This is a genomic window from Thalassobacillus cyri (genome assembly GCF_900107755.1).
GTDB lineage: Bacteria > Bacillota > Bacilli > Bacillales > Halobacillaceae > Thalassobacillus > Thalassobacillus cyri.
Map to the genome: position 1 here is coordinate 1 of NZ_FNQR01000008.1, position 115,343 is coordinate 115,343.

The following is a 115,343-nucleotide window of genomic DNA, read 5'->3' on the forward strand; positions in this document are numbered from 1 at the left end:
GAAAACTAAACCGCCTGACTCCTGTCGAATACAGAAATCAGGCGGTTGCATAACCCCGGTGTTTTTTCAATGTCTACAGTTTTGGGGCTTGACCACTACGGTGATACCGTGTCAGCAAGGTTTTTTCTGTTAACACTTTAATTGATGCAAGTCTGAATAACACGTCTGTAATTGATGATAGAGGGTTTTATAAATATCGAATAACTGCTGATAAGTCTCATGTGACTCCTGATTAGGGTGGTAGCTTTTTTTCATTGGGATGGAATGCTTGATTCCTTCCAGACTGTCTACCTCCTGTAAACTGTATAGAGCTACCCACGCAGCGCCCCAGGCAGAGCTTTGATGGCAGTCTGGAATATGTACCGGCTTACCGAAGACATCCGCTAATATCTGTACCCACAAAGGGGATCTTACGAATCCACCGCTTGCCAGGAGTGTGGTATGGTGATTTCCCAGCCTCTCGAGCGCGAATGCGATATGGTAAATGGAGAAAATTACTCCTTCCATCCCCGCCCGGATCATATGTTTCTTGTGATGGGTGGGCGTCAGGCCGATGAAGGAGCCGCGAGCCTTTGCATCCCAAAAAGGCGCCCGTTCGCCATTTAAATAGGGAAGGAAGAGCAGTTTTTCTGCCCCGGCTTCCACCTCTCCAGCTAATCCTACCATCTCTTCGAATGTCAGCTGGCCGTCATCCCACAACTGCTTGAGCCAGTTCAGAACAGTACCCCCGTTATTGGATGGCCCTCCTGTAATCCAAAAATCATCGGTAAAACTATAAGAGAAAACCTCTTGCTTATCATCAAGGAGGGGTTTTCGTGAGAATTGCCGAATCGCCCCACTTGTGCCGATCGTGACCGCCGTTTCACCAGGATTGATTGCTCCGATCCCCAGATTGGCAAGAGGGCCGTCACTGCCTCCGATAACAAAAGGTGTCCCCGCTGCAAGACCTGTATGGGCAGCTATATCAGCTTTCAACCCAGTCATCGTGTAGGTAGGAGGAACAGGGGTAAACAACTGTGCTTCTTTAATGCCGGCAAGAGATAAAGCATCATTGTCCCATCGGTGTTTGTGGATATCAAACATTCCCGTGGCAGCAGCAATCGAATAATCGACGACATGCTCATTGAACCAACGTTTGATCAAATACTCCTTAATAGATACGAAATAACGGGCTTTTTGCCATTCTGTCTTTCCATGTTTGTGGCCCCACATGAGTTTGGAGAGGGGAGTCATGGGATGTAGAGGCGTCCCTGTTCTCAAGTAGATTTCATGATGTTCACGCTTCAAGTAAGCTGCTTCTTCATGACTCCGGGTATCTGCCCAAATGATCGAGGGAGAGAGTGCTTCCCCGTTTTCATCGATACAGATGAGCGAGTGCATCGCTGCGGATAGACCGACACCAGTCAATTGCCGGACAGAAATTTTCGCTTGTTCCATTGCTGTCCGGATGACCTCCTTGGCAGCATGTTCAATCTCAGCGGGGTCCTGCTCGGCATACCCTGGAGAAGGGTGGACAATGCGGTAGCCACTTTCCGCCTCGGATACAGCATTACCATCATAATCGAATACGACCGCTTTCGCACTAGTGGTTCCTATATCAAGTCCGATTACATATTTTTTCATACGATACCTCCGTTCTTAGTTGCCATCACACTCTTTTTCGGGAAATAGCATCCCTCATTTTTTGCAGTGCTTCCTGAGATTGGTCTTGTTTCTTCATACTGTAAGTGACATATAGAGCATCGATGATACATAATTCAGCAATCCTTGAAGAGAGTGCTTCCGATCGGTACTCCGTTTCTTGTGAAACGGTGTAAAGGCAGACGTCTGCAGCTTTTGTCAGTGGTGACTTGGCAAAGTTAGTAATAGCAATGGTTTTTACATGGTTTTCTTTGGCAACTTCCACGACATCTAAAATGTCTTTATTCGAGCCAGTATGAGAGATGAAAAAAGCAATATCCTCTTCTTTCATTTGTGAGGCAGCCATTAATTGTAGATGCGTATCGGTGTAAGCGTTGACTGGCAAGCCGGCCCGCATGAATTTATGCTGCGCATCCAATGCTACGATTCCGGAGCCGCCATTTCCGAAGAAATAGACATTCTTAGCATCCAATAGAAGTTCAAGTGCTTTAGAAATTCCTTCCCGACTTTGAATCGCACGGGTATTCTCTATCGCATTCAAATTGGACTGAAAAACTTTTTCCGTGATTTCTAATTCGCTATCGTCTTCATTGATCGTTTCATGGATATCGGTAATCGGATTGACGATTTCGGACGCGAGGGCAATTTTCATCGCCTGGTAGCCTTTAAAACCTAAGCGCTTACAAAAACGGAATACGGTAGCATCAGCAATCATCAGATCATCTGATACCTGGTTGATTGTGGCATGAATGATGTTTTCTGGATCTTCCAATATATAATCAGCAATTAATTTTTCTTTTTCACTAAACTGTGTGTAAGAAGAACGTATACGGTTCAATACATGCTTTGCAGGTGCTTCTATCATAATTAAGTCCTCCTGGATGTTCTATTATCTCTATTGTATACGAAATAAATTTCAAAAAAAAGCAATTGTGAAAGAAATTTTTTTCATGAAAACGGTTGTAATGAAAAAATATTATTGTATAATCGGAATTACAGAAAAAAATTTTCATCGATGAAGTTACACACGAAAGGGGTCATGTTATGCAAGTAGGTCTGATAGGACTGGGGAAAATGGGTTACAACCTGGGGTTGAACCTCATTGACCATGGTCATCAAGTGATAGCGAACGATGTCAATCATGAACAAGTGGCTGACATTGCAAGAGAAGGAGCAACTCCAGCCAACAGCTTGAAAGAACTGGTAACAGCTCTTGAAAAACCGAGAACGGTGTGGGTGATGGTTCCAGCTGGCGAAATTACCCAATCTGTATTGGGAGAGCTTTACGAACTCCTTGAAGAAGGCGACCGTATCATTGATGGCGGAAACTCAAATTATAAGCAAAGTTTACAGCGCTCCGAATGGTTCAAAGAGAAAAATATTTTCTTCTTTGATTGTGGTACCAGCGGAGGAACAGACGGTGCCCGCCACGGTGCATGTTACATGATTGGCGGAGAAGAAACAGAATTTCGTGCCATCGAATCAATTTTTCGTGACACTTCCGTTGAAAACGGTTACCTGTACGCTGGAAAAGAAGGAAGCGGTCATTTCTTGAAAATGGTACATAACGGCATCGAATATGGCATGATGCAAGCCATTGCCGAAGGGTATGAAATCTTGGAAAAAAGCCCATTCGACTACGATTATGCTGCTGTATCGAAAGTTTGGAATAACGGTTCTGTCATCCGCTCCTGGCTGGTCGAACTCATGGAACAAGCATTTTCCAAGGATGCCAAGCTGGAAGATATCCGTGGAGTAATGAATTCCTCCGGAGAAGGAAAATGGACGATGGAAACCGCTTTGGAATACGAGATGGCGACACCAGTGATCGCCATGTCACTGATGATGCGCTACCGTTCTCAGGAAAATGATACGTTCTCTGGCAAAGTAGTAGCAGCCTTACGTAATGAATTTGGCGGCCATGCCGTCGTAAAAAAATAAAAAAAGATCAAAGGGGAGAAAAGTAACATGAAAAAACTGTTGACTTTATTAGCAGCATCTTTAATGATTTTTGTTTTGGCAGCCTGCGGCGGAGATAGTAATAGCTCTGGCGCTGAAGGTAATGAAAGCGCTTCAGGTGATGGAGAAACGAAAACAATCCGTGCAGGTATCGGTCTGAATGACCAGCATCCACAGTATAAAGGTCTATTGAAGTTCAAGGAGATTGTTGAAGAAAAGACAGACGGCGCAATTAAAGTAGAAACTTACCACAGCGGCCAGCTTGGTGATGACCGTACGATGACTGAAGCACTACAGCTTGGTACGCAGGAAGTGACGATTCCTTCCACTGCTCCTCTTGCTAACTTTGTCCCTGAATTCAGTGTTTTTGACATTCCATTCCTATTCCCTAACGAGGAAGTAGCTGATGAAGTACTTGCAAGTGATGTCGGTCAAGGGTTATTGGAGAAATTAGAATCTCAGAATCTAGTAGGTCTGGCATATTGGGAAAATGGTTTCCGTGATTTGACGAACTCTAAGCGCGCGGTAGCGACTGCAGAAGATTTCAAAGGCTTGAAAATTCGTACCATGGAAAACGACCTTCATTTGGAAGCGTTTAAGGCCTTAGGTGCAAACCCTACTCCAATGGCATTTACTGAGTTGTTCACTGCTATGCAGCAAGGAACAGTAGATGGTCAGGAAAATCCATACGCTACAATCTATTTGCAAAAATTCTATGAAGTACAGGACCATGTATCCAATACGCATCATATCTACAGCCCGTTTGTATTCCTGATGAGTAAAGAATTCTTTGATGGTTTGAATGAAGACCAACAAAAGATCGTAACTGATGCAGCAAAAGAAGCTGGAAAACACCAAATCAAATTGAACCGTGAAGCTAACGAAAAATATTTGAAGTCCCTTCAAGAAGAAGGAATGACTTACACAGAAATCACTCCAGAAGCACGTGAAGAAATGGTGAAGAAAGTACAGCCAGTCATCGAAGATTTCAAAGATGATATCGGTGCAGAAACTGTAGACAAGGTTTACAAAGCTGTCGAAGAAGCCACGAAATAATAGATGAAATGAAAGAAATGGATAGAGCATCCCCTGGTGAGACTAACCATGGGATGTTCTATTTATAAAGGTTAGAAGAGGCGGCGAGGTGAAACGATGAATGTCTTAAAAATGATCGATCGCAGATTGGAAGAAGTATTATTATTCCTGTTTTCATTTGTCATGGTTACGGTCATTTTCATCCAGGTGGTGATGCGGGTTTCAGGGAATTCCCTCTCCTGGTCGGAAGAGCTTGGGCGATATTGCTTTATATGGCTGGTTTACATAGGAATAAGCTACGGTGTGAAAAAACAGCGCCACATCAAGGTGGATGTCATGCTGTTATTGTTGAAAGGGAAAGGCAAGCTTATCCTGGCAATCATTTCGAATCTACTATTCTTAGGATTCAGTCTGGTAGTCGTTTTCTATGGCTGGAATATCGCACAACAGCTATTAGGGTTCGGACAGCAGTCACCGGCTTTACATATTCCGATGGGGCTTGTATACATGGCTACTCCAATTGGCATGGGGCTGGCTGCCATCAGGCTGATCCAAAACCTTTACTTCCAATTCAAGATGCTGTTAGGTAAAGAAGAAATTGAGGTCAGTGACGAACGGGATCGTTTGAAGAAGCAAGAGGAGGAGGATGAATTATGACAACACTTGTATTATTCGGCAGCTTTGCAATCTTCCTGCTCTTAAGTGTCCCGATCGGTATCGCGCTTGGCTTATCTACGTTTACAACGATTCTTTATTCAGGGGCAATCCCGCTCCAATTTTTAATGAAGGAACTTGTAACGTCCGTCGACTCGTTCCCGATCATGGCAGTGCCTTTTTTCATACTTGCTGGTGAGATCATGGGTAAAGGCGGGATTTCTGAGCGTCTGTTCAAATTTGCAAATGCATTAGTAGGGAACAAGACTGGCGGATTTGCCATGGCCACGATCATTACCTGTATGTTCTTTGCTGCCATTTCGGGATCTGGACCAGCGACCGTTGCTGCGATTGGCGGTATCATGATTCCTGCCATGGTCAAGCAAGGATATGATAAAAAATTTGCTACGGCAACCGTTGCGGCAGCGGGATCGATTGGTGTCATCATCCCGCCAAGTATTCCAATGGTCATCTACGGCGTAGTAGGGGGAGCCTCCATTGGTGATATGTTTATCGCCGGGATTATTCCTGGACTTATCGTAGGATTTGCCATGATGCTCTGGGCCTATATTTATTCAAGGAAAAACAATTATAAGGGAAGCGATGAAAAAACTTCTTTCCGGTACATTTGGGAGACATTCTGGGACGCCAAATGGGCACTCGTCATTCCGGTCATCATCCTTGGTGGTATTTACGGTGGTATTTTCACACCGACCGAGGCAGCAGTTATTGCTGTGGTATACGGAATCATTGCGGGACTGCTTTTATATCGGGAGTTGGCACTTAAAGATCTGCCGAAGCTATTCATTGATTCCTCGCTGACAACAGCGACGATTCTGATTATCGTCGGCACGGCAACGGCATTCGGTCGTCTTCTCACGATCGAACAGATTCCGACACAGGTCGCTAACATGATGCTGGCTATATCGGAAAGTGAAATAGTCATCATCCTGCTGATTACTGTCCTGCTTTTACTGGTAGGCTGTTTCATGGATACGTTAGCTGCCATCATCATCCTGACACCAATATTGCTGCCAATCGGTATCAACCTTGGCTATGATCCGATCCATTTTGGTATCATCATGGTCGTCAACCTGGCAATCGGGTTCATCACACCTCCACTTGGGGTCAACTTGTTTGTGGGATCCGGTATTTCAGGATTATCGATTGAAGCCTTATCTAAAGCGATCATTCCATACTTTTTAGCGATGCTGTTCTCATTATTGATGATCACATTCATACCTGAACTATCGCTCTGGCTGATCAGTTTTGGTGACTAAATAAATATATGCAAAAATTCCCTTGTCAGAAAACAAGGGATTTTTGCCATCTTTACAGGAAAGAAGGGACATACCATGAATAATTTGGATGTGGTGACCTTAGGCGAAACAATGGTTTTGTTCAGCACACGTGAAAATTTGCCCCTCGATTACGTCCATCAGTTTCAAAAGCAGATTGGTGGAGCAGAATCCAATGTCGCTATTGGTTTAGCGAGACTTGGCCATCGTGTCGGCTGGATCAGTAAACTGGGGAGCGATCCATTTGGTCAATATGTTAATAAGTTCATCCGCGGAGAAGGGGTGGACACGTCCGAGGTTTTGTTTACCGAGAAAGCTCCGACGGCAGTCTTTTTCAAAGAAAGCCTGTCGGAAGGAAACGTCAACGTGTATTACTACCGGAAGGGCTCTGCTGCAAGCATGCTTAGCCCTCATGATTTGAATGAAGCTTATATCAGGCAGGCAAAATTTTTACATATTACCGGGATCACTCCTGCATTAAGTGAGACGTGCAATCAAGCGATCTATGAGGCAATCGAGATAGCCAAACGAAATCATCTGACCATCGTGTTTGATCCGAATATCCGCTACAAGCTGTTCCCGGACGAGGACGAAGCTCGAAAAACGCTGCTCGCTATTGCAAGTGAGGCAGATGTTTTACTGCCCGGATTGGATGAAGGAGAGTTTTTGACCGGGGAATCGACTCCGGAAAAAATCAGTTCCAGGCTTAGACAGCATAAGGAACAGAAGGTGATCATTAAATTGGGTGAAGATGGCGCCTATTACCAAACAGCAGATGGCGCTGGATATGTGGATGGATTTCCTGTCGATCAAGTGGTCGACCCTGTCGGCGCTGGAGATGCTTTTGCCTCCGGGGTGATCAGTGGGCTGATTGAAGAAAAACCGATCGAAGCAGCGGTCAGGCAGGGAAATGCCATGGGAGCTTTTGTCGTACAAATGAATGGGGATATCGAAGGTACCCCAACCAAAAAACAGCTTGCTGATCTTCTCGATCCGAAACAGAATAAACGGGATGTCCATCGATAGGAGGAAACGATAATGAGAAAAACGGAACGGATGAATAAAATCTATCAATCTGGGATAATAGCAGTCATACGACGACCGGACCCGGAAAAAATCATGCCGATAGCGGAAGCTTTGCTAGCAGGTGGCATTGATACACTGGAAATTACAGCCGACAGTGAACGCGCCTATGAAATGATCGAAAAAGTCAAAAAAGAGTTTGGCGATAAGGCGCTCGTCGGTGCTGGAACCGTGCTGGATGAAGTCACAGCAAGACATGCCCTGGAAGCAGGGTCTGATTTTATCTTTGCACCTAACTATGACCGTGTCACAGTGGAAATAGGAAACCGTTATGGTGCAGTGACCATCCCGGGTGTCATGACGCCGACGGAAATTGTTTCTGCCTATACCGCTGGAGCCGATTTGGTCAAAATTTTCCCTGCAGCATCGCTTGGATCCTCGTATTTAAAAGATTTACAGGGACCGCTTGGCCACATTCCTATGATACCAACCGGCGGAATCAACCTGGATAACGTGGAAGCCTACATAAATAACGGAGCTTATGCTGTCGGAGCAGGTGGCTCGCTGATGAATAAGCAGTTGTTAGAAGCGGAGGACTTTGAAGGTCTGGCCGAGCTTGCACGGAACTTCGCACAAAAGGTAAAAGACGCACGAAAGGAGTAGTCATATGAAAATTACAAACTTGAAAACTTATGTGGTCCCACCTAGGTGGTTGTTTTTGAAAATAGAAACCGATGAAGGAATTGAAGGCTGGGGAGAACCAGTGATCGAAGGACGAGCCCATACGGTGGAAGCGGCTGTCGAAGAACTGAGCGATTACTTGATCGGTAAGGATCCGCTGAAAATCGAAGATCATTGGAATGTCATGTATCGTTCCGGCTTTTATAGGGGCGGACCGATTTTGATGAGCGCGATTGCAGGCATTGACCAGGCGTTATGGGACATCAAAGGCAAATATTATCAAGCCCCGATCTCCGATTTGATGGGCGGTGCCTGCCGTGATTCAATCAAGGTCTATTCCTGGATCGGCGGGGACCGTCCATCGGATGTCGGTGCCGCAGCAAAAGATGCTGTCGACCGGGGATTCCATGCTATTAAAATGAACGGTACCGAAGAGCTGCAATATATCGACAGCTATCAAAAAATCGATGAAGCCGTAGCACGGGTGGCGGCAGTCCGGGAAGCGGTCGGTGATTACGTAGGAATCGGCATCGATTTTCATGGACGCGTTCACAAACCGATGGCGAAAGTGCTGGCAAAGGAACTCGAGCCATACCGTCCGATGTTTCTTGAAGAACCGGTATTAGCGGAGAATAATGAAGCATTGAAAGAAATAGCGATGCACACCTCCATTCCGATTGCGACCGGAGAGCGGATGTTTTCACGATGGGATTTCAAACAATTATTATCAGATGGCCATGTCGATATCATCCAGCCGGACTTATCCCATGCCGGCGGGATAACTGAATGCAAGAAAATCGCTTCGATGGCAGAAGCCTATGATGTAGCAATGGCACCGCACTGTCCGTTGGGACCAATTGCGCTTGCTGCCTGTCTTCAGGTCGATGCAACGAGCCACAATGCATTCATTCAGGAGCAAAGCCTCGGTATCCATTATAACCAGGGCAGTGATTTACTGGATTATATCACCGACCCATCCGTGTTCGAATATAAGGATGGCTACGTGTCGATGTTGAAGGGACCTGGTCTCGGAATCTCGATTGATGAAGAAAAAGTTAAAGAGAAGGCAGGTGAAAGCCACCGCTGGAGAAACCCTGTCTGGCGTCATCGTGACGGCAGTGTAGCGGAGTGGTAACAGAACGATGAGCGTATTCATTCAAGTAGTATTACCGGTCCTGCTTATTTTTGGGGCCGGTTATCTCATACAAATTGTTGCGAGGCTGGATATCAAGTCACTCGCAACGGTCACGTTATACATCATGCTTCCGAATTTAGTTTTCAACACATTCTATGAAGCAGAACTCGATCAAAAATATGTCATTATGGTCGTTTTTGCCGCCATATTACTGGCTGCTATTGTAGCCATCAATAAACTAACAGCTTATTTTCGAAACTATAATCAATCGATGGAAAGCGGCATGATCCTGTCGACCGCTTTCATGAATTCCGGTAATTATGGGACACCGATCATCCTGTTCGCTTTTGGCGAAAAGGCATTCATGTATGCCATATCCTTTATGGTGCTCCAGGCGATCATCATGAACTTTTTCGGGGTTTACTACGCGGCGCGGGGAAGTGCAGGAATTAAACTTGCCCTTCAATCTGTATTGAAAATGCCGCCTACCTATGCGGTAATCGTCGCTTTGATCATGAACCTTGGCTCCATACCGGTACCTGAAAATCTCATGTCTGCCATCAACTTAGTAGGAGATGCAACCATCCCGACGATGATGATCACGCTTGGGATGCAGCTTGCAGAGATTACCGTGAAGAATATGGATTGGAAAAAAGTGACCTATGCGACATCTGTTCGGTTGCTGGCGTCACCATTGATTGCTTATTTGATTACGTTAGTGTTACCGATGGATCCACTGATGGCAAAAGTATTGATTGTAGCAGCAGCCTGTCCATCAGCGGCCACCACGACGATGTACGCCCTGCAATTTGATGCCAAACCGGATCTGGTTTCCAGTATCACACTGGTAACCACGTTAGGAAGTCTGATTACAATACCGATTTTACTGACTCTTTTAAGTTAGGCCCAGTTAAATCTCAGAGTTGATTTTACAATTAAAGCTCCCTTTTGCTGAAGACTCAGTATCGAGATAGTTGGGTCCGTTACCATAAGAGTAATGGGATGGTCCGGGAAAGCGAATCCTTCCCCAACGACCCTGAACTCTACCAAACATCTCGAAATCAAGTCTTCGACTTTTCGGCTCTAGAGTTGAATAGGCCTCTTATGTAAAATCAACAACAACGTTTAACAGAGCTTTATGTTAAGAAGGAGGGAATACGATGAAAATAGTAATCACTGATTATGAATATGATACCCTGCAGCAGGAACAGGAAGTTTTGACAGAAGCTGGCCTGGAGTATGTGGCTTTGCAATGCAAGACAGAAGAAGAAGTGATCGAAGCATGTCGTGACGCCGATGGAATCATTACCCAATATGCACCATTCACAGAGAAGGTCATCAATAACCTTGAAAAGTGTAAAGTAATTGCACGTTACGGGATAGGTGTTGATTCGATTGATGTCAATGCCGCTTCTGAAAAGGGAATCACCGTTTGCAATGTGACAGATTATTGCCTGGATGAAGTATCAGACCATGCGATGGCTCTTTTACTGTCAGCAGCTAGAAAAGTGACTCTATTGAACAACCATGTAAAAAACAACGATTGGAACTTCAACCTTGGAAAGCCGATTCACCGTCTGCGTGGACAAGTACTGGGGTTGGTCGGATTCGGAAATATACCACAGCGTCTGGCTGAAAAAGCAAAAGCATTCGGACTGCAGATAATTACTTATGATCCCTATATAGATGAGACTGCAGCCGGGGAAAAAGGAGCCCGATTGGTAGATTTCGATTCATTACTGGCAGAGGCTGATTTTGTCTCTGTCCATGCCCCTTTAACAAAAGCTACTCAGCATATGATGAACGAGGAAGCTTTTCAGAAAATGAAACCGACTGCTTATTTGATCAACACGGCCAGGGGAGGGCTGGTGGATGAAGCAGCTTTAGAAGGAGCTGTCAAAAATAAAGAAATTGCAGGTGCAGCGATTGATGTTATGGAACAAGAGCCTCCTGTAACTGACCACTCGTTGTTGGCTTACGAGGAAATGATCATCACTCCGCACGTCGCCTGGTATTCGGAAGCCTCAGAAGCAGAATTGAAGCGCAAGACTGCTCAGAATGTAGCGGATGTGTTAACAGGAAAGAAGCCAGCCTATTCCGTTAATAGATAAGGAGGAACAAGATTGCAGGAACTTTCAAAGAAAGTAATTGTGCATATCGATGAAACACAGACGATTATGGAATTGAATCAAATTATTCAAAAGTATGAGGCAGAAATCCTTATCAAAAAGAATGTCAACGGCAGCATCATCGAAGTCAACTTGAAAAGCTTCCTTGGCCTCATCAACTTAAGGCTTCATAACGGCGATGAGCTGTATGTTTACTGCTCAGGTCCGGAAGCTTCAGAAGCAATGAAAGCAATAGAACAGTTCCTGAACTGAATATTAAAACGAGTACCCCTGAGACCTTTAATTCTAAGAAGGTCCAGGGGTATTGTATTACCTTGAAAATCATGTAATATTTTGTCAGATGGTGTGCTATAATAGTGTGATATGATAGACCTAGATTGAGAGATGAAAAGAGGGAGGGGCATACGGTGAATATTGGGAAGAGGGTCCAATATATTATGTATTACCAAAATTCACAACTGACAGGCTTGAAAAATGGACCAATTCTCCCTGAAAAATGGCCAGTTATACTAGAAGGACGATTACTCCTCTGAAAGGAACAGACGGACTATCTAGCTGAATACTTGGATATACCCTTAGCATATTTAACTGACTTTAATCAGACTGACATACACCGACTGCTCCAAGACCTTCAACACGAACTCCTGACTAAACATAATCTAGACAAAACAATAATCGTCAGGTTAGCTGAATCAATGTCGATCCCATCGATCACCCAGGAAATCATCAACTTATTAAATCAGTGTATCATATAAATATAAACAATTTGAGCAAGTCAATCAGATTGAAAATATATACTTAGCATTCATATTGCCAGACCATAACATTTTGAAGGAGTCTGCGGTATTCCAACGGGCTCTTTTTTGTTTTTATGGCTTTAAGTATGTTTATGAAGGGAAACGGGAAGAATCACATGCATACTTTGACCGTTTGTTAGAGAGACGACAGATCCTGTGACGAGATCGTTTCTGTTATTCAGAATCTTTCCTTGACTTGAAAAGAAAACGGCGAGTAAGACCAAGTTATTCATTATATGAAGAGTCTGAAGCGCTACAGCCAGGAACAGCAAGATGGACAAGCATTGGCGATTGCACTCAATTACATCGGCACTATGTATATTGAGAAAAAAGCATATCGCCAGGCGATACACTACTTTGAACAAATGAAAAAGCTGGGTTTATCACCACGCCTCACATCCCGGTTGTATCATAAACTAGGGGTGTTATCTTTTAAATTGGACAATTTCAAACAAGCGATTACGATGTACGAAACCGGTAAAGAACTGAAAGAAGAGCACGGCATCAACGATGGATTATTCCTTTCCTATCACGCACTCTTCAAAGCTTACCATTTTAACGATGACCAACTCAATGCAGCAAGATATTTTGAAAAAGCATATGCCTACGCCCAAGATGAAAGTGAAGAAGCATTACTTATATTAGCGAAGGCGCAGACATCGGAAACAAATTCCCCTGAATAAGCACTGCAATGGTACGACAAAGCACTTGATCATTACGAACGCTATCATATCAAAGGCAAGCTTGAGACCATTTATCCAGCAGCTGCAAAATTGGCTGAACAACTGGGACAATATCAAAAAGCTAATAAATTTCAAGTTAAGTTGGAACAGCTGCACAATAAAAAGGCAATGCGAAGCAAGCATAGAGGACGGGTACTGATGAACATTGGAAATCGACTGAATTACTTACAGCAAACAAAAAATTGTATAGCACCTGATTTTCAGCATGGCCCGATTCTTGAGAAAGAGTGGGAGGCCATTTTACAAGGCCAGCTGCCATTAAGCGGTGAACAGGCAGCATACCTTGCTGAACAATGGAATCTTCCAGTAGACTACTTGGTGGATTACGATGCAACGGACATAGCCATTCACCGAGAACTGCAGCGCATACAGCATGAACTGCTGACAAATGATGATAAAGCGAAACAAAGACTCGTACAGCTTGGCGGGACATATGCTATTCCATCTATTATGCAGGAAACCATCTTCAAACTACTGCAGGCTGTTAATTATTATAAAATAAACCAACCAAAAGATGCCGAAGAAATCGAGGAAGGTTATTTATCTTTTATGCTGCCGGGTTTTAATGTATTGAAAGAAATCGGAGTATTCCAAAAAGCACTCTTTTATTATTATGGGTTCAAGTATTATTATGAAGGTGAAAAGGAAGAGTCATTCTCTTATTTTGAAAGGATTTTGGAAAAGACGCAGGATACGGAAGAAGTCATATCGCTTATGCAAAATCTCTCCTTGATAGCGAAAGATAGCAAAGAATACGACTGCGCTATCAATTATATGAATCGGTTGGAAACTTTTAGTTCAGAACATGGATCTAACCGGGGTCTAGCCATAGCCTGGAACTATCTCGGTGTACTTTATTTGCTGAAGAAAAACTATCCGACTGCGATTCAATATTTTGAAAAAATGAAAACGCTTGAATTAAACCCATTAATGCAATCGAGAATGTATCATAATCTTGGGGTGCTGTATGGTGAAAAGCAGTACTATCATGAAGCCATTAAGATGTTTAGCAAATCAAAAAAAGTCAAAGAAAGCAACCAGATGACAGAGGACCTGTTCTTATCTTACCACGCGCTTGCAAGGAATTATTTCTTAACTGGGCAGCCTGCTGAGGCTAAGCATTACTTGACTTTTGCGCAGCAAACCGCTGCCAATGAAGATGAACGATCGTTGGCAAAGATGGCTGAAGCGGAAATGATTAAAGCGAGCTACCCGAAAGCAGCCATCGATTTATATGTACAGGCTGTCAACTACTATGAAAAAGTACAGTTCATTGGCGAGTTAGACGATCTATATCCAACTTTAATCCGTTTATTTGAACAAGTTGGCGATCCTGCCATGGCTTTAGAGTTTCGTCAGCGCTATCAATCGTTGCACGTAGATAAGGATGAATCGAAACATGCCTAAGAGGATGATTATATGAACATTGGAAATCGCCTGCATTATTTGATGAAGGCGCATAAACGTCCAGCACCTGATTTTTCAGATGGGCCGATCCTGGAAGTCGAATGGGAGCAGCTACTCTTCGGGCGCTTACCACTTATAGAAAGTCAGGCAGAATATTTAGCAGACTTATGGAATATACCTGTAGCCTATTTAGAGGATTATAACGAGAAGGACCTTACTGTTTTTCGTAAACTGCAGTCATTGCAACATGAGCTTTTAACCAACAAGGAGCAAGCATCAGAAACCATTCAAACCCTCGATAAACCATGGGCACTGGCATCGCTGACGCAGGAAGTGATCTTTCATTTATTGAAATCCATTTATCTCTATAAAAATAATTTTAAAACGGAAGCCGAGAAAATTGAAGCGGATTATTTGTCATACATGCTTCCCGACCATAATGTCCTGACAGAGTCGTCAGCCTTTCAAAAAGCGTTATTTTATTACTATGGAGTCAAATATTTTTACGAAGGAAAGCAGGAAGAGTCATTTGCTTACTTTGAACGACTTTTGGAAAAAACGAACGATGAGGATGAAGTAGTGTCAATCATGCAGAACCTGGCTTTGATTACGATGAACAACCAAGATTATGACCAGGCGATTGCTTATATGAAGCGATTGAATGAATTCAGCTTAGCTCAAAAAAACAACCGAGGACTCTCAATCGCTCTGAATTACCTGGGAGTCTTACACATGCTAAAGGAATCTTATCCAACTGCCATCCAATACTTCGAAAAGATGCAGAAGCTTGATTTAGATCCAGTTACGGAATCACGGATGCAGCATAATCTGGGTGTTCTTTACTACAAGTTGAATAAATATCAGCAGGCATTACAGAAATATCGGGTTGCGCTACAGTTGATTGAAGATCATGATCTGGATGAAGGGCTATTCGATGAATTGCACGCGATAGCTAAAATCAACTTTTTCCTGAAGAATAAAGAAGCAGCTGATTGCTACTTGGAAAAAGCAAGACAAGCAGCCGGAAATGAAGATGAAATAACACTAGCAAAGCTGCTCCAGGCTGAAATGCTGGCAGGTGAAAATATCAGCAGGGCCATCCTTCTCTATGAAGAAGTGATCGCTTATTACGAAGCCCTGCAGAATAAACGCAAACTAGAAGAAATTTATCCCGTTGTTGCTGAGTTATATAGTGAAAAAGCGAAGCAGCTAAAGCAGAAACATGAGCAGCTGCACATTGATGAAGCAGCTTCTGATTCCAAAGAAGCGTAAACCTGTAAGCATATGCTTGCAGGTTTTCCGCGTAAAAGGAGCGCTTTCCAACATGAAATATTGGATTTTGCCGGTCCTCTGGATGGCGGTTATTTTTTATTCTTCCTCCCAGCCATATCAAGAGCAGAATATAAAACCTTTTTTATCGGATACAATCGACCTTTCCTTCCTGAACCCTTTGCTCGAGTCCGTACAATTTACGTACCACAACTCGGAAGTGAGTCTCGCTGCTCTGGGAACTGAGGGATTGGTCGAATTCTTCATTCGAAAAGGCGCCCATATCACTGTTTTTCTTATACTCACCTTATTGTTTTATTACGCACTTACAAAAACGAGCCAGTTAAGTCTAAACGTTCGGCTGGCAGTCGCCTGGCTTATGACAGTCATGTATGCTATCACAGATGAATGGCACCAGGGTTTGACGCCTAACCGTACTCCATATATCGGGGATGTCATTCTTGATGCGACAGGTGCGATAATTGCTGTAGCTATTCTGTTTTTATTGTCGAGAAAGAAGAATCCGGGAAAATGATATTGTCTTATTTAAACTATTTCCCGGGAAATTACCCGCATTTGTCGAAATCTTTTTAGAATAATCAGTCACCAGTTACAAGAAGTGACAAACTTCTTAAGACCCCTGTGCTAGCATTGATGTTAATCAGCAACTGACATCCAATGCGGGAGGGCGTATGATGAATTTAAAATCGAGGATTGATTATTTATGTCATATCAATGCTGTCACGGTTGACCAGTTGGACATCCCTATGGAAGAATTGGAAATGCTCGAGAAGGGGCTCATCCAATTGCCACCCTCAAGCACCAGATATCTCAGTGGATATTTTGACAGGCCTGTTTCATACTTTGAAAATCATAATATAACGGATCAAGGACTTCATAACTTATTACAAAGCCTTCAGTTAGCATTATTTACAGGGGAAAATAAGAAAGCTGAAGAGACCATCTCTAAAATTGAAATGTACCAGCCTATCTCATCTCTTCACCAGGAGATGATCTATCATTTGTTATTAGCAGTATACCATTACCAGCAATACATGTATGAGCATGTTAAATGGCTTGATGATAACTACCTAAGTTATTTTTTGGACAAGCCAAGCGACTTTATTAAGCATAATAAAACCTTCGATAAAGCTCTTTTCCATTACTTAGCTATGAGATACCATTATCAGGGACAGTGGTTAGAAAGTGAAATGTATTTGGCGGAGTTATTCGAGCTTACTAATGAGCAAGAGAAATCTACATTTATATCCAATTTCCATTTTTATTTACCAAAGGGTAAGGAAACAGTTTATAATTAGCAAAAAAACAATCCTTATATAAAGCAGGTGATCTGTCGGAAAATGGCAGGTGATCTGTTTTTTTATGGTTACTAAATATTACATATTAATTAATACAGTCAAAAAAACAAGTTTGGTGTCGTATAAAAATGTGAATATAGAGTATAGAAACAAAGCAAGCTTTTTATGCATATGTATAACTAAAAGGACAGAGGAGTTTTACAGATGAAAGAGGATATTAATTTACAAGAGGTTCTACAAAATATCATTAAGCTTAGTGAGGCTGCAGAAATAGAAACTACCCAGGAAGCAATTGAAGAACTGATTCAACAGTTAGGTTGATTATTAGTGAAATAACAGTTGGGGACAAGGCTGATTTGTATAAACATCTTTATCAATGGAATAATTTAAGGTAAAATGATATCGATTGACTATTACCTACCGTGAAGTGAGGTCCCCTATGTTTGAAATAATTAATTTGTTAATAGCACTCTTCCTTTCATTTTTGACAAGCTACCTACTCACTTTTCCAGTAAGAAAGCTGGCAGTCAAATGGAAGGTGATGGATTATCCAGAGCTTAGAAAAATTCATACTCAAATAACCCCCCGCATGGGTGGAGTTTCAATTTTTGCAGGCACAGTTGTCGGCGTTCTTTATCTACAGCCGGAAATCCCGCATTTTTGGGCGGTTTATCTCGGTGCTACCATTATCATGATTACTGGTTTATTAGATGATCGCTACCAGCTAAGGCCTTTAGCTAAGCTTTCCGGCCAGATTGTGGCAGCTGCATTATTGCTTTTTTCTGGCTTGTTGATTGAAAATATCACCATTCCTCTCTTTGGAATGATTCATCTAAATCTATTTTTTAGTGCATTGATCACCTTCTTTTGGATAATCGGAATAACTAATGCAATTAATCTTATTGATGGTTTGGATGGATTGGCCACGGGTGTGTCTACCATAGCTCTGATCAGTATTACAATTATGGCTTTTATAGATAGTCAAATTGCTGTCGTACTACTATGTTTCGCGCTTATCGGAAGTAATTTAGGTTTTCTGATTCACAATTTCTTTCCGGCAAAAATTTATATGGGTGACACAGGCTCTTTGTTTCTAGGTTACTCAGTTGCTGTATTGTCCATGTTAGGGCTGTTCAAGAGCTTAACTTTTTTCAGTTTTGTCATTCCTATTTTGGTACTAGCTGTTCCTATTTTTGATACTTTGTTTTCTATAATCAGAAGGTTGATCAATAAACGGCCGGTAATGGAAGCGGATAACCAACATATTCATTATCAATTGATAGCGACAGGGTTCAGCCATCGGACCACTGTTTTGATTATTTATTTATTTAGTGCGGTATTTGGAGCATTAGCTATTTTATTTTCCTATACACCATTTTTACTTACTCTAGGGATAACGGTTTTTGTAGTATTTATTCTACATTTGTTTGCAGAAATGACAGGGGTAGTCAAAGGTGGAAAAAAGCCTGTAATTGATACCGTAAAAAGTACAGCCAAAGCGGTTAAAAAAGAAAAAAAACAGTAAGAGGGTACATTAAAAAATAGAGCCGCGATTCTTCGCGCCTCTATTTTTCTTTAGCCCTATTCCTCAATTATCCATGAGAAGCAGTTGTATTCATACCTAAGTGTTCCTGAAGAGTAAGTTTCACATCATTTATGGAACTATCATAGACGTTATAATAATAAACTCCGTTCAAACGTATACCTTCCCCCGTTAACTCCAATTTTTCGATTTTATTAGTGTTGAAATTTTTGTACTCCTTATAAAATGCAAATAGTTCACCGATCTGTAAGTTGGTAGTTACATTGTTTCCGAATTCATTGGTCAATTCATCTATTTTAAAAAAAGAGCCTGGTTTAGTCAGTTGCTGAACAAGGCTTTCGAGTACTTGTTTTTGACGATCAGCACGACCGAGATCACCGCGAGGGTCCTGTTTCCTCATCCTTGCATAACCAAGTGCCTCTTCTCCGTTCATTAACATCTCGCCTTCATGATATTCAAGGGTTTTTGTTTTATCAGCATTTTTCTCAGTGAAATCAAATGGCACTTCCACTGGAACTCCTCCTGCAATATTTATCACATTTTCAAAACCCTCAAAGTTGATGGTCGCATAGTAATCAATTGGAATATCTAAGAATTCTTCAACAGTCTCGATAGTCATCTTAGGTCCTCCAAATGCAAAGGAATGATTGATTTTATCTTCGGTTCCCTTTCCGGCAATGGATACTAATGTATCCCGTGGAATGCTTACTAATTTCATAGATTTTTTTTCTTGGTTAAAAGTAACTACCATTATAGAGTCAGCGCGTCCAGTAGCCCCGCTTGAAGCGTAGTCTTCTACCCCTAAAAGAAGGATAGATATAGGGTCTTCCATTATTTCTACACTTTCTTGACGTAAATCAGATTTGTCTCGTTTCAAATCATCATAGGAATTTTTTGATGCCTTAAAAGTTTGATAATAAATATATCCAAAGCCCCCTCCTATAGTAACTAAGAGAATAAGCAGGAAGGATACCAGCTTGTTGATTCGCTTTCTTTTCTTCTTTCTTTTGTCAGCTCTATTCATATGTGTTACTCCTTTTGTTTATAATTTCAAAATGATAAGGTTTTTTTATACATACTATGGGCAAAAGATGTGGCTTTTTAAAAAAGATGATATCTTGAAACATTCTATTACTAGAATTCTAAAAAAACAAGCGACTAAAGTACGTAGGCTTTATTCCCTTCTTGGTTATTAATATTTCATTTATATTACTAATTTGTAATGAGTTGATTATCGATTTTGAATGCAGCATTACTTTGACCAGGAGTAGTTGCATATATCCAATTTATGTTAAATTTATATAGGTTCTTTATTCATGGGGGAGGAGCAAGCTTGGAGTATAACCTGGAAAAGAGTTTTTTTCCATTATTACATCAAACATCAATGGTTTCTCACTTGCTTTAATTTTTTCATTTCCTTTAAATTAACTCTCAAAGCGTGTCATTCTTTAAAGAATATTGTAGAATAAGAAGGGGTTAAAGATGATGTAATTAACTGGGAAGGCTGTTCTTGAGGCAGTGTTGTTTTTTACAAAAATATATAAATGTCTTTATATTTTTTGAATATCAAAGTAACTAAGCAGAGGAGAGAATTTCAGGATGAATATTTGTGTAGTTGGATTAGGGTATATTGGCTTGCCATCAGCCGGTTTTTTTGCTGAAAAAGGCTTCCAGGTCCATGGAATGGATGTTAATAAAAAAGTGGTGGAAACTTTAAAAGAAGGAAGCGTGCATATTGAAGAGCCAGGCTTGCCTGATTTAATCAACAAAGTAGTAAAAAGCGGACAATTGACTGTATCTGATAGTGTTGTACCTTCAGATGTATTTATTATTTCTGTTCCTACACCTATATATGAAAATCAAACAGCTGACCTGGATTATGTGAAAAGTGCCACAGAAAGTGTACTGCCTTATTTGACTAAAGGGAATATTGTTGTCATTGAATCAACTATTCCTCCTAGAACTATTGATGATATAGTTGTCCCTATCATAAAGGAGTATGGCTTCGATCCTGATGCAAACGAAATATATGTAGCCCATTGTCCGGAACGAGTCATCCCTGGCAATATTTTGAATGAGCTGGAAGAAAACAATCGTATTGTAGGTGGGTATACAGAAGAAGCTTCGAGGAAAGCGGCCGAAATATATCGGCAGGCTGTCTCCGGGGATGTTTTTGAGACAAAAGCGATTACAGCGGAAATGGCTAAACTAATGGAAAATACCTTTCGTGATGTCAATATCGCTCTAGCCAATGAACTGGCTAAGGTAAGTAGTAAGCTTGAGGTTAATGCGCATGATGTTATCAGCCTGGCTAATATGCATCCCAGGGTAAATATCCATCAGCCAGGACCTGGAGTGGGTGGTCATTGTTTGGCTGTAGATCCATATTTCATCATCGAAAAAGCTCAAGCAGAAACACCATTAATCCAAACGTCGAGAGAAATCAACGAATCCATGCCATCCTTTGTTGTTGAGCAAGTGAAGAAAATTTTACAATACAAGGATAACCCGAAAATTGCAGCACTAGGCTTAGCTTATAAAGGTAATGTAGATGATCTTAGAGAAAGTCCTGCAATAACCATCGTGGAAAAGCTTGCTGAACAATTTGAAGTGAAGTGCCATGACCCATTTGTAAAAGAAGATATGACACATTTAAAACTGCATTCATTGGAAGAAGCCCTGGATGGTTCGGATATCGCGCTTATTTTAACGGACCACAATGTATTCAAAGATCTGGGTGCTGGCGTTTTCACGACCCATTTATCCCAACCGTATATTTTAGATACCAAAAACTGTCTGCCTGCTCAAGAAGGATTGACGATTTACCGCATCGGTGATTTATCAAAAGTAAACCCTATAGAGTAGGCACCAGATAAAGATGATGATCTATATCATCGTCTTTATTTTTATGATTAGTTAGAAATCAGTTGGAGGTTTGACAATGAAAGAAACCATTTTAGGCGTTGATGTAACAGATAAAAACTATAAAGAGATCTCTGAATCTATTATTTATGATATAAACGCAGGTAAACAATCATTTATTGTAGCTGTGAATCCAGAAAAGGTATTGAAAGCACAAAAAGATGAAAAGCTCAGACAGCTGCTTAATCAAGCAACCTATCAAATACCTGATGGCATCGGAATCATTCTTGCCTCAAAAATAAAAAAAGGAAATATAAGGGAACGCGTAACAGGAATTGATCTATTATTCAAGATTAGTCAGATGGCTGAACAACATCAAAAATCTATATTTTTATATGGTGCCAAACCTGAGGTTAACGAGCTGGCAAAACAAAATCTGTTAAAATACTACCCAAATTTAAATATTGTCGGAACCATGCATGGGTATGAAAAAGATGAACAATTAATTATAGATAAAATAAATGAATCCAAGGCGGATATTTTGTTTGTAGGTCTGGGAAGTCCACGTCAGGAAAACTGGATTATAGAAAATATGAAAAAGTTGGATGTGAGTATTTTCCAAGGTGTTGGAGGGTCTTATGACGTTTTGTCAGGTAAGATCAATCGTGCTCCTGCTATATTCCGTAAGTTTGGGTTAGAATGGCTGTACCGTTTGCTTGTAGAACCTAACCGAATTAAACGGCAAATAAAATTGCCTATATTTTTAATAAAAGTTTTAATGTCTAAGAATGAAAGCTAAGGCTTGGAGGGTCGTGGAGTGGAGGACTCAAGAAATCGTATTCTGATTGTTAGTAACATGTATCCCGGAAAGCATAGTGAGACGTATGGAATTTTTGTAAAAAACCAAGTGGAAGCCCTTCGGAAGAAAGGGCATAAAATAGATGTCGCTGCAATTGATGATGCCAGGACCGGTAAATTTAATAACATGAGAAAATATTTAGTATGGTTATTACACGCGCTTTATGCAGTATTTAGATACAAAGATAACTATAAACTTGTACATGCTCATTATGTTTTTCCTAGCGGCCTCATTGGTTTGTTAAGTAAAAAACTATTTGGAACTAAATTAGTCGTTACAGCGCATGGAGGCGATATTAATAAGCTTGCCAAGAAAAACAAATTTTATTTCAATCAGACAAAAAGGATTTTACAAGCCTCCGATGTAATAATTGCTGTAGGGGAAGATTTGCAAAAACAAATCATTGAAGATTTCCACGTTGATTCTAATAATGTCCGGCTTATGAGCATGGGAGTAGATCGAAGTGTATTTGCTCCTATCCCTAAGTTCAAGGCTAAAAAAGAAACAGCTTTCGATATAGAAGGTTTCCATATATTATTTGTTGGGAATCATATACGCGAAAAAGGGTTAATGGAATTACTGGAATCATACCAGCAATTAAAAGCACAATACGATTACCTGCGATTACACTTGATTGGTTCCCAAAAAAACCAGGAATTTCTGGAAGAATTAAACCAAAGAATAGAAGAAAAGAGAATCATAGGAGTTTCTCTTCATGGCCCCAAAAACCAAGAAGAATTATCGAAGTATATGGCAGCCGCAGACGTTCTGGTATTACCTTCTTATTCAGAAGGGTTTGGCTTAGTTGCATTGGAGGCAATGTCAGCTAATACACCTGTGGTAGGAAGTGATGTGGGTGGCTTATCTCACCTGCTGGCTGAGAATGCAGGTATATTAGTCAAACCAAAAGATTCAGCTGCGTTAAGCGCTGGAATCGAAGAGCTTATTAGAGACCCTGAAAAAGGTAATTTGCTGGTTGCTCAAGGAGATAAAAAAGCAGAGCTTTTTAGTCAGCAACGTATCATTGAGGAGTTATCACAAATTTATCAATTAGTAGATTAGGAACTCCCCTCTCAATTCTTGAATCAATGAATCTATTGGACTAGTAAAACTTGACCATGCAATGTTGATTCTATAAAATAATGCTGATACTTAAACAGATAAACTCGCTGTAAAAAAACGCACTCAGGAGGAGTATACAGGATGGAATATACTGCTTTACTATTAAGCTTTGTTACTGTAGTAATTTTAACACCATTAGTTAAGCAACTAGCTTTTCGTATTGGGGCAGTCGATGTACCGGACCAAAGAAAAGTTCATAAAGGAATTATGCCTAGACTAGGTGGACTGGCAATCTATATCAGCTTTATGGTATGGTTATTGACTTTCGCATGGAATCAGCCTTATACCATATATTTATTCCTTGGCGGTACCATGATCATGTTGGTTGGATTATTGGATGATATTAAAGGATTGTCGCCTAAAGTGAAAATGGCTGGACAAATTCTTGCAGCGGGTATCATCACCGCAGGCATTCAAATTGAATATATTATTCTGCCATATGATTTGGAACTAAAGTTCGGTTTGCTTAGTGTGCCACTGACTATCCTTTGGATTGTTGCTATTACTAATGCCATTAACTTAATCGACGGGTTAGACGGACTTGCTTCAGGGGTATCAGCAATCGCACTCATAACTATATCCGGATTAGCGATAACAATGGGAAATACTTTTTCTTTGCTAATCGGGTTAATACTATTAGGCAGCACATTAGGTTTCTTATTATATAATTTTCATCCAGCGAAAATCTTTCTGGGAGACACAGGGTCATTATTTTTAGGATTTATGATAAGTGTCCTTTCTATCCTTGGTTTTAAAAATGTAACCATGTTTTCCATTGTGGTACCTATGATCATTTTAGGAGTACCCATTGCAGATACTTTCTTTGCCATGGTTCGTCGCCTGGTAAAGAATCAGCCAATCACTGTACCGGATAAATTCCACATGCATCATTGTTTAATTCATTTAGGCTATAGTCATCGTAAGACAGTGTTTATTATTTATATGATTAGTGCCATTTTTGGATTAGCTGCAGTGATAATGACAAAAGCAGCTTTATGGTTAGCTCTAACAGTTTTAGCAGCTTTAATTCTTTTCGTAGAAGTGCTGGTAGAATTGACTGGACTTATCGATAGAACTTACCGGCCAATATTGAATTTGATTACGACAAGTAGAATAAGGCGATAGCACAATACTTGTATCATTAAAATTAGGAAGTGAATGTAAAATGGATAAAATCGTGCACATTGGATACCATAAAACAGGTACGACTTTCTTGCAGGATGTATTATTCCCAAAACATCCTGAAATTCATTATGTAGATCGTATGACCACGCAAAAATATTTTTTGCGTGTAGGATCTTTATTCTTTGATGCAGATAAAGTTAAAAATGAAATAAAAACTTTAGAAAACTCAGTAGATAATGGGAAAAAAGCACTTGTTTTTTCAGATGAAGAGTTATCTGGCCATATTCATACGGGGGGGAATGGCGGTTATCTATCAAAAGAGGTAGCAGACCGTATTCATCAGGTAATGCCTGATGCCAAAATTATGATTAATGTACGAAATCAAGTTAAAATGATTGATTCCGTATACAGACAGTATATTAAAAAAGGTGGCACCTTTAGTGTAGAGAAATATTTGTTTAATAACAATGGTCTGCCTCATCGTCAACCACGCTTTCAATTTGCACATTTTGAATATGATCGTCTGGTTGAATACTATATCAATTTGTTTGGAAGGGAAAATGTCTTTGTTTACCTTTATGAGGATTTTAAACAAGACAAGTCTTTTTATAACGATATGTTAGAAGAAATGGGTTTATCGTCTATCGATAATATAAAAAAAATGAGTTCGGATATAAAGAACCCAAGTTATTCTGAGTTTTCATTAGCGGTGGCAAAGTACTTCAACCGTTTTTATGGCGAGGATCCAATCAATCGCCGTTGTATCGTCCACATTCCTTATTTATATAAAATTGTAAAGAAGCTGTTATTCAACTATGAACTGAAAGTTCGTAAAAAGTCACCCGGATCGGTGCTGGATGAAGATACCAAGCATTATATTGAAGATTATTACCGGGAAAGCAACAGACGATTAATGGAATTAATTGCCCAGGATGTTACACGATATCATTATCCAGTCTCCCACACCTCAACTAATGTTGGTGAGCTAGTCCACCAATGATGGAGTATTCTTTATGTTAGTAAATAAGATCAAGAGTTTTATAAGAAGTAATACGTTTTTACAAAAATTAATCGAATCTTTTTTTGGTAGAATTTCTTACCTGGTTTTTTCCTTGTTATTTTCATTAATTGCTACAAGGATATATGGTGTTGAAATTTTTGGAACCTATACCTATGCCTTTACGCTTGTAACAATTTTGATGATACCAGCAAAGGCTGGTTTGGACAATGGGATTATGTATTCTGTGCCAAAGCATCGATATAAACACATTTCCTTTAGTTTTTTAATCAACCTTTTAATATCATTAGTATTAATGATTGGTTTTATGGTGATTTATGAAGATCCTTTTATCCGCTTCATGCTGCCTTTGATTTGGCTGGCGTCCACTGAACAATTGTTCTTTTCCATGTATCGGGTGGACGGTAAAATAAAAGAGTTTTATTTTATCAATGGGTTTCTGGCGATATTATTACGAGTAATTTTATTAGTAGTTTTTTATTATGTACTTGGAGAAAGCAGCTATAGCCTAGGACTTGCTGTATATGCATCATTTGTATTTGCTAATATCATTTACTTCACTCAGCAAAGGGGGAAGTTTCGTAAAGTTGAAAAAGACTTTGACTACTTGAAGTATTCCTTCCCATTAATATTTGCTACCTTGATGTCAACATTAATAAACAAGGTAGATATTATTATGTTAGGTAATATGACAACCAATAAAGAAGTCGGAATATACCAGATTACTTTTCAAGTATCCAGTACGATTTCATTGTTCCTATTTGTTTTGAATACTGTATTTGCGCCGAGGATTTCCAAGTTGTATCATAACAACAACTTGCCTCAGCTACGTAGCACTTATGTGAATACTACCCGTGCATTGGCTTTGTCAGCCTTCGTATATTTTCTTTTCTTAGTGGTTTTTGATGACTTTATTCTTGGTATGTTTGGCAAGGAAGTCATTGAAGGTGGGACAGCGATGTTATATCGAAATATCGGGCAAGTGGTAAATGTAAGTGTCGGCAGTGTGTGGCTGATGTTATCGATGACAGGAAAACCTAAATTCCAAATGTACGCTAACCTTTTCGCTTTCATTGTAAATATTGTATTGAATCTACTCATTATCCCTAAATACGGGATGAATGGTGCAGCTTTTGCAAGTATGGTATCGATTGTGATTACTAATTTGTTTGGATATATTGTGGTCTCCAGACGATTTAATATTAAAGTGTACAAACTATTTTAAAAATTAGTACGAAATTAAACTTATTATTTTACAGAAATAGGGTGTCGTTTATGAAAAGAAAGATTGAACAATTTGTAGAAAGAAATTACGGTAACCATCCGATTTTCTACTCACTCCATGATTATGGATTGGCATTGAAGCATGCTGTAGGACGTTCTCACAAAATCAACCATAAAGAACACTTCAATCCTTTTTTCATCATCGGTTCTGGACGTTCTGGCAATACATTATTCCGCACGATGTTAACTCAAAAGGAAGAAATCGTAATTCCTCCTGAAAGTTTTGTGCTTGGGAAGGCGATTCGAAAATATAAAATGACACGTCATATGGAATGGGAAGATATTTGCGGTTTATTCATTTCCTTTTTTGAACGTCATCATGGTTTTCCCAGATGGGGAATTGATGCACGTGAGTTTTATCAAGAGGCCATTAAAATTGAAAAACAGAATCGTAATTTAGAATATTTGATTCACTCGTTTTTTTCATTCTATGGCAAAAAGAAAAAGCCAAGTTTTACCCGATGGGGCGATAAGACACCGATCAATACATTTTCTTTAAAGCTGCTCGATCAAGTTTTTCCTGACAGCCAGTTCATTCATATGATACGCGATGGCAGAGATGTGGTCAGCTCATATTTAGACGCAGGTTTATACGATAATGCTTCAAAAGCAAGTGAACGATGGATGAATAGTATCCATACTGCTAAACTGTTTGGAGATAAAGTCGGAAAGGACCGGTATTTTGAAGTTTATTACGAAGACCTGGTAAACAAACCTGAAGAAACTTTGCAAGGTGTCTGTAACTTCCTCAATATTTCCTTTGAACCAAGTATGTTAAATCACTTTCAAGGGATAGAAGGGCTGGGGGATACTAAACTTCCTCATCATAAAAACTTAGCTAAACCAGTAAACAAAAGCTCAATCGGAAAGTGGAAGCAACGTTTAACGGAGGAGCAACAAACCATTGTGACTGAAAAATGCAAGCCGACATTACATCAGTTGGGTTATTTGGACTAATACAATCCGATCAGTCGGAGGGTTACTTTTTAATTAGTTATTTGTCGCATTTTGTCATTGCTAGGAGATAGATTCTCATTATATTTGGTTAGGTATAGTTTATATTAAAAAATAGAAAGACCGCAATATATCAGCTTTATAAGAGAATTTCACGCTTAAATCTTGTACAAAATCGTACAAGATTTTTTTATTGATTTTTATGCAAAAATTTGTCAAATAGTAGTACATAGGATTCATTTTTTCGAAAATATTACAAGATATTGTTAACAACTTCCTGCTCTATAAGATATTATCTAATATGGAAATGATAGTTTCCCCATACTATCTTTCTATTAAAATATCAAAGGAGGGTTTTAGTGAGAAAAAGTAAAACAATTTCATCTCTGTTTTGCTTAATTCTGTTTTGCTTTTTAGTAATACCGCACACTGCAGCAGCAAACACACAACTTGAAGGAATAACAGTCGAAGATTCCACCCCAGTATTCAAACAAGCATCTACCAGTTCTAAGCAAGTACGGACTTATAAAAAGGGAGTCGTTATAAATTTCCGGGAACATGATACCAATTGGTTTCGTGCTTCTGTATTTTATAATGGCGCTTACCAAACAGGGTATATTCATAAAAGTTCTGTAGAAGTAGCTGCTAACGGAACTGAATCGATGGAGGGCATGACTGCGAACGATCCTACTGTTGTCTATAATGATCGAGGCAACGAAATGCAAAGCCTTTCCGGAGGCCGTGTCATTAAGTTTAATGAATATACGGATAGTTATTACACGTTAAATGTTTTTGTTGACGGATCTTATCAAGAAGGTTACATACCTAAGACTGCGGTAGAAGAGGAAATCTTAAATTCTTCTAAAGTTGATGCTGTAACATTGAATGATCCCACTTATGTTACCAACCGTAATGGAACGACGCTGACTTCTATCCCATATGATCAGCTCATTGAAGTGATGGAATTCACGGATAGTTGGTATAAGATCAATATTATGGTTAATGGCGAATATACTACTGGGTATATACCGAAATCATCATTATCAACAGGAGTAGAAAGTCCAACTAAATATAATGGTGTAACAGTAGAAAACCCAACTAATATCTATAATGGGAAAATGGAAGTTATTAAAAGCTATGACCGGGGTTCCGTGGTGAGCTTCAGAGACTTCTCGAAGAACTGGTATAAATTAAGCGTTTATGCAGATGGCCGATATCAAACAGGCTATACGAAGAAGAACTTTATTGAAAAAGAACTTGATGAAAAAGGATTTTATGAAGGGATAACTATAAACGACAATACTTTAGTTTCCGATGGAAATGGAAACACAATAAAGTCTTATCCATATGGTAGTGTAGTGAAGTTTTCGGACTATACAGAAAATTGGCTGCGGTTGAATGTATATGCTAATGGCAAGTATAGGGATGGATATATACAGCAAAGTGAGGTAGAAATGCCTCTTGCCAATAGCTCTTCTTATGAAGGAGTTACTACTCAAAATCCTACTATCGTTTATAATAAGAATGCAAAACAAATTAAAACATATGACCTTGGAAGCATTATTAAATACCGGGACTTTACAGAAAATTGGTACCGTTTGTCTGTTTATGCAGATGGTAAATATAGAGATGGCTACCTCCATAAGAATGCGATAGAGACGCCAATCGAAAACCCTAATTCCTACGAAGGTATCGTTACATCAGACCCCACAAATGTTTATGGTTCCAATGGAGAGGTGATTTCCTCTTTTAATTTTGGCAGGGTCTTGAAGTATCGAGAGTTTACGGATGAATGGCATAAAGTATCTGTATATGCAGATGGTCAATATAGAACCGGCTATATTAGTACAGATTCTGTGGAAAAACCATTGCAACAATCTGAATTGCATAAAGGGATAATAAACAGTGAGCCCACAAAGGTTTACAATGATAAGGGCCAAGTAATAAAGAACTACTCTGTCGGGGATATCATACGATATAGAACGTTCAGCTATAGCTGGTATAAGGTGAGTGTTTACGCAGATGGTAAATACCGAACAGGATATATAGTTGCGGATAAAATTGAACCTATATATGACAATCCTGAACTGCTTACTGTTTATGCTGTAAATGAACCGACAAACCTATACACAAAACCATCAACCACTGCTACTATTACTGATAATATTAGTAAAGGAACACCATTAGAAGTTAAAGCGATAGCTCCTAATTGGTATGAATATTATGATAAGCAAAGTGGGGAAACATTAGGGTATTTATATAAGGATGATATAAGCTTAGAACCACTAGAAATAGAAGAATCTACAGCTTACGATTACACTTTAGATCAATTAGTAGAAGCTCAAGTAAAATATGGCTTCCCACAAACAGATCTATATCGAAATGACCCTGCGTTTGTTCACAGTGCTCTCGTGGATACAGAAAAGAAAACAATCATAGCAGAAGATGGCGTCCGCATACGAACTGAACCATATCTTTCAGATGACAGTACTGTATATAAAACACTGAATAGTGGTACTGTTATTGAAGTAGTAAAAGAAGTGCAAGGTGCCAGTTTCCGTGATTCCACTCTATGGTATCAAATTAATTACGATGGACGGACTGACTTATATGTTCACAGCACACTTGTCGCTCAATCTGCAAAGTCTGCCAGGCTTAATACTACTTCCAATATCCGTGCGGAGGCGACTACTTCCAGTCATATTTATACTAGATTAAGTAATGGTTCGGCTGTCAGTATCCAAGCAGAAGTTTCTGGAGAAACTATCAGTGGCAATAATAAATGGTATCAAATTTGGCTAGGCAGCTGGCGAAATGCTAAACCATCTGACGTGAAATATTATTTGGATCCAAGTAATCAAAATCGTTTTCAATTCTTGATGCTATCAGGAACAGCAAATTCTACTATCAGTGATTTACAGCCCATCTTAGAAGGTAAAGGAACTTTATCAGGGCATGAGGAAGCATTTATAAATGCAAGTAAAGATTATAATGTAAACGAAGTTTATCTGGTTGCACATGCTTTGCATGAAACGGGTAATGGTGGTTCGACTTTGGCGCAAGGGGTTTATGTGGATAGTAATGGCTACCCGGTTAGAAATTCGGCAGGGGAGCTTGTATCCGATGAAGAGGCGCCAGCTGATGCAACAAAAGTCTACAATATGTATGGAATAGCGGCTTATGATAGCAACCCTCTTAATGGAGGCGCTAAGTACGCTTATGAAAAAGGTTGGACAACCCCTGAAAAAGCTATCCGCGGGGGAGCGAATTGGATTTCCGTTAATTATGTAAACCATAGTGCTTATGCACAAAACACATTATATGAAATGAAATGGAATCCTAACAGTTCTTTAACCAATCCTTACCGACATCAATATGCAACCGATATTGGTTGGGCAGATAAACAAATACCAAAAATTAAGAAAATATATGATCAATTGCCTAATGCTAAGTTAAGTTTTGATATTCCACAATATAAACAGTAATATTAACGTAAAAAAGCAACGTTTCAAAACGTTGCTTTTTTGCGTTATTGGAATGGGGTATAGCCGTATTTTTTCATCTTTTCAGCGCAAATTCTTTCAATGCGTGCTAAGTTTTCTTCCCCAAAGAATTCTTTCTTGTTTACTTTTTTATTACCTGCCGGTTGGTACTGGATATCTACTTTATTTGAAATATCATTAACGACAGGGAGGTTTAATTCCCCTGCCATTTTTTCAATAGACCCTTTTTTATCTTTGGTGAAATCCTCATATTTAATTAATAGGAAATCTTCTTTATATTGTTCATAGATTTCTAAACTTTTTAACCAACGATGTGCCATCCATTCGATATAGTTCTCTCCACCAAGCCCTAACCAGCGGCTATCGACGACACGCATCCAGTTCTTGTTAATATTTTTCCATTGTTTATTATACTCTTCTTCCGCATTTCCCGCATTTCCTGGAATGTCGACACGGTTTAAAATACTGCGGAGGTTATCTCTTGGATCACGAAGGATAAAAACGTTCTGTTTAACGTTAAAATGCTCTTTAATTTCTGGATATAAAAAGGTCAAAGAGGGTTCTTTAATGATTTCCTTTGAAAAATCATATTTGTTATTATTTACAAATGTTTGAAAAGGAATTTCTTTTTTGTGAAGTTTAGTTTGGATTGGTTCGTATAATCCTTCCAGATCAATCGTAGCCGGTTGGGCGGTTGCTTCTGCGAGTAATGCACCAATAGCCGAGGTTCCACTTTTTTGATTACCTAACACGAAAATAGGAGAGGGGTTGACTTCTGCATGTTTGTCTAACCGTTTTTTTCGAATTTTACGAGGCGTGTGATAGATTTTTCTTAAGATAGATTTCATTTAAGTTTTACTCCTTTTAATGAATAGATAAATTTAAGCGATGGCAATTTAATTAAATTAATCTTATCACAAAGTAAAACTTAGTAACAATTACACTTTTGTATCCTCTTGTAAAGAAAATGGCAAAATGATGTTGAGCTTTTTATGTTTTGATGGCTGGATTTAAGATAGAAAACACTCCGGGGGTATATTGTGAATAGGTAAACGATAAGTGCAGACTATTTCTTTGAAAAAGATCTGAGGGTATAAAATTCAGAAAAGTTAAATAGAGTACATTATACCTAGTTGTGGGTATCGCTCAAGTGATCATTCGGTTGTTTATAATTGTTAAATATATGTATTTATGTGTCTTTTTACTAATTATTTGTGTTATAATTTCAAAAGTGTAGTTGAATAGTCTCTTAGACAAGAGTTGTGACTTAATAACTTTTCTTTTAGATGTCTATGACTCTTTTATTATTTTTGTGGGGAACAATGGATTTAATTGACGGAAAGGGAGATTTGAAAGTGTCAAAATTTAAAAGCAGTATTATCCTTTTAATTGTGTTATCGGTTTTATTTATTTCATTCTTATCATTTAATCTATTTGGTATTAACAACACAAAAGGAGAAGAGCTTAAAAATTCATTAGAATTTTCTCTTAATAAAAAATTTGGGGTTTCATATAAAAGTGATGACTCAAATCTAGAGTTTGCAAAAAAAGAAGAAAGTACATATATCAAAGCTGAAAATATGACAATGATATATAACCTTAAGGATAAAGGCGAAAAGCTTGGTGAACTACACCTCACTAAAAGAACGATAGATAATGGGGATGTTTTTTTATTTACACGCTTAAATAATATGACCGAGAAAAGGCTTGAAGGCAAGTTGACTTTAACTCTGCCCCAAAGTATTAAACAATATGATTTGAAAGATTTTGACCGTATGAAGAACCGTGCTGGTCTTACTACATACCCCTCTGCTTTAATAAGGTTTTATAATAAACAAAATGAAAAAGGTCACCTAATGATCAGTAAAAATTATTTATCCGCACCGATGCAGAAAGGATATGAAAATGGGAATGTAAGTAAAGTAAGACACTTATTAAGTGAAGATGAAAACATTAAAATACAACGAAAAAAAGAGAACATTAAACTTGTGATTGATTTCGAAACTACTTCCAATACAATATCTGAACAATGGATATTACTCTCTAATAAAAAACTTTTTAAAGAAGAAAAGAATATCAATTATTGGATTAAAAAAAATAATGAACATGGCCGTCGTATTAATACCTGGTATACTGACAAAGGGCCTTATAGCAAAATGCCGAAATCAGTTGAACCACAAACAGAAGACTACATGGCTTATGGCAGAAAGTTATTGATGTTTAAGGAAGAAGAAATTCTATTACAATATAAAAAAACAAAAGAACGGTATTTTTACGATTTATTAATCAATTCACTAGTGAATTTAGAGCAATTCCGAGGAGACAATAAATATTGGCCTACAGAAGTTACAAGTACTTGGCTTAAAAGAAGTTATGGGATCAAAGCGCCTTTTATTGATACAAGATTTAATGAGAGGATTGCTTTATATTTACGGGGAGTACGTGAGGAGATAGGAATAGACAACCAGAATAAAGAAGTTATTAATTATGCTGATTTATTGTTGAAACAACAAGAGTTAAACAATGTAATCAAGGTTAAGGAAAATGCCTTTTATATACCAGACTATTTTTCTATGAAGGACAACAAGATTACGCATACTTCACTGAACCACCAACTAGGAGGACTTCAAATATTATTGAGTGCCTACGTCATCACAGGAGACAAAAAATACCTTAATGTTGCACGGCAAATTCAAAACGCTTTAGATGAGCAAAAGGATGATTGGCTTACAGCTGAAGGAGACACGTGGTATAAAGTAATGCCTGACCTGCAATTTGGTGGAGAAGACTATCAAATGGTGACATTAAGAGATTTGCTAAACACAATTGATTATTGGAGAAATGCAGGTCAAGAGTTAAGTCCTATATATGAAAAGTTTATACGTTCCAAGGTGAATTACTTAAAATCAGTAGATGCGGAATTTTCGCAAGAAGTTGTCAAATTAATGAAAAAGGAAAAATATTATTACTTGATTAAACGATATCCTCATATCTCTAAGTACTAAAACTTTTGAGGAAAGAGAAGGCTATTTTCACAGTAAGGCACATGGTTAAACAGAAAGTACAGATTGGATGTCTATAATAATATTTAAATTAAAAATAATCCCGGATAAGATAAACACGTATAAAAAGTGCTTATTATCCGGGGATTTTTTTGAATCATTACAGTTTCCTTGCAATTTTGCAGTTATATTAATGAGCAGTTAAAGATTGTAAGAGAGCTTCAAAAAGGTTGGTGAAAAAACTCGAAACGTGTATAATGAGTGGGGTGAAACAGTGAACTTGAGAGAAAGAGGGCCTTACCATTGAGTATAAAACAAACGTTAATGAAAGCAGCAAAACCAATTATACAACCGATCAACCGCATGTTCATATCAAGAGAATATCGACTCAATCGGGAGTTATCGGATATAGGTAAAGTGAATAACGTCTTAGTGCTTGCTCCTCATATGGATGACGAAACAATCGGGTTAGGCGGTACGATCCGCGCTCATTCTGATAATGGAACTCACGTGCATTGTGTCATGGTAACGGATGGTTCCAATAGTGTTACGGAAATGGCTAAAGAAGAGTTATCGAGGAAGCGTAAAGAAGAAATGGCACGCATCCAGTCGATTATCGGAATAGATGATTTGAAATATTTAAATCTTCCAGATGGACAAGTTAAGAGTGAACCAGAAGCTGTTCAAAAGTTAGCGGTATGGATGGATGAGATTAAGCCAGATATCATTTACTGTCCTCCGCTTGTTGATGCCCACCCCGATCACATAGCTACTACAGCAATTTTAGTGGATGCGTTGAAACAGTCAGAGGGAGAATATGTTATTCGTCAATACGAAGTGAACTGTCCAATTCCGCCAAAAGAGATCAACGTAGTTATAGATGTTACGAATGCAATGACAAAAAAGATCGAGGCTATTGAACAGTTTCAATCCCAGGTGATTGCATTTGACGGTTTTATTGATATGAATGCCTATAAATCTGCACTTATCAAACATTCAGGTGTTAAATATGTAGAGACATTTTTAGAAGTACCTGCCCGTCAGTTTATAGCAAAGTTTGATGCTTTACGGGATATTAGCCCTGATTATCCGAAATGGTTTAAACAGGTAAACCGTTCTATTACATTGGTGTGGGCTTTTTATCAAAATTACTCGAAAAAGAAAGAATTATACAAAAAAACTTAAAGGGGAATGGAGATGAACTTAAATATTAGAGAGATGGCATTTTTTTTATATGCCGTAGTTACTTTAGCAATCGCTGCCTATTTTGATTCTACCATTGTAAGTATCCTTGTGATGCTTTTTATTGCAGCTTATACCTGGTTCCACACCAAAAATTCTATATTAATGTTGTTTATCTACTTTCCTATAAGGCCGTTTTTACTGGAATTCAGTCCAACCTTGAAAGGGATTGGAGATATCATTGTTCTGATATCCCTAATGAAAGTATTTTGGAACTATCGTAAGAACTGGAAGCAGCTGTTTCGTTTTGACCCTTTTGAAATAGCATTTATTCTTTTCTGTGTGGTAGGTTCCATTTCTGCTCTATTAACAGGCGTGTCTATTATGGCGATCGTTTATCAGTTAAGAGCCTTGGTTATTTTTTACTTAGTCTATTATATAGTCAAAAGGCTTGATATCACGACACAAGATGTTAAAAAGTTTGTCTATACCATTATTGCTATGGTTGTAATTATTGGGATACACGGTTTGATAGAGAAAATTTCCGGGCGGCAGTGGTTATTACCTGAATCCTGGGTGAATAAATCGCTATCTGTCTATAACGAAAACCGGATTTATGGAATGCCAGGCAACCCTAACTCATTGGCAGTATTTTTATCACTTTCGTTGATCATCCTTATTTTCTGGAAAACCAAGTTAACAAGCTTGAAGAATTTCTTTGTATGGGTTCCACTAGTATTGCTGTTGACCGTAATGACTTTGACGTATTCCCGGGGCGCATGGATCTCCCTGGTGTTTGTCCTTATAACTTACACTCTGCTAACAAAGTGTTGGGGAATTGCCCGTATTTTTCTTATTTCATTAGTTGCAGCAATCATTCTTGTAACGATACCATATGGTACGATTTTAGATGCAGTGACCTCTAATGAAGAAGATAAAATTGTTCAGGATTTACCTGAGCAGGAGGAAAATAATGAAAAGGAATCACCCGATAGATTTCGGGGCGCCTTTGATGAAACAAGCTTAGAAAACAGCAGCCGTTCCGGGAGGTTGTTTATAGTTAAAAAAGGCTTTGAAATTTACAAAGATCATCCGATTATAGGGACAGGGTTTGGTACATTTGGCGATTCCGCTTCATTAAATTTTGGTTCGCCTCTTTACAAGCAATATGATATTGAAAAGAAATTCTTCTCAGATAACCAGTATATCCAGATCATTGTTCAAACTGGAACAATTGGGGTCCTGCTATTTGCTGTATTTTTATTGAATATGTTGTGGATTTTGTTTAAGAAAAGAAAAGAAACCCACCTTGCCTATGTACTCTTATGTGTCCTGCTGGGCAGTTATGTAGCAGGTTTGGTGTACAATATTTGGGAATATGATATTTTCACTTTGATTTTCTTCACGATGCTTGCGTATTTACTAAACACATCATCTCCCAAGCCAGTGGCGAAAGTAAAGCCGCAATCCAAGTAAGGAGGAGCGTTATGACAGAAACAATACAACCACATGGTGGTAAGTTAATTAATCGTGAACTGGAGCAAGAAGAAAGACGAGCGAAGCTGGAAGAAGTAGATGAATTATATAAACTGACGGTTTCCGATTGGACGGTTTCCGATTTAGAATTGATTGGAATTGGCGGTTTCAGTCCATTGGAAGGATTTATGAAGAAAGAAGATTACGAATCTGTTATTCATGATTTGCGCTTAAAAGACGGCACGGTGTGGAGTGTTCCGATTACGCTCCCCGTAACAGAGAAGGAAGCGGAAGGCATTTCTGTAGGCGATGAGGTAATGTTAAAAGGGGAGGACGGTATAATTTATGGAAGTATTATAGTGGAAGAAACGTACACTTATGATTCAAAAATTGAGGCAGAGAAAGTATACGGAACTACTGATGAAGCACACCCTGGTGTGAAGAAGGTTTACGACAAAGGTAATGTGTACCTTGGCGGACCAATTACCTTATTGAATCGGCCTGACCACGGAAAATTCGATGAATTCTATATGGATCCAGCAGAGACCCGGCAAATGTTCAAAGATCTCGGGTGGAACTCAGTAGTAGGTTTCCAAACACGCAACCCGGTTCACCGGGCCCACGAGTACATCCAAAAGACAGCACTTGAAGCGGTAGATGGTCTGCTGCTTAACCCGCTAGTCGGTGAGACCAAATCAGATGATATTCCTGCAGATGTCCGTATGGAGAGCTACCAGGTGATTCTAACAAACTATTATCCTTCCGAGCGGGTAAGGCTAGTGATATACCCTGCAGCCATGCGCTATGCTGGTCCGCGGGAAGCGATTCTCCATACTATTGTTCGTAAAAATTATGGCTGTACGCATTTTATAGTCGGCCGTGACCATGCTGGTGTAGGAGATTATTATGGTACGTATGATGCACAGGATTTAATTGAGCAATATGAAGCAGAATTAGAGATGACGATCTTTAAGTTTGAACATGCTTTCTATTGTAATGTTTGTGAGAATATGGCATCAGCTAAAACGTGCCCCCATGGGAAAGAACATCATGTCCATTTAAGTGGAACAAAAGTACGTGAATTATTACGAAACGGACAGCGTCCTCCCAAAGAGTTCTCCCGTCCGGAAGTAGCAGATGTATTGATTAAAGGAATGAAACAAAACCAGGGATGATGAAGCGATGACGTGGGAAATGATCTTTGTAACCATCATAATTATTGCCATGTTGATCGGTCTGTTAATGGAAATAGCCCGACCGGACATGGTGGTTTTCTCTGCTTTGACAATTTTATTAATCACGGGCATTTTAACCCCGAAAGAAGCTTTAAAAGGTTTTTCCAATGAGGGAATGCTGACAATTGCATTATTGTTTATTGTAGCAGGAGCTGTGCAGAAAAGCGGAATAATCGACCATTTAATGAAGGATTGGTTATTAAATACGAAATCAATAACCGGAATGACCGGAAGATTTTTCGCTCCAGTATCGGTGTTTTCCGCTTTTTTAAACAATACGCCCATTGTAGTTACCTTTACCCCTATTATTCGGAAATGGTGTCAGGATAAAGGTATTGCACCATCAAAATTGTTAATCCCTTTATCCTATGTTACCATTCTCGGCGGTACAATCACGTTGATGGGAACATCGACCAACCTTGTGGTTCACGGAATGTTAAAGGATTACGGAATGGAAGGCTTCTCATTTTTCCAATTGGCTGTAGTTGGTATACCTATCACGATTGCCGGTTTGATTTATTTGATGACGATCGGTTATCGGATTCTTCCATCATATAAAAGCATTCAAGATAAAATGAATGAAAATACGAAGGAATATATAGCCGAATTAATTGTGGATCCCAGTTTTCCACACATTAATGAATCCGTTAAAAAAGCCGGGTTAAGGGATTTAAAAGGATTATATTTGATTGAAATCATCCGACAATCAGAAATCATTTCGCCTGTTCGGTCTACGACCATCATCCAGGAAGGGGACCGATTGATTTTTACTGGTTTGATTTCTACAATTGCCGATCTGCAAAAGATAAAAGGGTTACACTTAGAGACTGGGACACATTTGAAGCTGGATGACCTTAAAAATGGTAATGGCGAAACGCAACTGGTAGAAGCAGTTGTATCTCATCAATCCTCCTTGTTGTCAAAAACGATTAAAAAGTCCCGCTTTCGATCCAGGTTTGATGCCGGTGTCATCGCAGTCCACCGGAATAACGAACGGATCAGGAGCAAGATAGGGGATATCGTTTTAAAACCAGGGGATACATTGTTATTATTAACGGGGACAGATTTTCTGACGAATCACCAAAACTCAAGTGACTTTTATGTCATATCATCATTGGATACCCCAAAGGAACTAAATGAAGATTATTCAAAAGGATGGTTTTCATTATCAGTGTTAATTGGTATGATTCTACTTGTGGTTGTTGGCATATTGACAATGTTTAAAGCAATGGTCTTAGCAGTCTTTATCCTTTTATTGGGAAAGGCGATCAGTCCGGAAGAGGCAAAGAAATATGTCCAATTCAATGTCTTATTATTAATCGCAAGTGCCATTGGGGTAGGGGCCGCCATTACAAAGGTAGGGTTGGCGAGCTTTGTCGCACAAGAAATGTTATCTGTTGCAAAACCACTAGGAATGGTTGCGATCATATTTTTCGTTTATGCACTTACAAACATCTTTACTGAACTAATTACCAATGCAGCAGCTGCCGTTCTGATGGTTCCAATCGGCTTGGAGTTGGCTAATCAATTAGAGGTAGCACCAATGGCCTTCGCAGTGACAATTGCTATTGGAGCATCTGCCAGTTTCATTACACCGATTGGTTATCAGACGAATTTGATCGTATACGGGCCAGGTGGATATCGCTTTAAGGATTATGTGAAAGTAGGATTACCTTTATCATTGATTGTCATGAGTTTAACTGTATCTATCGTAAATATTGTATTTCTTTAGGAGGAAATTTAAATGAAATCTACTAACATCACTTGGCATAACTCGAAAGTAACAAAAGAAGACCGCCAACAGCAAAAAAATCATAAGAGCCCTGTACTATGGTTCACCGGTTTGTCCGGGTCTGGTAAATCGACACTCTCTGTCGAAGTTGAAAAAGCTTTATATGAAGAAGGCGTTCACGCTTATCGCCTGGATGGGGATAATGTCCGTCATGGGTTGAACAAAAATCTTGGGTTTAGTCCAGAGGATCGTACAGAAAATATTCGTCGTATTGGGGAAGTTTCCAAGCTTATGAACGATGCTGGTCTTGTTACCCTGACAGCATTTATTTCTCCTTACCGGGAAGACCGTGATAATGTCCGCGACTTATTTGAAGACGGTGAATTCATCGAAGTGTATGCGAAATGCTCATTGGAAGAAGCAGAAAAACGCGATCCAAAAGGTCTTTATAAAAAAGCACGTTCTGGTGAGATAAAAGGATTCACTGGAATTGATGCTCCATATGAAGAACCTGCCGATGCTGAAATTGTAGTAGAAACAGATAAATACAGCCTGGAAGAATCAGTTGAACTGATTATTAATTATCTTAAAACCAACAATCACATTTAAGTATCGCGGGAGGGGAATCTAATGAAACAAACCGTTATCCAGGCTGCAATTGAAGCTGGTAAGGAAATCATGAAAATTTATAATACCGACTTTGATGTCGAATATAAAGAAGATGAATCACCGCTTACGATTGCTGATAAACAGTCCCACGAAATAATCAAAATGCACCTGATGGATTATGACCCAAGCATTCCAATATTAAGTGAAGAAGGAAGCCATCTTCCTTATGAAGAGCGTAAGCAATGGGACCAGTTCTGGCTGGTAGATCCCATTGATGGAACAAAAGAGTTCATCAAAAAAAATGGTGAATTTACTGTCAATATCGCTTTGATCCGTAATGGAAAACCAGTATTGGGTGTTATTTACGCACCTGCTTTGGATGATTTATATGTGGCTGATGAAGAAAAGGGAGCATATAAAATACCTGCAGTATTAGAGGCAGGAAATACTGATTCCATGAATGCTATCCCACTCCCTCTTGTAGACAAACAAGAGAAGACAGCAAGTGTAGTGGCGAGCCGGTCTCATATGTCTGAAGAAACCCAGCAATTTATCGAGTCTTTAAAAAGCAACTACGAAAGCGTAGCAACGGTTTCAGCAGGAAGTTCTTTGAAACTTTGTTTAGTAGCAGAAGGAAAAGCGGATTATTACCCGCGATATGCTCCGACGATGGAGTGGGACACTGGAGCAGGCCAGGCGATTGTTGAACTATCTGGTGGTAAGGTAGAGGTCGCGAATGAAGACCGTCCACTAAGATATAATAAGGAAAACTTGCGTAACCCATGGTTTTTAGCAACACGCAAACAATAAGAGCTGAAATATATTCTAAGGAATAACTACATTAATAATAAAAATTTGGTGGTGGATATTATGTCAGTAGAAGCACATGGAGGAACATTAATCAATCGTGAATTGCAAGGAAGTCAAAGAGAGGAAGCTTTAAAAAATGCAGAATCTCTTAAGCAGCTGGCCATTTCAACATGGACCGTTTCCGACCTGGAACTGATTGGAATCGGAGGGTTCAGTCCATTAGAAGGGTTCATGACTAAAGAAGACTATGAACCTGTGGTGGAATCAATGAGCCTGAGTGATGGCACGCTGTGGAGCATTCCAGTAACGTTGCCTGTTTCCAAGAAAGAAGCAGATAAATTTGACGAAGGCGAAGAAATTGCCCTAGTAGGTGAAGAGAATGGGATCATCTACGGAACTATGGTAATAGAAGATAAATTCACCTATGATAAAAAGCGTGAAGCGGAAAAGGTTTACGGGACAACTGATGAAGCTCACCCAGGCGTGAAGAAAGTTTACGATAAGGGTGAAGTTTACCTTGGTGGTCCTATCAGCATGCTTAACCGTCCGGATCATGGCGAGTTCGCAGATTTTTACCTGGACCCATCAGAAACAAGAAAAATGTTCGAAGACTTAGGCTGGAACACGATTGTTGGTTTCCAGACACGTAACCCTGTACACCGTGCCCATGAGTATATTCAAAAAACAGCACTGGAAGCTGTAGATGGTCTTTTGCTTAACCCACTAGTAGGGGAAACCAAATCAGATGACATTCCAGCGGATGTCCGTATGGAAAGTTACCAGACGATCCTGAAGCATTACTATCCGGAAGACCGCGTTCGTCTTGTCATCTACCCTGCAGCTATGCGTTATGCTGGTCCGCGTGAAGCAATCCTGCATGCAACTGTACGTAAAAATTATGGATGCACGCACTTCATTGTAGGTCGTGACCACGCGGGTGTCGGTGACTATTATGGCACGTATGAAGCACAGGAACTTATGGCAACGGTAGAAGATAAACTGGGAATTACTATCTTTAATTTTGAGCATGCTTTCTACTGTGAAGTGTGTGAAAATATGGCATCTGCTAAAACATGCCCGCATGATAAAGAACATCATGTTCATCTTAGCGGTACAAAAGTTCGTGAATTACTTCGTAATGGAGAGCGCCCTCCAAAAGAATTCAGCCGTCCAGAAGTAGCAGATGTACTGATCAAAGGCCTGCAAAAATAAAGCAAAGCTAAATACGAACACCCCGGGTTCTCCAGATATTGGAGTGGTCAAGGTCCAAGATTGTAGACATCGAAAAAACACCGGGGATAGGCAACCGCCTGATTTCTGTATTCGACAGGAGTCAGGCGGTTTAGTTTCCGCTGAGCACGTTGGTGATTATAAAAATAGATATATTTTTCCGTTACTCTTTGAGCTTTATCGATATCGGCGATAGGATAATAGTAGAGAGCTTCCACTTTCAAATGGGAAAAGAAGCTCTCTATACAGGCATTATCAAAACAATTGCCTTTACCTGACATGCTGAGCGTGATGTGGTGGTCAGCCAGCATGTTATGGTAATCCTCAGATGTATATTGTGCTCCTCGATTACTGTGGAGGATCGGGGTTTCCCTTGCATCTTTTTCTTTTTGAATACTTCTTTTGCCTTCAATACTCCAGTAATTCGCGACATCTATGAAAGCGATTTCGCATGCCGAAATAACATTTTTTACTAAAATTACATAAACTAAATCTTTTACACGAATTTTGTTGTAAAACAGAAAAATTAGGGAAAAGACGTAAGCGAATAGAACTTTCTTAATGATTTTTTTATGATATTATGGACTCGCGAAAAGTACGTTTTTATACCTATTAAATAAGGAGTGTACGATTTGGGAACAATTGCTAAAAGAAAGTGGACACTAGTAGCATTCATATTGTCTTTATTACTTAACCCGACAATTGCTGATGCCGCGTTCGGTCCGGATGAATGGCATGAGTATCGTCTCAAGGATGATAAAAATGCTGTATACAATCAGGAAGGTGTAGAGCCTCTGGAAGCAAAAACGTTCAAGACTGCAGATGAAGTTCGGGCAACGCCTGTCGTTGCAGGGGACAGGCTATTTGTCGGCAACCATAATTCCGGTGATTTGTTTGCATTCGATGTGAATACAGGCGAAGAATTATGGAGAAGCAAAGCGCTTAACTGGGTCCATTCAGAAATGATCTATAATGACGGCACTGTATTTGTCGGATTCGGAAACCGGTTTTTTCAGGAGGATGGTACACGAGGGACTGAAGAAAGTGGTGTGTTGGCTTTAGATGCAGAAACAGGGGAAACAAAATGGAAGTTTAACACCCCAGGTGAAGTGATGCCGACACCTGCATACAAAGACGGTTATGTGTATGCAGCTACCGGGGATGATCATCTTTATAAAATTCATGCCGAAACGGGCAAGCCAGATACAAAGGTGAACCTTGGTCATACGGTAAGTATGTCATCACCAAATATCGTTAATGAGCAGTTGTTTGTCGGTGGAAGTGGGCCTTTGCCATATGCATTCACGTCGGTCGATCTGTCAAAGGATGAAATAAAATGGCAAACTGATTTCGAAAATGCCACTGCCGGCCTGGATGATGTTCCGCCAGCAATCGACCAGGAGATTGTGGTGACTACCGCGCTGGAAGAGGGGACTCCTGCCAGGTTGAAGCAAGTATACGATAGAGAAGGTGTAACTGCTGTCTACAAAGAAGCTATCAAAGGTTTCTTTGGCGGCGGGGACTTCATTAATGAACGGAAAAATGATCCTAGACATAAGATATACGCGATGGATACCGAGACGGGAGAAGTGCTATGGGAAGACAGTCTCGGTGTCGGAGAATTTGTAAAAAACAACAAATCAGGCGCTCCGATCATTTATGAAGGCAAAGTATTTGTCGGAAGTCCAATCACTAAAAAATTCTATGCTTATGATCTGAAAACAGGAGAACGACTCTGGGAATTTAAAAATAAGGTGATGAAGGCTCCTCCAGTAGCGGCCGATGGCGTCGTCTACTTCTCCAATGCCAAAGGTTTCGTCCATGCGATGGATGCCGAAACCGGGGAAGAGATAGGACGTAAGAAATTAGGCGGAAAGCTAGCGCCATCAGGTCCGATCATCATGAATGATACATTGATTGTCGGCAGTCAGGACAGTAATGTATATGCATTACCGACCGAGGATATCCGCCACGCTTCCGATGAGTATAGTGAAGCGTCGCAAGAAAAAAGCCTTGCTGGCTATTTCACTTTTGTGTACGGTATTCTTCTGCTGTTGTTAGCAGCGCTAGTGGCTGCACTGGTATTTGCTATTCGTAAAATTAAAAAAGTGAATAAAGCTACCTAACTAAAGTAGAAAAGTAAAGCAGAGCCCGCATCCGGTGAACCCGGATGCGGGCTCTTTTATGTTTTCACCAATAACCTAAACGAGCATATCCTGCTATATAAGACTAATAGCATCCCAGAGAATCCATTTTATGGATTCCTTGGGATAGTTACGGGCTAATTCCATGGTAGGAGTGGATTAGCTCGTATTATTTATTTTATGTAACATTTTGTAATAGTGATGAAATGGGTGATTGTATGCGGTAGTTTAATAGATAACAACTTTAGAAGTTTGTCGAATCTTGAAACCAGGGAGGAATGAGAGAGTTTGCTTTATAAAAATCTGATAGTAAGTTTATTTGCTCTATTTATTGTATTTTCCGGAGGGCTGGGAATTAAAGAAAATACGGCCTCGGCCTTACAGATTGACCCGGATGCTACTTATTCTTATGAAAGATTAACGAAAGACATCAAGGCATTGGCAGAACGTTATCCTGAAGCGATAACCTATAAATCTATTGGAACTTCCCCATATGGAAGAGAATTATGGGCGGTGAAAGTGGGCAGCGGAGATAAGAATATTCTCGTCAATGGGTCTCATCATGCCAGGGAGTGGCTGACCTCGACACTTAACATGAAAATGGTAGAGGAATATGCGAAGGCTTATTCCAATAACACAACTATCAATGGATTCCAGGTACGAACGCTGCTGAACGACGTTGCCATCTGGTTCGTTCCGATGGTAAATCCTGATGGTGTTACGCTGCAGCAGCAAGGATTGAATGCAATGCCGTCTTCTATTCATAATGATCTAATCAGAATGAATGACGGAATGAGGGATTTCACACGCTGGAAAGCCAATGCGGAAGGTGAAGACCTAAACCGCCAGTACCCGGCTGACTGGGAGAACATCAAATACAGCAGTGGAAAACCTTACTATAAAGACTTCAAAGGCTACTATCCGATGCAGGCAAAAGAAGCACGGCATTTAGCCAGCTTTACCTATGAAACTGGTCCGCGCTCAACAGTGGCTTATCATTCTGCCGGACAAATCGTCTACTGGTACTTTAATCAGACAGGAGATCAATACGATCGTGACAAACGAGTAGTAGACAATATCAGCCTGATAACAGGCTACAAACCAGTCAGCCCGCAGCCAAACCCATCCGGCGGAGGCTATACCGATTGGTTCGTCGATGAATTCAAGCGAGTAGGTTTGACAATCGAAATAGGCGCCTATCCTGGCCAGAGACATTTGCCGACAAGCGCTTTTGATCAAGCATGGAACCGAAACAAAATTGTACCACTTCGTATGGCACAAAACGCCCGATAGGAATAGTTAGCAAAAAGACCCCGGGAATCCATTAACTGGATTCCCGGGGTCTTTTGAATATAATTTAGCTTGTTGTGGGCTTTTCGGTTCTATTTCTTATTCCGGTCTTGCTACTTCACATCAATTCGGTTCAAGGCTGGTGCTTCGATGTTCTCTTCCTGTTTTAGATATTCGATCATTGCATCTAAGGCTAGCGGGCCTGTTTCCTGGTTAGTCCCTTCTTTCAGAACCGTAAACCCGTCTCCGCCAGTGGCGATATAATTGTTGACTGTAACGGTATATTGTTGTTCTGGATCAATCGGGTTGCCATTACTGTCTGTCATGGCAACAATCTTTTCCCCGTTTGGTGCGTTATCATCCCAAGTATAGTTTAATCCTGACACTTGCAATATCCGAGGGTAGCTACCTGACCATTGCTGTTCAAGGACTGCTTTTATTTGATTCCCGGTCAATGTCATCTTTACAAGGTTATTTCCGAATGGAAGCATGGTATATAGTTCTCCCCATGTGATCGGCCCTTCATCTAAGTCCGAACGAATTCCGCCGGGATTCATAAACGCAAAGTCTGTTTGCATGAAAGCCCGTTGTGAATCAGCAACAAGGTTGCCAAGTGCGGACTCTCCGCTGGCATCTGGGGCGTTCGTAATCGGTTCGGCAGCCTGGGCGATGACTTCCTGAACTAGATCTTCCACTTCTTTGCTGTAGTTATTCACCATTTCTTTCACTTCTGCATCAGGTTCAATAGCATCATGGAAGGTGGTAACTACGGACGCTTCTTTTGAAACGATGTCCTTCGTTTTTGGATCAATCATTAAATCTACATCAGAAAAAGCAGTTCCATACGAGTAAGATTCTACAATCAGCTTGCCATCTACAACCGTGTTCGCATAAGCATGGTTATGCCCGCCATAAATAACATCGACTTCATCGTCAATTTTGGGAGCGAATTCCACAACCTCTCCAGAAGCACTGGTACCATCCGGTTTGGAAGAAGCAGGAACGTGAGCAAGTACAACAATGGATTCGACGCCTTTTTCTTTCAGTTGTGCAGCTGCATTGTTAATCGCCGTTGTCTCATCGGTAAACTCAACCCCTTCGATACCACTTGGAAGAACAATGTTCTTCGTGTCTGTGGTGACTACACCGATAAAACCAATCGGCATGCCGTTGACTTTTTTAATCACATACGGAGGCAGGATCGGCTCGCCTGTTTCTTTATCCTTCACATTTGCTACCGTATAAGGGAAGGAAGCTCCTTCAAAATCTCCTGTTTCTTCATGAGTCCCTCCATCGATAAGGCGCTTCATTTCAGCAACCCCTTCATCAAACTCATGGTTGCCGACAGTTCCTACATCAAAACCAAGTTCGTTTAGAATCTCAATGGTAGGTTCATCCTGTAAGAGTGAAGAAACAGGTGAACTTGCCCCAACGACATCGCCTGCATGGACGAGTAACGTATTTTTATTGTCTTGTTCATACTGTTTCAGGTAAGCAGCCAAATATTCGGCTCCCCCTGCTTTTCTGTCACCGATGGTGCGGTAGACGTCCAGTTGACCATGGAAATCATTCATGCCTAATAGTTGTACTGGTATGTACCTTTCCTTATAGGGCTCATTGGCATCAGGAGCGGCTGAAACTGAGGTACTTAAGAGTGCTAATGATAAAAGAAATGCGGGTATGATTTTTCTCATTTGAAACATGAGTTACCTCCTTTAATTTATTGTTATCTTAAAAATAGCAGAGTAGTTTAAAATGGTATTTTACCCAGTGTTAAGATCTTGTAAGAAATTTGACATTTAGGGCTCCAGAGGATTCCTTTTATACTTCAGCTCCTTTTCTTTAAAAGTTAGGTTGTGCAGCAACTATTTATATATCAATAGAGCAAATTCCTATATATAAAAATAAAAAGGGAGGAATTTACCAACAAAATTAGACAAAAAGTCTCCCTTAGAGGAAGAGAAAGTAAAACATCCCGCGGACTCCAAATTCTGGAGTCCGCGGGATGTTTTTTTCTTTTATGAAGCATTACTTTGTTTGAGTTGTTTGTCGATTTCGTTTTTGTAAAGGTCGGAGCGGCCGCCGAAGATAGCCTGGATGTTGTTGTCGACTTTGACGACACCGGCAGCTCCCAGCTCTTTCAGACGATCCTCGTCAATACGGCCGACTTCTGCTACTTCGACGCGGAGACGAGTAAAGCAGGCATCGACATGCTTCAGGTTATCTTTCCCGCCAAGTGCTGTCATGATTTCAGCTGCAACTTCCTGGTTCCCACCGGATTTCTTGCCATCTTTTTTAGCGTTGTAATCCTTACGAGTGTAAAGCTTATTCTCCTGCCCTTTGCGACCAGGTGTGGCGATATCCCACTTTTCGATGGCGAAAGAGAACGAGAAGTAGTAAATGACAAAGAAGATAGCACCAAGTACGATGTTCATCCACCAGTTACCTGTCCCCGGAAGGGCGTTAACCAGTACATAATCGATCAGGCCGGATCCTCCAGCCCAGCCAAGATGGACATCAAGCATATAGGTGACGGCAAATGAAACACCGGCAAGGAGAGCGTGAAATACGAATAACAATGGTGCTACAAACAGGAACGTAAATTCAATCGGTTCCGTAATCCCTGTCAAAAATGCCGTACCAGCTGCTGCAATCAGCATCCCTTTAACAACACTGCGATTATCTTTATCAGCGCGGCGATACATAGCAAGTGCTGCACCTAGAAGACCGAACATGATAACCGGGAATTTACCTGCCATGAAGCGGCCGGCCGTCACTTCTACACCTTCAGCAATCTGTGCTAAGAAAATGTACTGGTCACCGGAAACCGTGCTTCCAGCAACTTCCGCAGTCCCGCCAAGGCCTGTCCATAAAAATGGTGCATACCAGATATGGTGAAGTCCGGTTGGGATCAAGACACGTTCAAGGAATCCGTAGAGCCCGATATAAAAAGGATTGGTCGCTCCATTAGCAATAACGTTTGCAACTGCATTGATACCTCCCTGGATCGGTGGCCAGACCACCATCATCGCAAGCGCAAGGAAGATGGAGGAGAACACCATAGCAATTCCAACGGAACGATCACCGGCGAAGAAGCCAAGTACTTCCGGCGGGTCGAACTCGTGGAATTTATTATAGATATAAACGGCAAGCAGACCGACGATAATCCCGCCGAGTACACCAGTTTCAAGCGTGGGAATACCAAGTGCCATTCCATATTCCCCGTTCTTGGCTGCCATTTCAGGTGTGATTTCAAGGGCGAAAGAGATCGTTTTGTTCATAATGATATACCCGAGCAAAGCAGCGAGAGCGGCAATACCGGATCCGCCAGTCAAACCAATTGCTACACCGATAGCAAAAATGATTGCCAGGTTATTAAAAATACTGATACCAATGTCGAGCATACCATTACCGATCATCTGCACAATATCATTTTGTAAAAATGCTGCTGTGTCGGCAAGGGGACCAGTCAATGCTGCTCCGATACCCAGCAGGATACCAGCTGCAGGGAGAAGGGCTACTGGTACCATCAGGGACTTTCCGAATTTCTGTAAGCTACCGAAATACTTTCTCACAAATAGAAACCTCCTTTGTATAATAGGAAACCGTTTACTTGAAAAGTGAAAGGAAAGCCTGGATAGTTTTCCAGGCCGCCCTAAGGTTATTGGGTTACTAGTTTCTTAGATTGGTGGTAAAGATCTGGCCAGTAGTCTTTGTTCGCTTCAATTAAATCATCAAGGATTTGACGGGCAACGGGGGCATCGACGACGGTGCGGTTCAACGTCAATGCCTGTAATGCTTTCTCATAGCTGTTTTCAAAATAAGCATCGACAACCAGTTTCTCATAGGCGAGCTGACCTTCAATCAAGCCTTTATAGAAAGTAGATATGTGACCGACGGTGAATGGTTTTGGTCCCCGATTAGTGATCATAGCTGGAACCTCGACCATAGCATCATCCGGCAAGCTTGCGATTGTACCATTGTTTTCGACCATGACGATGAATATATCTCCATTATTATACGCCATCGAAGCGGCAACACGGATCATATAACGTCCATGGATATCCACTTCCAGTTCTACATTTGCAGTAGAGTCATCCGCAATAATCTGGTCGGCTAAATCATGGACACGCTGCTGGCGGCCGTTAATGACCTGACGGGCACGTGTATTTTCTGGATCCTCTTTTGTCACCATTTCTGACGGGTAAAGATAGTACTGAAGATAGGTGTTCGGCAAGTACTCCGGAAAATCGGTGACCATCCGTTCAACTTGCTTGAAGGTTTTGATCCAGGACGGGTCGTTTGCAATTTCCGCATCTTCCGGGATGAAACCATCTTCCGTAATCGCACGTTTAATGGTATCGGTATGATCATTACCTTCTTTATCATAAATTTTTGTGAACCAGCCGAAGTGATTCAGACCGAAGTATTCTGGTACAAGGTCGAACACCTCTTTGCCGAGGATACCTGCGTAGCTGACCATAATAGCAGCCGGCATATCACAGATGTTGAGAAGTTTCTTATCATCCGGGAATTCACGTCGAAGCGCTTCCGCAACAATCGCTGCCGGGTTGGTGTAGTTGAGAATCCACGCCTCCGGTGAAAAGGAGCGGAGATCGTTTACAAGCTCGATCATATCGCCGATCGAGCGAAGACCGTATGCCATTCCGCCAGGACCGCACGTTTCCTGACCTACGGAATCGTATTTCAGAGGAATTTGTTCATCTTTTTCGCGCATCGCCAATCCGCCAGTACGGATTTGGACAAAAACGAAGTCAGCATTTGTCAGTGCTTCTGCTTTATCTGTTGTATAAGAGAAGCTTTCCAGTTCCGGGTACTTTTCGCGGAGAATGATTTCACTTGCTTTCGCGATTCTCTCCTGACGAGCTGCATCGGTATCATAAAAAGTAATCGATTTTAATGGAAACTGTTCTTTTTCAGCTATTAAACTCATAATCATGCCGATCGTATAGGTGCTTCCGCCGCCTACCACTACAAGGTTCTGTTTTTTCATCATTTCAACCTCCATAAAAGGTATTTAATTTGTATTAAAATTAACTTAATATGAATATAATACAAATAAATGAAAGCGTCAACATATTTCTTGGGAAAGGTTTATATCCATAATTTGGAGGACCTGGGGTGGGATTAATGGAATGTTTGTAATACGATTTTAAGTAATCCTAATTTTGGTATAATACAAATAAGAGATGTATAGAAGATAGCAGGGGGAATAATGATGGCCTCACCTTTATATAGAAAGATTGCTCAACAGATTAAACAGGAGATTGAAGCAGGGAATTGGAAGGAAGGGGAGGCAATTCCTACGGAGAAGCACCTATCCGAAAAATATGATGCCTCTCGTGTCACGATCAGACAAGCAGTAAAGACGCTGGTAGAAGAGGGGCTCCTTAAGCGAATCCAGGGAAGCGGTACCTATGTCAGTGAAAAGAAGATCGAGCATAACATTTACGAATTGGAAAGTTTTACGGAGGAAATGCGCCGGCTCAATAAACAGCCAGTCAATAATGTTATGAACTTTCAAATGATCGACCCGCCAATGCACGTAAAGAGCAAGTTACAGCTGGGGGAGGAGGAGAAAGTCTTCTATGTAAGAAGGCAGCGGCTGGTGGATGATATCCCGTATGTGTTGGAGGATACTTACCTGCCAGTTCGGTTGTTTCCGGATTTGTCCTTTAAGGTCATGAGTGGGTCTAAGTATGACTATATTGAAAAGGAACAAGGAAAGAAGATCAAAGAAAGCTTTCAGGAAGTCATTCCAATTCTTCCGGATTCGGATATAGCCGGAGCACTGGGCGTACAAGAGACGACGCCTATTTTGAAAATACAGCACTACAGTGTGTTTCAGGACGATACCATATTTGAATATAGTGAAAACTACTTCAAGAGCGACGAATACAAATTCACCCTTAGAGCTAAACGGCCAAATTAAATAACACCCCAGCTCCTCCAATTTCTAGAGGACCTGGGGTGCGGTTAATTGGTTATCAGTTAGTCTGGTAGAATTACAATCGCATCACCGACGGGTCTTTCGCCGGACGAATCAGATGGCTGATTAACCAGTTCACTGCCGACTGCCATCGTAGAAGAGCCGCCGCCATCAAGGTTCATGGCTTCGACAGCGCCTAAGCTTTTCATCAGTTTTGCACTTTCCAGGAAGTTCACACCGATGCTGTTATCTGCACGGCCATCTACCGTTACAAATAACAGATTACCGTTTTCTTTGATGCCAGCCAAAGTTCTTGGGTGGCGCTTAATTGCGAAGTTGTATAAGAAATTGGTACCCCAGTAAAAGCCTTCATCTGCTGAATGAATACTGATTTCCCCATTTTCTATCAGGCGAGGACCGCCATTTACAACACTTTCAACTTCATCTGTGGCAACCTTCTCACCGTCCACTACCAAAGTTTCCGTCACATCCACTGTCATTCCTGGCTGTGCATGAGCTTCCAACCATGCAATTTCTTCTCCTGTACCTGCGATAACAGTGCCATTCTCAGGAATCGCTCCGCCGCGGTCTCTTACTTCAATCACTTGACCATCAGTGTCTAAAACTACTTCCAATCCATCACCAGCTGGCGTCTCTCCACCGAATACTGGCTTGTATAAGATCAGTTCACTGTCATCAGTGCAAGTAACATCGTGTCGCGGTTCTTCTGTCGGTTCATCTCCACCAGTACCGCCACAGCTGCGGATCAAACCAGGCTTGCGGTTCATTCCATCATGGGTAGTGGCAGCACCGTCGGAAGATTCAGCCTTTATTTCTGTAGCAACTTCCGCAATATCGGCTGCTTCAGACTCAGTAAAGACAAGGCTGGTCCGGTCACTGACCGCTTCACTTACTAATTCGCCTTCAACCATAGAAACGCCGGCAAGCTTACCTGGCGTACCATCACGAGATCCAACTACAAAATATCCACCGTTGACAGCAGCCAGCGCCCCAGTCCTGTCGGAAATATCGGTTACTCTTTCCTTTCCTTGAACAACCCCCTGTGCGAGGGCAGAGATAATTTTCCCTTGGAAAGTATCTGGATCCACTTCGATGATATTGACTGACCAAGGGCCATCCGTTTTTGTACCATCAAAAGCAGTGAAGGTGGTAGATGCGGAAGAATACCCATCCTGTTCTAATTGCGATTCCAATTGCCTTGCTTGTTCTTCTTCCTGATATTCCCCTACACGGACAAGATAGGCAATCCGTTTTGTCTCGATGTCGTTATACTTATTGTCTTTAATCTGAGTCACGTAAGGTTGATATCCATCGGCTTTTAACTTCTTGGAGAGATCCTTACTTTCTTCTCTCGTTTCAACCAAAGAAACATTTACAGTATACACCTCGTGTTTGGAATGGTGGCCACGTTCAATATGGGTGTAAGTCACACCTGGAGCTATTTCTTCTGTTTCACGCACTTCCTCCAAACCGGAGTTGCCGAGATGCAGTTCCGTTGAGGCTGGATGAGCGGATACGACGTTTGACGAAAGTCCGCCAATTAGAAACAATAAACTGAAGATGAAACCCGCTAAGGAAGTACCGAATAACCTGCTGATGTACATGCAATCTACTCCTTTTCTAGTAAAATAGAGTCCTCAAAGGTTACTTATATATCGGAAGAGTTTAATCCTATAGATAAAACAAAAAAAGGATATAAGTACCATCAAAATTAGACAAAAGACTCCCCGAAGCCTCGATAATGGAGGGCTCCGGGGTGGAGAATACAAATACCAGATCGCCGATAAATGCTAGTGTAATAGAATTATCGAGGTTCAGGCATCGACAGCTCCCAAGCTTTTCAACAGCTTGGCATCCATAGGTGTATAGTTGACACCTGGATCAATTTCTTCTGTTTCAGGAGTTTCTTCCAGTCCTGCATGGTCGAGATCCAGTTCTATATATGCTGATACAGTATCTCCAGAAAAACCGCTAATCAACAAGAAGAAAATTAAGCCGATACACATCAAAGAAATGCTAAATAACCTATTTTTGCACATTCTATCTCCTCCTTGTCTATAAGCAAGAGTCTTCAAAATTACTTTATATATCACTAGGGGTTGGTGGCGTTGTTTTAATGTTCAATTAGAGAAATGATTGATGACTCCTTGGGTGATTGCTTTGGCGACTGATTGTTGATAGTCTGAAGACTTGACCACTTTTAATTCATGAGGGTTGGAAATAAATCCCAATTCAACTAATACAGCATCTCCTATATTTTCTCGTAACACATGAAAATTTCCATGGCGGATCCCATCGTTTTGTAAAGAGGTCGTGGAATTTAACCGTGCTTGAATATCAGATGCCAGATTCCTGCCTTTTGGTTCCTGATAATAATACGTGCTTATCCCTCTCGCAGAAGGGTAATAGGAAGCATTATAATGAACGCTTATAAAGGCGTGTGTATAATAGGCTTCACTGATTCTAACCCGTTCCTCGAGCGCAAGGTAACGGTCCTTTTCCCGCGTTAAAATTACCGTAGCCCCAGCATTGCGCATGCTCTCAGCTATTCTTTCTGTCGTTGGTAGTGTGAATACTTTTTCCGGTGTTCCATCGACAGCTATTGCACCGGGATCAAATCCGCCATGGCCGGCATCAAGGACTATATTTATTCCTTCTAACGGCCGTTCACTTATTTGTTCTTTCTCCCTGGATGCATATACCAGCCAACCAGCTATCCACCCATGTTTGCCATTCTCCAGCTGGATTTTTACCCAGCCGTTTGATTCTCCGAGTTTAGGGAATACATCTTCATCGGTGGCTTGTGTTATAACCTTATAATCCGTACTTGGCCCTGTACGTATATTTGCGACATCGACGCCAACTGTCACCTGACTTGTATGTTGGCTGCCAGAACTTCCGGTTTTAAATAAGTATTGAGAAGCAACCCACCCGGTTACTCCTTCATAACTCACTTTTGCCCAACCGTATTTGATATCTTTGACGTGTATGATCTCCCCATTAGGGTAGGAACCGATTACTTCAGCATTCATTGTTGGGCTGCTGCGTACATTCAGGGATGTAGCCCCGACTTCGTAATTGCCGCTTTCGTGGGCACCCGCTGAAATGATCGAAAACTGAAATAGAAGCGTCAGGAAAAATAAAAATAACCCAATATATGAACATAAAAACAAACGGTATGTGCGGATAGTTATCTCTCCTTTATTAATCTTTCATTTTGTTACGGAATTGTAGCATTTCGACAGAAAAATACAATATTTATTCCTAAAAACAGATAATACCGCTCATTAAATTTAGTTATTTTTTCTCAAACAAAAAAAGGTGACCCCGCAAAGAGAAATTTCGCAAGGGTCACAATTTTTACTAGTTTTTCAATTCCAAATGTTCCTGAAGCATGTTGGAAAGTTTCTCTACTTTATCTTCGTTCGGCATATAATAATAGACTTCATCCATTTCACCATCTTGACCTGGTATTTCATGCTGTTTCACCTTATTGAGGGCATCCTTGTAATTGGACTGCACATTCCAAGCTTCCTCCAAGCTGAAGTTTGTCCTGACATTGTCTTCTACGACACTCAGTATTTCTTCTATCCTTTTTATAGAAGATAGACTTTTTGCTTTATTTAACATTCCTTGGAAAACCTTCCGCTGTCGTTCTTGACGACCGAGATCTCCACGAGGATCTTTATGCCTCATTCGCACGTAGTTGGCTGCTTCTTCACCAGTCAACTCAATGGTCCCTTTCTTAAAATGAGAGCGTCTATAAGTGAATTCCATATTATTTTGGACTTTAACACCATCTAGGGCATTAATCATATCCTGTAATCCTTCCATGTCGACACGTACAAAATAATCTACAGGAACATCGAGAAAATTCTCTACTGTCCGGATAGTCATTTCTGTGCCGCCAAATACGTAGGCATGATTGATTTTATCTTTCTTGTTTTCCCCTACAATCTTTGTATAAGTATCACGTGGAATACTTACCATGTGGGTAGAATTATTCTTTGGATTAACGGTTAGTAAAATTAATGTATCTGTCCTTCTGTAAACGTCTCCCTGACTGCCTGGTTCATCGATACCCATCAGTAATAGTGAAAAGGGATCTCCTTCTTCAAAGTTAATCGCTTCCCGACGCTTGTCTGATTTGTTACGGTCGATATCTTCCTGGATATTCGTAAATGTAGAAGTTACGAGGTTCCATCCATAACTTCCTGCAGCCACAATTACTACACTGAGGCTGGTCAGAAATATAAGCATAATTTTTTTCCATTTTATTTTTTTCTTCATGATTACCTCACCTAAACATTTTGTCGATATGTTGTTACTTTAGCGGAAGCAGGTTCTACTTCATATTTTCTTCCGGTTCGTGAGACCTTTTTCCAATCCCTGTTAAAAAAATACGCAACACTGCCATACATAACGAAATACATGGTGACAAAACGGTGAATAAACACATCATATACAACAGTGTTGAATAAGCGTAATCGATCTCCTTTATCAAATGTAAATCCGTACCGTTTTACCTGTACGATTGCGAGTAGATTATAGATGAAATTAAATAAGAAAATATAGGATAAATAAACAATGATAAACCCTAAGAATACAAAAGCAATATTCAAAAATGCACTCGCCACGAAGAATCCTGCGGTAATGTAGGCAGCGACAATGCCTACAAAAAAAGATTCAATGATGTAAAAAAAAGAAACAGCTTTTGTTACAACTGTCTTACTTAAAAAGGACCTGAAGTGAACCAGACAGTCCATATAGGACTTTTGCCAGCGGATTCGTTGTTTAAATAAATCTTTCCATGTTTCAGGTAACTCGGTATAACTGATAGCCTCCGTTATCAACAGGATTTTTTTATCTTTCTGTTTTGCAATATACCTGTGGATTTTCAATGTTATATCGATATCCTCCCCAACAGAAGAACGATATCCTCCGACATCAATCAACATCTTTTTTGAAAAAATGCCAAATGCGCCCGAGATGATAGCTAAGGCTTGGAAGCGTGCAAGTGATAATTTCGTTACATAAAATGCCTTCATAAAGTCAAGCATTTGTACACGTACCAGCATTTTAGTTCCGGCTAGTGATAATTTCTTTAATGGGTTACTTGTTTTTGTTTGCAATACATGAACCATACCGCCTGCAGCTACAACTTCCGGGTTAGCGAATTTTTCATTTATTACTTTAAGCGAAGGGGCGGTGAGAACGGTATCTGCATCCAATGTAACAACCAACTCTTTTGAAGCGTACTCTATTCCTGCATTCAAGGCATCTGCTTTGCCCCCGTTCATTTTATCGACTACGTAAATATTTGGGTTTAGACTTGATTGATACACCTTTTTTACATTGTTGTGCGCAAGTTTTCCAATCGGGATTTTTGCAGAGGGCTTCAAGTGTAAGTGCCGGTGCAAAATAGAAAAGGTCTCATCAGTCGAACCATCATTGATGTAGACCACTTCAAAGTTCTCATACGTCAAAGACTTCATACTTTGAATGGATGTTTCGATGATTCCGGCTTCATTATAGGAGGGAACCAGGATACTGATGCCTTTTTCAGTTGAGGGGGAAAGTGTTACCAGTTCATCCTCTTCCCGAAACCAGGGCATACAGTGAAACAAATGAAGCAGGGGGAAGAATAGACATAAACCAAAAAATATTGTTAAAAATAGTTCCAAGTATAAAGCCTCCTCTATTAATGGATTTCACTAACATATTCAGGTCAGCTGATAACTTTTACAAGAGGAAATAGCTAAAATCTAACGGATGGACTAGCAAAATAGGAAGGATGAAATATGTCGAAAATAACCAGATGTGCGGATGGTATTGTAACTTTTTAACAAAAAGCATATTTTCATTGATTGCTATATAAGGTTAGAAGGTTTATTAAAAAATGAAATAGTGGTTTCTTCAGATGGGGAGAATAATCGGGAGGCTGTTTAATAGAAATATATTATTTACTATTTAGCATTATATGACGATAATTGTTATGGGAGGTATGCTACTAATTTATTACATCGCTATGTAAAATGTATCAGATTAGAGGAATCTTTGAAAAAAACACAAATTTAACCAGTAGTATGTGCTATAATGTGACTAGTTTTTGCAAAAGTCAACAAAGATACTTGGAGGGACATGCATGGAAGAAACAATTTCACTGAAGGAGATTGCGCAGGTATTGAAGAAGCGCTTCTGGCTGATTCTATCAACAGCAGTAGCGGCAGTTGCCATCGCTGCATTGCTCAGTTACTATTTCCTAACGCCTACTTATGAAGCTACTACGCAATTCATTGTAAATACAAGTCAATCAGAGGAAGAATCGGAGTTTGATGTGAACGATATCCGAACTGATGTTGAACTAATCAATACATATAATGTAGTTATCAAAAGTCCGGCTATCCTGGATGATGTCGTATCTGAGTTGGAGTTAAATAGATCTGCAGATAATCTGCGTCAGAGTCTGAATATATCCAGCGAGCAGAATTCACAAGTTGTATCTGTTACGGTTACTGATACAAATCAAAATCGTGCTGCCATGGTTGCCAATACAACGGTTGAGGTTTTTCACGAAAAAATTCAGGATTACATGAATGTGGATAACGTCAATATATTATCCGAGGCTCAACCTGTAGATAATCCCACACCTGTAAGTCCCAAGCCATTGTTAAACATGGCCATTGCCCTGGTTCTTGGACTGATGGTAGGTGTCGGTATAGCATTCTTATTAGAGTACCTGGATAACACCATCAAGGCTGAAAAAGATATTGAAGACAAGCTTGGCTTACCGGTTTTAGGTATCATTACTCACATTAGTGAAGACGAAATTGTGAAGTCGGCTGAAGCGGCTAATGCAACTTCATTACGTACGAAGAGAGGAGAAAGCCGTTATGAGACGAAGCAAAAAGAAACTGTCTAATAAAAAGGCCCGTACGCTGATTGCCAAAATGAATCCCCGCTCTCCGATCTCAGAACAATATCGGACGATACGGACAAACTTACAATTCGCATCTGTCGATCAGGAACTTCGTACGATGATGGTAACATCTGCAGGCCCCGCTGAGGGAAAGTCACTAACCGTTTCCAATCTGGCAGTAACTTTCGCCCAGCAGGATAAAAAGGTGCTGTTAGTTGATGCAGATATGCGGAAACCGACCTTGCACTATACGTTTCGGCTGGATAATAGCCGTGGGCTCAGCAGTGTATTAATTGGTGATAAGCTTATGCATGATGTTGTTCAACAAAGTGATTTAGATAACCTGAATTTAATGTCATCGGGACCGATTCCTCCAAACCCGTCCGAGTTACTCGGCTCCCGGGCAATGGAAAACTTCCTGCAAGCGGCTAAGCAATCGTATGATGTGGTGATATTCGATACCGCTCCCGTGCTGGCAGTAACGGATGGGCAAATTCTATCAAACATATGCGATGGGGTATTGCTTGTGACCCGAAGTAAACAGACGGAAATCGATGCAGGTAAAAAAGCAGTAGATTTGCTTCACCAGGTGAATGCCAATGTACTTGGTGCCGTTCTAAATGATGTCGAACAGAAAAAATCAAATTATTATTATTACTATGGATCATAGGAAATGCTCTCTGCGAAAGCAGAGAGCATTTTTTTGTGCAAATATAGTGACATTCCTGCAGATGTCCGTATGGAAAGCTACCAGGTGATTCTTCTTAAAAACTATTATCCGGAAGATCGTACGCGTCTTGTCATCTATCCGGCAGCGATGCGTTAGGCAGGTCCAAAGGAGGCTATCTTGCATGCGATTGTCCGTAAAAACTATGGCTGCACACACTTTATTGTCGGCCGTGACCATGCTGGTGTCGGTGACTATTACGGCACTTATGAAGCGCAGGACTTCATTACTCAATTTGAAGATGAATTAGGCATTCAAATTTTTAAATTCGAGCATGCTTTCTACTGCACAGAATGCGGAAACATGGCATCTGCTAAAACTTGCCCACACGGTAAAGAAAACCATGTACACCTTAGCGGTACAAAGGTACGTGAATTGTTACGTAATGGCGAACGTCCTCCAAAAGAATTCTCTCGTCCGGAAGTGGCGGATGTTTTAATCAAAGGGATGCAAAAGCAAACCGTATAGAGGATGGTCTGAATGACGTTTGAAATGATCCTTGTGATCATTGTTATAACATTAATGCTGGCCGGGTTATTTTTCGAAATGGCTCGACCGGATCTTCTTGTTTTTTTTACTCTGTTCTTTTTCATAATGACAGATATCGTCAGTACCGATGAAGCACTTGTTGGTTTTTCTAATGAGGGTATGTTGACGGTTGGTTTGTTATTCATCGTTGCTGGTGCTTTTGAACGTAGTGGATTAGTAGAGCGGCTGGTTTCATCCATGCTGGCAAAAGCAAATACACGTCAGGGTGCGATGTTTCGCCTGCTCGTCCCCATTTCTGGGTTTTCTGATTTTCTAAATAATACACCGATTGTCGTTACTTTAACGCCAATTGTACGTAAATGGGCATCCGAGAATAATATCTCTCCATTCAAATTCCTTTTACCATTATCTTATGCAGCCATCCTAGGTGGTACCATTACTCTGATGGGAACTTCCACTAACCTAGTGATTCATGGGTTACTGCTTGATTTTGGGGAAAAAGGATTTAACTTTTTCGAATTGGCATGGGTAGGGGTTCCTATCACCTTTATAGGCCTTGTTTATTTGATAGTAGTAGGACACCGTTTCCTCCCTGACCATAAAAGCTTAATAGAAAAGGTAAGAGAAAAGAATACCAAAGACTACCTTAGCGAAATACAACCTTGGAATCGGCAGCGGTTTTTCAGTGAAAGATGTGATTGACGCAGCCAGACGGGTAACCAAACACCCAATTCCAGCTGTCGTGGAGGAGCGGCGTGCGGGTGACCCCGCTCAATTAGTGGCATCTTCAGAAAAGATTCAAAAAGAGCTGGGATGGGCACCAAAGTATACCAAACATGGAAGACATCATTGCTACTGCATGGGGGTGGCATCAGAAATACCCAGATGGTTATGTTATGAAGGAAAATAAGAGGTGATTATCCGATGACTTCCAGAAGAGCCAGGCAATCTGCTCATCGTAAAAGTAAAAAATGGCTTAAAATCATATCGTTAGTAGTTTTATTCGTTATTCTTGGTGGTGGAGGATATGCATACTCTATCTATAATAATGCTAAGCAAACTGTAGATAAGAAAATGCATACCCCAGTAGCATCGATTGATTATGATATTGGGAAGAAAAAAGTGAAAGAAAATAAACCTGTTAATATTCTTCTGATGGGGGTAGACGAACGTAAAAACGATCGCGGTCGTTCTGATGCCTTGATGGTCATGACGTTGGACCCTACAAATGACCGTATGCAGCTGATCAGTATCCCCCGTGATACGAGAACCACTATAGTCGGAGATGGCCGTCAGGATAAAATCAACCATGCTTATGCTTTTGGCGGTACTGACATGGCGATTAATACCGTGGAAGAATTTCTGGATATCGAACTTGATTACTATGTCAGCATGAATATGGAAGGTCTGACAGAAATGGTAGATGCCGTGGGTGGCATCACCGTCAATAATAAACTGGACTGGAAAGATCGCGGTTATTATAAGAAAGGGTATCATTATGTCAAAGGAGAAATTGAACTCGACGGGCTAAAGGCGATGGGATATGTGCGGATGAGGTATCAGGATCCAAATGGTGATTTTGGAAGGAATGAACGACAACGCCAGGTTATCGAAGGAATTATTGATAAAGGTGCCAATATTGCAACTGTTCATAAAATTGATGACATCCTTGAGGTATTAGGTAATAACATGAGAACGAACATGGCGTTTAGCGATATGAAGAACCTTCTCACCAATTACAATAAGACAAGAGAAAATAGGGTTACATACCAAATGGTTGGCCAAGGTATTAAGGTGAATGGGATTTATTACCTCGATATTCCCGAGAATGAAGTACAGAAAGTGCACAATATGATCGAAGAATATAACTCATAGGGAAACTATCTAATTAGTGTAGTTTTTTGTGTGAATTTTACGAACGATTTTCCTTATGATCCATCTTCTGGTAGCATACAGTTACATTAACCAGAGATGGAGGACAAAAAGATGGAAGAGAACAACTTTGCAAAAGGATGTATGTGGGGGATCTTGCTCTCTCTGCCACTATGGATCCTCATCATTCTTTTAGTCTACCTTATGACGAAATGAATGATAATGATAATGTTTAAGAGTTAATCATTTTGGATATCATGGAGTCTATCAATGAAATACCAATCTAAGACCAATGATTGGAGAACGATCATGTTTAAAGAAAATGATTTCATTACCGGATTCAGGTGGGCTCTACTTATCAGTATTCCTTTGTGGCTTCTCTTTTTTGGCTGGTTAAAATGGCTGGCAAGCTAAGAAACCATTCACTAAGATCAATAGAGCAGAAGAGATTAGAAGCTATTTACAAAACAAGGCTATTAGGACTTGTATCCCTCGCATTGTTACATTATAGTTACAATAGAGGCCTTTTATACTGGGTTTTTGGGAAAATTAACTTATTTGTGAATTCTAAGTAGTTCCTAAGCTTAGACGTTAATGAATAGAAATCCCATATAAAAGGTTGGTTAGTGAAGGAATGAGGAAAAATCATGGGGAATTTTGTTTCTAATCGAAAGCTGGTTAAGTTTCTTGCCTTACTCCCTATCATCATTATTTTATATGTTAACTGGCAGATATTAAGTGTCTGGGAAACTACGATGAGTTATCTGGTCTGTTTGTTTTTAGATGTGCTCACCGTTACTTTCAGTGTCTTTATGGTTCATTTAGCGGATGTAAGGGGATGTAAGAAAGAGCAATCTAAACGAGGTTCAACTATATGGGAAGATCTGAAGCTGAAAAAACTACTAGAATATAGGAAATGTAACTGACGAACGAACAATAAACCACCCTATCCTCCTATGTTGGAGGATAGGGTGGTTTGTTATGCTATACTAGACGGATAGTTTATGAGATCAAAAGATTGATTAAAGAAAGTGGTGAGTCGGATGATAGATATTCATTGCCATATACTGCCTGGAGTGGATGATGGCGCCTCTACTTTGGAAGATAGTATCGTAATGGCAAAAGAAGCGGTTGATCAGGGGATTGATACGATTATTGCTACCCCGCATCATAAGAATGGAGAATATGAGAATTCACGTCTTGAAATCTTTGGCCATGTGCAACAATTAAACGCTGAATTGGAACTGAGAGGGATAGCGCTGACCATACTCCCTGGACAGGAAACTCGTATCTATGGAGAAATGGTCCAGGATTTAATAAAAGAAGAGATATTGCCGTTGAATGTTGATAGCGGTTATGTGTTTGTTGAACTCCCTTCAGACCAGGTCCCTCGCTATACGGAGCGTCTATTATTTGATCTTCAGCGAGAAGGGATCAAACCGGTCATTGTTCATCCGGAACGAAATAAAAAACTGATTCAGGAACCAGACCTGCTTTATCAATTTGTAAAAGGTGGTGCCTATACCCAGGTTACGGCTGCCAGTGTAGCTGGAAAATTTGGAAAATCGATTCAAAAATTTTCCCATCAATTAATTGAAGCCAATCTTACTCATTTGGTTGCATCGGATGCCCATAATACCCATAGTCGTGGTTTCTATTTGAAAAAAGCTTATGAAGTGATAAAGAATAAATATGGGGCTTCATCCGTATATTATTTTATGGAAAATGCTTTTTACGTTACAGAAGGGCAGATGCTGGCGGCTAATCCTCCTGAGCATATAAAAAGAAAAAAATTCCTTGGTATTTTTTAATTTACTAAAGTCTATACATCGAATCGACAATCTTTGTCGATTCGATGTATTTTTTTTGTCATTTTGCCAAAATCATCATATTTTACTAACCATATAATTCTTAAGATGTATGATATTACCTTTATTAAGGGGGATAGGTGAATTTAGTCATATTTAACAATGAGACTAATAGAGTTCTATCTATTGGAAAAATTTTAAAAACAGTAGGAGTATAGTTGTTTGAATTCGGATTCTTGGGTATTAGGTAGAATTGCCCGCATCTTTAAACCATTATTATTAAACGGAAGGTCTGTGTTAACATATTCATTAATAAAATGTGTTTCTTTCCAATAGACCCAACAATTGGAATTTAATTTGTATCGCTAAGTCGATTACCTGCCAGTTTGGGTGCTTTCACATGACTCAGCCTATTTTTTATTGCGGAAAATAATTTCAAATTGAAATAAATTGGATCCAGCATACATGTGCTCCCGGTCTGCCACCACTTAGCTGTAAAGAAAATTTATCAATCAAGAAGGCGGAAGGAAGGTGTAATTATTGACATACAGTAAACGCTTAGCAGCTTTAATTCTGATAGACTCGATCATCGTTACTTTTTCTATATTCATGTCCCATTATTTTCTGAATCCCTATATGCATGATTTCGACCGTTTGATGTTCGTGTCATCAGTCACGCTGCTATTAACTCATCATTTGTTTTCATATCTTTTAGATTTATACAAAAAAGTATGGCGTTACGCCAGTATCGAGGAACTGATCGGTATATTAGTTGCAGTGACAGGGTCAATTGCAGTAACTACTTTTGAACAATTGCTGTTTTTTGGTGTGGTATATGAACGGGCATTAATTGTAACCTGGATGCTTCATATCATATTGATTGGGGGCGTTCGATTAGCATGGCGTTATTACAATACATATGGCTTCCACTTTGCGTTGGGGCGAAAAGTTAATCAGGCTAATGAAGATCAGGATAAAAAGCGGACGTTAATTGTCGGGGCGGGTTCTGCTGGGCAGATGCTTGCTCGACAAATGAAAGGAAATGAACAGCAGGATATCAATTTAATTGGGTTTATTGATGATAATTTTACGCTTCATCAATTATCAGTCAATAATGTCCCTGTACTTGGGAATACAAACGATTTGGCACAGGTGGTAGAGGATAAATCGATCAATCACATTGTTATTGCCATGCCTTCTGTAGAACGGGAAAGAGTAAAGGAAATTATCACGGAAGCACAAAAAATAGTGCCGAATGTTCAAACGCTCCCCATGATTGAGGATATTGCTCTTGGCAATATATCGGTTAGTCAAATTCGTGATGTTTCCATCGAAGATCTGCTTGGACGGGACCCGGTAGAGTTGGATATCGATTCTATTTCTAATGAGATACAAGGACAGACGGTCATGGTAACTGGTGCAGGTGGTTCAATCGGATCAGAAATCTGCCGCCAGCTGGTCAAATTTAAACCGGAAAAATTGCTTTTATTAGGACACGGAGAAAACAGCATTTATACCATCCATATGGAACTAAAGCAATTAGGACTGGACACGGAACTTATTCCGCTTATCGCGGATATTCAGGATAGAGATCGGATTATTCAGCTGGTTGGGGAGTATGTACCAGCCTATATTTATCATGCAGCCGCACATAAACATGTGCCTCTAATGGAAGCAAACCCAATGGAAGCAGTAAAGAATAACGTAATTGGAACTAAGAACGTAGCAGAAGCGGCAGATTTAGCCGGCGTTGGTAATTTTGTTCTCATTTCCTCCGATAAAGCAGTAAATCCGCCGAATGTAATGGGATCGACAAAGCGTATTGCAGAAATGGTGATCCAGCAGCTGGCTCAATCCAGCACGACGAAATTTGTAGCGGTACGGTTTGGGAATGTACTGGGAAGTCGGGGGAGTGTTATCCCACTCTTTAAAAAGCAGATCGCCAATGGTGGACCAGTAACGGTTACCCATCCTGACATGACAAGATACTTTATGACCATACCGGAAGCATCTCGGCTTGTGTTACAAGCAGGAGCACTAGCAGAAGGCGGGGAAATATTTGTACTTGATATGGGAGAACCAGTCAAAATCGTTGATTTAGCCAGAAATTTGATTCAGCTGTCAGGATACAACATAGAAGAAATAGGTATTGAATATACAGGGATACGGCCAGGAGAAAAAATGTACGAGGAACTATTGAACGACAACGAGTACAATCAAAAGCCTGTATTCCCTAAGATTTTTGTTGGAAATTCAGTAGAAGTAGATTTTGACAAAGTAGATGTACTTATTAAAGAACATTTCATATTCGATCAGCAATATTTAAAAGATTATGTGCTTTCGTTGGCCAATGATAAAGATATCGCCTCGTATTCGTTTGCGAAAGTGGATGGCTGAAATATCGCCAAAGTTTCAATTAAAGATTAAAACAAATGAGATGGAGTGACTGGAATGTTTAATGGAAAAACGTTATTAATTACCGGTGGAACAGGATCATTCGGTCATGCAGTAATGAATAAATTTTTGCAGACGGATATTAAGGAAATACGCATTTTTTCTAGAGATGAAAAAAAGCAGGATGACATGCGGAAACAATTCAAAAATGACAAACTTAACTTCTATATCGGAGATGTGAGGGATATAAACAGTGTGAGGAACGCCATGCATGGAGTCGATTATGTATTTCATGCGGCAGCTTTGAAGCAAGTCCCTTCATGCGAATTTTTCCCAATAGAAGCAGTGAAAACAAATGTCTTAGGAACGGAAAATGTTTTATCTGCTGCCATTGAGCAAAAGGTGGAAAAAGTCATTTGCCTGTCCACTGATAAGGCTGCCTATCCAATCAACGCAATGGGTATTTCAAAAGCGATGATGGAAAAAGTATTTGTAGCCAAAGCAAAGAAAGTCACCGAAGATGAAACTTCGATTACCGGAACTAGATATGGAAATGTTATGGCATCCAGAGGCTCAGTCATTCCACTATTCATCAATCAAATCAAGAACGGAGAACCAATAACAATCACTAATCCTGATATGACACGTTTCTTAATGAGTTTAGAAGAAGCTGTCGATTTAGTGGCTTTTGCCTTTCAAAATGCCAAGCCTGGAGACATCATGGTTCAGAAAGCACCTGCTTCTACCATTGGTGATTTGGCGCAGGCGTTGAAAGAGCTTTTTGATGCAGATAATGAAATCAAAATCATCGGAACCAGGCATGGTGAAAAGCTTTATGAAACACTGTTAACCAGAGAAGAGCACATGGTTGCTGAAGATATGGGTGGATTTTACCGCGTTCCAGCTGATCAAAGAGATCTTAATTATGATAAATATTTTGCTATTGGGGACGAGCGGTTATCCACAGAAGAAGAGTATAATTCTCACAATACAGAGCGTCTCAATATTGAACAGATTAAACAAAAGTTATTAGAACTCAAATATATTCAAAATGAATTAGAAAGTTGGAATAGTCATGAATATCTTAGTTACAGGGGCTAATGGTTTCTTAGGTAAGAACCTGGTGGCTGAACTAAAGCAACAGGACCATGAAGTCTTGCCATTTACCAGAGATAATACATTAGAAGAATTGGAAGCCTTTGTCGGTAAGGCTGATTTCATATTTCACCTGGCAGGAGTGAATCGTCCGAAGAAGGAAGAGGAATTCTACCAAGGAAATAAGGGTCTTACGGAAGAATTGATCAGTTTAATAAAAAAGAACGAGAAAAAAAATACACCAATAGTGCTTTCCTCTTCTATTCAAGCGGAAAAAGATAATCCATACGGAGCCAGTAAAAAATTAGCAGAAGAAGCTGTTGCTGACTTTTACGAAAAAGTAGAAGCAGATGCTTATGTTTATCGTCTGCCAAACCTGTTCGGGAAATGGTCCCGTCCAAATTACAATAGTGTGGTGGCTACGTTCTGCCATAACATAGCCAGGGATCAGGACATTCAGGTAAACAACCCGGAGGCTGAGCTGGCACTTTGTTATATAGACGATGTATTGGATGAGTTTAACAATGCTTTGCAGGGACATCCGACATATGAAGGGAAATATTGCACTGTCAAACCAGTTCATCGCATTACTTTGCAAGAGTTAGCTGATACGATTATAAGTTTCAAGAAAAGTAGAAGTAATTTAAACATCCCTGATATGGGCGATTCCTTGACGAAAAAATTATACAGCACTTATTTAAGTTACTTGCCGACCGACCAGTTTTCTTATGATTTGAAAATGAATGTTGATGAGAGAGGTTCCTTTACAGAAATTTTGAAAACGCCGGAAAGAGGACAGGTTTCGGTCAATGTCTCCAAGCCCGGAATTACCAAAGGAAATCATTGGCATCACACTAAGAATGAAAAATTCCTGGTTGTAAGTGGAGAAGGTCTGATTCGTTTTCGAAAAATAGACACAGATGAGATTATAGAATATTTTGTGAGTGGATCCAAAATGGAAGTGGTCGATATACCGGTCGGCTACACCCATTCAATTGTGAATGTTGGGGAAACGGACCTTGTAACAGTCATGTGGGCAAATGAAAAGTTTGACCCAGACAACCCAGATACGTACTACTTGGAGGTTTAGAAATGGAAATGCTTAAAGTACTAACTGTTGTTGGAACAAGGCCGGAAATTATCCGGTTATCAGCAGTTATCAACAAATTAGAATCTTCAGATGCCATTGAACACACACTTGTTCACACTGGACAAAATTATGATTATGAATTAAATGAAGTTTTCTTTGAAAACTTTAATATAAAAAAGCCAAATTACTTTTTAAACTCAGCAAATGGTGGTTCAGTAATGGATACGATCGGTAATATCCTCTCTAAAATAGACCCTATTTTAGATGAGGTACAACCGGATGCTTTTTTAGTGTTAGGCGATACGAATAGCTGTTTATGTGCCATTGCTGCTAAAAAACGTCAGATTCCCATTTTTCATATGGAAGCTGGTAACAGATGCTTTGACCAGCGGGTACCAGAAGAGACGAATAGAAAAATAGTTGATCATATTTCTGATATTAATTTGACTTATAGTGATATTGCTAGAGAATATTTGCTTAAGGAAGGTTTTCCTGAAGATCGAGTGATTAAAACAGGCAGTCCTATGTTTGAAGTACTTCACTCAAGAAAAGAAGATATAAAATCTTCCAATGTATTAGACAAGCTAGCGCTTAATAAAGAAGAATATTTCCTGGTATCCGCACATCGTGAGGAAAACATTAATTCTAAAGTCAACTTTTTAGATTTAGTAGATACCTTAAATGGCATTGCTGAACATTATAATTTACCTGTTATCATAAGTACTCATCCACGTACAAATAAAATGATTGAAGAACAAAAAATTGAATTTAATTCATTGATTAAAGTAATGAAGCCATTAGGATTCAATGACTATATTAAGTTACAAATGAATGCTAAAGCTGTTTTAAGTGATAGTGGAACCATAAGTGAAGAGTCGTCTATTCTGGGCTTTAAAGCCTTAAATTTACGCCAGGCACATGAAAGACCAGAAGCAATGGAGGAAGCGTCTGTCATGATGACAGGCTTAAAAAAAGAAAGAGTACTTCAAGCTTTAGAAGTTTTAGAATGTCAGAATACAGAAACATTTCATATCGTACGGGATTACAGTTTTTCCAATGTTTCCGATAAAGTATTACGCTTGATTCTGTCATACAAAGATTATGTGAATCGGGTTGTATATGGAAAAAAGTAATGGAAGTAGTTGATAGTTGAGGTAGTAATATGAATTTAAATAATTTAGGACGAAAGTCTCTTCTTGTTTTTATCGGTATCATCTTTGAAAGCGCCATTGTAATGTTAGTGAACATTTTAGGTGCTAAGCTATTTGGAGTCACAGCTTATGGTGATTTCATATTAGTCTTTACTTGGGTAATGTTTATCGTCAGTTTTACTAAATTAGGATTTGATCAAAGCATTATAGCTTATGTAACGAAAGCTGATGTATTTAAAGAAGAATATGAAAAAAACAATATTGTCGTTTTTAGCTTGTTGTTTTCATTTATATTTACATTCTTGATTAGTTTTTTACTTTATATAAATGCAGAATTTATTGCGGTTAACTTGCTGAACAACCCGAGGTTGGACAATTTATTTATTATTCAAATACCAATCATCTTTTTATTAACTTTTACCCATATTTCATTAAGTATTCTAAGAGCTTTTGATAAAATAAATAACTTTACCCAAATTAAATATTTTCTTATCCCTTCTCTTGAAATATTAGTGATATTATTTCTCTATTTTATGGGAGTAGATTCCATTGCATTAGTAATTGGTAAATATGTAAGCCTGACTGTAGCTATAATTGGTATCTTTTATTTATTTAAAAATATTACGTCCATTCATTTCTTTAAATACTTGAATTTGTACAAGAAATTTATAATATTTTCTCTGCCATTAGTACTTTCAGGGTTAATCGTATTAACTATTTCACGGATTGACATATTAATGATTGGTTATTATTTAGAAGGAGATAAGGTGGGGATTTATAATATTATCGTACAAATTTCTAAAGTGAGCTTAATTATTTTATCTACAATTAATACCATTTTTACTCCTATCTTCTCAAAGTTATATGTAAGTAAGGAATATGAGCGTTTAAAAAATACCTACCGGTCGACTACAAGATGGATCACTTTTTTTACATTGGTGTACCTATGTGAAATCATTATTTTTAACGAAGAAATTACTACTGTTCTGGGCGATAACTTTAAACAGGGAACAGTCGTATTGATATTATTGACAATTGGTTACTTTATTGATACCAGCGTTGGTTCTGTAGCTAATATGAACACGATGACTGGTCGACCGTCTTATAATTTATATTCCAGTCTGCTGGTAATCATAATTAATATTATATTAAATATGATTCTCATCCCTAAATACGGGATAAATGGTGCCGCTATAGCAACAATGACTGCAGTTAGTCTTTCTAATATATTAAAGATGGTGTTACTGTACAGGCATACAAAAATCCAGCCCTATAATATTTATTATTTAAAACTATTTCTATCAGCAGCAGGTAGCCTGATTATCACCATGGGGCTAAAAGAATTCTTTAATAGTGACTCAATTTTCATGCACATTACAATATTTCTGTTCTTCATTATTATCTATATATTCAGTGTGGCTTTATTAAAAGTTTCTGATGAAGACAAGCAAATGCTTACTAAATATATTAAAAAAATATGCTAAAGGAAGTTTTATAATGCCAAGTGATGAAGCAAAAGTCCCTAATTTATTTATGGTAGGTGCTGCCAAGTCAGCAACAACTTCTATCTACAACTATTTAAAAAAACATCCGGAAATCTTCTTTTCCGACCCGAAAGAGCCTAGATATCTATCATATAAACATGAACAATTTCCCCATAATGGGCCAAATGGGGAATATTATGATTCAACTTTTATTAAAACCAAAGAAGATTATATGGATTTATTTAAAGAAGCAGCGAACGAAAAGGTTATTGGAGAAGCTTCTATCCAGTACTTATATTTTCCCCAGATAGCCTTAGATATTAAGGAAATATATCCGGACGCAAAAGTCATAATATGTTTACGAAACCCTATTGACCGAGCTTACTCGTCTTATATGCATAATGTAAGGTCAGGTTATGAAAATTTGAGTTTTTATGATGCTTTACAAAAGGAAGAAGAACGGATAGAACTGAATTATCCATTCCTTTGGCATTATAAGGAGGTAGGTTTGTATTATAAGCAAGTTAAAAAATACTTAGAGGTATTAGGGAAAGAGAACGTTAAAATTGTTTTATATGAAGATATAAATAATAATACACAGGAAGTATTGAAAGATATTTGTGAATTCCTCGGTGTGAATGCTGATTATGAATTTCAGGATGCCGGGCAAGTTTATAATCGTTCGGGCAGATCCAGTAACCCAATCATAAATTATTTAATAAAACAAAATCTGTTAAAAAAGATAATGAAACATCCGAAGGTACCTAAATTTATAAGGAATATATCCTATACAATGTATCATCAATTACTGACAAAATTCCTTAAAAAAGAAAAGATGCATGAGAAAGAGAGAGCCTACTTAAAAGATTATTACAAAAGAGATGTATTACTACTGGGAGACCTTATTAATAGAGATACCGCTCATTGGATTGAATAAAATAGATAGTGACAAGCACTAAATGGCTTGTTTTTATTAACCTTCATAATCCAAAAGTTATTTATATTATTATCAATATCCCATGGGTCAATTAGAAAGGATTAACTATGAAGTACTCATTTTCATTCAGTAAGTTAGTGTTATTTTTAATTTTTGCACATTTTGTAGTTGATCTTACTACACAATTTTATTACTTCTATAACAGAGAAAGTGGTATTAGAAGTCTAGTTAATTTATCTTATTTTATTTTATTTTTTATTGCAGTTCTCTATACGTTAAAAACTGATAGATTGACCCTATTTAAGGAGTCCTATCTTTTTTTAGTTTTTTCTATAATTCCTATCGTATTAGGATTATTTGAATATAACTTAAACGGAGACTTTGCTTCCCATTTTTTTAGCTTAATTATGCCGATTTTAGCTATTTCATTAGGTTTTAATATTTCAAAAAACTTAATGGAAGAAGAGATAGTAAGATTTATTAAAAGAGGTATGAACTTTATTTACTATTACAGTATTGGCACTATCATATTTTTCCAGGGCTTGGTTAATATCGGGGTAATCAAATATAGCGCTATTAATCCTATAGGGTTATACACCGCTGTATTATATTTTTTATATAAAAAAAATTATTATAAAGCCGTTATTGGATTAGCTTTTGTAGCTGTATCCGGAAAAAGAGTGGCATTGCTTATAACATTAGTTGGTTTAATTTATTATTTAGCGACATTGATTAGATCTAATAAAAAATATTTACCGTATGTGGCAGGCTTTGTTTTGTTAGTAAGTGGAGGATTTCTTTATTTATATAACTCAACTCGATATTTAGATAGGTTTAAGTTAATATGGCAATTTGATATTACTGATTATAATGCCATGTTAGTTGCCACAGGCGGAAGAAGTAGAGAAATAATTGAAATTATTGAGCATCTCAACCAAAACGGTATTTCATGGTTCATCGGCAGTGGGTTTGGAACAAGCGTAGAAATATATGAAGGTTTATCCAGGCACTTTTCTCATTTTTCTCCCCTTGCATATACTATGGCTTATGGAGCGGTTTTTACAATTTTTTTATATTACTTTTTTTTGAAAGAAATATCTATTCATAAGAAGGAATCTTTTAATCAATTATTTTGGTTTAAATTAGTATTTGTAGGTTTATTAGCTAGTACTCTCTTTAATGCTGTTGCATTTATTGATCCAAAGTATTGGGTGATTTATGGAATTACAAAGTATTACAATCTTGAACATGTAAACTCTGAGCCTTAGTTATTTAATGAAATAAAAAAATATAGTCAAACTAAAATTATTGAGGAGTTCGAAATGAAAATACTAATGTTAAGGCCCAACTACTTCCCGGAAGTTGCAGGAGGAACAAGGCTTGCCAAAGATTTAGTCGATGATCTGATTGCTGCGGGGCATCAAGTAGAGATGATCACTCCCTTTCCGGTTAAAGTAGACGAGAAAGTTAAAAGAGAATATAAAGCTAAGAAAAACGAAGTCGCTCAGGACGGATCATTAGTTATCAGAAGAATAGATGTTCCAATTGAAGAAAAGAGTTTCCCGAGACGGATGATAAAAGCGTTGTTTGTTTTTCTAGGGATGTACAGGAAAGGCCTGGCTTCTAAAAATCCGGACTTGATCATGACGATTTCAATGCCACCTTTCATTGGTCCGCTTGGTTCTATTTTAGGTAAAACCAAGAAGGTCCCAGTCGTTTATTGGGAACAGGATATCATCTCTAAATCTATAAAAAAGGACAGCAAAATAGGAAATTGGCTTCTTAAGACTTTCATGAAGAAAGTTATAAAAACATTTGAAACCTTTTCTGTAAAAACCAGTACACATACCATTTCTATATCAAACAAATTCAAAAATTATCATTTGCAAGAAGATAAGTTGAATCCTGAGAAAATATCCACGATTTATAATTGGATTGATACAAGCCAAGTCAATTACGTAAAGCGGGAAAATAATGAATTGTTTCAAGAGCTGGGGTTAGATAAGGACAAGTTCTATGTCACTTATTGCGGAAATATAGGGTATCCCCATAACTTAGAAACATTTATTGAAGCAGCAAAAAAATTAGAGAATTATGATATCGGGTTTTTAATATTTGGTGAAGGATCTAGAAAAAAAGCTATCCAGCGTCACAGGGAGCAGCTGAATTCCGAAAACGTAAAAATGTATCCATTGGTACCGCTCGACAAAGCATCATTAGCTTACAGTATCGGAGATATCAGTATTGTGATTGGACAAGCAGGAACTTCGGAAAACGGATTTCCGAGCAAGACCTGGAGCATCATGTCTGCTGCAAGACCAGTCGTAAGTTCCTTTGATATAGAGAGTGAGCTTACCAATATAATAAGAGACAATGAGGCAGGAATTGCTGTTCCTCCGGAGGATAGCAACGCATTAAAAGATGCTATATTAACTATCTATCATGACAGAAGTCTGACTGAAAAGATGGGGCAAAACGGGCTTGACTATGTTGAAAATAATATATCCCGTGAAGAAACAACTTCTGAAATTATAAACTTATTCGAAACATTACATACCAAAAATAAGGAGGGGCGCAAATGACCTACACACCAGTAATCATTATAGGAGCAGGACGGTCTGGTACTAATATGCTAAGGGATACACTAACTCAGATAAATGGAGTAAACACTTGGCCGTGTGATGAAATCAACTATATATGGAGACACCATAATGTGACCTATCCAAATGATGAATTTGATGCCGGGCTTGCTACAGAACGGGTCAAACGGTATATCAGGAAAGAATTCGACAAAATGGCAAACGCAGCCCCTACTACCCATCTTGTAGAAAAAACTTGCGCAAATTCCCTAAGGGTCGATTTTGTTTATGAAGTTTTTCCTAAAGCAAAATATATCCACATCATACGGGATGGAAGAGATGTAGTGGAATCAGCTAAAAAGCGATGGACCGCGTCGCTTGACCCATCTTATATTTCCAAAAAGCTTCAATTCGTTCCTAAATCCGATATTCCTATTTACGGCTTCCGCTATCTTTGGAACCGGGTATATAAATTAGCATCCCGGGAAAAACGGCTGGCTTATTGGGGGCCGAAGTTCAATCGTATGGAACAAGCTCAGGAAAGATACTCTTTAGAAGAGGTTTGTGCGCTTCAATGGAAAGCATGTGTGGATAAAGCTGTAAAATCATTCAGCAATATCCCGGATGAGCAGGTTTACACTGTTTATTATGAAGAGCTGACAGCCAGGCCAGCAGCAGAAATCGCAAAAATCTGTGACTTTTTAGGAATTGAATATAACAATGATACGCTGGAGTCAATTACTGCTGACATAAATAACAAAAGTGTCGGTAAAGGTGTACAAAAGCTTAACGAAAGTGATCTGTTAGAAAGTATCCATTCTATAACAAACCCAACACTGGAGAATCATGGTTATGGGAAAGAATATGTCGCAAAAGCATAGAGATATCAAACGCTCATTCGATCTGTTATTATCTTTTATTGGTTTGTTTCTGTTTGGCTGGCTTATTCTGATTGCCTACATCATTGCAGCAGTTGAAACAAATAGCAGCGGATTTTTTGTTCAGAAACGAATTGGCATGATGGGAAAAACATTTCGAGTAATTAAAATTAAAACAATGAAGAAAGTGCCGAACCAAAACTCGATGGTTACCACATCAGATGATGTTCGCATTACCAAAAGCGGTAAGATATTCAGGAAATTAAAAATCGATGAACTGCCGCAGCTTTTCAATGTATTTATAGGTGACATGAGTTTCGTTGGTCCGAGGCCCGATGTGGAAGGTTATGCCGATAGATTGAAAGGGGAAGATCGTATCGTGCTTTCAATCAGGCCAGGCATCACGGGGCCTGCCACTTTATACTATCGAAACGAAGAAGAAATATTAGCTGCTCAGGAAGACCCTGAAAAGTATAACAGAGAAGTCATCTACCCTCATAAAACGGAGATGAATAAAAACTATATCTATAATTATTCTTTTTTAAAGGATATTTATTATATTTTCAAAACTATATTTTAGTAAATTTAGGAGTGTTAAAATGACAAATCAACCATACGTTACGCTCCGACAATGGAATGGGATACAGGTGCAGGTCAGGCGATTGTAGAGCTTGCAGGCGGTACAGTGAACATAGCAGAAGAGCAAAAGCCGCTTGTTTACAACAAAGAGGTTTTAAAAAATCCATGGTTTTTAGCTAGGAGGGCTGATTAATATTGAAACGTATTTTTCTATCTTCTCCTCATATGAGTGGAAATGAACAAAAATACATACAAGAGGCATTTGACTTGAACTGGGTGGCCCCGCTAGGAAACAATGTAGACCAATTTGAAAAAGATTTAGCTGCCTATAATAATATGGCAGGTGCATCTGTGCTTACATCTGGAACAGCTGCAATCCACATCGCTTTAAGGTTGTTGGGTGTGTCTGATGGGGATAAAGTAATTTGTTCAAGTTTAACTTTTATTGCAAGTGCTAACCCAATCTTGTATCAAGGAGCAGAGCCGGTATTCATAGATTCTGAACCTGACACATGGAACATGTCACCCCAGGCTTTAGAAAGAGCCTTTCAAGATGCTGAAGCTGAAGGTGAGCTGCCCAAAACAGTTATAATTGTAAATTTATATGGGCAGAGCGCAAAAATCGATGAATTGAAAGAGATTTGCGATCGATATGAAGTTCCCATTATTGAAGATGCAGCTGAATCCCTTGGCAGTGAATATAAAGGGAAAAAAAGTGGATCTTTCGGTAAGTTTGGTATCTACTCTTTTAATGGAAACAAAATTATTACCACTTCCGGTGGTGGGGCTTTAGTTTCGAACGATATAGAAGCCCTGAACAAATCAAGATTTTTGGCCACCCAGGCACGGGATCAAGCGATACATTATCAACATAGTGAGCTGGGGTACAATTATCGAATGAGCAATATTGTAGCAGGTATCGGAAGAGCACAATTAGAGGTGCTGGATGAGCGGGTAGAAAGACGCCGGGAGGTTTTTCAAAATTATTTCGAAGCCCTTAAAGACCAGCCAGGCTTTGATTTTATGCCAGAAATGGAAGGTACAGAATCGAATCGCTGGTTGACTGCATTGACGATTGATCCAGAGGAAGCCGGTATCACGAATATGGATATCATTCATGCTTTGGGAGAAGAAAATATCGAAGCCCGTCCGGTTTGGAAACCATTACACCTGCAACCGCTTTTTGAAGGCAGTAAATATTATTCTCACAAAGAAGGATACAGTTATTCAGATGGCTTATTCAATTATGGTCTTTGTCTGCCTTCAGGTTCAAATATGACGGAAGAGCAACAAAATAAAGTTATTCATACTATAAAAAAATTACTGTAAGGAGAAAGGGGCTGTCCTATAAGTCTATTACGGACCTATGGGATGGCCTCTTTTGTATCTAATGAAATTTTTAATTCTACGTGTTGGAAATCTTAAGAAATCTTCTTTACTGAATGCAGGACTATTTGGTGAAATATGTAGTGCTTTATCCGTGTTTTTTTCATGTGTAAGTTTGCAGGTAGAAATGGATGGATATTTGATTTGAAAAAGGAGGCGGACCATGTTAAAAAAGATAGGTATTCTGTGCTTAGTTGCTGTCATGATATTAATAATGCCTAGAGAACTATTTGCCAATAAAGATATATTACAGCCTGGAGACCAAGGTCGTTCCGTCACTTTATTGCAAGAAAAATTAATCCTTTTAGGATATCTTGACACAGAGCCTACAGGGTACTATGGAAATTTGACAGAACAAGGAGTTAAGAACCTTCAACAGGATTTTAACCTTCCAATTGAAGGAGTTGTTGGTCCTAGAACATCCTACCAGCTTATTGAAATTGAGAAGATGGCAAGAGTTGTGCATGGAGAGGCCCGAGGTGAACCTTATAAAGGGAAAGTAGCCGTGGCTGCTGTAATTAAAAATCGATTTTACTCTTCGGAATTTCCTTCAACCATAGAAGGAATAATCTACCAAGACAACGCTTTTACCCCTGTAGAAAATGGACAATTTAAATTAACCCCTAATTATATTGCGTACCATGCTGTTAAGGATGCATGGAAAGGGTGGGATCCCAGCCAAGGTTCTACTTATTTTTATAACCCTAAAACAGCTACGTCTCCGTGGATCTTTAATAATACCTCTCCTAAACTGAAAATTGGAAAGCATCTGTTTGCGGAGTATGCTGAATAGTTTATTGCTGGTTTTTTATAGAAGTTTTTTCTTCACTTGGACGAACCTGAGCCTGTTCCTCAGTTAATTTTTTGCATCTTGAGGAAACACTCGCAAAACTCCTATAATCAAGTAAGAAGAATAAAGAACCTTGATGGGAGCCGATGATATGGTACATGAAGCTAGGATAGAAAAAGAGTTTTTGGAAGTTATGAAAATTGAGGAAGTTGGCGAAGGGATGAGGGTATGCCTTGACTTTATCGATATATTACAGCCACAAGATGGCGTGTATGTCGGCAATACAGGGTATGGTTATGTAAAAGTGCTTTCCGAAAATCGAGAGTCAGAAAATTATCCTCCCAGACCTTTTCGTATTAACTGTGGGTCTTTTCACCAATATTTATATCAAGAAAATAAGACCCATTACTTACATGAGTTGAATCCTGGAGAGAAAATCAACGTGGAAGGAGAACAGGAAGAAAGAGAACTATCGCTTGGCCGTGTAAAAATAGAAAAGCGTCCATTTGTAAGAGTGGAATGCCAAAGCGAGGAAGGGACCGTGTCTGTTACCTTACAGAAAACCACGAGTGTTCATGTATTAGAAGAAAACAAGGGAGAAATATCGATGGAAGATTTAGAAATTGGCCATCGCATCCTCTGCTTGAAAGATAAGCCGGGCCGTCATTTAGGAGAACAAGTCGATGAGGTGATTGTTGAAAAGTGATGATCTCACAACCAATAACCTGACATCCTTTAGGTATTTTTGATAAGCTGTTGATTAATAGTTCGAGTGGCCAGATTACACAACGTCTGCTGCTATTGCCGATGGTTTTATCTTACGTATATGATCAGTTGCCAAAACAGAATTATAACTACTCATTTTAAGGAAAGCCTTTAACTTTTGTTACAACGTAAACGTTGACGTAACTATCAATGTTTACGTTTGTATATTTTATAAATGGATTTTATCAAAAATTATTCCACAAATGAGTCAAAAAAAATAGATGATAAACCATACCCGGGTTAATTGATAGACAGTCCAGGGACGCAATCAAACGGATCCGTTGAGTATGGTTATCTTTTTTATAATTTTAAACCACTTCTACTCTTAAATCTTCGTAACAAGGTATGACTTTCTACCCTCGTAATCCCCTCGAGAGCATATAATTCTTTATTGATAAATGACTCCAACTCTTTAAAGTCTTTGACAAGGACATGCATATGTAGCGTACTTGGTCCTGTCATTTGATAACAGCTTGCGACATATGGGTTATTTGCAAGGTTTTCTGCTACTTCTACAAGGGATCTTGGTTCACAATCGACTTCAAAAAATGCGGAAACTTGTTTTCCGACTTTTTCACTGTTGACGACTGCCGTAAATTTTTCAATTACCCCGCATTCAATCAACTGATTGACTCTTGCACGTACGGCTACCCTCGAAAGATCTAGCTGCTTTCCAATATCCGTATAGGATAACCTTCCATCCTCGATCAATAACTCCAATATTTTTTTATCTAAATCATCAATCTTCGTTAAAGGATCTTTCATAATTAAGCCACCCGACCTTCTGCCTGCTTTTGTTATAAGCTGATGCTTTTCAAAATTCTATCACTATTACATGACGTTTATCAAACGCCGACAGCATGATTGCCGAAAAAAAGAAAAAATTTAAACTTTTTGTCAATTAAGGGTTTCAATTTTCTGAATTGTACAATATAATTGTTTTCAACACAATATCTTTTGTTAATTAAATCATTGATTCTAGTTAACTTTCGAAATTTATTCACGTAAGATAGTTGTGTTTTCGACTTTAAATTTAGAGAAAACATTATGAAGTGTTTTCTTTTATAAGGAGGGATGAAATGGTTGGTTTAATTGCTAACAGGTTTTTACAGTTGGTTTTGCTTTTATTTGGAATTTCTTTTCTCGTGTTTATGAGTATGCACTTTGCTCCAGGTGACCCAGCTACGATTATAGGAGGACCAACGGCAACAGAATCCGACTTAGCGGCGATAAGGGCTGAATTAGGATTGAATGACCCGGTACTGCTCCAATACTTTGATTACATACGAGGGGTAGTCCAAGGAGATCTTGGTTATTCGTTCCAAAATAACCAGTCTGTATCTGAAGCCATTGCAACTCGTTTTCCCCAGACGTTAAATCTGGCTATAGCAAGCATGGTAGTAGCTATATTAATCGGAGTTCCTGCTGGGATCATATCAGCGATCAAACAGAATTCCTGGTTCGATGTTTCCAGTACAACGATTGCACTTGCAGGCATTTCGATTCCGAACTTCTGGCTAGGTGCAATGCTGATTCTTGTTTTTTCTGTTCAGCTTCAATGGCTGCCTGTCGGAGGGCTTAACGCTCCGTTTTGGTCCATTGAAGGGATGAAACAATTAATACTCCCAGCAATCACGCTTGGAACAGCATCGGCTGCAATGATTGCGAGAATGAGCCGGTCGGCGATGCTGGAAGTCATCCGCGCTGACTATATCAGGACAGCTAAAGCAAAAGGAGTCAAGAGGAATGCAGTGGTTTGGATCCATGCGTTAAGAAACGCGATGATTCCTGTAATTACGGTCATCGGATTAAACTTTGGTTTTCTTCTGGGAGGCACGATCATTACAGAGCAAGTCTTCGCTATTAACGGTGTAGGACGACTGATGATTGATGCGATTGCTGCCAGGGATTTCCCAGTTGTACAAGGGACCGTCTTATTGGTAGCCACGCTGTTTGTTGTGGTCAATTTATTAGTTGATATTATTTACGCTTTTATAGACCCAAGGATCAGTTACGACTAGATAGAAGGGAGGGAGTATATTGGCAGGTTCAAGTACTTTAGCGCGTCAACAAGTCGATGCACAAAATAACCAAAGGAAAAAAGAAAAGATGGTCGTCAAAACGATGAAGCGTTTGATCAAAAATAAGTTGGCTTTATTTGGCTTAATCATTATTTTTGTTCAAATCATTCTTGCTTTATTCGCACCTTGGTTTGCAGCCTATGATCCGATAAAGCAAGACTTAACAAACGCGGAGCTCGGCATAGGAGCAGAAGGTCACTGGTTAGGAACCGATAATTACGGCCGGGATGTCTGGTCGCGACTCGTGTTCGGAGCACGGATTTCCCTGCTGGTCGGGATTGGCTCCGTAGGTTTAGGACTTATTGGCGGCATTACGCTTGGATTAATTTCTGGTTATTTTAAAAAGTTAGATGGAATCATTATGAGATTTGTTGATTTACTTTTTGCTTTTCCTGGGATTTTACTTGCTATGCTAATCATTGCAATGTTAGGGACAAGCTTGGTCAATGTTGTTATTGCCATCAGTATCTGGTCGATTCCAACGTGTGCAAGAATCGTCCGGGGAAGCGTGCTATCGATCAAAAAACAAGAGTACATAATGGCGATGAAGTCACTCGGTGCAGGAAATTTAAGGATTCTCGTTAAACATATCCTCCCGAACTGCACCGCGCCAATCATTGTTTTTGCTACGATGCGTATGGCTACGGCTATCCTATCAACAGCTGCCTTGAGTTTCTTAGGTTTAGGCGCACAGCCACCAACAGCGGAATGGGGCGCTATGATTGCAGCTGGACAAGATTACATGTTCACTTCCCCTCACCTCACGATCGTACCCGGTATTGCTATTATGCTGGTCGTATTTGCCTTTAACGTGGTCGGAGATGGCTTAAGAGACGCGCTTGATCCAAACATGGATTTAGATTATTAAATTAGGAGGAATGACATTGAAAAAATTTCGTTTACTCGGTGTTTCGTTATTCGTATTTGTTTTGGTTGCTTTAGCAGGATGTAGTAGTGAATCTGGCGGCGCATCTAATAGTGGGGCAAATGATTCAAATGCTCCGCAGGAACTGACTTATGCTACCACCTCTGATGTGGTCGGGCTATCCCCGATCGATACCAATGATTCTGTTTCTTCTGCGGTGATTGAACAAGTCTATGAAACTCTTTTTGTCCGTGATTCAAAGACGATGGAAATCAAACCTCATTTAGCAGAATCATACGAAAACCCTGATGACCGTACTTGGGTGATTAAATTAAAAGAAGATGTGAAGTTTCACGATGGCACTCCTTTTAACGCTGAAGCGGTGAAATACACGTTTGAGCAGTTTATGGACGAAGAACGAGCTGCTCCTCGTGCTTCGTTGCTAGAACCAATTGAATCCATAGAAGTACAAGATGAATACACGGTCGTTATTAAAACCACAGAGCCTTATGGTCCATTGCTAGCTGCCTTGTCACATACGAATGCTTCTATTGTAAGTCCTGAAGCCGATAAATCCGGTGAATTGAACAAAAACCCAGTAGGAACAGGTCCTTTCGTTTTTGAAGAGTGGGTGCAAGGGGACCACGTTTCTCTTAAGAAAAACGAGGATTACTGGAATGGGGCTCCTGACTTAGAAAATGTCACGATGAAAGTGGTGCCAGAATATTCAACGGCTGTATCTATGCTTCAAACAGGGGAAGTTCAGTTTATTGATGCGATCCCTACGGAACAGCTCCCACGTTTGGAATCTATTAAAAATGTAGAGATTCAACAAAAAGAAGGAACTCCAGTCTACTACTTAGGCTTTAATATGAACAAAGAACCATTCAATGACATCAATTTCCGTAAAGCTGTATCTTATGCGATAGACCGGGAAGCTTACGTGGAGCAATTAAAGGGACTCGGTGTTAAGAACAACAGCATTATTGGACCAAAAGTGTTTGGATATGATGAATCAGCCTCTGAAGAAGGTTATTCCTACGATCCTGAAAAAGCCAAGCAATTGATTGAGGAGCATGGCTTTGAGGGGCAGGAGATCACATTACTGGCAGCGAATCGTGAAAGTTATATGAAGATGGCAGAAATCGTCCAGGCTAACCTTACAGAAGCTGGATTTAACGTAAAAATTGAGACAATGGAATGGGGTACCTTCCTGGATACAACGGCAGAAGGTAATTTCGAAATGACTTTCCTTGGCTGGTCAAACAGTACAGCCGACGGTAGTGAACTGCTATATCCGAATTTACACTCGGACAATATTGGTTCTTCTAACCGGATGGGGTACGACAACCCTGAGTTCGATAAACTGGTGAATGAATCTCGTGTGACCGTCGATCAGGAAGTTCGTAAACAGAAACTGAATGAAGCGAATATCATGGCCGTTAACGATGCTGTGTGGGTCCCTATGCATCACGGTGTTGTTACCGCAGCATTTGATCAATCAGTCAAAGGGCTGGAACTTGACCCCACTGGCCAATGGTCTCTTTACAATGTAAGCAGAGAGTAGGGTGATTTATGGAAACACTATTGAACGTCAACAACTTAGTGACATCCTTCCGTACAGCCAAGGAGAAAATCCAGGCTGTGCGGGGAGTGTCTTTTTCCGTGGATAAGGGAGAAACATTGTGTATCGTCGGTGAATCAGGTTGTGGAAAGAGTATCACCACCTTGTCTATCATGGGACTGCTTCCGGATAACGGCGAAATATCGGAGGGGTCCATTACGTTTCAAGGGCAAGAACTCACGAAAAAAAAAGAAGAAGAAATGAGAAGGCATCGAGGCAATGATATTTCCATGATATTTCAAGAGCCGATGACAGCTTTGAACCCTGTTTTTACGGTAGGTTATCAAATTATGGAGCCTTTAAATCTTCATACGAATCTAGGAAAAAATGAGAAAAGAAAGCGCGCGGTTGAACTGCTGAATCAAGTCGGATTATCAAACCCGGAAAAAACATTGAAAAAATATCCCCACGAACTAAGTGGTGGGATGAGACAGCGGGTTATGATTGCGATTAGCCTGGCTTGTAACCCTTCATTATTAATTGCTGATGAGCCAACGACAGCATTAGATGTCACCATCCAAGCGCAAATATTGGATTTAATCGATGACTTAAAGGAAAAAATGGGGATGGGCGTACTCATGGTTACGCACGATATGGGCGTTGTTGCCGAAGTCGCTGACCGTGTGATGGTCATGTATGCGGGAAATGTCGTGGAAACAGGTACCGTAAAAGAAGTTTTTGAAAACCCTAGCCATCCTTACACCAAAGGGCTGCTCGCTTCGGTCCCCAATGTTGATGAGGAAGACCATAGTCTTGAAGCGATTCCTGGGACACTACCGAATTTGAATGAGAAAATTGCCGGCTGTCGTTTCCATCCAAGGTGTCCCTATGCCATGGATAAATGCAGGAAGGAAGACCCTCCTCATTTTCGTATCACGGATCAACAGCAATCGAAATGCTGGCTACATGAGGAGGTGCCGTCACATGAGTCTACACACAAAGCCTATTCTTGAAGTCGATCAAGTAAAAAAGTATTTTCCTATTAAAAGCGGTTTTCTGAAACGGACTGTTGCCAACGTTCAGGCAGTCGAAAATGTATCGGTGGATGTCATGGAAGGCGAAACATTAGGTATCGTTGGAGAGTCCGGCTGTGGAAAGTCTACATTTGGACGCACCATACTTGGTCTGGAAAGTCTGACGGATGGCTCCATCAAATTCCGTGGAGAAGAGATAGGCGGTCTATCAGATCGCCAGTTGAAAAAATATAAAAAAGAAATGCAAATGATCTTCCAGGATCCTTACGCCTCTTTGAATCCGAGGCGGCGGATTGGCGATGCACTAGAGGAAGCCTTTATTATTCATACGAACTTAAGAAAGACGGAACGGAAACAGCGAGTGAAAGAACTTCTCGTGGAAGTCGGATTAAAGGAGGAGCACGCCGAACGCTATCCGCACGAATTCAGCGGAGGTCAACGACAGCGGATCGGAATCGCTCGAGCTGTTTCTTTGAATCCTTCTTTAATTGTATGTGATGAGGCCGTTTCAGCACTGGATGTTTCTGTCCAGGCACAAATCATTCAGCTTTTGAAAGAACTGCAGCAATCTCATCAGCTTACTTATTTATTCATTTCCCATGACCTTGGCGTTGTAAAACACATATCAGACCGAGTCTTAGTCATGTACTTAGGTGCAACCGCTGAACTTGCACCAGCCGGCCAATTGTTTTCGAATCCGCTTCATCCTTATACACAAGCTCTCCTGTCTGCCATTCCCAGACCTGTAGTAGGACGTAAAAAGGAACGCATTCGTTTGAAAGGAGAGCTGCCTAACGCCTCCAATTACCCGAGCGGTTGTCCTTTTCATACGCGATGCCCGCTTGCTCATGAACGCTGTCGACAGGAAAAACCTGTATGGCGAGAGGTGGAGAAAGGGCATTTTGTAGCCTGTCATGAAGTTTAATCAGCAAGGGCACAAGCGCCTTTAGCTGCAAGCTAAAGGTAACCAACGGAATTTTTAACGTGTGTATGCGGGGCAGCTACAGAACCAGCTGAACGTAAACAAACGGAAATTGATACGAAAGGAGCACGTCAATGAAGCACTTAGACAATCTCTATAACCCATACGAAACGCCGAGGCATACGACGATCGCAAAAAACGGCATGGTTGCTACCTCTCAACCTCTAGCCGCTCAGGCGGGACTTACCATGTTACAAAAAGGAGGAAATGCGATAGATGCGGCGATTGCTGCTGCGGCTACCTTAACTGTGGTAGAACCGACTTCGAATGGCATTGGAAGTGATGCTTTCGCACTCGTATGGGTGAAAGATAAACTATATGGTTTGAACGGGAGCGGTCATGCTCCAGCATCGATTTCTATTGATAAACTAAAAAGCCGTGGTTATGATGAAATCCCTAAATACGGGTTCGTTCCCGTCACTGTACCAGGAGCACCTGGAGCGTGGGTAGAGTTATCCAACCGATTTGGCAAGCTTCCATTTGAAGAAGTTCTAGCCCCTGCTATCCAATACGCTGAAGAAGGCTACCCTGTCTCACCAGTACTCGGTAAGTTCTGGGCTATGGCAGCTGAGAAATTCAAAGAAACGCTTGAAGGGGAAGAGTTCTCCCATTGGTTTGATACATTCGCACCGAACGGCCAGGCACCTCAAATCGGGGAGGTGTGGAAGTCAAAGGGGCATGCGACTACACTGAGAAAGATTGCAGAAACAAAAGGGGAGGCCTTCTATAAAGGAGAGTTGGCCGAGCAGATGGACCAATTCTCTAAGCAGTATGGCGGGTACATAACCAAAGAAGATCTTGCAGCCTACGAGCCGAAATGGGTCGAGCCGATTTCTGTCGATTATAGAGGTTATCAGGTTTGGGAAATTCCTCCGAACGGACAGGGCATCGTAGCTTTATCTGCTCTTAACATTCTGAAAGGCTTCGATATTCGCGAAAAAGAATCGGTAAATACGTACCATAAACAAATCGAAGCGATGAAACTGGCCTTTGCTGACGGAGAAAAATATATTGCAGACGAATCGTTTATGCATGTAAGCAGTGAGGATTTACTTAACGAAAGCTATGCCGAGGAAAGAAGAGGGTTAATAGGAGATACAGCACGTTTACCAGAGTCTGGAACCCCACCCAAAGGGGGCACCGTCTATCTGGCGGCTGCTGATAATGAAGGGAATATGGTGTCATTTATTCAAAGCAACTACATGGGTTTCGGTTCCGGGTTGGTTGTACCAGGAACAGGAATTGCTTTGCAAAACCGGGGCCATAATTTTTCAATGGACCCTGAGCATGCCAACTCGTTACAAGGAAACAAAAAATCCTACCATACGATCATCCCTGGCTTCCTGACAAAAGGAAAGGAACCAGTGGGACCATTTGGAGTTATGGGTGGATTTATGCAGCCGCAAGGCCATGTTCAAGTAGCCATGAATACGGTTGATTTTCACTTGAACCCACAGGCTGCGTTAGATTCTCCGAGGTGGCAATGGATGAAAGAACGTACCGTCTGGGTAGAGCCGAATTTCCCTAGCCATGTGGCTGAAGCTTTGGCAAGAAAAGGACATAACATTGAAATTCAATTAGAGACGGGGGCATTCGGAAGGGGTCAAGTTATTTGGCGTGATCCTCAAACAGGAACATTGTTTGGAGGAACGGAGTCCCGAACAGATGGAGCAATTGCCGCCTATTAAGTTATAAAGAGATGTAGGAGAAAGGAGATGTAAGAATGCAGCAATGGAATCTCTTTATAGCATTTTTCCGTGTCGGAATGCTTGGTTATGGGGGCGGACCATCTTCCATTCCTCTCGTCCACAAAGAAGTGGTGGAAAAGTATAAGTGGTTGACAGATGATGATTTTGGGGATGTACTTGCACTCGGTAACTCGCTTCCGGGGCCCATTGCAACAAAAATGGCCGGCTATATCGGATACCGGGTCTCCGGCATTCTTGGCATGCTGAATGCTGTCATGGCCACCATCCTGCCAACAATAGTCATCATGATTGTTTTGATTACTTCGCTCAACAGCTTTCGAAATCAACCGTGGGTGAATGGGATGACCAATGCAGTGATACCTGTCGTGGGCGTGATGCTGGCAAAGCTTACGTATGACTTTTTTAAAAAAGCAAAGGTGAACATGGGATGGACGGCCACAATAATTTTAGGGGTCAGTTCCCTGGCATTGATTGAATGGGCGGGCATCCATCCTGGACTCATTATTTTTGCTTTGCTTTTGTATGCACTGCTGCGCCCAAAGAAAAAGAAAGATGTCACCTTACATAGACAGGAGCAATCCTCATGATGCTGTGGAATATATTTGTCGCCTTTTTCATCCCTGGTATTGTAGGGTACGGGGGCGGTCCTGCCTCTATCCCATTGGTTGAAAATGAAGTCGTCGATCGTTTTGGATGGATGAACGTATCAGAATTCAGTGAAATGCTGGCCATGGCGAATGCTTTGCCTGGACCGATCGCAACAAAAATGGCCGGCTTTATCGGTTACCAGCAAGCAGGCGTTTTGGGAGCTGTCACAGGTGTCTTCGCAACTGTTGCTCCCTCATTGATTTTGATGATTTTATTGTTGAGTCTTTTGGCTAAATTTAAGAACTCCCCACGGGTTAAAACGATGACTAACTTGATTCGTCCCGCAATTGCTGTGCTGCTCGGGATTATGGCTTTTCAATTTTTCAGTACTTCCTATGAAGCCAGCGGGTTGATACAGACAGGCTTTTTAATTGTGGCTAGTTTGATTTTGCTGGAAAAAATGAAAATACATCCGGCGTTTGTTATTTTAGGATCACTGGTTTACGGTGCAGTCTTCTTGGGAAATATTTGATATCGCTACCGCATTTCCAATCCATAACAACAGACGACATTATGTATTAGAAGAAAACAAGGCAGAAGTAGCGATCGAAGATTTAGAAGTTGTCCATCGCATCCTTGACTTGAAAGATAAGCCTAGCCATCACTTAGGTGAACAAAACAATGAGTTGACTGTTGAAAAGTGATGATCTCATAACAAATAACCTGACATCCTTCAGGTATTCTTGATAAGCTATATATAAGAAGGTTTTGAGAGAAAGGAGAACGTTATGAGACTAGCATTCCTATCTGATATTCATGGAAACGCCCGTGCCCTGGATGCTGTGTTAGAAGATATCGAAAATAGAAATGTCGACCAGTTGTTTGTGCTTGGTGATATCGCTTATCGAGGGCTTGAGCCTGAGCGTTCGGTTGAATTAGTGCGGGGGCTTGATGCCCAAGTTATCAAAGGGAACGCAGATGAATGGATTGTCAGGGGAGTTCAGGAAGGCGAAGTCCCTGACAAAGTGATCTCAGGTATGAATCAGGAGAGAGACTGGGCACATGCTAATATGTCGAGCGAGTCAGTCAACTATCTGAACGAGCTGCCAAAAGAAATAAAGGAAGAGCATAAAGGAATAAACATCCACGGATTTCACGCGACACCAGCCGACCTGTTTGAAGTGGTGTTACCGAATGCCGCAGAGGAAGAAATGACAGATCGTTTGATGGCAAATCAACTGGCTGATGTCTATATTTATGGACATATTCATAAGCCGTATCTCCGCTATATCAATGGAAAAATGGTGATCAATACAGGGAGCGTTGGTCTTCCTTTCGATGGGTTAGCCCAGCCATCTTATGTGTTGATCGATATCGGGGAGAATGGAGTGCAAGCCTCTATTGTAAGGACGAATTATGATTTAGCTGGTTTAGTAGAAGATATAGAAGCTTCTGATTACCCTCAAAAAGATGTACTGACGAACTTATTAATGAACGCATCTGTTTAAGGCCTGTCCCTAATATGGGATAGGTCGTAAATATGTTTTCTCACTATTTTAAAACATGATCCGAAGATACTCGCCGTTCCTTAACGCAAAAGTCATTCTAATTAGTAGCATTTTATAAAAACAAAACCAGGAAAGGTACCAATACCTTACTTTCCTGGTTTTGTTTTTTTCTTCACAATGTAAAGAGAAAGACGCTCATAATTGGGGAGTATTCACCTATCCTAAATGGATTAAATAAGAATCTGGAGGAAATTAAACGCTTATGATTTTCCGTTATAAAAAAAGCCCAAAAAGAAAGTGTGATTTCCTTTTGGGCAAATAAGAAGACATCCATCGCAAGTAGTTGGGTGGTCAACTTGAATGGAATGTTTCGCTTTTTATTAGACCAGAACATACGTTCCGATCGAAGTGTTTATTCCCTGTCAGGCGGGAAGGAAGATTTGATGGGTCAGTTTTAGAAACTGAGGATTTATTGAAAAATCCTGTAATTGGTAAGACTTACACAGATGAATTTGGAGGATATAAAGGAATTTCCCGAATTGTAGTAAGGAAATTTCACTTTTATTTTAATAGACAATAAAGTGGTTATTATTGCGATATTATTTCCAGGTGAATATAAATAATGAAAAAATATATCAACAAGCAAATCTGATCCCATGTTTCGTAAAGGGGGTCTTTTTTAATTGCTCCTGTCTCCCGTATGGGTGATTTCCATGTACAGGACCTCGATGAGGAGCTCCCTTATCGTTTTCCTACTCATATTAAAAAGAAAATCAGCATGGTGAAAGAAGGTCATTGGTGCCTGCTCACAATATGGTGATTTCAGATTTTCGATGATACTCATATTAGCGCAGTTTTAAAAAACTCCCTCATACTTGAATATTAGTAAGAGGGAGTTCTTTGAGTGATTTATTTTAATGGTAGTACCTCGACTGGACCAAGAGGACCCTGGTACAGTCCCCCACCTCCGCTTGCATCGAATACACGAATGCTTATAACGTTTTCTTCCCCATAATTAATCGTATCAGCAGGGATAACATACTCGCGGTCCCAGTCCCAGGCTGAAATCATGCCTTCTTCGCCTTCTCCGGTTGGAAATTCCCCAGATTGGGCGATTTTCTCGCCGTTGACATAAGTGGTATCGACATCATCGATTCTTCCCAGCTTAATTTTTAGGGAATGACCTTCCCATTGTTCAGGGATATCGATGGTTTTCCGGTACCAGCCATAAACATTACTTTCATTATAGTCCGAATGCTCTTCCCAACTGGATGGAAGGGTGACTTCCTGCCACTGGCTGTCATCATACCCTGACTCTTTCCAGTTCATGTTGTCTCCTTTTTGGAACAACCAGGTACCAGTTAGTTCAATTTCTGGGAGTGCAATCGTTTTAGCTTTGGAATCTCCGATGGCGATTTGATAGACTCCTGCTTCTTCAGCGATTTGCCAGGTGAAGGTAACTTCTGCTGTTCCACCACCAGGTGCCGCTGGTACTTCAATTTTTTTGCTGTCTACTGTTTCCCCATTTACATTCAAAGGAACAGTTGCTGTTCCTTTATAACTTCCATAATTGGTGACAGTCGCTGTAGCTGTAATTGTCTGATCCTCTGAAGTAACTTCAAGGTTGCTGTAGGTGAAGGCAGGTTCTTTTTCTGTTACCATAACCGTCTGACTATCAAGGCCTTTGATGCTTATTTCCTGTTCGCCGGTTTCAAACAATTTATTCGAACTCAGGTTAACTTCTTTCGTTACTCCAGGGGCGATTCTGATTTTCTTTTTTGAAACGGTTTCCCCGTTAATTTGCAGCTCCAATTCTTTACCGGTGATAATATTGCCTTCATTAGTGACAGTTGCGGTCACTTCAAACTGATCATTAGTCTGGATTTCTTCTGGTACTTCTTTATAATCCATCGTTAACTCTGGAGCTTTGTATTCTGGCAGTTCTTTGACTTCTTCTTTATCCGCAGGGTAAAGTCTAACGGCATGTCCGCCGCCTGCAGCCATGGAAGCTGTCAGTGTGTCGTTCGAATCAACGCTCACTCTGTCGATGGAAACCTGTGTGGGGTTTTTCTCAAGATTCGCTTCAGGTCCATCAGAATATATCTCAGCTACATATTTCTTGCCGTTATCCAGGAAGTCAAGGGCAACATCCAGGTCTCTTGCCTTTTCATCGGTGATACTTCCGATATACCATTCATTGCCGCTGCGCCGGACAATGGTAGCATAATCCCCGATTTCTGCATTTGGAACGATAATGTCATCCCAGGTAACCGGTACATCTTTAATGAACTTGAATTCTGGCAGAATCTGACCGTTTTCATCTTTATAGTTTTCAGGCAGATCCGCAACCATCTGTGTTCCAGTGGTAATCGTTACATAGAGTGCCAGTTGTTTGGCACGGGTAGAGTGTACTCGTGTATCGGCATGCGAAATGTTCACATCGAATATCCCCGGGGTAAAATCAATCGGTCCACCCATCATTCTGGTGAAGGGCAGGATTGTATCATGTTCCGGTGGGTTATTCTGGTCTCCAAATGCAGCATACTCCATTCCCATTACACCTTCACGACTCATCCAGTTCGGGTATGTTCGTGCAAGGCCGGTAGGTTTAATCGGTTCGTGTGTATTGATCATGATATCGTATTCCGCAGCTTTTTTTACGGCATTATTATAATGATTGACCATATATTGCCCGTGGTGCTTTTGGCCTTCTGGATTATGAATGCCATAGTCTGCGACATAACCGCTTTTAATCGCATGAATGCCTAACTGCTGGTACATGCGGTAAGCTTCGTCCATTTGTTCTTCATAATTTATAATATCGCCGGATGTTTCATTGTGCATGATGTATGATACGTTACGATCTTTTGCATATTGAACAACTTCATCCAAATTGTAATCAGGGTAGGGTTCGGTAAAACTGAATTTATCGCCATTTTCAATCCAATTACCGTCCCAGCCAATATTCCATCCTTCAACTAAAAGACCGATGTTTTGATTTTCCGTATCTAAATACTTATTGGCAAAATCGATGTATCTTTTCGCATTTTCGGTGGTGGCCCCATGTTTTTCTCCAGATGCCCAGGTTGATTTACCGCTGATCATTTCCCACCATACACCGACATATTTCATTGGCTCAATCCACGATGTATCTTCAATGGCGGACGGTTCATTAAGGTTTAAAATCATATCCGATTCAACAAGGTCTCCTGCATCCTCGCCGATTTCAATTGTTCTCCAGGGAGTCTCGACAGGAAGGCTATCTTTCTTTACCTTCACGTTACTGTCCGGCCAGGGTGCCAAAATACTTTTCAACGTATTTTCTTCTCCATTTACCGCTTTCAGCGCCATGCCAGAATAATCGATCAAGGCAGCCTCGTGAACAGCAAGATGTATACCTTCCGGCGTCTTCATCGTTAAAGGGGTGCTTACTTCGTCTACCTCACTTAATGGAGTTTTATTGTAGTTGTATTCATAGCTGTCCCAATCATTCGGAATCCACCAGGAGGTATTATTGCTAGAAAAATGGAATTCCGTCTCCTCGCCAGTAATCTGCAGATTTTCATCGAGGTTTTCTTGTTGTGGAAGTACATAACGGAACCCTACGCCGTCATCATAAATGCGGAATACGATGTTCATCTTGCGCTTCGGCTCATCTTTTTCCTGAAGGTAAATGGTTAACTGCTTATAATGGTTCTTGATTTTACTTTTTTCTCCCCATACAGGCTCCCAATGTTCGTTAAAATTTTCAATAGAGGTGTCTATAATCTTGAAGTTACGCTTAAGGGGGGCCTGCTCCTTGAACTGAAACCCTAGTGAAGAAGGTTCGATCAGAAAAGTCTTCCCATAGGAAATCTGATACTGAGGCTCTCCCTGCTCAGTAAGGTGAAACTCAACCTTGACTTTCCCATTGGGCGAGTGGGCGAATGTTTTAATATTCTCCTGCTCGTCTGCTTTTCCTAAAGCATTTACTCCAAATAGACTGGCAGAGAACATTAACATGAATACAACGATGAATAACGATAATAAGCTCTTTTTAAAACTCATATACTCCTCCTTAGTTTTGTTTGATTTTCTGTAGTTGATGATAAAAGAGAGGTGAAAGTTTACCCTCATGAACAACCTGCTTTATGCAGCAGGGTGTTAAATAAAATATTTACCCTCCTTTGTTCGTACATTATTCTATAATTTTCTACAGAAAACGAGAGAGGAAAGTTGTAATAGAGTAGCACGATAGTTATACCCTGAAAGTCCTTTTTTTGTTCTGATACATTTTCTCGGGGGTGTAGTTTATTTGTCTTACAAAAAAATAATTTAACTATTTCAATTTTTAGAATTGACACATAATTTTATTTGTCTTACAATTTGATTTATACAAGGGTTAATTGTATGACAAATAAACGAATGAGGAAAGGAGGAATGAATCGTGCAAAAAGCAGCCGGCCAATTAGATGTAAAGTCAGTAAAACGAGATACATTATCTAGCAAGGTCATCGATCAAATTATCCACTTACTTGTTAGCGGACAGCTAAAGCCCGGAGACAAGCTTCCGACAGAAATGGATTTACAAGACATGTTTCAGGTAAGCAGGCCTGTTTTACGGGAAGCGATAAGTTCCTTGGAAACGATTGGAGTCGTTCGTAGGAAAACCAGAGAAGGAACCTTTTTTACAAATAAGATTTGGAGCAAGCCTTATGAAATCATGTTGTCACTATCTTCAGGGAATATACGAGCGATTGCTGAAACAAGAATGTCTCAAGAGTTGGGGCTTGTATCACTTGCAGCAGAGAAAATATCAGACAACGATTTACACCAGCTGTGGGAGAATATTGGATTAATGGAACGGCAAGAGGGCGATTATAGAGAATTCGATAAGGACTTCCATCGCATTATTGCGTATAGTGCCAGTAATTCTATTACCGAAGGAATCATTGATCCATTACTCAATATGTTTGATGATATGTTCGCGGGTATTCCTACGGAGAATAAAGATAAACGCTTTACTATCGAGCAGCATAAACAAATTTACTACGCCCTGGAAAAAAGAGATCCAATCGAAGCTCATCTATGCATGTACCGACATCTCGATCATGCCAGAAATAGGCTGCTGGAAAGTGTCCAGGATGAAAAAAACAGGAAAGGATGATGGTAATTGTCGAATCAAAGGCAAGCTCCTTCAGGCATTTTAGGGTTCCCTATTGTTCCATTTAATGAAAACGGTAACATCGAGGAGAAAGGCTTAATTAGAAATATTGAATTTTTGTTAGACAACGGTTTAGAGGCTATTTTTATAGCTTGTGGTTCCGGCGAATTTCATGCATTAAGCAGAAAAGAATATGAGAGACTAGTAGAATTGGCGGTTTCTGTAACAGATGGCAGGGTTCCTGTTTATACAGGAGTAGGCGGAAATGTGTCAGAGGCTATAGAGAAGGCGCAAATTTCCGAAAAGCATGGAGCAGATGGATACTTAATCTTGCCTCCTTATCTTATAGAGGGAGAACAGGAAGGTCTTTATGAATACTATAAAGCTATTATTCAAAGTACCGAGCTGAATGCAATTTTATACCAAAGAGCAAACGCTGTCTTACAGCTGGATGCTTTACAGAAGCTTGTTGAATTCCCGCAAGTAGTAGCGGTGAAAGATGGAGTGGGAAATAATGATTTAAACATTGAACTCACTCAAACGATTGGAAATCGCATTGCGTGGCTCAATGGCATGCCAATGGCTGAAGTCACGATGCCTGTCTACATTCCGCTGGGGTTTAATTCTTATTCTTCCGCTATATCAAACTATATTCCGCACATTTCCAGGCAGTTCTATGAGGCTTTGTTAAAAGGGGACAAGCAGTCAGTCAACAATATTTATGAAGATGTCATTTTGCCTATTAATCGTATTAGGAAAAAAAGAAAAGGTTACGCGGTTTCCTTGATTAAAGCAGGTATGGAAATCGTAGGACTTCCAGTTTCAAGGGCTGTAAGACCACCAATCGTGGAAGTTGAACACGAACACTATAACGAATTGAAAGCCATTCTTAAGAAAGCTTTGGAGAAATATCCTCCCAATAAAAAAGTGTCCCTTTAGATTAAATTGATAGAAAATAGGAGGCTGAATCATGGCAGTACAAACAACAGAAAAAGACTATTACTTGAACTTTGTAAATGGGGAATGGGTACCATCAAGCACAAATGAAAGGACAAAAAACATCAACCCTGCAAATAATGATGATCTTGTTGGGTATGTACAAAAGTCAACAAAAGAAGATTTGGATCAAGCTGTAGCTGCAGCTAAAGCGGCACAAAAAGAATGGAAAAATTTATCCGGTGATGAACGAGGAAAGATTTTATACAAAGCAGCAGATATTCTGGAAAGTCGTATCGATGAAGTTGCAGAGACGATGACAAGAGAAATGGGAAAAACCCTTCCGGAAGCAAAAGGGGAAACAGCCCGGGGAGTTGCCATATTCAGATATTATGCTGGTGAAGGAATGAGGAAAGTCGGAGATGTGATTCCTTCCACAGATAAGGATGCATTCATGTTCACGACTCGTGTTCCGTTAGGTGTGGTAGGCGTGATTACTCCCTGGAACTTCCCGGTAGCGATTCCAATTTGGAAAGCCGCACCTGCCTTGATTTATGGAAATACGGTGGTTCTTAAGCCAGCAACAGAAACAGCTGTTACATGTGCAAAAGTTTTTGAATGCTTGGCAGAAGCGGGATTCCCTGCAGGTGTTGTGAATATGGTTTCGGGCCCAGGATCTGTTATTGGACAAGGATTAGCGGAGCACTCTGATGTAAATGGTATCACGTTTACAGGTTCCAATAGTGTAGGAAAACAAATTGGACAAACTGTACTTGCCCGCGGCGGCAAATATCAGCTTGAAATGGGCGGGAAGAACCCGGTTATTGTCGCAGCAGATGCTGATCTGGACCTTGCGGTTGATGCGACTATCAGCGGTGGTTTCCGTTCAACAGGTCAGAAGTGTACAGCGACCAGTCGTGTGATTGTCCAAAGTGATGTGTATGAAGCGTTTAAAGAAAAACTTCTTACCAAAATCAAAGACATTACCATCGGAAATGGCTTAGAGGATAATGTTTGGATGGGACCAAGTGCCAGCGAGAATCAATTGAATACGGTACTCTCTTATATTCAAAAAGGTGTTGAAGAAGGTGGATCACTTCTTTTAGGTGGTGAAAGACTTTCAGGTGAAACCTATGATAAAGGGTATTTTGTCCAGCCGACGGTATTTGAAGGAGTAACATCTGATATGACCATTGCGCAAGAAGAAATTTTTGGCCCTGTGCTTGCTTTAATGAAAGTCGATTCTATCGAAGAAGCATTGGATCTGGCCAATGATGTGGAGTATGGCTTAAGCGCTTCTATTTTTACCACAAATATTCAGAAAATGCTGTCATTTATTAATGAAATGGATGCAGGTCTTGTTCGAATTAATGCAGAGAGTGCTGGTGTGGAACTGCAAGCACCATTCGGCGGTATGAAACAATCTAGTTCCCATTCCCGTGAGCAAGGCCAGGCAGCGGTTGAGTTCTTCACTTCTATTAAAACTGTTTTTGTTAAATAGACCACTATTTTAAACGCTGGATAGAGTTTAAAATTTTTCAATCACATACCAACAGATTTGTAAGCGCTTTAAAGGGCTTCCCTATCATTATAACTAAAACTGTACCGATATTTTATGGATAGGGTTGGAATTGGTGTTGCTGTATGTTTTTTCACTCGCTAACAAATAGTTGCCAAAAAATATTGAAGGAGTGTTTGGATGAAAAAATTGTTTTCCGTTTTAATGGTGGTCATGATTTCAGCTGTATTAGCTGCGTGTGGCAGTCAATCCTCAGGTGATGGATCATCAGATCAAAGTGCCAAAGCTAATGGTGCCGCTTCAGAAGCCAAGATTCCAGATAGAATTCGAGTTGTGATTGGTTCCTCATCGACAGGCGGAGATACATACCAAAACTCCGACGCAGTCAGTAGATATTTAGAAGAAAGTTTAGGAACTAATATGAAGGTTGACGCTATCGGTGCCGTCCAGGCTTTCAGTGAGCTGGATAGAGCAGATGATGATGGAAATACGATTATGTTTTTTCACGACATGGCGTATTTAGGAGTTGAGTATGGAAGTATTAACGAGAAAAATGCATTAGAAAATTGGAAAATAGGTCCTGTTGTTTCGACAAACCCGGGAAATGCTTTTCTGGCGAGTGGAGATGCGCCTTATGACACAATGGCTGAATCTGCTGAATGGTTAAAGAATAATCCTGATGAGACCATTACTGTCGCTATTGAAGCTGGTGGTGTATCCGAAATCTCCTTTGATGGCTACTTTTTATGGGTGAAGGAAAAATACGGAGAAGAAGTTGCTGATCGAATAAAGGTTTACCCGACAGGCTCCCAAGAGGATAAGAACCAGGCATTATGGGATGGAAATGCAGATATTATCAATGGCTCCATTGGTGGTAATAACGAATATACAAAAGAAGGCGTAGAATCGAAAATCAAAATGAAATTCCTTGGAATTACAGCTGGAAAGCGCGTGGAAGGATATGACATACCTACATTCGCAGAACAAGGTATTGAAGTAAATGGCAAGGAGTTCGTTTTTGATAAGGAATTCTTCTTCCTTCTGCCAAAGGATATTGATCCAAACTTTGCCAAAGCATTGGATGAAGCTGTAGCACAAGTAGTAGAAAATGAGGACTATACAAGTGACCTGGCGAAAAATGCCTATATCCCGAGCTATATTTCAGCGGATGAAGCAGAGGATTATCTGTTGGAAAAAAGAGCAACGTTCCAAAATATTATTAAAAATGCACCGACTGTCGATGAACTCACCGAGTAAACAAAATAAACCTTTATATGAGGTTGTCTGGCTTCCCTGACAGACAACCTCAAACTTTCACTATTAGGAAGAAGGTGAAATTGTGAATGATTTTCTTACCCTTGAATTTAAGTTTAGTGAATCCCATACTGTTTTTCCGAAAATAGTTTTATCCATTCTTGTAATGTTATTGATTCTTATTGTGATTAATCAGGTGATCCAGCGTTATAAGGATGGAAAACTAACAGACTTTAACTTTAAATTCTTCACTGGCAATTATGACAAACTAAAATTCTACGGAACGGTTGCCCTACTGATCGGATATGGATTAACGTTAGAACTTTTAGGTTTCCTGCTATCCAGCATCCTGTTTATGTTCCTGATCATGCTGCTGTATATAGGAAATTTAAAAAGAAAAGCGATTCTTCTTTCTCTCGCTAATTCCATCCTGACATCTTTTATTATTTGGTTTGTATTCGGTCAAATGTTTGACATCACTTTACCTTAAGGAGGGAGGTATGTATGGATATATTTTCAATATTAACCCCGCTGTCGATTGTTTTAGTATTTACAGGAGTTTTCATGGGAATTATTTTCGGTGCAATACCCGGGATGACGGCTACGATGGCCATTGCCCTCTTTTTGCCTCTTACCTATGCACTGGACATGGTGGAAGCAATTGCCTTATTGATAGGCTTATATGTTGGAGGAATTAGCGGTGGATTAGTACCTGCGATGCTTTTAAACATTCCTGGCACCCCTTCTTCACTCTGTACTACCTTCGATGGGTACCCGATGACACAAAAAGGTCAGGGCGAAAAGGCTTTGAAAATCGGAATTACGGCATCCATCATTGGCGGTTTTTTCAGCTTAACGATCCTGTACTTTTTTGCCCCCATTCTTGCTTCGATAGCTATCGAATTTTCATCGGTTGAAAAATTCCTGGTGATTCTCTTTGCCTTGACTGTTATTGCTTCCATCTCGAAGGGAAGCTTGCTTGGCGGGGTTTTTAGCGGAGTTTTAGGAGTGTACTTAAGCCTGATCGGTATGTTTCCTGATAATAATACATTACGACTTGTGCCACCAGTATTAGAGGAGCAACTGTATTATGGTTTTGCGCTTCTGCCTGTACTAATCGGTTTATTTGCGATTGCTCAAATAATGCAAGAAGCGGAAGAGGGGATGAAGCCAGCTGCCCATCAAAACATTAATTTGAGTAAGAATAAAAAGAATAAATTTTCACTTAGAATATTCAATGGTCAAATCATCAATACAATCAGATCATCAGTAATTGGTACGTTTATAGGGATGCTTCCAGGGGTTGGAGGTAGTGCGGCTTCTATTACCGCATACTCTCAAACAAAAAATTTCTCAAAAAACCCTGAAAAATTGGGGACAGGGGAACCAGAGGGAATCATTTCTAGTGAATCTGCAAACAACGGATTGATTGGAGGCGCACTTATACCGTTACTGTCATTAGGTATACCAGGTGATAGTACAACAGCTGTATTGATTGGTGCCTTTTTATTACAGGGTATTCAGGTGGGTCCATTATTCATCACAACCAATCCGGAATTGTGGAGCGGCATTGTCTCTACCCTTATTATTGCAAACATTCTTATGTTCCTGCTGATGTTTTTCTCGATTAGATATATGGCAAAAATCGTCTATATCCCGAAGTATACGATCTATCCAATCATCATTGTCATGTGTGTGGTTGGTTCTTATGCGATTAACAACGGGGTGATGTTTGATGTATGGACACTCTTATTGTTTGGTGCTTTAGGCTATGTGTTTATGAAAATCGGCATTCAACTTGCCCCATTTTTGATCGGCTTCATCTTAGGAAAACAGGCGGAAAAATATTTTATTGATAGTCTGAAAGGCAGTGATGGATCTTTAACCGTTTTCTTCACCAATGGTCCTATTACCATAATCTTATGGCTGATGATTATCGGTTCTATTGCCTTTGCAATCTACGATAATTACCGAACGAAAAAGACTGCGCAAGAGGAGACAATCACAAAGGTATCGTAGTTTTTAAAATTTCCATCTCTTAAAATATGACAGATTTTAAACTTTAAACAATAAGGAGTTATGAAAATGGCGGTTATGACTAAGAAACAAACAACCCCGACGATTGTGGAAATGTCAGTGATTCCAGTTGCCGGCTATGATAGCATGCTATTGAATTTAAGTGGAGCACATGGACCTTATTTTACAAGAAACATAGTTATTCTTAAGGATAGCAGCGGAAATCAGGGGATTGGAGAAGTTCCAGGTGGCGAAAGGATACGTACCACCTTAGAGGATTCAAAATCGTTGTTAATCGGTAATTCAATAGGAAACTATAACAAAATACTTAATAAGATTAAAAAGACTTTCGCACATCGGGATGCTTCCGGCCGTGGTAATCAAACATTCGATTTGCGAGTAATGATTCATGCGGTAACCGCATTAGAAGCTGCCCTGCTAGATTTGCTGGGAAAACATCTAGAAGTTCCGGTAGCATCCCTGCTGGGGGAAGGCCAGCAGCGGGATGAAGTAGAAATGCTTGGCTATTTATTTTACATTGGAGATCGCTCCAAAACGGATTTGCCTTATATAAGCGAGAGTCATTCCGACTCGGAATGGTTCAGGCTGCGTCGTGAAAAGGCTTTAACACCTGAAGCGATTGTCAGATTAGCTGAAGCAGCAAAGGAACGTTATGGTTTTAACGACTTTAAATTAAAAGGCGGTGTTCTCCGTGGTGAGGAAGAAATGGAAGCTGTTACTGCACTGGCAGACCGTTTCCCAGAGGCACGTATTACGTTGGACCCGAATGGTGGATGGAGTTTAAATGATGCCATTGAACTTTGCAAAGATAAGCATGATGTGCTGGCTTATGCAGAGGATCCTTGCGGGGCTGAAGAGGGGTTCTCTGCTCGTGAAATAATGGCAGAATTTCGTCGTGAGACAAACCTGCCTACAGCAACGAATATGATCGCAACAGATTGGCGCCAATTAGGGCATGCTTTACAATTGAATGCTGTCGATATTCCGCTCGCTGATCCACATTTTTGGACCATGCAAGGCTCTGTTCGTGTAGCTCAAATTTGTCATGAGTGGGGAAGGACATGGGGTTCCCATTCCAATAATCACTTTGATGTTTCTTTAGCTATGTTTACACACGTGGCAGCAGCTGCACCAGGAAATATTACCGCTATCGATACGCACTGGATTTGGCAGGATGGCCAGAATTTAACGACCAACTCTTTGCAAATCAGAGACGGAAAAGTCAAAGTGCCAGATCAACCGGGACTTGGTGTGGAAATTGATTGGGACAAAATAGAAAAAGCACATACCCTCTATAAAGAGGCTGGAGTTGGTACTCGTGATGATTCTATTGCTATGCAGTATTTAATTCCAGGGTGGAAATTTGATAATAAAAAGCCATGTATGGTGAGGTGACGAATGTGCTTGCTTTTTATTAGGTAATGGAAAGATCATCAATGATAAGGAGGAATGAGTTTGAATGTAAGCAGCGAACATTTAAGGGATTTTGTTTATGATATTTTTAAAACCGCAGGCTTATCTGATGAAGACAGTTATACAGTTGCAGATAGTTTGGTAGCGGCAAATTTGCGCGGAGTTGATTCCCATGGTGTCACTCGTGTACCCATTTATATGAAACGATTAAAGGAAGGAGCTATAAATCCAACACCAGATATAAAAATCATGCAGGAAAGTGATGGAGTATTATTAGTTGATGGTGACGATGGAATGGGGCAAATTGTAAGTCGTGAAGCTATGAGGTTAGGAATTGCAAAGGCAAAGAAAAGCGGAGGAGTTCATATAGGCGTAACCCGATCCTCTCATTTTGGTGCAGGAGCCTATTTTGTAAAACGTGGAGTAGAAGAGGATTTGATTACCTTTGCAATGTCTAACGCTCCTTCAACTATGGCTCCATGGGGCGGTATTCAGCCATACTTTGGCACAAACCCATATGCTTATGGGGTTCCTGCTGGAAGATATGACCCTATTATTTTGGATATGGCTACTAGTGTCGTAGCACGAGGGAAGATCATCATGGCTGCCCAAAATGGACAGGATATTCCTGAAGGCTGGGCGATTGATCAAAATGGTAAACCAACAACGAATTCACAAGATGCGTTAGACGGATCCGTTTTACCTTTTGGAGGTCCAAAAGGTTATGGCATTTCGCTTATGATCGATATTATGAGTGGTGTCCTAACGGGAGCAGGATTTGGACCGCATATTAATAATATCTATGGAGATTATGATCAGCCTCAAAACGTAGGCCATTTTTTCCAGCTCATAGACGTTCAACAATTTATGCCAGCTCAAATGTATAAACAGCGAATCGATCAAATGATTGAGGAAATTAAATCATCTCCTGCAGCAGAAGGCGTTGAGGAGGTGCTCGTTCCAGGTGAAATTGAAAATAGAACAGAGAAAACAAGATTAGAAAATGGAATCGATTTAGGTGAAGATGTGTATAAAGGATTAAAACAAGTTGGTAAAGAGTACGGGTTGAATATAGAAGGTTATGTAAGCCTTAACAAAACTATCTAAGCCCTTCACAAACATAGTAATCCTACTAATTCCAGAGGGGAGAATGTTCACATGGCATTAAATAAAACTCATGAAGAAATCCCTCTTTATATAAAGGTTAATGAAAGGGATAACGTTGCTACGATTGTTAATTTTGGGGGATTGGGAGAAGGAACCGTATTTTCTTGTGGATTGGAATTATTAGAGTCGATTCCAGAAGGTCACAAAGTTGCGTTAACAGACTTGAAACAGGGAGAAGCGATTGTTCGTTATGGAGAAGTTATTGGCTATGCAGAAATTCCAATAAAACAGGGGACATGGGTGAAAGAAAAGTATGTAAATCTGCCTGATCCTCCGCTATTGGATGAACTACCTCTCGCTTCAAAGTCAAAAAAGGTAACTCCCCCTCTAGAAGGTTATACGTTCCAAGGTTATCGAAATGCTGATGGAAGTGCAGGGATAAAAAACATTCTGGGGATTACAACTAGCGTCCAGTGTGTAGCTGGAGTTCTTGATTATACGGTCGAAAAAATTAAAAAGGAATTATTACCCGAATTTCCGAATGTCCACGATGTCGTTGCCTTGAACCACACGTACGGATGTGGCGTAGCAATCAATGCACCTGAAGCAAAAATCCCGATTCGTACAATACGAAATTTGGCAGCACACCCTAATTTTGGTGGCGAAGTAATGGTTGTCGGGTTAGGATGTGAGAAACTTTTACCTGAACGGTTAATTCCCACTGATGATGCAGAAGCGAATATTCTCTCGCTTCAGGACCAACAGGGCTTCATAAAAATGGTAGATTCCATCATGAGTATGGCAAAAGAGCGTTTGGAAAAGTTAAACCAGCGTGAAAGAGAAACTTGTCCAGTTTCTGATTTGGTGATCGGCTTACAATGCGGCGGGAGTGATGCATTCTCTGGGGTAACTGCTAATCCAGCAGTAGGCTATGCTGCTGATTTATTAGTACGTGCAGGTGCAACCGTCTTATTTTCGGAGGTAACAGAAGTTCGGGATGCTGTTCACCTGCTGACACCACGAGCAGTTAATGAGGAAGTTGGCCGTGCATTGATTAATGAAATGAAATGGTATGATCGTTATTTACAAATAGGTGAAGCCGATCGCAGTGCAAACCCTTCGCCTGGAAATAAAAAAGGTGGGTTAGTCAATGTAGTTGAAAAATCGCTTGGTTCCATCGCTAAATCCGGAAGCAGTCCAATCTCAGGTGTTTTATCACCTGGAGAAAAAGCTAAGGAGAAAGGTCTGATATTTGCTGCTACTCCAGCAAGTGATTTTGTATGTGGGACATTACAATTGGCATCAGGAATGCATATGCAAATTTTCACTACAGGACGCGGAACACCGTACGGCCTTCAAATGGCTCCTGTAGTAAAGGTTTCTACTCGAAATTCACTAAAGGACCAGTGGAGTGACTTAATTGATATAAATGCAGGAAAAATAGCAACTGGTGAGGCGACTATAGAAGATGTAGGCTGGGAATTATTCCATTTTATTTTATATGTTGCCAGTGGGCGTAAGCAAACATGGACTGAACATTGGGGACTTCATAATGACTTGAGCTTGTTCAATCCAGCGCCAATAACATGATTTTCTCTTTCATGTACCCACTTGCGCATTAATGATTCTATTCACATTCGTTCTGTGGCTGATTTTGGTTTGATAGATTAGGAGTCCTGTATTTTTAGGGCTTCTTTTTTATAGGCGAGAAGAAAACGCACCCCAGGTCCTCCAGATTTTGGAGAGCTCCGGGATGTAATCGGTTTTATTCCCGGTCTAGTTTTGGATTATACCAATTATGAAATGATCTATATCAATGATAGGGCCGCGGATAAGATCTTTGATCTGTTACATATTGCTAATATACTTCCCAAACAAAAAAAGCAGCAAACTATGCTCAGTTTGCTGCTTTATTTACAGCCACATGACTTTCTAGTGATTAAAGATGGTGGCATTTCGATATGTTTTGTGTATTCAGGGTTATTAATTTTACTTAATAACGCGTCAAATGCAGTCTTACCTATCGTATCAGGCGGTAATATTATATTAGTAACAGGGGGATCTATAATAGGGGCAGAGGCAAAGTCGCCGAAACCGATTAAAGCAATATCTTCCGGTATTTTCAATGATTGCTCCCTGATTTGATGTATAGTACCAATCGTCATTAAATCATTCTGTACAAATAAGGCAGTAATATCACTGTGTCGGTTCAGTAGCGATTTAACTGCGGCTGCACCACCATTTACTGTAGCATGTCCTAACTCCAGATAACTTTCATCAAATGGAATATTATATTGATCTAATGCAGCTTTGTATCCTTGAATCCGTTCATCGGTAGTAGAGACATTGGCCACTCCGTATATCATCCCGATTTTTTTGTGCCCATGTTTCAAAAGGTGGATAGTTGCATCATAGCCTGTTTGAAAATTATCACCTGTCACTTTTGGTGCATTTCTAACAATATTGTTATATCGATTCACAAGAACCACAGGAAAATTTTCATCTGTAAACCGATTTAAATATTCTATATCATTGGTTGCGGGGGAAAGTATAATGCCGTCTACCATTCTTGAGTGGAGCAGGTTAATCGTTTCTTCTTCATAATTTTTATCTTCATTTGTATTTACCAATAGCAGGTTATACCCCATCTCACGTGCTCTTTCCTCTACTCCATACACCATTTCTGTAATGAAACTGTCAGGAAAACTGGATACGATCATTCCCGCAGTTTTCGTTTTTTTCTGTCTGAGATTTTTTGCAGTGGAATTCGGAATATAATTGTATTTATTAATAATTCTCATTATCTTTTTATATTTATCTTCTGTGATGTTTTTAGTTCCATTAATAACATGGGAAACCGTAGCTACCGATACTTCTGCCTCTTTGGCAATATCTTTCATCGTCACTTTCATTTTCTGATTCCTCCGGGTAAAACCATTTACTTTTCTCCATAGATAAATTTTATATGATTCCTGATTTTATTGCAAATTCACTATTATTCTAAGAAAAAAACTGTGTAAGCAGGCTATTAACAAAAGATTTTGTAATTATTATTGACAGAAAAGCGCTTACATAGTAATATCCTAAACAAGGATGGTAAAACGATTAACTAAGGAGGATTTACATGGAAAACACAGCAGCTGTTTCTCAGGAAATAATAGATTTGATTAAAGAAAAGGCGAAAATGTCGCGACTGGAGACGATAAGGTTGATCTCCCTGGCGAAAAGCGGCCACTATGGTTCCTCGTTTTCTAGTTCTGAAATTTTTTCAACACTTTATTACCACATTATGAAATATGATCCGGAAAGACCTCAATGGAAGAGCAGAGATCGTTTTGTCATGGGAAAAGGGCATTCAGCCGTTGGTATGTACCCTATCTTAGCTGATGTTGGATTTTTCCCTAAAGAAGAGCTGGATACATACACCCAGTTAGGAAGCGCCTTTGGAGATCACCCGGATATGAATAAGATAAAGGGGATTGATTTCAGCTCGGGTTCGATTGGGCATGGACTTTCTGTAGGAGTAGGTATGTCACTGGGTGCCCGTATTGATGGAGAAAAATACAGAACCTATATTTTAATGGGTGATGGCGAGCTTCAGGAAGGTCAGGTTTGGGAAGCGGCAATGAGTGCTGCCAATTTCAAGTTAGGTAATTTGGTAGCGATTGTCGATAACAACAAAGTAACTGTAGACGGTAACACCGAAGAATTAATGAACATCAATCCAATAAGGGAAAAATGGGAAAGTTTCGGCTGGAATGTTGTAGATGTAGATGGCCATGATGTTGAAGCATTAGTGGAGGCGTTTGAAAACCTGCCATCTGTAGATTCAGAGCAACCGACAGCAATCATCTGCGACACGGTAGCAGGAAAGGGCGTTTCCTTTATGGAGCATGGGTATGAATGGCATGTAGCTAATTTGGGTGAAGAAGATATCAAACGCGCCATTGAAGAAATTGAAGGAGGTAACTAAACATGAGTACAACCACTTTTCATAAAGATACCTGGGAACTATATAAGAGTCTTGAAATGTCCAAACAGCTAACGGCAGGCGAAACGCTGGCGAGGTTAGGGAACGATCATCCGGAAATTGTCGCTATGTCTTCAGATTTGAGTAAGCCGACCCGGCTGTGGGATTTTGGAAAAGAATTTCCAGATCGTTTTTTCAATTTTGGATTGGCGGAAAAAAATATGGTAACAGCGGCAGCAGGTCTGGCATCTACTGGGAAAATTCCATTTGTTTCAACCTATGCTTCTTTCCTTGGCGTTCTGGCAGCTGAAAATATTCGGACAGCCGTTGCTTATCCTAATTTGAATGTGAGGCTGATCGGAACACATACAGGCATTGCGATGGGATTCTACGGTTCGTCTCACCATGCCACGGAAGACATTTCGATTACAAGAGCGATGGCAAATATGACAGTCATTTCTCCTGCGGATGGGGTCGCACTTTCAGAAATGGTAGAGGAATCAGTAAAAACATATGAAGGACCTATCTATTTCCGGGTCAGTCGTGGTCGTGAAGAACCCGTATATGAACGAAAAGAAAATGTTGTACAAAATAAGATTGGAAAAGCTAACGTCCTGAAGCAAGGTACTGACTTAACTATTATCGCTTGCGGTATCGAAGTCAATGAATCTTTGAAAGCTGCACAGCAATTGGAAGAGCAGGGGATCAGTACTCGTGTCATTGATATGCATACCATCAAGCCGATGGATACAGAAGCCGTATTAAACGCTGCAAAAGAAACAGGGGCCATCCTGACTGTGGAAGAACATAATGTCCAAGGTGGACTGGGCAGTGCAGTAGCAGAAGTATTGATGGAATCCGGGGTCAGCTGTAAATTTAAGCGTCACGGTTTCTATGATGAATATTCTTTGATTGGCAAGCCTTATTACTTATATCAGCACTATAAACTTGATGGAAAAGGGATTGCATCTGTAGCAAAAGAATTTCTAGGATAATTGGCTGGAATTTAAGTTTGCAGGAAGAGAGGGACAAGCATGAATTTTGAAGGACGAGTTGCAATAATCACTGGTGCCGGGTCAGAAAAAGGTATTGGACGGGAAACCGCCAGACAAGTAAGTAAAAGAGGTGGGGCTGTCGTCATTGCAGATATCGATGAGGCGGGGCTGGCCGAAGCGCAGGAAGAAATCAGTCAGTATAACAATGGACAGACGATGACAGTCAAACTGGATGTAACAGATAAAGAAGCCTGCCATCAGATGGTGAAAAAAGTTATGGATCGCTTTGGACGAATTGATATACTTATCAATAATGCAGGAATATCAAGACCAACACGAGTCCTTGATATCCCGGAACAAGAATGGAATCTTGTCTTCGATATTAATATGAAGGGAACTTTTTTCTTAACCCAGGCAGTGCTGCCGTATATGCAAAAATCAGCGTATGGAAGAGTTGTTAATTTAAGCTCTGTGTCCGGTAAAAGAGGGGGAGGAATCTTTGGAGGCTCTCACTATTCAGCGGCTAAAGCAGCAGTGACTGGATTTACGAAAGCAGTAGCCAGAGAAATGGCCCCTTATGGAATTACTTGTAATACAGTTGCCCCTGGCTTAATTGGAGGAACAAATATTACGGGAGGCCTGTTGACAACTGATAAAGAGGTTTCTATCAAAGAAGGCATACCTGCTGGGAGAGTAGGAGAAGTGAAAGATGTCGCTTACTCTATTTCATTTTTGGCTTCAGAAGGAGCAGGTTATATTACCGGGGAAGAACTAGATATCAATGGAGGGTCTCATATCGATTGATTATATACACAGGCGGCTGAAGAGTGGCTGGACGCTCATTGGCTGCCTGCACTTTCAATTAAAATGTAACCGCTATCATTAGAACGGCTCCTATACAATTTTCAAGAAATGTTAGATGTGGTTAAACCATTAACTAGAAAGGGGAAGTACATGAAAAGTTTACGGAATATTATGATTCTTATCACGCTGGCGCTCGGTATCAGCCTTCTTGTCGTGTTCGTTACAACTGGTGAAGCTATAAATTCTGATGATCGAATTGTCTTAAGGTTTGGGCACGGAGCCGCCGAAACGAATGAGAGACATATAGCAGTAAAGCATTTTAAAGAACTGGTGGAGAAGCGTTCCAACGGGAAGATTGAAGTTCATATCTATCCCAACGAGCAACTCGGTTCTGAAGCAGAAATGATTGAAAGCGTTACATTAAATGATTTACAAATGGTAGCTTCCAGTGCCTTTAGTCAATATGATCAACAAATTAGCATCATTGAGTTGCCTTATTTATTCGACTCTTATGAAGAGGCATGGAATGTTTTAGACGGCCCCATTGGTAAAGAGATAGCAGAGCCTCTATTAGAAGATAATCTTAGAATTTTAGCTTACTTTGAAAATGGATTTCGTCATGTAACCGCGAACAAACCAGTTGAAAAACCAGAGGATTTTCGAGGATTAAAAATAAGGACTCCAGAATTTCCTTTGTCACTAAGTACCTTTAACTCTTTAGGGGCAAACCCTACGCCTATGGCGTTTGGTGAGTTATATATGGCCTTGCAGCAAGGCACAGTAGATGCTCAGGAGAATCCTGTCGCTAACATTTATGCCAGTAAGTTTCAGGAAGTACAGGACTATTTGAATTTTACCAAGCATCAATACATGGCATTGCCTGCTGCGATTAATGAAGAATTTTGGCAATCATTATCAGCTGAACATAAACAAATAGTGGAGGAAAGTTCGCGGGATGCCGCACAATATCATAGAGAACTTATTGTTGAAAAAGAAGAAAAAATGATTGAGGAACTACAGGAAGACGGGATGCAGATGGTCAGACCAGAAACGGATCCTTTTAAAGAAATGACAAAGGTCGTCTATGAATCTTTTAGAAAACAGTTTGGCGATGCACTTTTGGATAAAGTTTTAAATGAAGTCCAGGATAGTTAGGGGAGGAGGGAAACTATTGAAGACTTTACAATGGTTAGATGAAAACCTTGAAAAATACGCACTGATTTTTTTGAGCAGTTTTACTGTAATCATTATTTTCACCCAGGTGATTATGCGCTACGTCTTTGGGAACTCGCTTTCCTGGTCAGAAGAAATTGCAAGGTATGCATTCATCTGGATGATTTATATCGGCGTAAGTTATGGGGTGAAAGAGAACAAACACTTAAATGTAGATGCTTTTGCCATGTTATTTAAGAAAAAAGGAAAAATAATATTAAAGATGGTGTCAACGATATTCTTTCTACTATTTGCCCTGGTAATTGGAGTGTACGGGTTTGATATCGTAGCAAAAATCACTAGAGAATCTGCTGCTTTGCAACTTCCGATGGGCTGGGTATATGCAGCGCCAGCCATTGGAATGGTTTTAACAACGATTCGGTTAATACAGAAACTATCAGGTCAAGTTAAAGAATTAAAGAATATCAAACGAACAGACAACTATGATGATGTAAGGGAGGGGGCAATATGACAACATTCGTTCTATTTGGTAGTTTCTTTTTATTTTTAATACTGACGGTGCCAATTGGAATAGCGCTCGGTTTGTCAGGGTTGGTTACGGCACTCTATTCTTCTAACATTTCTCTCACCTTTTTAAGTCAAGGACTTGTGACTTCTACTGATAGCTTTGCTTTGATGGCAGTTCCTTTTTTTATATTAGCTGGTGAAATCATGGGGAAAGGAGGAATTTCTACCCGGCTATTCGATTTAGCTAACGTGTTTGTTGGGAGGTTCACAGGTGGTTTTGCCATGGCTGCTGTATTGACGTGTATGTTTTTTGCGGCGATTTCTGGTTCCGGACCTGCTACCGTTGCCGCGATAGGGGGTATTATGATTCCTGCTATGGTATCCCATGGCTATGATAAAAAATTTGCTACTTCGGTTATAGTCTCTGCGGGCTCCTTAGGTATAATTATTCCTCCAAGTATTCCACTAGTCTTATATGGGGTATCCGGTAATCAATCGATCGGTGATTTGTTTATGGGTGGTATTTTGCCAGGAATTTTACTTGGATTAGCGATGATGATTTGGGTTTACATTTATTCTAAAAAGAAAAATTACACAGGGACACAAGAAACGTTTACCTTTAAAAAGATGTTTGTTTCTTTGAATAGAGCTAAATGGTCCATATTAATACCAATCATTATATTAGGAGGGATTTATGGAGGAATCTTCACACCTACAGAAGCAGCAGTTATCGCAGTAGTTTATGCGGCAGTTGTAAGTCTGTTTTTCCATAAAGAATTAGCGTTAAAAGATTTACCGACTATCATTAAGAATGCTGCTTTAAATTCTGTGATTATTTTAATTATCATCGGCACAGCTAATACATTTGGTACGTTATTATCTATGGAACGTATTCCTCAGGCTTTAGCCAATTCCTTCTTATCTCTATCGCAGAATTCTTTTGTATTGTTATTGCTTATGGTAGTGTTGTTGCTTGTGATTGGCTGCTTTATTGATACTTCTGCAGCTGTAATTATTTTTACCCCTATACTCTTACCGATGGCGATAGAAGTGGGGGTTGACCCAATTCACTTCGGTATATTGATGATTGTCTCCTTGGCAGTCGGTTTCATTACGCCGCCGCTTGGTGTTAATTTGTTTGTAGGATCAGGAATCTCCGGACTTGGGATGCCTGTCCTGGCAAGAGCGGTAGTGCCGTTTTTCTTTGTCATGCTGTTAAGCCTTGTGATTCTGTTGCTCATACCTCAAATATCTTTGGCTTTCTTATAAAAAACAGATGCCAGTCTCTAAAATTAGTAGACAGGCATTAGTTTTTTAAAAATAGCTTTTCCCCAATGAACAGGTGAGTCGTCATGGATTTAATGTAAAATACACTTTTTTTCTCTAAAAGTAATAACCGAATACGGAAAAAATTCACACAAAAAGGATGCCTCTTTCGACAGGCACCCCTTTTTATTAATAAGTTCTCTTCGGAGCTAATTCAATTGCTTTCCGGACCTTTCCAGAGAAGAACTTTCTGTAAAGATAGATAAATGAGGAGATGATATGATCACACCCCGGAGCTCTCCAAAATCTGGAGGACCCGGGGTTTGCTTTGTTGTTATTGATAGTTTTTTAATTCTAGTCTTCCAATGTCTCTTAGGTGGACTTGGTCGGGGCCATCTACAATTCGTAGCGTCCTTGCGTTTGCCCAGTGTGCGGCAAGTGGGAAGTCATCGGAAACTCCTGCACCGCCAAACATTTGGATCGCTCGATCGATAACATTCAGAGAAACTCTTGGCGCAACGATTTTAATCATGGCAATTTCTTTTCTTGCGGCTTTTGTACCTTCTTCATCCATTTTCCTGGCAGCATGCAGTGTAAGCAGTCGTGCCTGATCGATCTCTAAGCGGGATTCAGCAATAAATTCCCGAACTACCCCTTTTTCAGCCAGCGGGGAGCCAAATGTTTCGCGGCTGTTCACGCGTTCGCACATCAGTTCCAGTGCTCGTTCAGCTGCTCCGATTGCGCGCATACAATGGTGGATTCGGCCAGGACCGAGGCGCGATTGTGCGATTTCGAACCCTTTACCCTCTTCATAAAGCAGGTTCGAGACAGGTACGCGTACATTATTGAAATGTACTTCCGCATGGCCGTGCGGGGCGTGGTCATAACCGAATACAGGAAGATGCCTCTTTACTTCGACCCCAGGGGTGTTCATAGGTACGAGTACCATCGATTGCTGCTCATGTATTGGGCCTTCCGGGTCAGTTTTCCCCATGAAGATGGCAATCTCACAGCGAGGATCCATTGCTCCTGAAGACCACCATTTTTTTGCATTGATGATATACTCATCGCCTTCACGAATGATATGGCTTTGAATATTAGTGGCATCCGATGATGCTACATCGGGTTCTGTCATCGTGAAGCAGGATCGTATTTTTCCATCGAGGAGCAGGTAGAGCCATTGTTCCTGCTGCTCCTTTGTTCCATATTGCATCAGCACTTCCATATTGCCAGTATCCGGCGCATTACAATTGAACACTTCCGGGGCAATTAAGGATCGCCCCATGATTTCGCAAAGGTGGGCATATTCATAGTTTGATAGCTGGGTGCCATAACCTTCTTCACGGTTGAACAGATTCCACAAACCCTGGTCTTTCGCTTTTTCTTTCAACTCCTCCACGATAGGCGGGATGATCCAGCGGGTATCTGCTTCATTGAGCTGCTGTTCATACAATTTTTCGTTCGGATAAATATAGTCATCCATAAATGCGACAAGTTTTTTTTGTAATTCTTCGGTACGGTTAGAAGTGGTGGTTATCATATTATCTCAACTCCATTGATAGTTTTTTAGACAAGCATTTTGTTGCGCGCTTCTTCTGACTTTTTCATTAAATTTGCTATTCCAACATTAAGGTCCGAGAAGCGGTCATCCTGGATGCTGCCATTTTTCCAGCGATAATAGATTTGCTGGAGGATAGCTGCATTTTTATAGAATGAATAGGCGAGGTAGAAGTCAATCGCGGACAAATCTCTTCCGCTTTTTTTCGCATATAAGTCCAGCATTTCTTTACGGGAGTAAAATCCTCTTTCCCGTGTGATGGACGTTAACCCCGTTTCAGGGTCACCAGGTTCTGTCCAGTAAGCAAGGCTCGCCCCTAAATCGGTGAGCGGATCCCCGATCGTGCATAGCTCCCAGTCGAACACCCCTGTGACCTCTCCGGGATTTTGTAAAGAAAACATCATATTGTTCAGCTTGAAGTCGTTATGGACAATCGTCGGAGGCGGGGAGGAAGGAATATTGCCTAACAGCCATTCTTCCAACTCTGTCACTCCTTCGATGTCGTCCGTTTTGGAACGGTTATAACGTTTAATCCAGCCATTGACCTGCCGTTCTAAAAAGCCTTCAGGTTTCCCAAGGGATAGCAGGTTGTTGTTTTCCAGATTGATAGAGTGAAGCTCGACAAGCGAGTCGATTACCGATTCTGAGATCGTCTGCCTTATGTTCAAAATGTTCTCATAGGAAGGGGGGATCTCTTCATCGATGACATACCCTTCTTTCGCTTCCATCAAGTAAAAATGCTTATCCATAAGCCCGGGATCTTCGCTATAAAGATAAGGTTCTGGTGCAAGTGGAAAGACTGGGTGGATTTTCTGCAACAGTTTATATTCCCTTTGCATATCATGAGCTTTGGGTGGAATTTCACCGAATGGCGGGCGGCGCAGGACCGCTTGCCAATTGTCAAACCTGACCTTGTACGTCAAATTGGAATATCCGGCAGAAAACCGTTCTGCTTGCATCCTGCCTTCGAGGTTCGAAAAGCGGCTCTTTAATAAATCCTCGATGCCTTGCCAGTTGATTTCCTCACGATCTTGTCTTGTTAATTCAGCCAAATGATTCACTCCTCTCGAAACGGTAGCGCTTTCTTTTTATTAAAAAACTAATAAAACGATAGTCATGATGGTTCCAGTGTATAGCAAGGTGATTGTCGCAAAACCCATCATATCGCGAATACGAAGACCAGCGATCGCAAGCATCGGAATCGCCCAGAACGGTTGAATCATGTTGGTCCATGCATCCCCCCAGGCTACTGCGGTTACGATTTTGGCAGGATTGACGCCCATTTCCACAGCAGTAGGCAGCATAATTGGCGCCTGTACGGCCCATTGACCGCCACCGGATGGGATGAACATGTTCAATAGACCTGCGGATAAAAAGGAGAAGAAAGGCAGTGTGTCTGCATTAGCAACACTGGCGATATTCGTAGATAACCAGACAGCTAAGCCGGAAGCGCTGAGCATCCCCATGATTCCAGCATAAAAAGGATATTGCAAGGCGAATTGCCCGACGCTTCCTGATGCTGATTTGATTCCATTTCCCAGTTCTTTGACGTTGCCGTATAAAAGAAGAGCGGCCGTCAGGAACATCATGTTGACGATGTTCAAATCAAGTGAAAATCCGTTCAAGTAAAATTGATAGCCTAAGTAGAGCAGTCCCAGTAAACCACCAGCCAAAACGGTCAAGCGGCTGTTATCCATTTTTTCATTCGGGTTCAATTTTTCTGCTTTGATCTGGTCATGAGAAATATTGGTTTCTTTAATAATAGATGGATCGACCTGCATTCGGTCTTCCGGTCGTTTTGGATGAATCAAATACATAACGAATGGAAGGGTAAAAAAGATAAGCAGAACGAGCACGATGTTCATAACTGAGAAAAGCGTGTCAGAAGTAGGGATGATGCCTACTAAGTCCTGAAAGTTGTGTCCTTCCGTTGCGACAAATAAGGATGGAGAGGAAGATAATCCGCCTTCCCAGATAACAAACCCGGAGTAACCGGCAGCTACCAGTACACGATAATCGACTTCCGGAACTTTCTTTCCAACCAGACGTGCCATAATTCCGGCGACAACCAGGCCAAGCGCCCAGCTGATCAGGGAAGCGATCAATGAACTGAACGTGACGACGAATATGGCGGATTTGGGTGATGTACACCTGCTGGCTGTCTTTTCTAATAACTTGGATACCGGTTTAGTCAAAGCGAGCGCATAACTCATGACAAACGTAGTAATAATTTGGGCGGTGAATGTAAGTAAACTCCAGAATCCATCTCCCCAGTAAACAACCATGTCGAGCGGGGAGCTTTCCGTTAAGACGATGCCACTCCCGAATGCAATCAAAGTCAGGATT

Annotated in this window: 100 protein-coding genes and 2 pseudogenes (1 of these 102 running past the window's edge); 83 read left to right on the top strand and 19 right to left on the bottom strand. The window is 40.2% G+C overall.

The window, feature by feature from the left end; all coding sequences use genetic code 11:
* Positions 1 to 129: 129 nt before the first annotated feature.
* Together BLV00_RS10730 and BLV00_RS10735 are read right to left on the bottom strand one after the other, a co-directional pair.
* Entirely contained in the window at positions 130 to 1,623 is a 1,494-nt protein-coding gene (locus BLV00_RS10730) for a gluconokinase (protein WP_093044988.1), read from the bottom strand.
* A 25-nt stretch (positions 1,624 to 1,648) separates the two neighbouring features.
* Positions 1,649 to 2,506, bottom strand: coding sequence for a MurR/RpiR family transcriptional regulator (locus BLV00_RS10735; RefSeq protein WP_093044989.1), 858 nt, complete (start codon positions 2,504 to 2,506; stop codon positions 1,649 to 1,651).
* Positions 2,507 to 2,685: 179 nt separating this feature from the next.
* Here BLV00_RS10735 and gnd point away from each other — a divergent pair, with 179 nt between their 5' ends.
* The 16 genes from gnd to BLV00_RS10815 all read left to right on the top strand — a co-directional run bounded on the left by gnd (position 2,686) and on the right by BLV00_RS10815 (position 18,615).
* Positions 2,686 to 3,582: a phosphogluconate dehydrogenase (NAD(+)-dependent, decarboxylating) gene (gene gnd / locus BLV00_RS10740; protein ID WP_093044990.1), complete on the top strand. Its 897-nt coding sequence runs from the start codon at positions 2,686 to 2,688 to the stop codon at positions 3,580 to 3,582.
* A 27-nt stretch (positions 3,583 to 3,609) separates the two neighbouring features.
* A complete protein-coding gene (locus BLV00_RS10745; RefSeq protein WP_093044991.1) occupies positions 3,610 to 4,656 on the top strand; it encodes a TRAP transporter substrate-binding protein in 1,047 nt (348 codons plus the stop codon).
* A 96-nt stretch (positions 4,657 to 4,752) separates the two neighbouring features.
* A complete protein-coding gene (locus BLV00_RS10750) occupies positions 4,753 to 5,292 on the top strand; it encodes a TRAP transporter small permease (protein WP_093044992.1) in 540 nt (179 codons plus the stop codon).
* Positions 5,289 to 6,569: a TRAP transporter large permease gene (locus tag BLV00_RS10755; RefSeq protein ID WP_093044993.1), complete on the top strand. Its 1,281-nt coding sequence runs from the start codon at positions 5,289 to 5,291 to the stop codon at positions 6,567 to 6,569. Before BLV00_RS10750 ends, BLV00_RS10755 begins: the two co-directional genes overlap by 4 nt.
* A gap of 75 nt (positions 6,570 to 6,644) precedes the next feature.
* Positions 6,645 to 7,613 (top strand): sugar kinase, encoded by a 969-nt coding sequence (locus BLV00_RS10760; protein ID WP_093044994.1) that lies wholly within the window; start codon positions 6,645 to 6,647, stop codon positions 7,611 to 7,613.
* 12 nt (positions 7,614 to 7,625) lie between these two features.
* The gene (locus BLV00_RS10765; RefSeq protein ID WP_093044995.1) at positions 7,626 to 8,273 is read left to right on the top strand and encodes a bifunctional 4-hydroxy-2-oxoglutarate aldolase/2-dehydro-3-deoxy-phosphogluconate aldolase; all 648 of its coding nucleotides are present in this window, start codon (positions 7,626 to 7,628) and stop codon (positions 8,271 to 8,273) included.
* A gap of 4 nt (positions 8,274 to 8,277) precedes the next feature.
* On the top strand, positions 8,278 to 9,426 hold the full coding sequence (gene dgoD, locus BLV00_RS10770; RefSeq protein ID WP_093044996.1) for a galactonate dehydratase: 1,149 nt from the start codon (positions 8,278 to 8,280) through the stop codon (positions 9,424 to 9,426).
* A gap of 7 nt (positions 9,427 to 9,433) precedes the next feature.
* On the top strand, positions 9,434 to 10,330 hold the full coding sequence (locus BLV00_RS10775) for an AEC family transporter (RefSeq protein ID WP_093044997.1): 897 nt from the start codon (positions 9,434 to 9,436) through the stop codon (positions 10,328 to 10,330).
* Between the two features lie 256 nt (positions 10,331 to 10,586).
* The gene (locus BLV00_RS10780; protein ID WP_093044998.1) at positions 10,587 to 11,537 is read left to right on the top strand and encodes a C-terminal binding protein; all 951 of its coding nucleotides are present in this window, start codon (positions 10,587 to 10,589) and stop codon (positions 11,535 to 11,537) included.
* Positions 11,538 to 11,549: 12 nt separating this feature from the next.
* The gene (locus tag BLV00_RS10785; RefSeq protein WP_093044999.1) at positions 11,550 to 11,807 is read left to right on the top strand and encodes an HPr family phosphocarrier protein; all 258 of its coding nucleotides are present in this window, start codon (positions 11,550 to 11,552) and stop codon (positions 11,805 to 11,807) included.
* Between the two features lie 781 nt (positions 11,808 to 12,588).
* Complete coding sequence (locus tag BLV00_RS10790; protein ID WP_093045000.1) at positions 12,589 to 13,035, top strand: tetratricopeptide repeat protein; 447 nt, start codon at positions 12,589 to 12,591, stop codon at positions 13,033 to 13,035.
* A 90-nt stretch (positions 13,036 to 13,125) separates the two neighbouring features.
* Positions 13,126 to 14,502 carry a tetratricopeptide repeat protein gene (locus BLV00_RS10795; protein WP_093045001.1) on the top strand — a complete coding sequence of 459 codons (1,377 nt, stop codon included), beginning with the start codon at positions 13,126 to 13,128 and terminating at the stop codon, positions 14,500 to 14,502.
* 12 nt (positions 14,503 to 14,514) lie between these two features.
* Entirely contained in the window at positions 14,515 to 15,774 is a 1,260-nt protein-coding gene (locus BLV00_RS10800) for a tetratricopeptide repeat protein (protein ID WP_093045002.1), read from the top strand.
* Between the two features lie 52 nt (positions 15,775 to 15,826).
* Complete coding sequence (locus tag BLV00_RS10805; RefSeq protein ID WP_093045003.1) at positions 15,827 to 16,306, top strand: VanZ family protein; 480 nt, start codon at positions 15,827 to 15,829, stop codon at positions 16,304 to 16,306.
* 160 nt (positions 16,307 to 16,466) lie between these two features.
* Entirely contained in the window at positions 16,467 to 17,090 is a 624-nt protein-coding gene (locus BLV00_RS10810; RefSeq protein ID WP_093045004.1) for a hypothetical protein, read from the top strand.
* Between the two features lie 484 nt (positions 17,091 to 17,574).
* Entirely contained in the window at positions 17,575 to 18,615 is a 1,041-nt protein-coding gene (locus tag BLV00_RS10815) for an MraY family glycosyltransferase (protein WP_425441674.1), read from the top strand.
* A gap of 67 nt (positions 18,616 to 18,682) precedes the next feature.
* Here BLV00_RS10815 and BLV00_RS10820 read toward each other — a convergent pair whose 3' ends face one another.
* Positions 18,683 to 19,657 carry an LCP family protein gene (locus tag BLV00_RS10820; RefSeq protein WP_093045006.1) on the bottom strand — a complete coding sequence of 325 codons (975 nt, stop codon included), beginning with the start codon at positions 19,655 to 19,657 and terminating at the stop codon, positions 18,683 to 18,685.
* A 575-nt stretch (positions 19,658 to 20,232) separates the two neighbouring features.
* Between BLV00_RS10820 and BLV00_RS10825 the strand changes: the two genes are divergently transcribed.
* The 8 genes from BLV00_RS10825 (at position 20,233) to BLV00_RS10860 (ending at position 31,342) form a co-directional block, all read left to right on the top strand.
* The gene (locus BLV00_RS10825) at positions 20,233 to 21,498 is read left to right on the top strand and encodes a nucleotide sugar dehydrogenase (RefSeq protein ID WP_093045007.1); all 1,266 of its coding nucleotides are present in this window, start codon (positions 20,233 to 20,235) and stop codon (positions 21,496 to 21,498) included.
* 76 nt (positions 21,499 to 21,574) lie between these two features.
* Positions 21,575 to 22,294: a WecB/TagA/CpsF family glycosyltransferase gene (locus tag BLV00_RS10830; protein ID WP_093045008.1), complete on the top strand. Its 720-nt coding sequence runs from the start codon at positions 21,575 to 21,577 to the stop codon at positions 22,292 to 22,294.
* 57 nt (positions 22,295 to 22,351) lie between these two features.
* Positions 22,352 to 23,416, top strand: a complete 1,065-nt coding sequence (locus tag BLV00_RS10835; RefSeq protein ID WP_093045142.1) for a glycosyltransferase — start codon at positions 22,352 to 22,354, stop codon at positions 23,414 to 23,416.
* 141 nt (positions 23,417 to 23,557) lie between these two features.
* Positions 23,558 to 24,601, top strand: coding sequence for a glycosyltransferase family 4 protein (locus tag BLV00_RS10840; protein ID WP_093045009.1), 1,044 nt, complete (start codon positions 23,558 to 23,560; stop codon positions 24,599 to 24,601).
* Positions 24,602 to 24,641: 40 nt separating this feature from the next.
* On the top strand, positions 24,642 to 25,601 hold the full coding sequence (locus BLV00_RS10845; protein ID WP_093045010.1) for a hypothetical protein: 960 nt from the start codon (positions 24,642 to 24,644) through the stop codon (positions 25,599 to 25,601).
* 13 nt (positions 25,602 to 25,614) lie between these two features.
* Positions 25,615 to 26,844, top strand: coding sequence for an oligosaccharide flippase family protein (locus BLV00_RS10850; RefSeq protein WP_093045011.1), 1,230 nt, complete (start codon positions 25,615 to 25,617; stop codon positions 26,842 to 26,844).
* A gap of 50 nt (positions 26,845 to 26,894) precedes the next feature.
* Positions 26,895 to 27,860 carry a sulfotransferase family protein gene (locus BLV00_RS10855; protein ID WP_093045012.1) on the top strand — a complete coding sequence of 322 codons (966 nt, stop codon included), beginning with the start codon at positions 26,895 to 26,897 and terminating at the stop codon, positions 27,858 to 27,860.
* Between the two features lie 356 nt (positions 27,861 to 28,216).
* Complete coding sequence (locus BLV00_RS10860; protein WP_093045013.1) at positions 28,217 to 31,342, top strand: SH3 domain-containing protein; 3,126 nt, start codon at positions 28,217 to 28,219, stop codon at positions 31,340 to 31,342.
* A 44-nt stretch (positions 31,343 to 31,386) separates the two neighbouring features.
* On the opposite strand, the gene BLV00_RS10865 is transcribed toward BLV00_RS10860, so the two are convergent.
* Positions 31,387 to 32,208, bottom strand: coding sequence for a sulfotransferase domain-containing protein (locus tag BLV00_RS10865; protein ID WP_093045014.1), 822 nt, complete (start codon positions 32,206 to 32,208; stop codon positions 31,387 to 31,389).
* A 438-nt stretch (positions 32,209 to 32,646) separates the two neighbouring features.
* Between BLV00_RS10865 and BLV00_RS10870 the strand changes: the two genes are divergently transcribed.
* The 8 genes from BLV00_RS10870 to sat (BLV00_RS10905) all read left to right on the top strand — a co-directional run bounded on the left by BLV00_RS10870 (position 32,647) and on the right by sat (BLV00_RS10905) (position 42,618).
* A complete protein-coding gene (locus tag BLV00_RS10870; RefSeq protein ID WP_143030714.1) occupies positions 32,647 to 34,365 on the top strand; it encodes a hypothetical protein in 1,719 nt (572 codons plus the stop codon).
* Between the two features lie 300 nt (positions 34,366 to 34,665).
* Positions 34,666 to 35,547 (top strand): PIG-L deacetylase family protein, encoded by an 882-nt coding sequence (locus BLV00_RS10875; protein ID WP_093045016.1) that lies wholly within the window; start codon positions 34,666 to 34,668, stop codon positions 35,545 to 35,547.
* A gap of 12 nt (positions 35,548 to 35,559) precedes the next feature.
* Positions 35,560 to 37,020: an O-antigen ligase family protein gene (locus BLV00_RS10880; RefSeq protein ID WP_176791461.1), complete on the top strand. Its 1,461-nt coding sequence runs from the start codon at positions 35,560 to 35,562 to the stop codon at positions 37,018 to 37,020.
* A gap of 11 nt (positions 37,021 to 37,031) precedes the next feature.
* Positions 37,032 to 38,195 (top strand): sulfate adenylyltransferase, encoded by a 1,164-nt coding sequence (sat, locus tag BLV00_RS10885; RefSeq protein WP_093045018.1) that lies wholly within the window; start codon positions 37,032 to 37,034, stop codon positions 38,193 to 38,195.
* A 7-nt stretch (positions 38,196 to 38,202) separates the two neighbouring features.
* Positions 38,203 to 39,987: an SLC13 family permease gene (locus tag BLV00_RS10890; protein ID WP_093045019.1), complete on the top strand. Its 1,785-nt coding sequence runs from the start codon at positions 38,203 to 38,205 to the stop codon at positions 39,985 to 39,987.
* A gap of 12 nt (positions 39,988 to 39,999) precedes the next feature.
* Positions 40,000 to 40,596 (top strand): adenylyl-sulfate kinase, encoded by a 597-nt coding sequence (gene cysC, locus BLV00_RS10895; RefSeq protein WP_093045020.1) that lies wholly within the window; start codon positions 40,000 to 40,002, stop codon positions 40,594 to 40,596.
* Between the two features lie 21 nt (positions 40,597 to 40,617).
* On the top strand, positions 40,618 to 41,406 hold the full coding sequence (gene cysQ, locus BLV00_RS10900) for a 3'(2'),5'-bisphosphate nucleotidase CysQ (RefSeq protein ID WP_093045021.1): 789 nt from the start codon (positions 40,618 to 40,620) through the stop codon (positions 41,404 to 41,406).
* 60 nt (positions 41,407 to 41,466) lie between these two features.
* Positions 41,467 to 42,618 (top strand): sulfate adenylyltransferase, encoded by a 1,152-nt coding sequence (gene sat, locus BLV00_RS10905; RefSeq protein WP_093045022.1) that lies wholly within the window; start codon positions 41,467 to 41,469, stop codon positions 42,616 to 42,618.
* A 47-nt stretch (positions 42,619 to 42,665) separates the two neighbouring features.
* On the opposite strand, the gene BLV00_RS21965 is transcribed toward sat (BLV00_RS10905), so the two are convergent.
* The gene (locus BLV00_RS21965; RefSeq protein WP_176791463.1) at positions 42,666 to 42,947 is read right to left on the bottom strand and encodes an IS3 family transposase; all 282 of its coding nucleotides are present in this window, start codon (positions 42,945 to 42,947) and stop codon (positions 42,666 to 42,668) included.
* 321 nt (positions 42,948 to 43,268) lie between these two features.
* Here BLV00_RS21965 and BLV00_RS10915 point away from each other — a divergent pair, with 321 nt between their 5' ends.
* Both BLV00_RS10915 and BLV00_RS10920 read left to right on the top strand, forming a co-directional pair.
* Positions 43,269 to 44,762 (top strand): outer membrane protein assembly factor BamB family protein, encoded by a 1,494-nt coding sequence (locus BLV00_RS10915; protein WP_176791464.1) that lies wholly within the window; start codon positions 43,269 to 43,271, stop codon positions 44,760 to 44,762.
* A gap of 306 nt (positions 44,763 to 45,068) precedes the next feature.
* Entirely contained in the window at positions 45,069 to 46,073 is a 1,005-nt protein-coding gene (locus BLV00_RS10920) for a M14 family metallopeptidase (RefSeq protein WP_093045025.1), read from the top strand.
* 110 nt (positions 46,074 to 46,183) lie between these two features.
* Here the strand turns inward: BLV00_RS10920 and BLV00_RS10925 are convergent, their stop codons facing one another.
* From BLV00_RS10925 to BLV00_RS10935, 3 genes are all read right to left on the bottom strand, one after another.
* Positions 46,184 to 47,773, bottom strand: coding sequence for a bifunctional metallophosphatase/5'-nucleotidase (locus BLV00_RS10925; protein WP_093045026.1), 1,590 nt, complete (start codon positions 47,771 to 47,773; stop codon positions 46,184 to 46,186).
* A 315-nt stretch (positions 47,774 to 48,088) separates the two neighbouring features.
* Positions 48,089 to 49,645 (bottom strand): PTS transporter subunit EIIC, encoded by a 1,557-nt coding sequence (locus BLV00_RS10930; protein ID WP_093045027.1) that lies wholly within the window; start codon positions 49,643 to 49,645, stop codon positions 48,089 to 48,091.
* An 86-nt stretch (positions 49,646 to 49,731) separates the two neighbouring features.
* Entirely contained in the window at positions 49,732 to 51,084 is a 1,353-nt protein-coding gene (locus tag BLV00_RS10935; RefSeq protein WP_093045028.1) for a 6-phospho-alpha-glucosidase, read from the bottom strand.
* 225 nt (positions 51,085 to 51,309) lie between these two features.
* Between BLV00_RS10935 and BLV00_RS10940 the strand changes: the two genes are divergently transcribed.
* Positions 51,310 to 52,023 (top strand): GntR family transcriptional regulator, encoded by a 714-nt coding sequence (locus BLV00_RS10940; protein WP_093045029.1) that lies wholly within the window; start codon positions 51,310 to 51,312, stop codon positions 52,021 to 52,023.
* 59 nt (positions 52,024 to 52,082) lie between these two features.
* Here the strand turns inward: BLV00_RS10940 and BLV00_RS10945 are convergent, their stop codons facing one another.
* The 5 genes from BLV00_RS10945 to BLV00_RS10965 form a co-directional block, all read right to left on the bottom strand.
* Positions 52,083 to 53,645 carry a phosphodiester glycosidase family protein gene (locus BLV00_RS10945; protein WP_093045030.1) on the bottom strand — a complete coding sequence of 521 codons (1,563 nt, stop codon included), beginning with the start codon at positions 53,643 to 53,645 and terminating at the stop codon, positions 52,083 to 52,085.
* A gap of 210 nt (positions 53,646 to 53,855) precedes the next feature.
* Complete coding sequence (locus BLV00_RS10950) at positions 53,856 to 54,080, bottom strand: hypothetical protein (protein WP_093045031.1); 225 nt, start codon at positions 54,078 to 54,080, stop codon at positions 53,856 to 53,858.
* 81 nt (positions 54,081 to 54,161) lie between these two features.
* Positions 54,162 to 55,214, bottom strand: coding sequence for an N-acetylmuramoyl-L-alanine amidase family protein (locus BLV00_RS10955; RefSeq protein WP_093045032.1), 1,053 nt, complete (start codon positions 55,212 to 55,214; stop codon positions 54,162 to 54,164).
* Between the two features lie 190 nt (positions 55,215 to 55,404).
* A complete protein-coding gene (locus BLV00_RS10960) occupies positions 55,405 to 56,331 on the bottom strand; it encodes an LCP family glycopolymer transferase (protein ID WP_093045033.1) in 927 nt (308 codons plus the stop codon).
* Positions 56,332 to 56,342: 11 nt separating this feature from the next.
* Complete coding sequence (locus tag BLV00_RS10965; protein ID WP_093045034.1) at positions 56,343 to 57,725, bottom strand: glycosyltransferase family 2 protein; 1,383 nt, start codon at positions 57,723 to 57,725, stop codon at positions 56,343 to 56,345.
* A 461-nt stretch (positions 57,726 to 58,186) separates the two neighbouring features.
* On the opposite strand from BLV00_RS10965, the gene BLV00_RS10970 reads away from it, so the two are divergent.
* The 23 genes and pseudogenes from BLV00_RS10970 (at position 58,187) to BLV00_RS11065 (ending at position 78,925) form a co-directional block, all read left to right on the top strand.
* On the top strand, positions 58,187 to 58,963 hold the full coding sequence (locus BLV00_RS10970; protein WP_093045035.1) for a YveK family protein: 777 nt from the start codon (positions 58,187 to 58,189) through the stop codon (positions 58,961 to 58,963).
* Complete coding sequence (locus BLV00_RS10975; RefSeq protein WP_093045036.1) at positions 58,935 to 59,630, top strand: CpsD/CapB family tyrosine-protein kinase; 696 nt, start codon at positions 58,935 to 58,937, stop codon at positions 59,628 to 59,630. The genes BLV00_RS10970 and BLV00_RS10975 overlap by 29 nt, the downstream gene beginning before the upstream one ends.
* A 39-nt stretch (positions 59,631 to 59,669) precedes the next feature.
* Positions 59,670 to 60,155: pseudogene (gene sat / locus BLV00_RS10980) on the top strand (sulfate adenylyltransferase); the annotation flags it as partial.
* Positions 60,156 to 60,233: 78 nt separating this feature from the next.
* Positions 60,234 to 60,878, top strand: a complete 645-nt coding sequence (locus BLV00_RS10985) for an SLC13 family permease (RefSeq protein ID WP_281243017.1) — start codon at positions 60,234 to 60,236, stop codon at positions 60,876 to 60,878.
* Positions 60,832 to 61,093: pseudogene (locus BLV00_RS21690) on the top strand (UDP-glucose 4-epimerase GalE); the annotation flags it as partial. The gene BLV00_RS10985 and the pseudogene BLV00_RS21690, both read left to right, overlap by 47 nt.
* A gap of 7 nt (positions 61,094 to 61,100) precedes the next feature.
* Positions 61,101 to 62,051, top strand: a complete 951-nt coding sequence (locus tag BLV00_RS10990; RefSeq protein WP_093045038.1) for an LCP family glycopolymer transferase — start codon at positions 61,101 to 61,103, stop codon at positions 62,049 to 62,051.
* Between the two features lie 267 nt (positions 62,052 to 62,318).
* The gene (locus tag BLV00_RS21970; RefSeq protein ID WP_176791459.1) at positions 62,319 to 62,462 is read left to right on the top strand and encodes a hypothetical protein; all 144 of its coding nucleotides are present in this window, start codon (positions 62,319 to 62,321) and stop codon (positions 62,460 to 62,462) included.
* 233 nt (positions 62,463 to 62,695) lie between these two features.
* Complete coding sequence (locus BLV00_RS10995; RefSeq protein ID WP_093045039.1) at positions 62,696 to 62,974, top strand: hypothetical protein; 279 nt, start codon at positions 62,696 to 62,698, stop codon at positions 62,972 to 62,974.
* 117 nt (positions 62,975 to 63,091) lie between these two features.
* Positions 63,092 to 63,859: a tyrosine-protein phosphatase gene (locus tag BLV00_RS11000; protein WP_093045040.1), complete on the top strand. Its 768-nt coding sequence runs from the start codon at positions 63,092 to 63,094 to the stop codon at positions 63,857 to 63,859.
* Between the two features lie 537 nt (positions 63,860 to 64,396).
* The gene (locus tag BLV00_RS11005; protein ID WP_093045041.1) at positions 64,397 to 66,253 is read left to right on the top strand and encodes a polysaccharide biosynthesis protein; all 1,857 of its coding nucleotides are present in this window, start codon (positions 64,397 to 64,399) and stop codon (positions 66,251 to 66,253) included.
* Between the two features lie 54 nt (positions 66,254 to 66,307).
* Entirely contained in the window at positions 66,308 to 67,351 is a 1,044-nt protein-coding gene (locus tag BLV00_RS11010) for a polysaccharide biosynthesis protein (protein WP_093045042.1), read from the top strand.
* Positions 67,326 to 68,435, top strand: coding sequence for a capsular polysaccharide biosynthesis protein CapF (locus tag BLV00_RS11015; protein WP_093045043.1), 1,110 nt, complete (start codon positions 67,326 to 67,328; stop codon positions 68,433 to 68,435). Before BLV00_RS11010 ends, BLV00_RS11015 begins: the two co-directional genes overlap by 26 nt.
* Before the next feature lie 2 nt (positions 68,436 to 68,437).
* Positions 68,438 to 69,568 (top strand): non-hydrolyzing UDP-N-acetylglucosamine 2-epimerase, encoded by a 1,131-nt coding sequence (gene wecB / locus BLV00_RS11020; protein WP_093045044.1) that lies wholly within the window; start codon positions 68,438 to 68,440, stop codon positions 69,566 to 69,568.
* Positions 69,569 to 69,597: 29 nt separating this feature from the next.
* Entirely contained in the window at positions 69,598 to 71,070 is a 1,473-nt protein-coding gene (locus tag BLV00_RS11025) for an oligosaccharide flippase family protein (RefSeq protein ID WP_093045045.1), read from the top strand.
* 13 nt (positions 71,071 to 71,083) lie between these two features.
* Complete coding sequence (locus BLV00_RS11030; protein ID WP_176791466.1) at positions 71,084 to 72,007, top strand: sulfotransferase family protein; 924 nt, start codon at positions 71,084 to 71,086, stop codon at positions 72,005 to 72,007.
* A gap of 107 nt (positions 72,008 to 72,114) precedes the next feature.
* The gene (locus tag BLV00_RS11035; RefSeq protein ID WP_093045047.1) at positions 72,115 to 73,275 is read left to right on the top strand and encodes a hypothetical protein; all 1,161 of its coding nucleotides are present in this window, start codon (positions 72,115 to 72,117) and stop codon (positions 73,273 to 73,275) included.
* 54 nt (positions 73,276 to 73,329) lie between these two features.
* Positions 73,330 to 74,589 carry a glycosyltransferase family 4 protein gene (locus BLV00_RS11040; protein ID WP_093045048.1) on the top strand — a complete coding sequence of 420 codons (1,260 nt, stop codon included), beginning with the start codon at positions 73,330 to 73,332 and terminating at the stop codon, positions 74,587 to 74,589.
* Positions 74,586 to 75,467 (top strand): sulfotransferase family protein, encoded by an 882-nt coding sequence (locus BLV00_RS11045; RefSeq protein WP_093045049.1) that lies wholly within the window; start codon positions 74,586 to 74,588, stop codon positions 75,465 to 75,467. Before BLV00_RS11040 ends, BLV00_RS11045 begins: the two co-directional genes overlap by 4 nt.
* A complete protein-coding gene (locus tag BLV00_RS11050) occupies positions 75,439 to 76,044 on the top strand; it encodes a sugar transferase (RefSeq protein WP_093045050.1) in 606 nt (201 codons plus the stop codon). Before BLV00_RS11045 ends, BLV00_RS11050 begins: the two co-directional genes overlap by 29 nt.
* A 51-nt stretch (positions 76,045 to 76,095) precedes the next feature.
* A complete protein-coding gene (locus BLV00_RS21695) occupies positions 76,096 to 76,236 on the top strand; it encodes an inositol monophosphatase family protein (RefSeq protein ID WP_143030716.1) in 141 nt (46 codons plus the stop codon).
* Between the two features lie 32 nt (positions 76,237 to 76,268).
* Entirely contained in the window at positions 76,269 to 77,372 is a 1,104-nt protein-coding gene (locus BLV00_RS11055; RefSeq protein WP_093045143.1) for a DegT/DnrJ/EryC1/StrS family aminotransferase, read from the top strand.
* A gap of 220 nt (positions 77,373 to 77,592) precedes the next feature.
* Positions 77,593 to 78,222: a cell wall hydrolase gene (locus BLV00_RS11060; protein ID WP_093045051.1), complete on the top strand. Its 630-nt coding sequence runs from the start codon at positions 77,593 to 77,595 to the stop codon at positions 78,220 to 78,222.
* Positions 78,223 to 78,370: 148 nt separating this feature from the next.
* Positions 78,371 to 78,925 carry a 3-dehydroquinate synthase II domain-containing protein gene (locus BLV00_RS11065; protein WP_093045052.1) on the top strand — a complete coding sequence of 185 codons (555 nt, stop codon included), beginning with the start codon at positions 78,371 to 78,373 and terminating at the stop codon, positions 78,923 to 78,925.
* Positions 78,926 to 79,284: 359 nt separating this feature from the next.
* Here the strand turns inward: BLV00_RS11065 and BLV00_RS11070 are convergent, their stop codons facing one another.
* Entirely contained in the window at positions 79,285 to 79,749 is a 465-nt protein-coding gene (locus BLV00_RS11070; RefSeq protein ID WP_093045053.1) for an Lrp/AsnC family transcriptional regulator, read from the bottom strand.
* Positions 79,750 to 80,063: 314 nt separating this feature from the next.
* On the opposite strand from BLV00_RS11070, the gene nikB reads away from it, so the two are divergent.
* The 10 genes from nikB (at position 80,064) to BLV00_RS11120 (ending at position 89,315) form a co-directional block, all read left to right on the top strand.
* The gene (nikB, locus tag BLV00_RS11075; RefSeq protein WP_093045054.1) at positions 80,064 to 81,005 is read left to right on the top strand and encodes a nickel ABC transporter permease; all 942 of its coding nucleotides are present in this window, start codon (positions 80,064 to 80,066) and stop codon (positions 81,003 to 81,005) included.
* A gap of 88 nt (positions 81,006 to 81,093) precedes the next feature.
* Positions 81,094 to 81,933: an ABC transporter permease gene (locus BLV00_RS11080; RefSeq protein ID WP_093045144.1), complete on the top strand. Its 840-nt coding sequence runs from the start codon at positions 81,094 to 81,096 to the stop codon at positions 81,931 to 81,933.
* A 10-nt stretch (positions 81,934 to 81,943) separates the two neighbouring features.
* The gene (locus tag BLV00_RS11085) at positions 81,944 to 83,497 is read left to right on the top strand and encodes a glutathione ABC transporter substrate-binding protein (protein WP_093045055.1); all 1,554 of its coding nucleotides are present in this window, start codon (positions 81,944 to 81,946) and stop codon (positions 83,495 to 83,497) included.
* Between the two features lie 8 nt (positions 83,498 to 83,505).
* Positions 83,506 to 84,507 (top strand): ABC transporter ATP-binding protein, encoded by a 1,002-nt coding sequence (locus BLV00_RS11090; RefSeq protein WP_093045056.1) that lies wholly within the window; start codon positions 83,506 to 83,508, stop codon positions 84,505 to 84,507.
* Positions 84,479 to 85,453, top strand: coding sequence for an ABC transporter ATP-binding protein (locus BLV00_RS11095; protein ID WP_093045057.1), 975 nt, complete (start codon positions 84,479 to 84,481; stop codon positions 85,451 to 85,453). Before BLV00_RS11090 ends, BLV00_RS11095 begins: the two co-directional genes overlap by 29 nt.
* A gap of 131 nt (positions 85,454 to 85,584) precedes the next feature.
* Complete coding sequence (locus BLV00_RS11100; protein WP_093045058.1) at positions 85,585 to 87,198, top strand: gamma-glutamyltransferase family protein; 1,614 nt, start codon at positions 85,585 to 85,587, stop codon at positions 87,196 to 87,198.
* Between the two features lie 35 nt (positions 87,199 to 87,233).
* Positions 87,234 to 87,806: a chromate transporter gene (locus tag BLV00_RS11105; protein WP_093045059.1), complete on the top strand. Its 573-nt coding sequence runs from the start codon at positions 87,234 to 87,236 to the stop codon at positions 87,804 to 87,806.
* Positions 87,803 to 88,339, top strand: a complete 537-nt coding sequence (locus BLV00_RS11110; protein ID WP_093045060.1) for a chromate transporter — start codon at positions 87,803 to 87,805, stop codon at positions 88,337 to 88,339. Before BLV00_RS11105 ends, BLV00_RS11110 begins: the two co-directional genes overlap by 4 nt.
* Positions 88,314 to 88,511 carry a hypothetical protein gene (locus tag BLV00_RS11115; protein WP_093045061.1) on the top strand — a complete coding sequence of 66 codons (198 nt, stop codon included), beginning with the start codon at positions 88,314 to 88,316 and terminating at the stop codon, positions 88,509 to 88,511. The genes BLV00_RS11110 and BLV00_RS11115 overlap by 26 nt, the downstream gene beginning before the upstream one ends.
* Positions 88,512 to 88,595: 84 nt before the next feature.
* Entirely contained in the window at positions 88,596 to 89,315 is a 720-nt protein-coding gene (locus tag BLV00_RS11120) for a metallophosphoesterase family protein (RefSeq protein ID WP_093045062.1), read from the top strand.
* Between the two features lie 909 nt (positions 89,316 to 90,224).
* Here BLV00_RS11120 and BLV00_RS11125 read toward each other — a convergent pair.
* Positions 90,225 to 93,362, bottom strand: a complete 3,138-nt coding sequence (locus BLV00_RS11125) for a glycoside hydrolase family 97 protein (protein ID WP_093045063.1) — start codon at positions 93,360 to 93,362, stop codon at positions 90,225 to 90,227.
* 379 nt (positions 93,363 to 93,741) lie between these two features.
* Between BLV00_RS11125 and BLV00_RS11130 the strand changes: the two genes are divergently transcribed.
* The 9 genes from BLV00_RS11130 (at position 93,742) to garD (ending at position 104,314) form a co-directional block, all read left to right on the top strand.
* Positions 93,742 to 94,461 carry a FadR/GntR family transcriptional regulator gene (locus BLV00_RS11130; RefSeq protein ID WP_093045064.1) on the top strand — a complete coding sequence of 240 codons (720 nt, stop codon included), beginning with the start codon at positions 93,742 to 93,744 and terminating at the stop codon, positions 94,459 to 94,461.
* Positions 94,462 to 94,467: 6 nt separating this feature from the next.
* Positions 94,468 to 95,397: a 5-dehydro-4-deoxyglucarate dehydratase gene (gene kdgD / locus BLV00_RS11135; protein ID WP_093045065.1), complete on the top strand. Its 930-nt coding sequence runs from the start codon at positions 94,468 to 94,470 to the stop codon at positions 95,395 to 95,397.
* A 31-nt stretch (positions 95,398 to 95,428) separates the two neighbouring features.
* Positions 95,429 to 96,895: an alpha-ketoglutaric semialdehyde dehydrogenase GucD gene (gene gucD, locus BLV00_RS11140; RefSeq protein ID WP_093045066.1), complete on the top strand. Its 1,467-nt coding sequence runs from the start codon at positions 95,429 to 95,431 to the stop codon at positions 96,893 to 96,895.
* 198 nt (positions 96,896 to 97,093) lie between these two features.
* A complete protein-coding gene (locus BLV00_RS11145) occupies positions 97,094 to 98,170 on the top strand; it encodes a tripartite tricarboxylate transporter substrate-binding protein (protein ID WP_093045067.1) in 1,077 nt (358 codons plus the stop codon).
* Positions 98,171 to 98,252: 82 nt separating this feature from the next.
* Positions 98,253 to 98,657 carry a tripartite tricarboxylate transporter TctB family protein gene (locus tag BLV00_RS11150; protein WP_093045068.1) on the top strand — a complete coding sequence of 135 codons (405 nt, stop codon included), beginning with the start codon at positions 98,253 to 98,255 and terminating at the stop codon, positions 98,655 to 98,657.
* A 14-nt stretch (positions 98,658 to 98,671) separates the two neighbouring features.
* On the top strand, positions 98,672 to 100,186 hold the full coding sequence (locus tag BLV00_RS11155; protein WP_093045069.1) for a tripartite tricarboxylate transporter permease: 1,515 nt from the start codon (positions 98,672 to 98,674) through the stop codon (positions 100,184 to 100,186).
* Positions 100,187 to 100,246: 60 nt separating this feature from the next.
* Positions 100,247 to 101,599 (top strand): glucarate dehydratase, encoded by a 1,353-nt coding sequence (gudD, locus tag BLV00_RS11160; RefSeq protein WP_218131897.1) that lies wholly within the window; start codon positions 100,247 to 100,249, stop codon positions 101,597 to 101,599.
* A gap of 54 nt (positions 101,600 to 101,653) precedes the next feature.
* The gene (locus tag BLV00_RS11165; RefSeq protein WP_176791467.1) at positions 101,654 to 102,724 is read left to right on the top strand and encodes an Ldh family oxidoreductase; all 1,071 of its coding nucleotides are present in this window, start codon (positions 101,654 to 101,656) and stop codon (positions 102,722 to 102,724) included.
* Positions 102,725 to 102,775: 51 nt separating this feature from the next.
* Complete coding sequence (gene garD, locus BLV00_RS11170; protein ID WP_093045071.1) at positions 102,776 to 104,314, top strand: galactarate dehydratase; 1,539 nt, start codon at positions 102,776 to 102,778, stop codon at positions 104,312 to 104,314.
* A gap of 320 nt (positions 104,315 to 104,634) precedes the next feature.
* Here garD and BLV00_RS11175 read toward each other — a convergent pair whose 3' ends face one another.
* The gene (locus BLV00_RS11175) at positions 104,635 to 105,636 is read right to left on the bottom strand and encodes a LacI family DNA-binding transcriptional regulator (protein ID WP_093045072.1); all 1,002 of its coding nucleotides are present in this window, start codon (positions 105,634 to 105,636) and stop codon (positions 104,635 to 104,637) included.
* A 212-nt stretch (positions 105,637 to 105,848) separates the two neighbouring features.
* On the opposite strand from BLV00_RS11175, the gene BLV00_RS11180 reads away from it, so the two are divergent.
* From BLV00_RS11180 to BLV00_RS11205, 6 genes are all read left to right on the top strand, one after another.
* On the top strand, positions 105,849 to 106,697 hold the full coding sequence (locus BLV00_RS11180; RefSeq protein WP_093045073.1) for a transketolase: 849 nt from the start codon (positions 105,849 to 105,851) through the stop codon (positions 106,695 to 106,697).
* Positions 106,698 to 106,699: 2 nt separating this feature from the next.
* A complete protein-coding gene (locus tag BLV00_RS11185; RefSeq protein WP_093045074.1) occupies positions 106,700 to 107,689 on the top strand; it encodes a transketolase family protein in 990 nt (329 codons plus the stop codon).
* A gap of 39 nt (positions 107,690 to 107,728) precedes the next feature.
* The gene (locus BLV00_RS11190) at positions 107,729 to 108,493 is read left to right on the top strand and encodes an SDR family NAD(P)-dependent oxidoreductase (protein WP_093045075.1); all 765 of its coding nucleotides are present in this window, start codon (positions 107,729 to 107,731) and stop codon (positions 108,491 to 108,493) included.
* Between the two features lie 150 nt (positions 108,494 to 108,643).
* Positions 108,644 to 109,648, top strand: a complete 1,005-nt coding sequence (locus BLV00_RS11195) for a TRAP transporter substrate-binding protein (RefSeq protein WP_093045076.1) — start codon at positions 108,644 to 108,646, stop codon at positions 109,646 to 109,648.
* A 16-nt stretch (positions 109,649 to 109,664) separates the two neighbouring features.
* Positions 109,665 to 110,177, top strand: coding sequence for a TRAP transporter small permease (locus BLV00_RS11200; RefSeq protein WP_093045077.1), 513 nt, complete (start codon positions 109,665 to 109,667; stop codon positions 110,175 to 110,177).
* Positions 110,174 to 111,442 (top strand): TRAP transporter large permease, encoded by a 1,269-nt coding sequence (locus BLV00_RS11205; RefSeq protein ID WP_093045078.1) that lies wholly within the window; start codon positions 110,174 to 110,176, stop codon positions 111,440 to 111,442. The genes BLV00_RS11200 and BLV00_RS11205 overlap by 4 nt, the downstream gene beginning before the upstream one ends.
* 331 nt (positions 111,443 to 111,773) lie before the next feature.
* Here BLV00_RS11205 and BLV00_RS11210 read toward each other — a convergent pair whose 3' ends face one another.
* The 3 genes in view from BLV00_RS11210 to BLV00_RS11220 are tightly spaced (at most 39 nt apart) and all read right to left on the bottom strand, a layout consistent with a single transcriptional unit that may run on beyond the window.
* Positions 111,774 to 112,979: an acyl-CoA dehydrogenase family protein gene (locus tag BLV00_RS11210; RefSeq protein ID WP_093045079.1), complete on the bottom strand. Its 1,206-nt coding sequence runs from the start codon at positions 112,977 to 112,979 to the stop codon at positions 111,774 to 111,776.
* 26 nt (positions 112,980 to 113,005) lie between these two features.
* Entirely contained in the window at positions 113,006 to 114,049 is a 1,044-nt protein-coding gene (locus tag BLV00_RS11215) for a phosphotransferase family protein (protein WP_245728945.1), read from the bottom strand.
* A gap of 39 nt (positions 114,050 to 114,088) precedes the next feature.
* Positions 114,089 to 115,343, bottom strand: partial view of a short-chain fatty acid transporter gene (locus tag BLV00_RS11220; RefSeq protein ID WP_093045080.1) — the 3' portion only. Its footprint extends 134 nt past the window's final position; only the last 1,255 of its 1,389 coding nucleotides appear in the window; the start codon falls outside the window, past its right edge; the stop codon is at positions 114,089 to 114,091.

Coding starts and splice junctions, on each gene's coding strand:
- BLV00_RS10730 (WP_093044988.1), bottom strand. CDS start 1,623: ATGAAAAAATATGTAATCGGACTTGATATAGGAACCACTAGTGCGAAA.
- BLV00_RS10735 (WP_093044989.1), bottom strand. CDS start 2,506: ATGATAGAAGCACCTGCAAAGCATGTATTGAACCGTATACGTTCTTCT.
- gnd (WP_093044990.1), top strand. CDS start 2,686: ATGCAAGTAGGTCTGATAGGACTGGGGAAAATGGGTTACAACCTGGGG.
- BLV00_RS10745 (WP_093044991.1), top strand. CDS start 3,610: ATGAAAAAACTGTTGACTTTATTAGCAGCATCTTTAATGATTTTTGTT.
- BLV00_RS10750 (WP_093044992.1), top strand. CDS start 4,753: ATGAATGTCTTAAAAATGATCGATCGCAGATTGGAAGAAGTATTATTA.
- BLV00_RS10755 (WP_093044993.1), top strand. CDS start 5,289: ATGACAACACTTGTATTATTCGGCAGCTTTGCAATCTTCCTGCTCTTA.
- BLV00_RS10760 (WP_093044994.1), top strand. CDS start 6,645: ATGAATAATTTGGATGTGGTGACCTTAGGCGAAACAATGGTTTTGTTC.
- BLV00_RS10765 (WP_093044995.1), top strand. CDS start 7,626: ATGAGAAAAACGGAACGGATGAATAAAATCTATCAATCTGGGATAATA.
- dgoD (WP_093044996.1), top strand. CDS start 8,278: ATGAAAATTACAAACTTGAAAACTTATGTGGTCCCACCTAGGTGGTTG.
- BLV00_RS10775 (WP_093044997.1), top strand. CDS start 9,434: ATGAGCGTATTCATTCAAGTAGTATTACCGGTCCTGCTTATTTTTGGG.
- BLV00_RS10780 (WP_093044998.1), top strand. CDS start 10,587: ATGAAAATAGTAATCACTGATTATGAATATGATACCCTGCAGCAGGAA.
- BLV00_RS10790 (WP_093045000.1), top strand. CDS start 12,589: ATGAAGAGTCTGAAGCGCTACAGCCAGGAACAGCAAGATGGACAAGCA.
- BLV00_RS10800 (WP_093045002.1), top strand. CDS start 14,515: ATGAACATTGGAAATCGCCTGCATTATTTGATGAAGGCGCATAAACGT.
- BLV00_RS10805 (WP_093045003.1), top strand. CDS start 15,827: ATGAAATATTGGATTTTGCCGGTCCTCTGGATGGCGGTTATTTTTTAT.
- BLV00_RS10810 (WP_093045004.1), top strand. CDS start 16,467: ATGAATTTAAAATCGAGGATTGATTATTTATGTCATATCAATGCTGTC.
- BLV00_RS10820 (WP_093045006.1), bottom strand. CDS start 19,657: ATGAATAGAGCTGACAAAAGAAAGAAGAAAAGAAAGCGAATCAACAAG.
- BLV00_RS10825 (WP_093045007.1), top strand. CDS start 20,233: ATGAATATTTGTGTAGTTGGATTAGGGTATATTGGCTTGCCATCAGCC.
- BLV00_RS10830 (WP_093045008.1), top strand. CDS start 21,575: ATGAAAGAAACCATTTTAGGCGTTGATGTAACAGATAAAAACTATAAA.
- BLV00_RS10835 (WP_093045142.1), top strand. CDS start 22,352: ATGTATCCCGGAAAGCATAGTGAGACGTATGGAATTTTTGTAAAAAAC.
- BLV00_RS10840 (WP_093045009.1), top strand. CDS start 23,558: ATGGAATATACTGCTTTACTATTAAGCTTTGTTACTGTAGTAATTTTA.
- BLV00_RS10845 (WP_093045010.1), top strand. CDS start 24,642: ATGGATAAAATCGTGCACATTGGATACCATAAAACAGGTACGACTTTC.
- BLV00_RS10850 (WP_093045011.1), top strand. CDS start 25,615: ATGTTAGTAAATAAGATCAAGAGTTTTATAAGAAGTAATACGTTTTTA.
- BLV00_RS10855 (WP_093045012.1), top strand. CDS start 26,895: ATGAAAAGAAAGATTGAACAATTTGTAGAAAGAAATTACGGTAACCAT.
- BLV00_RS10865 (WP_093045014.1), bottom strand. CDS start 32,208: ATGAAATCTATCTTAAGAAAAATCTATCACACGCCTCGTAAAATTCGA.
- BLV00_RS10870 (WP_143030714.1), top strand. CDS start 32,647: ATGTCTATGACTCTTTTATTATTTTTGTGGGGAACAATGGATTTAATT.
- BLV00_RS10880 (WP_176791461.1), top strand. CDS start 35,560: ATGAACTTAAATATTAGAGAGATGGCATTTTTTTTATATGCCGTAGTT.
- sat (WP_093045018.1), top strand. CDS start 37,032: ATGACAGAAACAATACAACCACATGGTGGTAAGTTAATTAATCGTGAA.
- BLV00_RS10890 (WP_093045019.1), top strand. CDS start 38,203: ATGACGTGGGAAATGATCTTTGTAACCATCATAATTATTGCCATGTTG.
- cysC (WP_093045020.1), top strand. CDS start 40,000: ATGAAATCTACTAACATCACTTGGCATAACTCGAAAGTAACAAAAGAA.
- cysQ (WP_093045021.1), top strand. CDS start 40,618: ATGAAACAAACCGTTATCCAGGCTGCAATTGAAGCTGGTAAGGAAATC.
- sat (WP_093045022.1), top strand. CDS start 41,467: ATGTCAGTAGAAGCACATGGAGGAACATTAATCAATCGTGAATTGCAA.
- BLV00_RS21965 (WP_176791463.1), bottom strand. CDS start 42,947: ATGCTGGCTGACCACCACATCACGCTCAGCATGTCAGGTAAAGGCAAT.
- BLV00_RS10925 (WP_093045026.1), bottom strand. CDS start 47,773: ATGTTTCAAATGAGAAAAATCATACCCGCATTTCTTTTATCATTAGCA.
- BLV00_RS10935 (WP_093045028.1), bottom strand. CDS start 51,084: ATGAAAAAACAGAACCTTGTAGTGGTAGGCGGCGGAAGCACCTATACG.
- BLV00_RS10940 (WP_093045029.1), top strand. CDS start 51,310: ATGGCCTCACCTTTATATAGAAAGATTGCTCAACAGATTAAACAGGAG.
- BLV00_RS10945 (WP_093045030.1), bottom strand. CDS start 53,645: ATGTACATCAGCAGGTTATTCGGTACTTCCTTAGCGGGTTTCATCTTC.
- BLV00_RS10950 (WP_093045031.1), bottom strand. CDS start 54,080: ATGTGCAAAAATAGGTTATTTAGCATTTCTTTGATGTGTATCGGCTTA.
- BLV00_RS10960 (WP_093045033.1), bottom strand. CDS start 56,331: ATGAAGAAAAAAATAAAATGGAAAAAAATTATGCTTATATTTCTGACC.
- BLV00_RS10970 (WP_093045035.1), top strand. CDS start 58,187: ATGGAAGAAACAATTTCACTGAAGGAGATTGCGCAGGTATTGAAGAAG.
- BLV00_RS10975 (WP_093045036.1), top strand. CDS start 58,935: ATGAGACGAAGCAAAAAGAAACTGTCTAATAAAAAGGCCCGTACGCTG.
- BLV00_RS10985 (WP_281243017.1), top strand. CDS start 60,234: ATGGCTCGACCGGATCTTCTTGTTTTTTTTACTCTGTTCTTTTTCATA.
- BLV00_RS10990 (WP_093045038.1), top strand. CDS start 61,101: ATGACTTCCAGAAGAGCCAGGCAATCTGCTCATCGTAAAAGTAAAAAA.
- BLV00_RS21970 (WP_176791459.1), top strand. CDS start 62,319: ATGAAATACCAATCTAAGACCAATGATTGGAGAACGATCATGTTTAAA.
- BLV00_RS10995 (WP_093045039.1), top strand. CDS start 62,696: ATGGGGAATTTTGTTTCTAATCGAAAGCTGGTTAAGTTTCTTGCCTTA.
- BLV00_RS11000 (WP_093045040.1), top strand. CDS start 63,092: ATGATAGATATTCATTGCCATATACTGCCTGGAGTGGATGATGGCGCC.
- BLV00_RS11010 (WP_093045042.1), top strand. CDS start 66,308: ATGTTTAATGGAAAAACGTTATTAATTACCGGTGGAACAGGATCATTC.
- BLV00_RS11015 (WP_093045043.1), top strand. CDS start 67,326: ATGAATATCTTAGTTACAGGGGCTAATGGTTTCTTAGGTAAGAACCTG.
- wecB (WP_093045044.1), top strand. CDS start 68,438: ATGGAAATGCTTAAAGTACTAACTGTTGTTGGAACAAGGCCGGAAATT.
- BLV00_RS11025 (WP_093045045.1), top strand. CDS start 69,598: ATGAATTTAAATAATTTAGGACGAAAGTCTCTTCTTGTTTTTATCGGT.
- BLV00_RS11030 (WP_176791466.1), top strand. CDS start 71,084: ATGCCAAGTGATGAAGCAAAAGTCCCTAATTTATTTATGGTAGGTGCT.
- BLV00_RS11035 (WP_093045047.1), top strand. CDS start 72,115: ATGAAGTACTCATTTTCATTCAGTAAGTTAGTGTTATTTTTAATTTTT.
- BLV00_RS11040 (WP_093045048.1), top strand. CDS start 73,330: ATGAAAATACTAATGTTAAGGCCCAACTACTTCCCGGAAGTTGCAGGA.
- BLV00_RS11045 (WP_093045049.1), top strand. CDS start 74,586: ATGACCTACACACCAGTAATCATTATAGGAGCAGGACGGTCTGGTACT.
- BLV00_RS11050 (WP_093045050.1), top strand. CDS start 75,439: ATGGGAAAGAATATGTCGCAAAAGCATAGAGATATCAAACGCTCATTC.
- BLV00_RS21695 (WP_143030716.1), top strand. CDS start 76,096: ATGGAATGGGATACAGGTGCAGGTCAGGCGATTGTAGAGCTTGCAGGC.
- BLV00_RS11055 (WP_093045143.1), top strand. CDS start 76,269: ATGAGTGGAAATGAACAAAAATACATACAAGAGGCATTTGACTTGAAC.
- BLV00_RS11060 (WP_093045051.1), top strand. CDS start 77,593: ATGTTAAAAAAGATAGGTATTCTGTGCTTAGTTGCTGTCATGATATTA.
- BLV00_RS11065 (WP_093045052.1), top strand. CDS start 78,371: ATGGTACATGAAGCTAGGATAGAAAAAGAGTTTTTGGAAGTTATGAAA.
- BLV00_RS11070 (WP_093045053.1), bottom strand. CDS start 79,749: ATGAAAGATCCTTTAACGAAGATTGATGATTTAGATAAAAAAATATTG.
- nikB (WP_093045054.1), top strand. CDS start 80,064: ATGGTTGGTTTAATTGCTAACAGGTTTTTACAGTTGGTTTTGCTTTTA.
- BLV00_RS11080 (WP_093045144.1), top strand. CDS start 81,094: ATGGTCGTCAAAACGATGAAGCGTTTGATCAAAAATAAGTTGGCTTTA.
- BLV00_RS11085 (WP_093045055.1), top strand. CDS start 81,944: ATGACATTGAAAAAATTTCGTTTACTCGGTGTTTCGTTATTCGTATTT.
- BLV00_RS11090 (WP_093045056.1), top strand. CDS start 83,506: ATGGAAACACTATTGAACGTCAACAACTTAGTGACATCCTTCCGTACA.
- BLV00_RS11095 (WP_093045057.1), top strand. CDS start 84,479: ATGAGTCTACACACAAAGCCTATTCTTGAAGTCGATCAAGTAAAAAAG.
- BLV00_RS11100 (WP_093045058.1), top strand. CDS start 85,585: ATGAAGCACTTAGACAATCTCTATAACCCATACGAAACGCCGAGGCAT.
- BLV00_RS11105 (WP_093045059.1), top strand. CDS start 87,234: ATGCAGCAATGGAATCTCTTTATAGCATTTTTCCGTGTCGGAATGCTT.
- BLV00_RS11110 (WP_093045060.1), top strand. CDS start 87,803: ATGATGCTGTGGAATATATTTGTCGCCTTTTTCATCCCTGGTATTGTA.
- BLV00_RS11120 (WP_093045062.1), top strand. CDS start 88,596: ATGAGACTAGCATTCCTATCTGATATTCATGGAAACGCCCGTGCCCTG.
- BLV00_RS11125 (WP_093045063.1), bottom strand. CDS start 93,362: ATGAGTTTTAAAAAGAGCTTATTATCGTTATTCATCGTTGTATTCATG.
- gucD (WP_093045066.1), top strand. CDS start 95,429: ATGGCAGTACAAACAACAGAAAAAGACTATTACTTGAACTTTGTAAAT.
- BLV00_RS11145 (WP_093045067.1), top strand. CDS start 97,094: ATGAAAAAATTGTTTTCCGTTTTAATGGTGGTCATGATTTCAGCTGTA.
- BLV00_RS11155 (WP_093045069.1), top strand. CDS start 98,672: ATGGATATATTTTCAATATTAACCCCGCTGTCGATTGTTTTAGTATTT.
- gudD (WP_218131897.1), top strand. CDS start 100,247: ATGAAAATGGCGGTTATGACTAAGAAACAAACAACCCCGACGATTGTG.
- BLV00_RS11165 (WP_176791467.1), top strand. CDS start 101,654: ATGAGTTTGAATGTAAGCAGCGAACATTTAAGGGATTTTGTTTATGAT.
- garD (WP_093045071.1), top strand. CDS start 102,776: ATGGCATTAAATAAAACTCATGAAGAAATCCCTCTTTATATAAAGGTT.
- BLV00_RS11175 (WP_093045072.1), bottom strand. CDS start 105,636: ATGAAAGTGACGATGAAAGATATTGCCAAAGAGGCAGAAGTATCGGTA.
- BLV00_RS11180 (WP_093045073.1), top strand. CDS start 105,849: ATGGAAAACACAGCAGCTGTTTCTCAGGAAATAATAGATTTGATTAAA.
- BLV00_RS11185 (WP_093045074.1), top strand. CDS start 106,700: ATGAGTACAACCACTTTTCATAAAGATACCTGGGAACTATATAAGAGT.
- BLV00_RS11190 (WP_093045075.1), top strand. CDS start 107,729: ATGAATTTTGAAGGACGAGTTGCAATAATCACTGGTGCCGGGTCAGAA.
- BLV00_RS11195 (WP_093045076.1), top strand. CDS start 108,644: ATGAAAAGTTTACGGAATATTATGATTCTTATCACGCTGGCGCTCGGT.
- BLV00_RS11205 (WP_093045078.1), top strand. CDS start 110,174: ATGACAACATTCGTTCTATTTGGTAGTTTCTTTTTATTTTTAATACTG.
- BLV00_RS11210 (WP_093045079.1), bottom strand. CDS start 112,979: ATGATAACCACCACTTCTAACCGTACCGAAGAATTACAAAAAAAACTT.